This is a genomic window from Leptospira semungkisensis (genome assembly GCF_004770055.1).
Classification (GTDB): Bacteria; Spirochaetota; Leptospiria; order Leptospirales; family Leptospiraceae; genus Leptospira_B; species Leptospira_B semungkisensis.
In genome coordinates this window covers 287576-402918 of the sequence record NZ_RQEP01000018.1, presented here as the reverse complement: position 1 = coordinate 402918, position 115343 = coordinate 287576, and the positions used below count along the sequence as shown (strand labels likewise).

General features: G+C 42.9%; 86 protein-coding genes, 2 tRNA genes and 1 pseudogene (1 of these 89 cut by a window edge). 67 read left to right on the top strand and 22 right to left on the bottom strand.

Annotated elements, in window-relative coordinates:
- The 3 genes and pseudogenes from EHO59_RS13265 to thiH all read left to right on the top strand — a co-directional run.
- Positions 1 to 2083: pseudogene (locus EHO59_RS13265) on the top strand (chromosome segregation SMC family protein) (its annotated part extends 632 nt beyond the left edge of the window); the annotation flags it as partial.
- Positions 2084 to 2161: 78 nt separating this feature from the next.
- Positions 2162 to 2983 (top strand): thiazole synthase, encoded by an 822-nt coding sequence (locus tag EHO59_RS13260; protein WP_135588820.1) that lies wholly within the window; start codon positions 2162 to 2164, stop codon positions 2981 to 2983.
- Complete coding sequence (gene thiH / locus EHO59_RS13255; protein WP_135588818.1) at positions 2964 to 4085, top strand: 2-iminoacetate synthase ThiH; 1122 nt, start codon at positions 2964 to 2966, stop codon at positions 4083 to 4085. The genes EHO59_RS13260 and thiH overlap by 20 nt, the downstream gene beginning before the upstream one ends.
- 26 nt (positions 4086 to 4111) lie before the next feature.
- Here the strand turns inward: thiH and EHO59_RS13250 are convergent, their stop codons facing one another.
- The 3 genes from EHO59_RS13250 to EHO59_RS13240 form a co-directional block, all read right to left on the bottom strand.
- Complete coding sequence (locus tag EHO59_RS13250) at positions 4112 to 4405, bottom strand: Cys-rich protein (RefSeq protein WP_135588816.1); 294 nt, start codon at positions 4403 to 4405, stop codon at positions 4112 to 4114.
- A gap of 22 nt (positions 4406 to 4427) precedes the next feature.
- Positions 4428 to 4501 (bottom strand) — tRNA-Met (locus tag EHO59_RS13245).
- Between the two features lie 124 nt (positions 4502 to 4625).
- On the bottom strand, positions 4626 to 5888 hold the full coding sequence (locus EHO59_RS13240) for a hypothetical protein (RefSeq protein ID WP_135588814.1): 1263 nt from the start codon (positions 5886 to 5888) through the stop codon (positions 4626 to 4628).
- A 306-nt stretch (positions 5889 to 6194) separates the two neighbouring features.
- On the opposite strand from EHO59_RS13240, the gene glnA reads away from it, so the two are divergent.
- A complete protein-coding gene (gene glnA / locus EHO59_RS13235) occupies positions 6195 to 7616 on the top strand; it encodes a type I glutamate--ammonia ligase (RefSeq protein ID WP_135588812.1) in 1422 nt (473 codons plus the stop codon).
- 54 nt (positions 7617 to 7670) lie between these two features.
- On the opposite strand, the gene EHO59_RS13230 is transcribed toward glnA, so the two are convergent.
- Entirely contained in the window at positions 7671 to 8429 is a 759-nt protein-coding gene (locus EHO59_RS13230; RefSeq protein WP_425460234.1) for a hypothetical protein, read from the bottom strand.
- A 260-nt stretch (positions 8430 to 8689) separates the two neighbouring features.
- Between EHO59_RS13230 and EHO59_RS13225 the strand changes: the two genes are divergently transcribed.
- Positions 8690 to 10600 (top strand): alginate export family protein, encoded by a 1911-nt coding sequence (locus EHO59_RS13225; protein ID WP_246052902.1) that lies wholly within the window; start codon positions 8690 to 8692, stop codon positions 10598 to 10600.
- 349 nt (positions 10601 to 10949) lie between these two features.
- Positions 10950 to 12233: a protein-disulfide reductase DsbD family protein gene (locus tag EHO59_RS13220; protein WP_135589144.1), complete on the top strand. Its 1284-nt coding sequence runs from the start codon at positions 10950 to 10952 to the stop codon at positions 12231 to 12233.
- 223 nt (positions 12234 to 12456) lie between these two features.
- Here EHO59_RS13220 and EHO59_RS13215 read toward each other — a convergent pair whose 3' ends face one another.
- Entirely contained in the window at positions 12457 to 13416 is a 960-nt protein-coding gene (locus tag EHO59_RS13215; protein WP_135588808.1) for a prolipoprotein diacylglyceryl transferase, read from the bottom strand.
- 69 nt (positions 13417 to 13485) lie between these two features.
- Complete coding sequence (locus tag EHO59_RS13210) at positions 13486 to 14502, bottom strand: M23 family metallopeptidase (RefSeq protein ID WP_135588806.1); 1017 nt, start codon at positions 14500 to 14502, stop codon at positions 13486 to 13488.
- Positions 14503 to 14561: 59 nt separating this feature from the next.
- Between EHO59_RS13210 and pcnB the strand changes: the two genes are divergently transcribed.
- On the top strand, positions 14562 to 16022 hold the full coding sequence (pcnB, locus tag EHO59_RS13205) for a polynucleotide adenylyltransferase PcnB (RefSeq protein WP_135588803.1): 1461 nt from the start codon (positions 14562 to 14564) through the stop codon (positions 16020 to 16022).
- A 65-nt stretch (positions 16023 to 16087) separates the two neighbouring features.
- Here the strand turns inward: pcnB and recJ are convergent, their stop codons facing one another.
- The 6 genes from recJ to EHO59_RS13175 form a co-directional block, all read right to left on the bottom strand.
- Positions 16088 to 17989 carry a single-stranded-DNA-specific exonuclease RecJ gene (gene recJ, locus EHO59_RS13200; protein ID WP_135588801.1) on the bottom strand — a complete coding sequence of 634 codons (1902 nt, stop codon included), beginning with the start codon at positions 17987 to 17989 and terminating at the stop codon, positions 16088 to 16090.
- A 2-nt stretch (positions 17990 to 17991) separates the two neighbouring features.
- Positions 17992 to 18312 (bottom strand): bactofilin family protein, encoded by a 321-nt coding sequence (locus EHO59_RS13195; protein WP_135588799.1) that lies wholly within the window; start codon positions 18310 to 18312, stop codon positions 17992 to 17994.
- A gap of 63 nt (positions 18313 to 18375) precedes the next feature.
- Positions 18376 to 19545 (bottom strand): iron-containing alcohol dehydrogenase, encoded by a 1170-nt coding sequence (locus EHO59_RS13190; RefSeq protein ID WP_135588797.1) that lies wholly within the window; start codon positions 19543 to 19545, stop codon positions 18376 to 18378.
- Positions 19546 to 19630: 85 nt separating this feature from the next.
- Positions 19631 to 19954 (bottom strand): flagellar biosynthesis anti-sigma factor FlgM, encoded by a 324-nt coding sequence (locus tag EHO59_RS13185; protein WP_135588795.1) that lies wholly within the window; start codon positions 19952 to 19954, stop codon positions 19631 to 19633.
- Between the two features lie 12 nt (positions 19955 to 19966).
- Entirely contained in the window at positions 19967 to 20719 is a 753-nt protein-coding gene (rsmI, locus tag EHO59_RS13180; RefSeq protein WP_135588793.1) for a 16S rRNA (cytidine(1402)-2'-O)-methyltransferase, read from the bottom strand.
- Complete coding sequence (locus EHO59_RS13175; RefSeq protein WP_425460240.1) at positions 20716 to 21441, bottom strand: LIC11073 family putative lipoprotein; 726 nt, start codon at positions 21439 to 21441, stop codon at positions 20716 to 20718. The genes rsmI and EHO59_RS13175 overlap by 4 nt, the downstream gene beginning before the upstream one ends.
- 58 nt (positions 21442 to 21499) lie before the next feature.
- Here EHO59_RS13175 and EHO59_RS13170 point away from each other — a divergent pair, with 58 nt between their 5' ends.
- Positions 21500 to 22204, top strand: coding sequence for an LIC_20245 family lipoprotein (locus tag EHO59_RS13170; protein ID WP_135588791.1), 705 nt, complete (start codon positions 21500 to 21502; stop codon positions 22202 to 22204).
- 168 nt (positions 22205 to 22372) lie between these two features.
- On the opposite strand, the gene nadE is transcribed toward EHO59_RS13170, so the two are convergent.
- Both nadE and EHO59_RS13155 read right to left on the bottom strand, forming a co-directional pair.
- On the bottom strand, positions 22373 to 24265 hold the full coding sequence (gene nadE / locus EHO59_RS13165; protein ID WP_135588789.1) for an NAD(+) synthase: 1893 nt from the start codon (positions 24263 to 24265) through the stop codon (positions 22373 to 22375).
- Positions 24266 to 24474: 209 nt separating this feature from the next.
- A complete protein-coding gene (locus tag EHO59_RS13155; RefSeq protein ID WP_135588787.1) occupies positions 24475 to 25722 on the bottom strand; it encodes a 3-deoxy-D-manno-octulosonic acid transferase in 1248 nt (415 codons plus the stop codon).
- A gap of 6 nt (positions 25723 to 25728) precedes the next feature.
- On the opposite strand from EHO59_RS13155, the gene EHO59_RS13150 reads away from it, so the two are divergent.
- The gene (locus EHO59_RS13150) at positions 25729 to 26346 is read left to right on the top strand and encodes an HAD family hydrolase (protein WP_135588785.1); all 618 of its coding nucleotides are present in this window, start codon (positions 25729 to 25731) and stop codon (positions 26344 to 26346) included.
- Here the strand turns inward: EHO59_RS13150 and EHO59_RS13145 are convergent.
- Positions 26318 to 27061 (bottom strand): flagellar filament outer layer protein FlaA, encoded by a 744-nt coding sequence (locus tag EHO59_RS13145; RefSeq protein ID WP_425460233.1) that lies wholly within the window; start codon positions 27059 to 27061, stop codon positions 26318 to 26320. The two genes, EHO59_RS13150 and EHO59_RS13145, sit on opposite strands and share 29 nt — an antisense overlap.
- A gap of 98 nt (positions 27062 to 27159) precedes the next feature.
- Here EHO59_RS13145 and EHO59_RS13140 point away from each other — a divergent pair, with 98 nt between their 5' ends.
- The 3 genes from EHO59_RS13140 to proC are packed head-to-tail and all read left to right on the top strand — an operon-like array spanning position 27160 to position 29314.
- Positions 27160 to 27855, top strand: coding sequence for a hypothetical protein (locus EHO59_RS13140; protein ID WP_135588783.1), 696 nt, complete (start codon positions 27160 to 27162; stop codon positions 27853 to 27855).
- Positions 27856 to 27869: 14 nt separating this feature from the next.
- Positions 27870 to 28535: a YggS family pyridoxal phosphate-dependent enzyme gene (locus tag EHO59_RS13135; protein ID WP_135588781.1), complete on the top strand. Its 666-nt coding sequence runs from the start codon at positions 27870 to 27872 to the stop codon at positions 28533 to 28535.
- Positions 28532 to 29314, top strand: a complete 783-nt coding sequence (proC, locus tag EHO59_RS13130; RefSeq protein WP_135588779.1) for a pyrroline-5-carboxylate reductase — start codon at positions 28532 to 28534, stop codon at positions 29312 to 29314. The genes EHO59_RS13135 and proC overlap by 4 nt, the downstream gene beginning before the upstream one ends.
- Positions 29315 to 29430: 116 nt before the next feature.
- On the opposite strand, the gene EHO59_RS13125 is transcribed toward proC, so the two are convergent.
- Positions 29431 to 29503: transfer RNA gene (locus EHO59_RS13125), tRNA-Met, on the bottom strand.
- Between the two features lie 200 nt (positions 29504 to 29703).
- On the opposite strand from EHO59_RS13125, the gene EHO59_RS13120 reads away from it, so the two are divergent.
- The 12 genes from EHO59_RS13120 to EHO59_RS13065 all read left to right on the top strand — a co-directional run bounded on the left by EHO59_RS13120 (position 29704) and on the right by EHO59_RS13065 (position 43644).
- Positions 29704 to 30768, top strand: coding sequence for a sensor domain-containing diguanylate cyclase (locus tag EHO59_RS13120; protein ID WP_135589141.1), 1065 nt, complete (start codon positions 29704 to 29706; stop codon positions 30766 to 30768).
- Between the two features lie 66 nt (positions 30769 to 30834).
- The gene (locus EHO59_RS13115) at positions 30835 to 31065 is read left to right on the top strand and encodes a hypothetical protein (RefSeq protein WP_135588777.1); all 231 of its coding nucleotides are present in this window, start codon (positions 30835 to 30837) and stop codon (positions 31063 to 31065) included.
- A 137-nt stretch (positions 31066 to 31202) separates the two neighbouring features.
- Positions 31203 to 32189: a pepsin/retropepsin-like aspartic protease family protein gene (locus EHO59_RS13110; RefSeq protein WP_135588775.1), complete on the top strand. Its 987-nt coding sequence runs from the start codon at positions 31203 to 31205 to the stop codon at positions 32187 to 32189.
- Positions 32182 to 33336, top strand: a complete 1155-nt coding sequence (gene mnmA, locus EHO59_RS13105; RefSeq protein WP_135588773.1) for a tRNA 2-thiouridine(34) synthase MnmA — start codon at positions 32182 to 32184, stop codon at positions 33334 to 33336. Before EHO59_RS13110 ends, mnmA begins: the two co-directional genes overlap by 8 nt.
- A complete protein-coding gene (locus EHO59_RS13100) occupies positions 33333 to 35597 on the top strand; it encodes an alpha-hydroxy-acid oxidizing protein (RefSeq protein ID WP_135588771.1) in 2265 nt (754 codons plus the stop codon). The genes mnmA and EHO59_RS13100 overlap by 4 nt, the downstream gene beginning before the upstream one ends.
- A 215-nt stretch (positions 35598 to 35812) precedes the next feature.
- Positions 35813 to 37033 carry a PilZ domain-containing protein gene (locus EHO59_RS13095; protein ID WP_135588769.1) on the top strand — a complete coding sequence of 407 codons (1221 nt, stop codon included), beginning with the start codon at positions 35813 to 35815 and terminating at the stop codon, positions 37031 to 37033.
- Positions 37034 to 37097: 64 nt separating this feature from the next.
- Entirely contained in the window at positions 37098 to 37997 is a 900-nt protein-coding gene (locus EHO59_RS13090) for an RluA family pseudouridine synthase (protein ID WP_135588767.1), read from the top strand.
- On the top strand, positions 37994 to 39448 hold the full coding sequence (gene nhaC / locus EHO59_RS13085) for a Na+/H+ antiporter NhaC (RefSeq protein ID WP_135588765.1): 1455 nt from the start codon (positions 37994 to 37996) through the stop codon (positions 39446 to 39448). Before EHO59_RS13090 ends, nhaC begins: the two co-directional genes overlap by 4 nt.
- A gap of 191 nt (positions 39449 to 39639) precedes the next feature.
- Positions 39640 to 41649, top strand: a complete 2010-nt coding sequence (locus tag EHO59_RS13080) for a PLDc N-terminal domain-containing protein (RefSeq protein WP_135588763.1) — start codon at positions 39640 to 39642, stop codon at positions 41647 to 41649.
- 40 nt (positions 41650 to 41689) lie between these two features.
- Complete coding sequence (locus EHO59_RS13075) at positions 41690 to 42001, top strand: phospholipase (RefSeq protein ID WP_135588761.1); 312 nt, start codon at positions 41690 to 41692, stop codon at positions 41999 to 42001.
- A gap of 14 nt (positions 42002 to 42015) precedes the next feature.
- Complete coding sequence (locus EHO59_RS13070; RefSeq protein ID WP_135588759.1) at positions 42016 to 43041, top strand: multicopper oxidase domain-containing protein; 1026 nt, start codon at positions 42016 to 42018, stop codon at positions 43039 to 43041.
- 6 nt (positions 43042 to 43047) lie between these two features.
- Positions 43048 to 43644, top strand: coding sequence for an SCO family protein (locus EHO59_RS13065; RefSeq protein ID WP_135588757.1), 597 nt, complete (start codon positions 43048 to 43050; stop codon positions 43642 to 43644).
- A 21-nt stretch (positions 43645 to 43665) separates the two neighbouring features.
- Here EHO59_RS13065 and EHO59_RS13060 read toward each other — a convergent pair whose 3' ends face one another.
- The 3 genes from EHO59_RS13060 to EHO59_RS13050 all read right to left on the bottom strand — a co-directional run bounded on the left by EHO59_RS13060 (position 43666) and on the right by EHO59_RS13050 (position 44908).
- On the bottom strand, positions 43666 to 44007 hold the full coding sequence (locus tag EHO59_RS13060) for a DMT family protein (protein WP_135588755.1): 342 nt from the start codon (positions 44005 to 44007) through the stop codon (positions 43666 to 43668).
- Between the two features lie 90 nt (positions 44008 to 44097).
- On the bottom strand, positions 44098 to 44487 hold the full coding sequence (locus EHO59_RS13055; RefSeq protein ID WP_135588753.1) for an Hsp20/alpha crystallin family protein: 390 nt from the start codon (positions 44485 to 44487) through the stop codon (positions 44098 to 44100).
- Positions 44488 to 44500: 13 nt separating this feature from the next.
- Positions 44501 to 44908, bottom strand: a complete 408-nt coding sequence (locus EHO59_RS13050) for an Hsp20/alpha crystallin family protein (protein WP_135588751.1) — start codon at positions 44906 to 44908, stop codon at positions 44501 to 44503.
- A 312-nt stretch (positions 44909 to 45220) separates the two neighbouring features.
- On the opposite strand from EHO59_RS13050, the gene purU reads away from it, so the two are divergent.
- The 3 genes from purU (at position 45221) to EHO59_RS13035 (ending at position 49007) form a co-directional block, all read left to right on the top strand.
- Positions 45221 to 46084 carry a formyltetrahydrofolate deformylase gene (gene purU, locus EHO59_RS13045; RefSeq protein WP_210413077.1) on the top strand — a complete coding sequence of 288 codons (864 nt, stop codon included), beginning with the start codon at positions 45221 to 45223 and terminating at the stop codon, positions 46082 to 46084.
- An 87-nt stretch (positions 46085 to 46171) separates the two neighbouring features.
- Entirely contained in the window at positions 46172 to 47581 is a 1410-nt protein-coding gene (locus EHO59_RS13040; RefSeq protein WP_135588749.1) for an SLC13 family permease, read from the top strand.
- Between the two features lie 223 nt (positions 47582 to 47804).
- Entirely contained in the window at positions 47805 to 49007 is a 1203-nt protein-coding gene (locus tag EHO59_RS13035) for a CapA family protein (RefSeq protein ID WP_135588747.1), read from the top strand.
- Here EHO59_RS13035 and EHO59_RS13030 read toward each other — a convergent pair.
- Together EHO59_RS13030 and EHO59_RS13025 are read right to left on the bottom strand one after the other, a co-directional pair.
- Positions 49004 to 49408 (bottom strand): type II toxin-antitoxin system VapC family toxin, encoded by a 405-nt coding sequence (locus EHO59_RS13030; RefSeq protein ID WP_135588745.1) that lies wholly within the window; start codon positions 49406 to 49408, stop codon positions 49004 to 49006. The two genes, EHO59_RS13035 and EHO59_RS13030, sit on opposite strands and share 4 nt — an antisense overlap.
- Positions 49392 to 49670 (bottom strand): FitA-like ribbon-helix-helix domain-containing protein, encoded by a 279-nt coding sequence (locus EHO59_RS13025; protein WP_135588743.1) that lies wholly within the window; start codon positions 49668 to 49670, stop codon positions 49392 to 49394. Before EHO59_RS13025 ends, EHO59_RS13030 begins: the two co-directional genes overlap by 17 nt.
- Positions 49671 to 49995: 325 nt before the next feature.
- Between EHO59_RS13025 and rpsF the strand changes: the two genes are divergently transcribed.
- The 23 genes from rpsF to EHO59_RS12905 all read left to right on the top strand — a co-directional run bounded on the left by rpsF (position 49996) and on the right by EHO59_RS12905 (position 81482).
- Positions 49996 to 50271: a 30S ribosomal protein S6 gene (gene rpsF, locus EHO59_RS13020; RefSeq protein WP_135588741.1), complete on the top strand. Its 276-nt coding sequence runs from the start codon at positions 49996 to 49998 to the stop codon at positions 50269 to 50271.
- On the top strand, positions 50264 to 50701 hold the full coding sequence (locus EHO59_RS13015; protein WP_135588740.1) for a single-stranded DNA-binding protein: 438 nt from the start codon (positions 50264 to 50266) through the stop codon (positions 50699 to 50701). The genes rpsF and EHO59_RS13015 overlap by 8 nt, the downstream gene beginning before the upstream one ends.
- 14 nt (positions 50702 to 50715) lie before the next feature.
- Complete coding sequence (rpsR, locus tag EHO59_RS13010) at positions 50716 to 51033, top strand: 30S ribosomal protein S18 (RefSeq protein WP_135588738.1); 318 nt, start codon at positions 50716 to 50718, stop codon at positions 51031 to 51033.
- Positions 51034 to 51044: 11 nt separating this feature from the next.
- A complete protein-coding gene (rplI, locus tag EHO59_RS13005; protein ID WP_135588736.1) occupies positions 51045 to 51509 on the top strand; it encodes a 50S ribosomal protein L9 in 465 nt (154 codons plus the stop codon).
- Positions 51510 to 51521: 12 nt separating this feature from the next.
- Complete coding sequence (gene dnaB / locus EHO59_RS13000) at positions 51522 to 52844, top strand: replicative DNA helicase (RefSeq protein WP_135588734.1); 1323 nt, start codon at positions 51522 to 51524, stop codon at positions 52842 to 52844.
- Between the two features lie 79 nt (positions 52845 to 52923).
- Positions 52924 to 54729 carry an aspartate--tRNA ligase gene (gene aspS / locus EHO59_RS12995; protein WP_135588732.1) on the top strand — a complete coding sequence of 602 codons (1806 nt, stop codon included), beginning with the start codon at positions 52924 to 52926 and terminating at the stop codon, positions 54727 to 54729.
- A 4-nt stretch (positions 54730 to 54733) separates the two neighbouring features.
- Positions 54734 to 55702 (top strand): PhoH family protein, encoded by a 969-nt coding sequence (locus EHO59_RS12990; protein ID WP_135588730.1) that lies wholly within the window; start codon positions 54734 to 54736, stop codon positions 55700 to 55702.
- On the top strand, positions 55702 to 58107 hold the full coding sequence (locus tag EHO59_RS12985) for an HD family phosphohydrolase (RefSeq protein ID WP_135588728.1): 2406 nt from the start codon (positions 55702 to 55704) through the stop codon (positions 58105 to 58107). Before EHO59_RS12990 ends, EHO59_RS12985 begins: the two co-directional genes overlap by 1 nt.
- A 107-nt stretch (positions 58108 to 58214) precedes the next feature.
- The gene (ybeY, locus tag EHO59_RS12980) at positions 58215 to 58589 is read left to right on the top strand and encodes an rRNA maturation RNase YbeY (protein ID WP_246052939.1); all 375 of its coding nucleotides are present in this window, start codon (positions 58215 to 58217) and stop codon (positions 58587 to 58589) included.
- A complete protein-coding gene (recO, locus tag EHO59_RS12975) occupies positions 58562 to 59335 on the top strand; it encodes a DNA repair protein RecO (protein WP_135588724.1) in 774 nt (257 codons plus the stop codon). The genes ybeY and recO overlap by 28 nt, the downstream gene beginning before the upstream one ends.
- Before the next feature lie 266 nt (positions 59336 to 59601).
- The gene (argS, locus tag EHO59_RS12965; RefSeq protein ID WP_135588720.1) at positions 59602 to 61368 is read left to right on the top strand and encodes an arginine--tRNA ligase; all 1767 of its coding nucleotides are present in this window, start codon (positions 59602 to 59604) and stop codon (positions 61366 to 61368) included.
- Positions 61365 to 62615: a nicotinamide-nucleotide amidohydrolase family protein gene (locus tag EHO59_RS12960; RefSeq protein WP_135588718.1), complete on the top strand. Its 1251-nt coding sequence runs from the start codon at positions 61365 to 61367 to the stop codon at positions 62613 to 62615. The genes argS and EHO59_RS12960 overlap by 4 nt, the downstream gene beginning before the upstream one ends.
- The gene (locus EHO59_RS12955) at positions 62615 to 63709 is read left to right on the top strand and encodes a WD40 repeat domain-containing protein (protein ID WP_135588715.1); all 1095 of its coding nucleotides are present in this window, start codon (positions 62615 to 62617) and stop codon (positions 63707 to 63709) included. The genes EHO59_RS12960 and EHO59_RS12955 overlap by 1 nt, the downstream gene beginning before the upstream one ends.
- A 358-nt stretch (positions 63710 to 64067) precedes the next feature.
- Positions 64068 to 67157 carry an Lcl domain-containing protein gene (locus EHO59_RS12950; protein WP_135588713.1) on the top strand — a complete coding sequence of 1030 codons (3090 nt, stop codon included), beginning with the start codon at positions 64068 to 64070 and terminating at the stop codon, positions 67155 to 67157.
- Between the two features lie 509 nt (positions 67158 to 67666).
- Positions 67667 to 69232, top strand: coding sequence for a TolC family protein (locus tag EHO59_RS12945; RefSeq protein WP_210413076.1), 1566 nt, complete (start codon positions 67667 to 67669; stop codon positions 69230 to 69232).
- Positions 69233 to 69287: 55 nt separating this feature from the next.
- Positions 69288 to 71087 carry an Ig-like domain-containing domain gene (locus EHO59_RS12940; protein ID WP_135589139.1) on the top strand — a complete coding sequence of 600 codons (1800 nt, stop codon included), beginning with the start codon at positions 69288 to 69290 and terminating at the stop codon, positions 71085 to 71087.
- Between the two features lie 43 nt (positions 71088 to 71130).
- Positions 71131 to 71772, top strand: coding sequence for a lipoprotein (locus tag EHO59_RS12935; protein WP_135588709.1), 642 nt, complete (start codon positions 71131 to 71133; stop codon positions 71770 to 71772).
- 137 nt (positions 71773 to 71909) lie between these two features.
- Positions 71910 to 72386, top strand: coding sequence for a tetratricopeptide repeat protein (locus tag EHO59_RS12930; protein WP_135588707.1), 477 nt, complete (start codon positions 71910 to 71912; stop codon positions 72384 to 72386).
- A 33-nt stretch (positions 72387 to 72419) separates the two neighbouring features.
- Positions 72420 to 73901, top strand: coding sequence for an efflux RND transporter periplasmic adaptor subunit (locus EHO59_RS12925; RefSeq protein WP_135588705.1), 1482 nt, complete (start codon positions 72420 to 72422; stop codon positions 73899 to 73901).
- The gene (locus EHO59_RS12920) at positions 73901 to 76987 is read left to right on the top strand and encodes an efflux RND transporter permease subunit (RefSeq protein ID WP_135588703.1); all 3087 of its coding nucleotides are present in this window, start codon (positions 73901 to 73903) and stop codon (positions 76985 to 76987) included. The genes EHO59_RS12925 and EHO59_RS12920 overlap by 1 nt, the downstream gene beginning before the upstream one ends.
- 2 nt (positions 76988 to 76989) lie before the next feature.
- Positions 76990 to 79983 (top strand): efflux RND transporter permease subunit, encoded by a 2994-nt coding sequence (locus tag EHO59_RS12915; RefSeq protein ID WP_135588701.1) that lies wholly within the window; start codon positions 76990 to 76992, stop codon positions 79981 to 79983.
- 33 nt (positions 79984 to 80016) lie between these two features.
- Positions 80017 to 80796, top strand: a complete 780-nt coding sequence (locus tag EHO59_RS12910; protein WP_246052898.1) for an MORN repeat-containing protein — start codon at positions 80017 to 80019, stop codon at positions 80794 to 80796.
- On the top strand, positions 80793 to 81482 hold the full coding sequence (locus EHO59_RS12905) for a hypothetical protein (RefSeq protein ID WP_246052896.1): 690 nt from the start codon (positions 80793 to 80795) through the stop codon (positions 81480 to 81482). The genes EHO59_RS12910 and EHO59_RS12905 overlap by 4 nt, the downstream gene beginning before the upstream one ends.
- Before the next feature lie 75 nt (positions 81483 to 81557).
- Here the strand turns inward: EHO59_RS12905 and EHO59_RS12900 are convergent, their stop codons facing one another.
- Positions 81558 to 82067, bottom strand: a complete 510-nt coding sequence (locus EHO59_RS12900) for a hypothetical protein (protein ID WP_135588699.1) — start codon at positions 82065 to 82067, stop codon at positions 81558 to 81560.
- 238 nt (positions 82068 to 82305) lie between these two features.
- Between EHO59_RS12900 and EHO59_RS12895 the strand changes: the two genes are divergently transcribed.
- The 17 genes from EHO59_RS12895 to EHO59_RS12815 all read left to right on the top strand — a co-directional run bounded on the left by EHO59_RS12895 (position 82306) and on the right by EHO59_RS12815 (position 114876).
- Positions 82306 to 85113: an Lcl domain-containing protein gene (locus EHO59_RS12895; protein ID WP_135588697.1), complete on the top strand. Its 2808-nt coding sequence runs from the start codon at positions 82306 to 82308 to the stop codon at positions 85111 to 85113.
- A 19-nt stretch (positions 85114 to 85132) separates the two neighbouring features.
- Positions 85133 to 85690, top strand: coding sequence for an Lcl C-terminal domain-containing protein (locus EHO59_RS12890; RefSeq protein ID WP_246052895.1), 558 nt, complete (start codon positions 85133 to 85135; stop codon positions 85688 to 85690).
- Between the two features lie 88 nt (positions 85691 to 85778).
- On the top strand, positions 85779 to 94268 hold the full coding sequence (locus EHO59_RS12885; protein ID WP_135588695.1) for a TIGR04388 family protein: 8490 nt from the start codon (positions 85779 to 85781) through the stop codon (positions 94266 to 94268).
- The gene (locus EHO59_RS12880) at positions 94252 to 94845 is read left to right on the top strand and encodes a hypothetical protein (protein WP_135588693.1); all 594 of its coding nucleotides are present in this window, start codon (positions 94252 to 94254) and stop codon (positions 94843 to 94845) included. Before EHO59_RS12885 ends, EHO59_RS12880 begins: the two co-directional genes overlap by 17 nt.
- A 185-nt stretch (positions 94846 to 95030) precedes the next feature.
- The gene (locus tag EHO59_RS12875) at positions 95031 to 96023 is read left to right on the top strand and encodes a DUF1016 N-terminal domain-containing protein (RefSeq protein ID WP_135588691.1); all 993 of its coding nucleotides are present in this window, start codon (positions 95031 to 95033) and stop codon (positions 96021 to 96023) included.
- A 447-nt stretch (positions 96024 to 96470) separates the two neighbouring features.
- On the top strand, positions 96471 to 99119 hold the full coding sequence (locus tag EHO59_RS12870) for a polymorphic toxin-type HINT domain-containing protein (RefSeq protein ID WP_246052894.1): 2649 nt from the start codon (positions 96471 to 96473) through the stop codon (positions 99117 to 99119).
- Positions 99116 to 100147, top strand: a complete 1032-nt coding sequence (locus EHO59_RS12865; protein WP_135588687.1) for a hypothetical protein — start codon at positions 99116 to 99118, stop codon at positions 100145 to 100147. Before EHO59_RS12870 ends, EHO59_RS12865 begins: the two co-directional genes overlap by 4 nt.
- On the top strand, positions 100119 to 100565 hold the full coding sequence (locus EHO59_RS12860) for a hypothetical protein (protein ID WP_135588685.1): 447 nt from the start codon (positions 100119 to 100121) through the stop codon (positions 100563 to 100565). Before EHO59_RS12865 ends, EHO59_RS12860 begins: the two co-directional genes overlap by 29 nt.
- A 71-nt stretch (positions 100566 to 100636) precedes the next feature.
- Complete coding sequence (locus EHO59_RS12855; protein ID WP_135588683.1) at positions 100637 to 101629, top strand: DUF1016 N-terminal domain-containing protein; 993 nt, start codon at positions 100637 to 100639, stop codon at positions 101627 to 101629.
- Between the two features lie 389 nt (positions 101630 to 102018).
- Complete coding sequence (locus tag EHO59_RS18300) at positions 102019 to 106875, top strand: polymorphic toxin-type HINT domain-containing protein (protein WP_135588681.1); 4857 nt, start codon at positions 102019 to 102021, stop codon at positions 106873 to 106875.
- 11 nt (positions 106876 to 106886) lie between these two features.
- On the top strand, positions 106887 to 107549 hold the full coding sequence (locus EHO59_RS12845) for a hypothetical protein (protein WP_135588679.1): 663 nt from the start codon (positions 106887 to 106889) through the stop codon (positions 107547 to 107549).
- 392 nt (positions 107550 to 107941) lie between these two features.
- Positions 107942 to 108586: a hypothetical protein gene (locus EHO59_RS12840; RefSeq protein WP_135588677.1), complete on the top strand. Its 645-nt coding sequence runs from the start codon at positions 107942 to 107944 to the stop codon at positions 108584 to 108586.
- 308 nt (positions 108587 to 108894) lie between these two features.
- Entirely contained in the window at positions 108895 to 109344 is a 450-nt protein-coding gene (locus EHO59_RS12835) for a hypothetical protein (RefSeq protein ID WP_135588675.1), read from the top strand.
- Between the two features lie 120 nt (positions 109345 to 109464).
- Positions 109465 to 110457, top strand: coding sequence for a DUF1016 N-terminal domain-containing protein (locus tag EHO59_RS12830; RefSeq protein WP_135588673.1), 993 nt, complete (start codon positions 109465 to 109467; stop codon positions 110455 to 110457).
- Positions 110454 to 111263: an NADase-type glycan-binding domain-containing protein gene (locus EHO59_RS12825; RefSeq protein WP_135588671.1), complete on the top strand. Its 810-nt coding sequence runs from the start codon at positions 110454 to 110456 to the stop codon at positions 111261 to 111263. Before EHO59_RS12830 ends, EHO59_RS12825 begins: the two co-directional genes overlap by 4 nt.
- Positions 111264 to 111651: 388 nt before the next feature.
- Positions 111652 to 114165, top strand: coding sequence for a polymorphic toxin-type HINT domain-containing protein (locus EHO59_RS12820; RefSeq protein WP_135588669.1), 2514 nt, complete (start codon positions 111652 to 111654; stop codon positions 114163 to 114165).
- Positions 114166 to 114189: 24 nt separating this feature from the next.
- A complete protein-coding gene (locus EHO59_RS12815) occupies positions 114190 to 114876 on the top strand; it encodes a hypothetical protein (RefSeq protein WP_135588667.1) in 687 nt (228 codons plus the stop codon).
- Positions 114877 to 115343 lie beyond the last annotated feature (467 nt).

Below are 115343 nucleotides of genomic sequence, written 5' to 3'. Positions count from 1 at the left end.
GGCAGAGGAATATTTCCGCCTGAAACAAGAGCTGGATGAGACAGACAAGATCATTCGTTATCTCAAATTTTCCACCTTAACTCGCAAACATGAGACTTCCGAAACCGAACTGAGAGAAATCAAGGAAAAGAACCGAGTTCTTTTAGAAAGGATTTCTGTAGAGACCGGAAGGATCGAAGAGCTGGACCAGCAAAAATCCGATCTGGAAAAGAAGGTCGCCGAGATAGACAAAAAGCTTTTGGATCATCTTACCCAAACCCAGATCCAAAAGGATAAGGTAGAAAGTAATAAAGGAATCATTCAGGATTATGCGGATCGGATTTCCGATATCAGAGAATCCTTAACTAAGGAAGAATCGGCTCAGAGTCTTCTTCAAATCGAGAAAGAAAAGCTCGAAAAAGAATCTGTGGATCTAGAAGGCGAAAGTAAAAGCCTGGAGATCGGAATCGAGGAACTTCGTAGGAACAAGTCCGAGATCGAATCTAAGATCGAAACCGAAAATAATTCCATCCAAGAGAAAGAGACTCGGATCCAATCTAACGATAAGCGCCATGTGGAATTGAGAGAAAAACTGAAAGAAGTCATCTTCGATCTGATCTCTCAGTTGGAATCTCGCAAGAAGGAAGCACAAGCCACAGAAGAGGAAAGAAATCGTCTGAAGGATCTTCTCTTACAAGAAGCGGATCGTATTTATTCGCTTGGTTTAGATATGCAATCTGCTGTTTCTTCTGCTGGGGAAGAAATGAAAGATAAGATCTCTTATCTTGTGGGCAAACTTGGGATCGAGCAATTTCGTTCTCAATTGGGAGAGTATTTCTCCTTAGAGGATAGCATTCGTAGCCTTCTATTCGACAGAGATGGATTTCTTTCCCAAAAAGAAGGTCTCGACCAAGAGATCGAAGACCTGATCTTAGAAAACGAAAATCATACTCGTTCGATCAAGGAATCTGGAATTAATATAGAAACCTTACGAGAAGAAGCGGAGAATATCCGCGAAAAAATCGTATATCTCGAAAAGCGTATCTTGGAATTGAACTCTGAGAGAAATTCCAAACTAGAATCCGCTAAATCTCTGGGAGAAAGGATCGAAGAGACTCAAAAAAGAATTCTTTCTGCTCAGGATTCCATGAAGACGCTCGCTACTAAAAAGACCGAGTTCGAAAAGGAAGTAGTGGAGCTGGAGCTACAGATCGAGAATCGATACAACGAATTCTTAGAAATGAGCCGAGCTTTAGATTCGGAGAAAGAAGCTCTTAGAAATATAGTAAAAGAGATCCAAGGATTAAAGAACGAGATCCAAAAGAACCAAGAGGATTACAAAAATCTTTTCCCAATCCTAACGGAGAAGGAGAAGGCGGTTTCGGTCTATAAGGTCCAATTGGAATCCTTCTCGGAAGAATTGTACAATGATTATTCCATCTCAGAACAGGAATTGTCCGACGAATTCAAGGACAAGAAAGTGGAGAAGGGAGAGAGTGAATCCAAGCTCAAGCGTCTTAAGTCCGATATCCAGATGCTCGGTTCCATCAATCCTCTTTCTATAGAGGAATATAGGAATGTAAAAGAGATCTATGAGCATCATAAGTCTCAAAAAGAAGATATCGAAAGATCCAAAAATGATATCGCAGAGATCTTGAAAAACATCAACGAAGAGTCCGAAAAACTCTTTAGAGAAACTTTCGAAAGGATCAGAGAGAATTTCCAAGAGACCTTCTCCACTTTATTCAATGGCGGAAGGGCAATGCTCGAACTCGTGGATGGAGAAGACAGCCTGAACGCAGGAATCGAGATCATGGCAGAGCCTCCTGGAAAACATGTGCAGAACCTAAGACTTCTTTCCGGTGGGGAAAAATCCCTGACTGCAATCGCACTTTTATTCGCGATCTATATGGTGAAACCTTCTCCGTTCTGTTTCTTGGATGAGATAGACGCGGCTCTGGACGAGGCGAATAAACTTCGATTCTGCCAGATCTTGGATAAGTTCAAGGATAAGTCCCAGTTTGTTGTGATCACTCACGCTCAGTCTACCATTCATAGAGCCAACTCTATCTTTGGGGTCACGAATGAGGAACCTGGGATTTCTAAGATCATCAGCTTGCGGCTAGATGAGGCTCGGGAATTTGCGGGAAGTGGCAAGGCTGTTGAAGCGGTTTAAGCTTCTATGAGTTCGCAAATACAGCAGGACGATTTGATCATCGCGGGAAGGAGATTCCATTCCCGTCTATTCCTCGGGACAGGAAAATTCTCTTCGGGTTCCGCTTTAAAAGAAGCAATTCATACTTCTTCTACAGAGGTAGTGACTGTAGCACTCAGAAGAGTGGATCTGGATTCTAAGGAAGATGATATCCTAACCCAGATCGATAGAAAGAGTATATTACTTTTGCCGAATACGAGTGGGGCCAGAAACGCAGAAGAAGCGATTCGCCTCGCAAGACTTTCCAGAGAACTGGGAGGCGGGGATTGGGTAAAGTTAGAAGTCACTCCGGATCCAGTGTATCTTCTTCCGGATCCGATAGAGACATTGAAGGCAGCAGAGATCTTAGTAAAGGAAGGATTTCATGTGCTTCCTTATATCAACGCGGACCCGATCCTATGCAAACATTTAGAAGAGGCGGGTTGCGCAACCGTTATGCCTTTAGGCTCTCCGATTGGGACAAACCAAGGAATCAAAACTCTTGCGAATCTAGAAATTATCATCGAACAGTCCAAGGTTCCCGTAGTGGTGGATGCAGGACTAGGGCTTCCTTCTCACGCGGCTCAGGCAATGGAATTGGGAGCGGACGCAGTGCTTGTAAATACTGCCATAGCAATCGCTAAGGACCCTGCCCAAGTCGCTTACGCATTCAAGTTAGCTACGGAAGCCGGTAGGATCTCCTACTTGCATAGCGTCACAAGTGCTCGCCCCTCGAAAAAGGCATCTGCCTCCAGCCCTTTAACAGGATTCTTAGAAGAAGAAACCAGAAATGTACACGGAGCTGTTTGATCTAGTTTCCTTTTCCGAAGCCAGGGAAAGGGTGCTCTACAAGACTTCTCGCGATGTGAGATCCGCTTTGGACAGATCTCATTCAGGCAAACACCTTTCCTTCGATGAATATCTTTCTCTCATTTCTCCAAGTGCAGATCCTTACTTGGAAGAAATTGCCGAGCTAACCTTAGAGTGGACCAAGAGAAGATTCGGAAATACGATCCTTCTTTATATGCCGATGTATCTCTCGAATGAATGCAGATCTTCCTGTGTTTATTGCGGATTCAGCTATGAAAATAAAATTCCCCGCAAAACCTTAAAAGAAGAAGAGATTCATGCGGAATCCAAGGTTTTGTATGAGAAAGGCATCCGGCATGTGCTGATACTTACCGGAGAAGAATACTCCATTACAAATTTAGAATATTTATGTTCTGCAGTCCGTATTCTTAAATCTTATTTTGATTCCGTTTCCATCGAGATCTATCCTATGGAAACCGAAAAATACGAAGTTCTTATCAAAGAGGGAGTAGAAGGTCTCGTAATCTATCAAGAAACCTACGATCCGGAAACATATTCAAAGTATCATCTCAGAGGAATGAAGAAGAATATGAGATACAGGCTCGAGGCTCCCGACAGAGGAGGAAGGGCAGGCTTTCGTAGAATAGGAGTTGGAGCCTTGCTCGGATTATCCGATCCTTATGGAGAAATGTTCCGTTTAGGAGAGCATGCTCAGTATCTTACTAAGGAATATTGGAGAACAACGATCCAAATCTCCCTTCCTAGAATGAGACCGGCAGAAGGAGAATTTGATCTCACCATTCCTATTTCGGATCGGGAATACGTAAGATTCTTATTTGCCCTTAGGCTTTTTCTTCCCGATAGCGGGCTCGTGCAATCTACTCGAGAATCCATCCGAATGAGAAATCATTTGGCAGGAATGCCGATCACTCACATGTCCGTAGAATCTAGAACGGATCCCGGAGGTTATTCTGGGGGAATGGAATTAAAACAATTCGAGATAGAAGATTCGAGAAAGATCCCCGAATTCGTGGAAATGTTAAAGAAGAAGGGACTCGATCCTGTATTTAAGGATTTTGATCGAGCCTTCTTAGAAGAGTAAAACTCTCCTAAGAAGTAAGAAATGAATTACTTGTTCGATTTGCTATTGTAAGCGCTGGTCAAGCAAGTATTGAAAGCAGTGCATTGGCCATTATGAGCTTCGTAGCAGGAAGTTACAGCAGAGTAGTTCTTGCGGCAAGTGTTCAAGCAGCCTGCAGCGACCTTGGTTTTATCATCTGCACCCAGTTTCTTCTTAGCCTCTACGCAAGTCGTATAGAAATCGCAGATTTGATTACAAGCTTGGCTCTGAGCGCTCAAGCTAGAATATCCGAAGAATACGGAGTAAATTAGGATCAAAGTTAAGAGGATTGTTTTTTTCATGAATGATCTTCTCCAGAGGATCTAGCGACGCAGGGATTCGAACCCCGGACCTGCGGATTATGATTCCGACGCTCTAACCAGCTGAGCTACGTCGCCGCTTATTCCTAGGGAAAGTCCGTTTAGACTTTCATCGGTCATTTTTTTCGAAAGACCGACCTTGTCAAAGATTTCTCTTTGCTAGAGTTCGAAACATTCCCTGGGGCAAACGGCCTCAGTTTTCCTATTCTGACCTCTTAGAAAGAAGATCGTTCCAGCTTTCGGGGCTTTTTCCGTTCGGATCCAGCTTGAATTCGGTCAATTTATTTCTTTCCAAGAGAAGATTTTCCAAATCATTCTGTAAGGATTTTCCGATCTCTTCCGACGCTTTTTTTAGCTCATCGGGAAGGGATACTTGTGAATGAGCTCCAATTCGCGACAATAGATCCGGGACCAGGGCTTCTTCTATTTCCTTTTTTCTTTTTTCGGAAAAGGACTCTATTCTCTTCTTCCAATCGCTGTATTCCCAATCCAATCTCTTAGATAAGAATCGATCCGTGCGATCTCCATACTTATCGATCAATCGGATCGTCCTTTCTTGAAAGAGTATATCGATTCCTTCTTCTTGGGAGTGAGGGATTTGGGATTCTTTTTGGATCCATTCGGCCAATTTGGAGACCGCATCTTTTGCCTTCGGTCTTTCTTCTATCCAAAGAGAAACTAATTCGTCGATCGCTTCCACAAAAATGGAAGCGAGTATCACGAGTTGCAATGCAAAGGAAAGATAGGAAGAAGGATGAAACTTTAATGTACCTTCTCCAGATGTTTTACCTAAAATGGAGAGCAGGCTTCCATATTTGGAAACGGCTCTCATATAAATAAATTGGAATAGGGAAGAGTTTAGTTCCGATGTACCGAAAGATTTCAGTTCTAATTCAGTGACACTTTCCGCATCTGCCAAAGAAGCTAAGAAGAAGATTTGTCCAAAAGATAGAGGGGAAGAGATTCGTTTGCCTCTTTCTTTCTTTTCCCAAAGTTTGCTCGCGAGTAAAACGGAAGTCTCGGTCCCTTCTTCCATCCAAACCAATTGAGGAATAAAGAAGTTCTCCTCTTCTAGAAAATGAGAAAGCTGGAGTTCTAACTCTTCGATCTTTTCTACAATATGATAGTAATGTTCAACGATACTATCCTCCGAAGTGGTCCAGATACAAACCTGATTTCCATAAAGCAAAGGAGGAAGAAGATAAGAGAGAGAGATCTCTGCGGGAAGTTCGGAATTTTCAGAGATCCGATACGAATCTAAGAGTTTGCGACGATCTTGGTCCAGAGGACAATCACTGAGGGAAACGAATGCATATTCTTCTCCTCCTTTTTCTTCTGCCCAACTCAGAACGGATTTAAAATACTCCTTTGGGTCCGGCACTTGGGAGCTCCCAGTAGTGGAATTTGGAACATTCAAATCAAAAGGACTCGGCCATTGTGGGATCGGATGCATGTTTTCTCTCATGATTATATTTTGAGCGTAGTGTACTGATCTAATACAGAGCCGGATTCCAAGCCGTCTTCTACCCAAGATTCTAAAAATCTAAAGAATCCTTAGAATTGGAGTTTTTTACTGATTGCCTCCGCTTCAAGGATTTTTAGCGTAAGCAAAGCTGCTTTTCTGGGTCATCTCACGTTTTTTAAAATGAGAGAGAAGGAAGCTCTGATGTGTTCTCGGGTTTGGCACATCTTTTGCATACTGATGGGCAGAACACGCTTCATGCGTGCGAATTAGAGACCCCTAGTACAAACATATAGGAGACAAGTATCAATGGCGAAAAATGCCGCAGAAGTGATCGCTTTCGCAAAAGCGAACAAGATTCTTTTCTACGACTTCCGTTTTACGGATATTAAAGGAGCTTGGCACCACGTTTCTTACCACGTAGATTCAGTAGACGAAACTACTCTTAAAGGACTTCCTTTCGACGGTTCTTCCATCCCTGCTTGGCAGCCGATTCACAAATCGGACATGCAGTTGATCCCTGATCCGACTACTATCTTTTTAGATCCTTTTACTGCAGATCCTACTCTTGTAGTTTTCTGCGATGTATGGGATATCTACAAAAATCAACCGTATGAAAAATGCCCTCGTTCCATCGCTAAAAATGCGGTGAAATACCTGAAAGACTCCGGGATCGGTGACACTGTTTATTTCGGACCAGAGAACGAATTCTTCCTCTTTGACGGCCTCAAAGTAAGAGACGCGATCAATATCCAATACTACGAATTGGAATCTTCCGAAGGTATTTGGAACTCTCACACTGATCTGCCAGGTTCTATCAATACTGGACACCGTCCAGGAACCAAAGGCGGTTACTTCCCAGTAGCTCCAGTGGATTCTCAAGTAGATCTTCGCGCTGATATCGTTAAAACTCTTCACAAGATCGGAATGGAAACTTTCGTGGTTCACCACGAGGTTGCTCAGGCTCAAGGAGAGATCGGAGTTAAATTCGGAACTTTAATCGAAGCAGCAGATAACGTTCAAAAACTGAAATATGTTGTTAAGAACGTAGCTCATAAATGGGGAAAAACTGCTACCTTCATGCCTAAGCCTCTTTACGGAGACAACGGTAACGGTATGCATTGCCACCAATCCATTTGGAAAGACGGCAAAAACCTCTTCGCAGGAAGCGGCTACCAAGGTTTGAGCGAGCTTGCTCTGCACTACACCGGCGGCGTATTGAAACACGGAAAGACTGTTGCAGCATTCACTAATGCTTCTACTAACTCTTATAAGAGACTTCTTCCAGGATTCGAAGCTCCTGCGATCCTCGCTTATTCCGCTCAGAACCGTTCTGCTTGCGCACGTATTCCGTTCGTTAGTGGAGAAAAAGCGAAACGCGTTGAGTTCCGTTTCCCTGATTCTTCTGCGAACCCTTATCTCGCATTTGCAGCATTGCTTATGGCGGGACTTGACGGAATTCAGAACAAGATCGATCCAGGACCACCTCGGGAAGAAGATTTGTTCGAACTTTCTCTGGACGAAATCCGCGAGAAGGGCATTCAACAAATGCCTCATACTCTTAGAGAAGCTGTCGAGCATATGCTTGCTGGAAAAGAGATCTTCAAAAAAGGCAATGTCTTTACTGAAGATTTCATCCAAACTTACAAGGCTTACAAATTCGAAACTGAAATTTGGCCTTGGGAAGGACGTCCGCATCCTTTCGAGTTCCTTACTACTTATTCTTGCTAACCGCAAAGATAAGTTTGGATCAAAAAAGCCCCGAGTTTTCGGGGCTTTTTTATTTTAAGGGATCTGATCGAGATTCGGTTTGTCCGCTTCCGGATATTTTGTAAGATATTCCCCGACTACTTCTCTCTTCTTAGTCAGTTTGGATCTATGATCGGAGATGATCTGGCCGAAATCTAATTTACCCATGATGATCTCATATCTTTCGGATTCTATAGTTCCTAGGTCCAGATCGTAGTCTATCTCTGACGCTTCATCAGCGTATTTTCTTGCCGCTTCCCAGTAAGGTATGGCTTCCTTATAGAATCCGTCTGCAACTTCGAAGGACTGTTTGAGCTCGTGTGCAAAATCTAAATTATAAAAATATAAATGTCTTTTATCGAATTGAGATGCAATCCTCATATAGGATCTCATGATCTGAAGATTCATGTGCATGAATATGAGAAGCCTATACTTATGGTATTCTTCTTCGTTCTTAACGGGACAGAGTGCGTTTCGTGGATGGCGAAACCTTTTCTTGAGTCCGGCTTTTAGGAAGAATATATTCCTTCTAAGCTCGTTCTCTTTGTAGTGCAGTTTGAGCCCATACATCTCGTAGTAGTCTTCCAGAAATTTAGGTTCCCATTTGTGCAATTTGTAAGGGACCCAGTCTGAGAATTTTGTGTACGGACCATTCTTCTCATATTCGTAGTTATAATCTATATCCGTTTCGGTGCTTACAGAGACCGGAATTGAATAGGCATCAGCGAAAGGACGCAGGAGGAGAAGTAGGCTAAAGCCTAGATAGAGTAGGACTGATTTAGTGTTCCTGCGCATTCTTTTTTGTTTATCGGTCTTTTTTTAGATTTCGGAAGTCCTAATTGGGTTTCGAAATTGGCTCGTTCGTTTTCTTTTGGCTCTTACTTACGGGATAAGAATGACCTTATTTTGGCTGAAAAAACGACCTCTATAAATGCGGAAAGGTTTCTAAAAAAACTCCGAAATAACGAATAAGTTCTTTACAAATTCCGTTAAACGAAAATTTATATCCGCTATATTAGATATTAGTCGAAAATAAAGGACTGCCTATGTTAAAAATGAAACTGCTTCCAGCCCTAGACCGACAGAGAAAAGCCTTAATGCCGAATCGGCTGTTTGGGCTGATTTCCTTCCTCTGCTATATCAGCATAGGTTCAGTCTTTGCTCAAACTCAGGATACAAAACCCGCCGATTCGATTTCCCAGGCCCAGACCACGGAACAGGCTGCCCCTGTTCCTGCAAAAGCCGCCGAGGAAAAGCCTGCGGCTCCCGCTGCGTCTAACGAAACAAAGGAGAAGGAAAAAGAGAAGCCTCCCGCTCCTCCTTTTAAGAGTCCTTGGAAGGGTAAGTTAGATGGAGAGCATCTGAGCAATTTGCTCTTAACTCCAGAGCACCAAGATTCAGTAAAGAAAAGCTCGAATCTTTGGTTAACGGATAATCTTCGTTTTGGTTTTCAAATCCGTCCAAGATTCGAGAATTTTAATAATCAGGATTTTGATAAGTCCACAAATGATTCCAAGAACTACGTTACTCAAAACACCCAGTTTTGGACTCTCTTGGATATAAATGAATCCTTCGCAGTGAAATTTACCATTCAGGATTCCCGCATGTATGGACAGTACAAGGATCCAAGTGGGACCGGTTATGGTCCTACTGCCTTTACCAATTCCATCGGGACTGTGTATGATACTACTAAGTCTCCATCGAATCAGGTTCCAGTTAAGAATAATACGGATGTCCGAGAAGCGTATGTGGTTTGGAAGGACTTCTTACCTTATACAAAAGTGTATTTCGGTCGCCAGACTTTCTCGTATGGAGATTCAAGGATCATCGGTTCCAGAAACGATAGCCAGATCGGTAACTCTTTTGATGGAGCAAGGATCGCTTTCGATACTAAGACTTGGTCAACTCACGCAGGTTATGCGATCCTTTCTGAAGAAAGCTCCGGACCGAACGGTTTCTTAACTGCAAACAGCCAGAAGGTTGGGGGAGCCACCGCTCTAAATGACACCTATCTCGCTTTCCTTTACAATTCTTGGAAGCCTTCCGAGGATATCGTAGTGGATGCGTATGAGATTGGAGTGATCAAGAAATACAATACGACAACTTCCAAAACCTTGGATCCGAATACTAGAACGAACGGAAGAGATAATCTTCTGACTAGCGGTATTCGTCTTAGTAACAGGACTGCTTCTGGTAGAAGTTTGCCTGCGGGAAAATCCTGGGACTGGGGTCTTGAATATGCAGCTCAAACAGGTAGCACAGGACAGAGCATTGATGCTTCTTGGGACCAGCTTAACACAACCATCGGTAGCGGGGCAAATAAACATGCCGCATACAAGGAGACTGTTCAGCACGATGCTTCCTTCTTCGTAGCTCAAACAGGTTATACGTATAAAGGCTTCCGATTGGGAGTTCAATACGTGAGAGCCTCGGGAGATCCGAATAGAGGAGATGGAAAATCTGCAACCTGGGATCCATTGTTTGCGACTCGATCCGGAGGGTTCCCTTATTTCGACTCTGGAAACGGTATCGCGAATGCTGCCTTCTGGGCGAACGTGCGCACTTCTTCCGTTCATGTTCAATACTACAACGAAGATTACGGAAGATTTATCTTCGCAATTTATGATATTCGCAAGGATAAAGTCCAGGACGCATGGTATGACGGAAATAGGAACCAAGTTACCGGTGCCACCGGCTATGACGCGAACGGAAACTTCGTGGCAGGAAAAACGGTTACAGGAAGTACTGAGAACTACTACAACAATACCTACCTGAAAAATTGGCAACCTGGCCACAGGTTGATGCTCGAATACGATTTGATTTATATCAAGAAGGTAAGCGAGTACTTGTCGATTTGGGCGGGAGCCACCGTTCTCTACGCGGGAGACGCGATCAAGAACCAGAAAGAATATAACTTCGGGAAAACGAGTACATATTACTCTTTCACGTTACAGTTTGCTATCTAAAGGATCTTCTTCCGGGCCCGGTCTTTTTTTCGAAGGACCGGGCTTTTTCTAGTCGTACTACTCTTCCAATTTAGTCAAAACAAGTACAACCGATAAGGCCCTTTTCTCCTGTATGATTCCGGATTGACCGGACTTCATAAAATCACAGTTTGGATTCAGGGGTCCAAAGGCCGAAACTAGTCTTATCAGGAGAAGGAAGAGAAACTTGAACCCAACAGTCCGTTTCACGCAGAAAAAGAAGGTTCTGTTCTCCGCCATTCCTTCCCCCTCTAAATTCTATTTACCGCTCGTTCTTTTCTTTCTTTCTAATTCCCTCTTTGCCCAATCCGAAATTGTAGGTGAGTCTTGGATGCAATCCCTGAATCGCTGGATAGAAGCGGGCATTTCCGGATCGGAGTTTACCTTCCAAACAGTGATTCTTTTGGTGCTCGGGGGGCTCATGGCCAGTCTTCTTCCTTGTGTATATCCATTGTATCCGATTACAGTAGGGATTATCCAAGCAAGAGGAGAATCGGGTAAGAATAAACTATTCCATCCTCTGGTTTATTATTTTGGTCTTTCTTTCATGTATTTTTGTTTTGGATTGGCCGCCGGTATTTCTGGAGGCGCGGTCAATACGATTCTGAGATATCCGATCACGAATCTATTCTTAGCAATTGTTATCTTTCTATTAGGCCTGGCTTCTCTCGGGTATTTGCATCTTCCGATCTTTCGTTCTAAGGAATGGCAGGGAGGAGATGGTTGGAAGGGAACATTCCTTTTAGGAATGGGAGCCGGATTTCTTTCTTCTCCTTGCGTCGGTCCGGTTGTCGTAGCTGTTTTAATCCAGATTACTGCGGGGATTCAAACGGTTACGATCTCTTCTCTCGCTTTGTCCGCTTTCAAGATGTCTCTTTTCGGTTTCGGTTTGGGGCTTCCTTTTCTTGTGTTGGGTGTCTTTGGCCTTTCTCTTCCTAAATCGGGTAAATGGACCAAGTGGATCCAGATTGTTCTCGGCCTTGTTGTAGTTTATTTCGCTTGGTTATATTATGCAAAAGCGATGCAGTTATGGTCTGTTTCGCTAGAGCTAAGTCTCTCTATATTGGCTGCGGCGATCGGGATCCTACTCACTGCTTACTTTTACCAATCCAGCGAGCTTCATCGTTGCGTTAAAATGAAGAAGGCTCTTCTTCTGACTGGACTTATCTGTTCCTCTGTGATTTTTATCCGTCTTGCGAGTGGGAACAGTTTAGGCAATTTTCAGAAGGATGTTTTAGAGGAGCATGGAAATCTCGAATGGCATAGGACAAGCAATCCTGCCTTTGAACTTGCCAAGAGCGAGAATCGATTGGTGTTTGTAGATTTCTACGCGGATTGGTGCTCGAATTGCAAGGCATTTGAGGAACTGACTCTTTCGGACTCTGATCTGAACCAGGCATTGGGTAAGGCGGTTCTTTTAAAGGTTAGGGATGATGATAAGGATTTTCTAATATACGAACAAGACTCTCGTTTTCCCGAATTGAAAATTGGCCTTCCTTTCTTTGTGATCTTCTCTCCTGACGGCAAAGTCCTCTTCAAAACCACGAACTACTTGAATACCGCCGACATGATTCGCACCATTCGTGGTGAGAATATTCACGCTTCGGGCGAATAATCACCAAATCTCGGAGATAAGACGCCCAGTTCGGGCGAATTTCTGATAGTAAGTATTATCTTTTTGTGATATAGGACTGGGAGGTAAGCCCACGGGCCACTCCCCCCGATCCCGAAGATGGGTGGGGGCTTTCCTGATTTCTACTTAGCTTTCGATTAAATCTTTTGCCTCAATTTTCACGGCCATCTCGTTTGCCTTCGCTTTGTTCAGCCCCCGATATTTTTTAGGCGGGTTGGGCTTCTTTCTCCCAGAGCTTCCATTTTGCTAAGAAGAACAAGCCGACTAATATGATCGCGATCGATACATACTGGGACTGAGAGAACCCATGCCAGTAGTATCCGGTTAAGAAGGCAGGATTTCCTTCCTTAGCAGGAATATTTACGAGTTGAGGTGGATCTATGAATGGAATCACTGCCTTGTTAACTCGTAGGAACTCCACACCGAGGCGAGCAATTCCATGTAGGATCAAATACTGTGCTCCCAAGGAGAATCGTTTGAAGTTTTGGAATCTAGCCCATTTTTGAAAATATAGGAAATAGAAGAAGGATACGATAGATTCTATAATGGGAGTGTTCCAAACCGGAACTCCGGAGGGATGAGCACTTGTTGGCCAATACGTAAAGACTAGTAAGGGAATTCTAACTTCTGTAGAGAATCCGTAGCACCCGTCTCCGGAAACAAAACATCCCAATCTTCCGATCGCATATCCTAATGCCATGCTTGGCACTGATGCATCCAAGTAAGCCTTCACATCCAGCTTATGATTGATCATATATAAGCTGATAAATAGGATCCCGAAGAGAAATCCTCCATAAAAGACGAGTCCGCTCCCTGAGAATAAACTGGACCAAAGCCCTGGTCTTCCTGGGAAACCGTTGAAATGGGTCAATGGATAGAGATACTTTCCGTCGAAGCCGGGAGTTTCCACAAAGACCTGATCCCAAATTTCGAATACAAAGAAGATCTTTGCGCCAACAAGAGTTCCGAAGACTCCTAGGATCAAAAGCCAATCCGCGTGAGTAGGATCTAATTTCTTTCTTTCCAATTCTTTAGGGAGAAGGTAAGAGGCGGATAAAAAGGCCAGCACTACCATTAAGCTGAATGTGGAAATGCCTCCCCAATCTCTACTAATATAAGCCCGGACAAAATCGACCAGTCCGGGAATTGGAATAACGTCTAACATATTTCCTTCTTTGGATCTATTTTCCCTAGTAATTCGTTCCCCGAGCGGGAAGGGTTCGGAGAAATTCTATCATTCCATGTTTACGAATTCTGCGGGATCCATAGGAGGATCGTAACCTATATGAACTTCGTAATGCACGTGAGGGCCAGTTGCCTTTCCGGTAGAACCTACATGCCCTATAAGTTCTCCTCGGTTTACCAATTGACCCTTGGTTACTAAGACTACGGAACAGTGTCCATAGACTGTATAAAATCCATTTAAATGATTGATGCGGATACTTTTTCCCAAGCCACCGGCGGACTGGCCATTGTCCTCTATGATTCCAGGAGCGGTTGCATAGATAGGAATTCCTTCTCCCGCAGCGAAGTCTATTCCCGAATGGAACTCACCCATCTCCACGAGGCCGAAAGGATCCACCCTTCCTCCAAATGTAGAAGTCACGAATCCAACTCCAGGTTTTAGAGGACGGCCCCTAGGCATGGCATATAGAATTGATTCTCTCTCTTCCAAATAATCGAATGCATTTTGAAATGCGTGTTTGATCTTGAAGAGCTCTATATTTCTTTCTGCGAAACCTTCGACAGTGTCTTGGTATAAATTCATGTTAGTCGAAGATTCGGGCACATCTTTAGTCAGACTAAATTCGGGAACATAGTCGAAGGTCAGTATTCTTTTCCAAGGCACTTCGTCCCAGGCGACAAGATTGAGTTGCTCCGTCTTCTTCTCCAATCCGGAAATTTCTTTCTTGGCATCTTTGAGAAGAGAATTGTAGTACAAAAATAATCCGACATTATTGTCCGTCTCTCGAATCAATTCCCGATTCGGAGCAAAGAAGAAATTCATATAAACTACGAAGGCGCTCGCAAGAAGAAACAGGAGAAGTGAAAGCGCCCCCAAGAAGAAGGCCATGAAAACACTGACCTCAACATTGAGAACAGCCTCGTGATCGTGAGGAACGAGCAGGAAAGAAATTTTTCTCGAACCTTTTTCTTTGATCTTTGACCAAGCAGAACGGAGACGAAGATGTTTGATCTTCAGCCTTTCTAAGGCTCCTGGGCGGTCTTCGAACTTTGCCGGATGGTTCATAGATTTTTACTTGCAGGTAGGGGTCAGAGCGAGATTATAGGACTTAACTATCCCATCATATGAAATTCCTGTCCAATCTCTTCAAGAAAAAAATAGGATCCGTCGACGACATTCTTATTTATCCGGAGGGAAAGAGATACTACCGAGACAATCACCCGGTCCGCAAGTCCATGATAGACGAGGACGCGGTAAAAATCATTCATCGCCTTCATAAATTCGGATACAAAGCATATATTGTCGGAGGAGGAGTGAGAGATCTTCTTCTCGGTCGCAAGCCAAAAGACTTCGACGTGGTGACGAACGCCACTCCGAATCAAATTAAGAAAATCTTTAATAACTGTCGCATTATCGGACGTCGTTTTAAGATCGTTCATATCCTTTTCAAAGGAAAAGTGATCGAGGTCAGTACCTTCCGTTCCTTGCCTGAACATAGATTTGAAAAACCTGTAGAGGACCAAGACTATCTCATCAAGAGAGATAATAAGTTCGGAACTCCGCAAGAAGATGCTGCAAGACGGGACTTCACAATCAACGCGTTATACTACGATATCAGAAACGATTCCATCGTGGACTATGTAGGTGGATATGAAGATATCCAGAGCAGACAGTTACGAGTCATCGGAAATCCTGATATTTCTTTTAGAGAAGATCCTGTGCGTATGCTTCGCGCAGTAAAGTTTGCGGTCCTATTGGGATTGAAGATCGACAAGGGTACTTCCAAGTCCATTAAGAAAAACGCATTCGAATTGGAGAAGGCTTCCACTTCTCGCATGTTGGAAGAATACAATAAGATCTTCCGCACTTGGAGAACTTCTTTGATCTTTCAAGGAATGGCCCAAAACCATCTCTTAGAAGTTCTATTTAGAGAAGCGTTCGAAAAGGAAAGAAGAAAGAATCCTGACTTCGGAGACAAATTCCTGGAGACAGGGATCGGAAGAAGGCTCGTGATCGCTGATAAGCTTCTCTCGGAAAGAGAAGAGCTGACACCGCAGATCTTCTATGCTCTATTATTCTGTGACTTGGTACAAGATGCTACTTCCAAAAAGGGGGGGCATTTGGTTGCTTCTCTCAAACAGTCTTTGGAGCCTATCTTCCAAAGATTAGGAACTCCTAAAAAGGACAAGGAAAGGCTGATCAAAGTATTCGCTTCTCAGGAGAGATTTACTCATACTGAGGATGATAAGGCCTCTCAGAATAATTTCTTCCGCAAGAAAGACTTCTTCTATGACGCATTTTACGTCTTCAAGATCAATGCGATCGCAGAGAATAACGATCAGACATTGCAATCTGCATTCTTTTGGGAAATCTCTCTTAGAAAACGCCCTGTTCTGCCTAATAGCATTGGCGGTGGTGGCGGTGGGAAGAAAGAAGGCGGACGTCCAAACCGGAACCGTAATAGGGACAGGGGAGGAAGACCGGATAGAGGTCCTCGTCATAACAAGCAGCAATCTAGCGATTCTTCTAAAGAAGAGAAGGGTCGCGGCTCCGATTCGGACGATTCTTTCGACTCCGAAGATTGATCGATCTTTTTCTACGGAAGTTTAATCTTTCTGCTTTGTTGATTGGATCGATCTGAATGATCCGATTATCTGAAAGAATCTACTACAAACTGAAGATTCGTCTTACCTCGGAAAGTATTCTCTTCTAAATATCCCCAAAGATCCAATTCTCCTCTTTCTCTCAGAGCGTTCGAAAGATCGGACGCCTTGTTCCAAATAATACATTGGATAGAATCTTCGGCAGCAAGGATCTTAAAGCGCGCATGCTTTCCTTCTGAAAGAGGACGATACGATAGAATTTTTGCTCCACGGATTGAGAGAAGCGGAGCAGGATTTTCTTGTCCGAACGGTTCAAAGATCCCAAGCTCTTCGTATATTTCTTCTCTCAGTTCTTGCGGAAGAAGACTGATCACGCTCTTTGTCTCTTCTGTTGCCAGGGCCGTTCTCTCTTCTTCCAACCAAGTGCCTGCTTCTTGGAAAAGTATCTCGGCGAGCTTGGGGATCTGGTCAATCGAAAGCGAAAATCCTCCCGCTTCCTTATGGCCTCCGAATTGATGAAAGATAGGCTCGGCTTTTTTGAGAAGGTTGAGTACATTCTCTTGTCCGTAGGCTCTTACGCTTCCTTTAGCGTGGCCATGATCGGGTGCGATGAATATAACAGGTCTCTTGTATTGCTCCACAAGTTTTGTAGCTACGATCCCTGAGACTCCGGGTTCAAAATCTGGTTCATAACAAAATAGAATGGCTCTCTGCGTTCTTTCCTGTTTGCGTTTTAGAAATCCTTCTACTCGGAATAGATTTCGTTTGGTTCTTTCTCTTCTCTCTTCGTTCAGTTTGAGAAGGTCCGTTGCGAGTCCCTCTGCCTCTTTTTCGGAAGAAGAAAGAAGTAGAGAAAGAGCGGCTTCCGTTTTCTGCATTCTTCCCGCAGCATTCAGTGCGGGGCCGATACTCCAGCCAAGATCTCTGGAGAGAACTTTCTTCTTATTCAGATCTAATTGAGATAAAAGACGATTTAATCCAGGACGATGAGAGTATTCTCCCGATTTGATCCTTTGGAGAGTGGAGCATCCTTCTTTTACTAGGATTCGATTTTCTCCAGTAAGAGGCATCATGTCGGTGATCGTTCCGATAGAAGCCAGATCCAGATTTTTCAGGACTTGTTCCAGGACACCCGGATACTTAGAGATCTGAGAATAAAACAATTCTCTCTCCGGAAATTTGGTCTTAGAAGTTTTTTCCCATTCTGCATAAGGTCCCGGAAAATGTTTCTCCGCCTCCGAGCGATCTCCCTGAAAAAGTAGAACTCCTTTTTTGACGAGCGCGCCGCTAAAGAATGTCTCTCCATCCGGAACCCAATAAAGTGTATTCGATTCTTCTAATGTATTATAAAGCCAGGCAGTGATCAGTTTCCAGGAAAGAACAGAGGTGCAGATCTTTTGGGTTGGATATTTGGAATCGCTTCTCTTAGGAGAGATGAGTTTACAGAAAGAAGGAACAATCTCCGGGATCTCATGATGGTCTAAAACGATCACCTGCATTCCTTCTCCATTCAGTTCTTGGATCTCGGCACTGTTGCTTGTGCCGAAGTCAAGGGTCACGAGTAGATCCGGTTTCACTTCTCTCACGAATTTCATCGCGGGAGCACAGAGGCCGTAATCTTCTTCGCTGGAAGTTTTGACTGTTAGTTTGCCTTGGTGAATTCCCCTCAAGAAGGAAGCGAGTAGGCTTGTAGAGCATACTCCGTCACTGTCCCTGTCTCCATAGAGTAGAATGGATTTTTGCTCTGCGACCGCCGCTTTGAGTAAGGAGATCGCCTCGTCCATATCCGGAAGAAGAAAAGGAGAGGGGAGGTCGGAAAGATTTTGAAATAAGATCTCTTTGTTTGTGCTCGGACCGAATAGGGTGCCGAACACATGGGACTGGAGCGCTGTTAGTCCTGGGAGAGAAGAATTGGGAAGTTTATGAAATTCAGGGCCGTGCTCTGGCATACTTACATGATGCAGTTTCCGCTGAATTTTGCTCCCGACTCGATTTCTAGATCGGGAGTGCGAACATCTCCCACTAATTTTCCGGTCTTGCGGACCGAGACCTTGGAAGAAGCGTTGATATTTCCTTTTAGATCTCCTTCGACTTCGAGAGTTCCCGCTTCGATATCCGCCTCTACTCTGCCTGTCTCACCCACGATGAGGGAGCCTGAGGTTTCGATCGTGCCCTTGAATTGGCCTTTGATCTTGAGTGCGTTATTGAATCGGAGCTTTCCGCGGAACTGGATATCTTCGCCGATGATGGTGTCTATGGATTCTTCGCTCATGCCTCTCCTATTCTGAGAGCCAGGTCCCCCGTTTCAAATATTTTTCCGACATAAGGAGATTTTTTAGAAGGCTGCGACTAGAATTGTCTCTATCTCATTCTTAGGCAATTCCCTGGGAAGAGAATCCAAGAATGGAAAAGAAGAAGCAAGGCTTGCGATTCCGGGAAGATCGATCTTTCTCACTTCGTATTCCGAAAGTCTTTGCGGAATTTTCAATTCGATATAGATCTTACGGATTCCTTCCACTGCCTTAATCGCCGCCTCAATCACTGAAATATTCGTGATGTCCTCGTCCAAGGCCTTGGCGATCATCACGTATTTACCTGCTGAAGAGGTAAGGTTGTATTCCATTACGTGGGGAAGAAGGATCGACATTGCCTGAAACACGTCCAGGTTCGTTAGGTTGGAAGCAGCCAAAGAAAGCGCATAACAAAGTCCTAATGAACTGGAAGAGTGAGACATACCTACAAGAAGGCTTGCTCCGAAGATAGAGTTCTTATACTGCAAATTCTTAGGATCACGGATTGCAGGTACAAGGTTTTTATAAATAATCTCGATCGCTCTCAGAGAAGAAGAGTTTGTAAGTTCGTTAGAGTATTTAGATAGAATGCTGTCCACCGCCGCTGCAAGGATCCCGACTCCAACTTTCGCAACGTCTGCAGAAGTCATGAACGCGCTAATCTTAGCGTCCGCGATCACCATTTCCGGAAACAAATACTCATGAGAGAAATAACGAACTGTCCTGTCCTCGTCCAAATACACTGTAGAAATAGGTGCACATTCCAATCCCATGACTGGATGAGTGGGAATTAAAACAAGAGGGATAGGTCTCTTTAATTTTTGCGCCCTCTTAGAAACAAAGATCTCTTCTGCAAATGAGTCGTTGTTTGCAAGAAGAGCGACTAACTTTGCAGTATTTAAGCTTTCGAAAGAGCCGTAACCTATAATGCAATTGGCATTGGAGATCCTAGCGAAGTAGGCGGCAGTATCCAATTCTTTAAGAGTAGGTTCCTTCTCGATATTGTCGTAGAGAATGACTCCATCAATATGCTTTTCTAAAGAAGTCTTTATGATGGAGAACTCATCCATATTCTCCAATTCACTTTGAGTGGAGAGGATGACCGCGCGAGAACCAATGTTCTTGATGAAATTTCCCATTTTGAAACCGCAATCGGCTTCAAAATGGATCTTGGTAGGAAAATTGAAATTAATCCAATCGGGGAGTATCGGCATTCGAGTCGTCTCCCTTTTATAGTTGAGAGAGGGTAAGGGAAAACCCGGAATTCAAGGGAAACAACTCCGGGTGTTTAATGAAGAATTAGCGTCCTAAGAAAGACTCGGCAACTCTATCAGCTACCGCGTTTAGGATTTCAGGACTAAGATTGTCGTAATCTCCGTTCTTCAGTTTTTCCTTTACTTCTTTAAGTTTCGCAGAACGCTCAGAATCAACTGGGCTTGAGACGATCTTTTGAGTGATTGTCTGTACTTCTGCTTGGATACGAGCCTCGGAAGCTTTTTGCTTAGCTGTATCTGAAATTGAAATATTATCGAATGATTCCTTGGTCTCGCTTTTACGAACAGGAGTCGATTTACGAGGTTCGTACGAGCCTCCGCCAATGCCGCCTATTTTATCTATAGTCATGGGTTTTCCCTCTCACTCCAAAGTATCGGCTTCCCCGACACGTCCGTTAAGCATTTTTTTAGGATTTGTATAGATTAATACTACAAATTCCCCCTTTTCCGGGAATTTCAGGGTCGCAAGGTCCTGAGAAGGGTCGATTTTCAGGATTTCCTCGTGGATCTTTGTAAGTTCCCTTCCCAAGAGCATAGGAGAAGAAGGGAAGGTTTCCCGGATTGCTGCGAGAGTGTCTCGGATCCTATGGACCGATTCAAATAGAGCCAAGGCTCCTTCAAAAGATTCCCACTCTTTAAGTTGGTTCCTTTTCTTCTGCTTCTTCTCCGAAAGGAAGCCAAGAAAGACAGAGGGTTGCACTTGCCAGCCTGAGATAGAAAGCATTGCGGTGAGTGCACTCGGCCCAGGAATGGGGACGATGGGAAGTTTCTCTTCTCTCAATACTCGAACCAATTGGGAACCAGGATCGGAGACACCAGGAGTTCCTGCATCTGAGACAAGAGCCAAGGTCCTGCCTGCTTTTAGATCCTGGATGATCCCAGAGAAAGGGCGATCGGATTGATCCTTGTACAATGTCTTTGCGGGAGTATGTATTTCATAGGCTTGAAAAAGCCTGCGGCTATGCCCGGCGTTTTCACAGTAGATCACATCGCTTTGCTTCAGCACTTGCAAGGCTCTCAGCGTGATGTCTTCTAGATTACCGATTGGTGTTGCTACCACATAGGCGGTTCCAGGCTGGATCTGAAATCTAGGTTCTCCTTCCGGAGTCGTCATAGATTGCAGCCGGGAGGAGTTTCTCCGGAAGGGCAGCGGCAGCCAGTTGCTTGATTTCCTTTCGTACATGGATTGCAAGCAGTTCCTACAGGACAAGAATCCCGAATGGAAACAGAGCAAGAACTCACTGTACAGGCAGAAGGATTGCAACTCGTGTCAGTGCCGCAATGATCCGGATAAGTAGTGCTGCATCGAGTGACCGGAGTCGACATATTCGAAGTGATCCCTGTGTTTAGCAAGGCACGCATTGTGAACGTATACACTTCGCATTTTTGGAACATCTGAATCGGAGCGTACGCTTGCAAATTTGCAACTGTATGAGTTGTAAGATTTGCAGTAGAAGCTTGGACCGCCAACGCAGGAAAAGAAGGTTGGACTCCATTTTCCAAATACAGGTTGGAATTGCTTAAGGTCTCTCCCGCAGAAGGGATCGCGAAAGTAATATATAAATTATAACCCACGAATTGAGGTTCTTCGTTGGTAATGTAGTAACCAAGACTGTACTCAGGCTTATGAGGATCGATATTGTCGTAAATAGCAACGATACTAAAGATCTGAGGAACTGAAACAGGAGTCACAAATACATACGGTGACTGAGTCACATCCGTATTGATCCCGCAAAAAGAAAAAAAGGGAACCAAGGACCAGAAAACGGCCGCAAGGATTCGGTTTTTTAGGTTGCTCCTAAGCCAGGCTTGTAAGACTCTAAATTTAGAACCCACAAGGATAGAATTCGTCTTTGGAGCGGTCTTACAACTAAAAAATAAGGGATTCTTCACCGTGACCAGCATTCGCAAACTTATCTTCGTCGGCGGCTTCATCGTTTTTCTGATCCTTTCATTGACCTTATTATTTTGGACAGATGACGAAAAAGCAGATTCTAAGTCCCAAAAACGGGAAGCGGATGCTTTAGCCGGTTTGTTTGGAGGAGGAATGAATTCCTCTTCTTCTGGATCTTCTAATGGAGGAAGAACTTCTGCAGACAAGTCCTTATTTGAATCTTCATTTTTCACTGCGGGCAAGGCGGAATACAGAGAAGTAGACGCGGCCCAGAATGAAAATAAGCAGCCGGAATCGGATGCGAATAATCCGGTCAATCCTCAGACTGGAAAGCCTTATACAAATGAGGAGATGGAGCGTTTCCAACAATTAAGAGAAAAGTTTCCGAATAATTCCCTTTTACCAACGCGCATGACTCCGGGCGAAAAGGAACAGAAAAAAGCTTTAGAACAAAGAGTTTCAGAAGCAACTAGAGCAGTGCTTGGTAGGACAGCTTCCAAGGACCAGGTGCTCACATATTACGATTTTATGGAAAAGCAATCTAAGGACAGATTGGAAATCGTAAAATACTTGGTAGAGATCCAAAAAGGTTCGGGAGATCCCGACCAGGAAAAAAAGCTCGAGAATATACAGCAAACCATGATCCAGCAGTTGGACCAAGTGCAGAAGGATAAGCAAAGAGCTTTCGAACAGGCTGGACTGTAGTTAGGAAGAAGGAAAAGCTTGGCCCCCACCCTCATCGGGTGGTGGAGGTGGGTCCCCAGTGGGAGAGGCTCCTCGCCTCTATATCATAAAAACTGAATGCTTGCAACTCAGATTTTTCTCAGTTCCCACGATGTAGGAACTAATCGCACTGCATTGTAGGAACTCTTATTAAAACCGGATCTCACTCAAGATCGGAAAGCGAAAGCTGGATTTAGGATCCAATCCGTATTCATCCAAATGAAAAGAAGGCGGAAGCCTTTCTCTCTTCCATTGGCTTGCGGAGAATAATTTTAGGAATTTGTTTTTGCCGTCGTTAGCTTGGCTTTCGTCCTTCCATTCTCCGGATTCTAAAAGATTCTCCGGATCTTTTCCTAAAAATACAAAATTGCGTTCTAGTTTTTGAAGAAGAGGATAAGGCATTAGGTCTTTCTCATCTTCTTGCTTTTCTGAAAGAGGTTTTAGTTCTGCGCTCGGTTTCGAATTTAAGATCCCGGCGAGTGCTTTGATTTCCGGAAGGATCGGATCCTTCCCCTCATGCACATTCTGAAGCCAAGTGAGAAGGAACTCCTTACTCACCCCGGTCAATGGAGCCACTGAGCCGGAAGAATCTCCATCCATGGTAGTATATCCTACGCTTGCCTCACTTCTATTCCCGGTAGAAAGAAGAAGATGTCCATTCAAGTTTGCAAGCAACCAGACAAGAGGAGAGCGGACCCTCGCTTGTATATTCTGAAGCGCGAGATTATGATCCTTCCAGTTTGGAATAAGACCCTTGACTGAAGAAATCTTTTCGAGCATGGAGCTAACTTCCGAATCCACACTGATGGAAGCATGAGGAAATCCTAATTCTTCGGAAAGTTCTCTTGCAGAATTCTTTGTAGTCTCCGAATTATTTTCCGTTCCTTGGAATAAGGTGAACAGAATGTTTTTTCGATCGATTCCGATGGAATCCAAATACTTGGATCCAAGTTCCTTGTCCGAAAGAAGGACTGCTGCTTTCACTAACAGCGCGCAGGCCGCGCTGTCCGCTCCTCCGGAAAGAGAAAGAGTGTAACCTTTTGTTTTAGATTTTCTTAAATAATCGAACAGCCCGAGTGAGGTTGCTCTTGTAAAATCCTCGAAACGATTTTCGACGGCCTGAATCGGTTTGCCTATTTGTTTGGAAGAAGTTTTGGGAAGAGAGGCAATCTCTATTCTTTGCAATCCTCTTCCTCTGGCGCGAAATTCTTTGGTTCCGGAAGATCTAAAATTTCTAGCTCGATTCGATCTGAGTTCGGAGGAATTTAGATCCAAATGAGTGCATTCAAAATCAGTAAAATGCAACTTAGCACCTTCTACCGATACGTTCCCATCTATAAATCCTAAAGAACCGCCTTCGAAAATGAGTCGTCCGGATTCATTTCCGTTTAAGTTTGCGTAAAGTATTGCAGTAGAAGAGTTTCGGGAAGATTCAGAGAACATCTTCTTTCTGATCTGTTGTTTTCCGAGTGCAAAATGAGAAGCCCCGGGAGAGAGGATCAGATCGGCTCCCGCTTCTACCAAATATTGTCCTGGACGGGTTTGGACCCAGGAATCCTCGCAAATCTCTATTCCGAAATTGAAATCAGGGCTTTCAAATAAAAGTGTTCCGAAGGGCAGTTCTGTGCCATCCGGGGTGAGCGCATAATTTCTGGATTCTTCTCCCTTCGCAAACCATCTGTTTTCGTAATGCACTCCTGTTTGCGCCAGGTTTTGTTTCGGAACAAGACCGATTATTTTTCCATTTTGGAGGACAGCTGACACATTGAATAAATAGGGACTTTGAAAGAAGGGAAGTCCGACGATCACAGTTTTGTTCGTGGTAGCCTTTGCAATTTCCTTCAGGCTTTTCCAGGAATGTTCCCACACCCAAGAAAAATAAAATGCGTCCTCGCAGCCGTAACCTGAGATGCAAAGTTCGGGAAATAAGATCAAAGAAGAAGAGTCGCAAGTCTCGATCGCGGAAAGAATTCTCTCTCGGTTTCCCTTAAAATCTAAAGGAGTAGTGTGAAGGCTGACGGCTGTGCAACGATAGATGGACATTTCTTCCCCAGTTTGAAGCGGGGGAGGAGAGGAGAAAAGAATAAAATTGGTACGACTAGTGATTGGCGGAACCCGAATTCGGCGGCCCCCACCCTCATCGGGTGGTGGAGGTGGGTGCGCTAGTGGGAAAGCGCTTCGCCCTTCTATCATAAAAACCGAATTCTTGCAACTATGTTTTAATAGTTCCTACATCGCATCGGCCTGAGTTCCTACAAAATTCGATCCGATTCCAATTCCTTATAAATTCTCTCAGCGGCGCCTCTTCCTGTTTCTACGAATTCTCTATTGGAAAAACGGATGGCTTCTCTTCTTTCCGAATTCAATTTTAGCACCTCTAAAATCTCTTCTCTAGTTTGGATGACGAAGAGGCCGCCTCTATTTTTGAGTTCAATGGCTTCCGGTGCATGATTGATTTTTGGTCCGCTTAGAAGTGGCAATCCGAAATAGGCCGGCTCGAGCACATTATGAACTCTGTTGTGAAGCGCTCCTCCTACATAAGCAAAATCTCCTGCCCGATACGCATGCGCAAGTATTCCAAGGACATCGAATAGGATCACCTTACTTTTGATTGTCTCGAAAGAAGTTTGAGAATACAGATTATAATCTACTTTAGAATATTCTAATGCGGTTTCTATCTCTTGGATCCTTTGTGGGTCCGTTTTGTGTGGGAATATCCAGAAGGCAGTGTCTTTCAAACTCTCTTCGTTCAATAAAGGAAGAATTAAATCTTCGCAAGGTTTGTATGTGGATGCGAGAAGAAAGACTCGAGAGAATGGATATTCTTTTGGTCTCTTGAATTCTCTGGAACTAGATTCTATCTTTTGGATCACCGAGTCGAATCTGGAATCTCCTAAGGTCTTGATATAAAAATCCTTTCCTAAGAGTTCTTTAAATTTCTCTTCTCCGGATTTATGGGAAGGAAGGATCTTATCGAAGAGAGAAAAAACGGATCTATAAAATTTCTTTTTCCATTTTCCTTTAGGAACCGTGATCACTGCAGAGGCAAGGACTGTTTGAATTTTTCTCTTTCTTGCGGAGAGAAGAAGATTCGGCCAACGATCCCAAGCCATGAGAACCAAGCTCTTCGGTTGGAATTTTTTAAAAATGAAATGGTAGCTCCAAGGAAAGTCCAGAGGAAGTCTGAATTTTAGATCTGCAGGAAATGCTTCTAAGCTGGAATCTCGAACAGAGTCGGAAAAGACCGTTTGGATCAGAAACGTTTCCGGTTCCTTCTTCTTATAGACTTGGGCAAGTGCCTTGCATTGATCCAGTTCTCCGACAGAAGCAGCATGCATCCAGATTGTCTTCTTTTCGCCGGAAGAGAAAGCAAAGTTTCGGATCCTTCTTCTATCTTGGATCCTTGGCCGGATGAAATTTCGAAGCGCAGGCAAGAAGAGAGATAAAAGTACGATCCAAGGCCAAAGAAGGATCGTCAAAATCCGATAGATAATAAGCATAGTGGTATGAGATCTCCGCTCTTCGTCTTCGATTTAATGGATACTTTGATCAAGGATCCCTTTCATTTGGCCCTAGGGAGTCTTCTTCCTAGAGATCAGTGGGAAGAATTTAGGAAAGGCCGAGAAACGCAAGCCTTCTTAGATTTCGAAATGGGCAGAATCGAAGAAGAGGAATTTTTTAATCGATTTTATTTAGATTCTCATAAGGACAAGGGTCTTCCTCATCCTCAGGATCTGAAAAATAAGATGTTCTCTAAGATCGAAGTGATCCCTGAAACAGTAGAGATCGTAAAAGAGCTGAGAGAGAAAGGCTTTCAGATACTACTTGCGAGCAACTACTCGATTTGGTACAAAGAGATCTTAAAATTCCAAGAAATCGGAGAGCTCTTACATTCTCTAAACGGATTATATTTCTCTTGTGAGATGGGAGTGCGTAAGCCTGCCCAAGAATATTATCAATGGATAGAAACGGATCATCCAGGAAGAGAGTATGTGTTTGTGGATGATAACGCGACCAATGTGGAAGTCGCAGGTTACATGAACTGGAACTCTTTTAAATTCAATCCTAAGAAGCCGAATGAACTTAGGGAATTTCTTAAAGAGCAGTACCCCAATTGTCTTTGATCTCGGCACCAGGATAGGCTTCTTCTCTGCTATCTATAAGTATGCCGAAGCGATCCAGATAAAAGAAAAATTCTCCCTTTGCTTGGAATGGGCTCGGCTTAATACGGATCGAGCTTACTTCCAAAGGAAAACGAAGTGATTGATTGAGTCGTACATTTTGAACAGGTATGTCTAACTTCACTTCCATTCTTTTCCATCCGTCGAACTTTAGATCTCCTAACTCCAAAACGATTTCCTTCGACTTCTTCTGATTGAATACGATCTCTAAGACTACGTTATGATTGGAGGAATATGCCCAGAAAAATACTCGTACTGGGATCCCGATGGGTAAGCGGATCGGTTCCTTTGGACGGATTTCTAAATGTTCGTGCTTAGGATTTTCGAAGAAGGTTTGGACCATCATGGATCTGTATTCTTCTGGAGGAGAGGCCTTGTACAATTCTCTTTCCTTGACGAAGGCAGGAGAGTTCGGGACCTGAGAAACATATTCTATTCTATTTAAGAAAGAGACACCTCTATACACTTCCCAAGGTCTTTCTCCTTCAAAGGAATCCACCAGAAAAAGATTGTAATGCTTCCAGTCTCCGAGTACTTTTTCAAGCTGCAGTACTCGATTGGATTCATCCCGATCCCTCGTTACAGGAGGTGCCCATGCTTGGTTGGGTAGGAACTCCAACACGAGGCATAGAATCAGGAGAAAAATGGATTTGGCCACCCTAGATGTTTCGGTAGAATTCCGGGATTCCGTAATAGGGACGAGGTTTTTTGGCCAATTCGGGACCTGCGGAGGCCGATACTAAACACAGGTATTTTATGAACCGGGATATTCTCAAAATTCTATTAAGCGGCCTTTTGATTCTTTTACTTGGATCCTTGGCGGTTTATATCGTTTTGCAGAAAGATAAGATCGCTTCCTGGTACAAAGAAAAGCAAGGCACGGTTGCCGTAGAAGAGAAGGGGCAGAATGAGAGGATCATCATTCCCATGGACGAGGTTCCTAGCGGAAAAGATCTAAACCAAACTCACAATTTCGATTCGGAGGCTGCAAAGCCTAAGGAAAACGTAGCGGAGCCTTCTTCTCAGGCTCCTTCTAAACCTGAATATGAGATGCCTGGTTTAGGTCCGGAGAAGAAAGACAAGGGTCCTTCTTCTAAGCCTCCCGAAAGGTTGAACCCAGCTCTTGCAGAAAATCGCGAGAGCCAAAGTAAGGATTCTTTCGATTCTCCTAAACCTAGGGTCAAAGAAGATAAGATAGAATACGATGATGTTCCGAGACCTAAAAAGGAAAGACATCTTCACAAGAAAAGGCATTATAAAACAAGACATCATTCCAATCTAGGAGCGAAGCTTTCTTCCTTGGAAAAGAGAGTAGGACGTCTGGAAAAAAAATTAGGAGTGAAGTCGTCTGCTTCTGCCAAGAATAAGACTAAGAAACTCTCCTTGAAGAAGAGAGTGGAACTCTTAGAGAAAGAGGTGTCTACTCTGAAGAAGAAGTCCAAAGAAGACTGATACTATCTAAGACCGTGGGAGTCTCAGAAAATTATAAATCGATAATACAAGAGATAGGATCCATTCGTCCGGAAAGGCCTCCTGTGCTGATCGCTGTCTCTAAATACCAACCGCAAGCTAAAGTAAGAGATGGTCTGGCCGGAGGAGTTCTTCATTTCGGAGAGAATCGGGTCCAAGAAGGTAGCGAGAAGTTTAAGGATCTTGGGATTGCCGGAAAGGATTTTATACTTCATCATATAGGCCCGGTCCAATCCTCCCATATTCGAAAGTATCCTGGAATATTCTCTTATGTGCATGGCCTAGGTTCTAAAAAGATTCTGGAGGAACTTCTTTCCAGAATGGAGAGAGAAAAGTGGGAATTGAAATATTTCCTACAAGTCAATCTAACGGGAGAGGATAGTAAGTCAGGCTTTTCTAAGGAAGACGCAATCTCTCTCTTAAAAAACAAAAGTGATCTTTTTGGAGAATATTGTAAGCTGGAAGGACTCATGACCATGGGGCCAAGTTCCGGCGATCCAGAGATCACTCGTACTGTCTTTCGAGAACTAGCAAATATCCGAAAGGAGTTCCTTCCCGAAGGAAAATTATCCATGGGAATGTCGGGTGATTATAGGATTGCGATAGAAGAAGGAAGCGACTATCTGAGAATTGGAACTGCGATATTCGGAGAAAGAGAATGAAGAATATGAAAATTGGAATTATAGGATGCGGGAATATGGGAGGAGCGATCTATCGTTCTCTCCAAAACAGAAACTTCCAAGTGTTAGGTTATGATCCATTCCTTGATCCTAAAAAGGCGGACGGTATCCAGCTCGAATCCGATTGGAAGTCCTTTCAGAATAAGACCGAATTATTGATACTCGCAGTGAAACCAGGAGATGCAGCTAAAACATTGTCTTCTTTGGAAACCGCAAAGAATATACTCTCTGTGGCTGCAGGAATAGATACTCATACTCTTAGAAATTCTTCTCCTTCCGGTTCTAAAGTGGTTCGGATCATGCCGAATCTTCCTATTCTGATTGAAAAGGGTGCCCTTGGTTATTATGGAGATAAGGAATTGTACGAAAGCGTCCAAGAGATCTTCTCTCCCATTTCTTATTGTGTGGAACTTGCTAAAGAAGATCTACTGGATGCAGTTACAGGTCTCTCCGGTTCCGGTCCTGCCTACGTACTTCGCTTTATTCAAAGTTTGGCGGAAGGGGGAGTCGCCTCAGGTCTAACGTACACCCAAGCATTAAGATTGTCGATCCAAACGGTTTTAGGGAGCGCGGAACTTTTAGCGAAAGAATTGGATCAAAATTCAGAAGCGCATCCAGAAGTATTGAAAAACAAAGTTACTTCTCCCGGAGGAACTACAATCGCCGGATTAGAAGAATTGGAAAAAAACAATTTCCCTTTTGCAGTGATGTCCGCAGTGAAACGTGCGTCAGAAAGGTCAAAAGAGTTAGGAACTAAGTAAAAAGGATTATATAGGACGAAAGTTTATTTCTTTTTTAAAAGAGAAAGAGTGGAAAAAGTAGATTTAAGACGTCTCTTTGTCTACTTTTAAGGAAGAAGAGAGGAAATCAAACGCTCTAGCGCGGACAGGATTCGAACCTGTGACCTTTGGGTTATGAGCCCAACGAGCTACCGGCTGCTCCACCGCGCGGCGTCTAGAACCATGATTCCTCTACCTGGGCTTAAAGTCAATTGAAAAAGTAAAAAGAGTTTGATTTCCTTGAGGAAAGCTTTTTGATGCTACTACCTCGTGCGGATCGACTTCAAACATTAGATCGAAAGTCCGTAAACGATGAAACGGATTTTAGCGAAATAGAATATCTTTTCAATTTAGCACTGGGAGATTCCAACTTGATCGGAAAAGACAATGATCCATTAATGATCGAGTATTATGAGAAGAAGATCTACGATCAAAAACAACTTCTCGAGATCAGTAAGGCTCTTAATTCCACACTTGATTATAAGTATCTAATTGATGCTATCCTGAATATTTGCTTGGCTCAATTGCAAACGTTGAGTGCAGCTATTTTCTTAGCTCCAGAAGCAGACTCGAATTATTTCGAGTTAGAGCCTAGCTTTAAAGGATTCGATCTAGCCGAGGATGACTCCGGCTTCAAGATCAAAACAGACGCACCTCTTATCACTTTCTTAGAAACGAAACTGAAGGCTATGACTCCCGATCAGGTCGAGGAAGCCATGGGACTCAGTCCGGAGTTGGAGTTCCTACGCAGAATCGGCGGGGACTTGATCATTCCTCTCAACGCAAAAGGAAAAGTAAACGGACTTCTTCTTCTCGGTGAAAAGATCACGATGGGAGAATGGATGGAGGAAGATAGAGACTTTCTCACTACTCTTTCTACTCTCGCAGGGATTGCCGTCGAGAACTCCCGTCTATATGAACTGGCCACAGTGGACATGATGACCGGTTTGAAAGTGCATCACTATTTCCAAACCAAATTGAAAGAAGAGATGGAACGCTGTAGAAAGAAGAGAGCGAATCTCGCACTTCTATTTACGGACGTAGACAATTTCAAGAAGTTCAATGACACTCATGGTCACCAGGCAGGAGACCAGGTGCTTATCGAGGTCGCAAGAAGGCTGATCCAATGTGCAGGAAAGCATGATATTGCTGCTCGTTACGGTGGGGAAGAATTCTGTTTAGTCATGCCAAGCGCCGATCTGAAACGAGGCTACGAAATGGGAGAAAGGCTGCGGAAGGCAGTTGAATCCAGTTCTATTCCTAATCCGAATGGCGGGCCTGATTTCCAGGTCACTCTTTCTATCGGGGTTTCGGAGTTTTGGACCACAGACAGGAATAATAAGGATCTGATCGAGAGAGCGGACAAGGCATTGTACGAAGCCAAGCATTCGGGCAAAAACCGGACGATCAGCTTTCGGGTACCTGTAGAGAATTAATTTTTTTCACGGATTTCTAGGCTTCTTTGCCTTATCGAAATCCGTCATTCTGCCGAAGGTTCTAGCATGGAAAGACATCTAGAGCTGGACCATTATTATATCAACCAGATCGAAGAGGCAGAACTCGGTAAGAGGATCCGAAACCGTGCTCTCGGCCGAGAAGAATTCGATTTCTCTCCCTATTCTTGTTTTATAGAGTATAAAGCAAAGGATACTATGACCGGGATCGAATATAGGGACTGCGTGATCGATTATACTCGCTGCCCAAACTCCCGCTGCATTAAAAAACTTATCTGATCAAAACGGATTTTCCCGTGCTTCGGGAAAATCCTTCTCTTCTTTCTTCTATCCGTTCCTAAAAAAAAGATCGATTTTTATGGAAAGCCTGGCAATCTTACTGGGTTTTGGAAAGAATTATATACAAAAAAGATAATATGATTCCTCGCGGGCTTCTTCTCTTTCTCTTTTTATTCAGCTTTCATTTGAGTTGTTCTTCTTTCGATATTCGAAATCTTTTTTCGGGTTATATACATTATGAAAAGGAAGCTGGAGGCGCTTGGATCCGTCTTCCTCTGAAAGAAGTGGATCATCTTCCTGTTCTTTATCTTTCCATGGAACAAGGAAGAGAGCCTCTGAGATTTCTGATAGATACCGGTGCATTCGTTTCTTTCTTAGAAGATGATTTCGTTCCGGAGAATTCTCCCCGCAAATTTTTGAGCGCTAGCTTTCCTGGTGGTGCAGTTCAGTCCGTTCGCAAGGCAATCCAAAACGATCTATATGCGGGAGGGATTAAGGTCTTCGAAAACGTTGAATTCTTCTCTCATAATTTTCCGAAAGAACTGAGAGTGAACGGTATTCTGGGCATGAATGCATTTTTGGGTCATGTGATCCAACTGGAACTTCCGGATAGGCTTTCTATCTGGAAATCTCCTTCTTCTAAATCTGCCCCCGGTTTTCCGGAAGAAAATTTATTTCCTATGCTTCTGAGATCCGGCCAACCGACTGCGGTGCTTCTTCGTCCTCCCGGGATCAGAAAGGAATCTTGGATCTTGGATACCGGCGCTGAATACAGCGTTTTGGATTGGGACACCATCCAAGGAGATCACCCGACTGAGTATTTGGAAGGAAAGGATGCCAGCGTTTATAATTTCGGAGGAGGGAAGTTGAATGCCAAGATCCGTATTCTGAAGCCTTTCTGTCCTGTTTTTGTTAAAAATAACTACGAGGGTTTCCGCTTTTGTCTGCCGGACTTAGAGGTCTTTCCGGGAGGCATTCCCCCCGATGCATTGCATTGGGACTATAGAAAGGGCATCGTTGGGATTCTGGGCCGGAATTGGATGGAAAACTATCGAATTCTTTTGGACACAAAAAGGAGTCTTATTGGTATAGTAGGAAAGGAAACGGACCCGGCAAATGAGTAAGGGAAAGATCATCGTAGCAATGAGTGGTGGAGTGGATAGCGCGGTTACCGCAGGCCTTCTTATGGAAGAAGGTTACGAGGTGATCGGTGTAAACCTGCGCACTTGGGAATATGAGGCGCCAGCTTGCGATACTACCAAAAAATCCTGCTGCTCACCGGAAGATATCCGGGACGCCCGAGATGTGGGTCTCTCCTTGAATATACCGTTTTATGTGATCAAGATGGAGAAGCTCTTCCAAGAGAAGGTAATCGATCGTTTCGTAAACGATTACAAGGAAGGAAAGACTCCGAATCCATGTGTGGAATGCAATACTTTCGTGAAATTTGGAGCCTTGTTCGACAAGGCGAAGGCGTTAGGGATCGATAAAATAGCCACTGGTCATTATGCTAGGATCCTAGAAGTGGACGGCCGCTATTCTGTAGCAAACGCCGAAGACATGAATAAGAACCAGGCTTATTATTTATACGGACTTTCTCAAGAGAATCTGAAGAATACCGTATTCCCTCTGGGAGGAATGACCAAACCAGAGGTGAGAGAGATCGCAAGAAGAATGGGATTGCCGGTCGCTGAGAAGGCGGAATCCCAAGAGATCTGTTTTATTCCAGAAAACGATTATAGAAAATTCTTGGCTAAGAAGAATATCGACTTCACTCCGGGAGCGTTTGCTCTGCAGAACGGACAGGTAATCGGTCATCATACTGGTAAGGAAAACTTTACCATAGGTCAAAGAAAAGGCCTTGGGATCGCCTGGAAATCTCCGCTATACGTCATCTCAATCCAAGACGATGGAACAGTGATCTTGGGAGAAGAGCGACAAACTTTTGTCGAATCGTTTGTGGTCGAGGATTTGAATCTGCAAGCTTGGGCGCCTGTTTCCGGAACGGAAGAAACAGAATGCAGGGTGCAGGTCCGATATAGATCCAAGCCGATCGCAGCCAAAGTAGTCAGAGAAGAAAACCAGATCCGTGTCTTTCCTTTAGAAGAAGTCAAAGGAGTTGCTCCCGGCCAATCTGCAGTATTCTATCCTTCGAATGGGAACTATCTGCTTGCAGGTGGGATCATCCGCAAGGGAAGTGTAGTCACCTACGAAAAATCGGATGTATCTGTATTAGAAAATTCTAATGTGGGAGTTTCTGTTCTTCCGTGAGTAAAAAGATCGCCGGTAAGACGATTCTAATCATAGGTGGGGGACTGTTACAGGTTCCGATCATCCAAACCGCAAAGACAATGCAACTTAGAACTGTTGTAGCGGATATGAATCCGGACGCGCCAGGCTTGAAGGTATGCGATCTTCCTATGATCATGTCTACAAAGGATATCGAGGGAATGGTGAGAGAGTCCAAAAGGCTTTCCGCTACCACTAAGATAGATGGTGTGATCACGGCTGGAACGGACGCGAGCATGACAGTTGCTGCTGTTGCAAATGCCCTGGATTTACCTGGGATACGCTTCGTCGATGCGGAAGCAGCTTCCAATAAGGTCAAGATGCGGGAGAGATTGAAAAAGGCAGGCGTTCCCATTCCCGGTTTTGCTCCCGTTTGGAGCATCCAAGACACACGAGATGCGTTGGAGTTCCTACAGTTTCCTTTGGTGATGAAACCTGCAGACAATATGGGAGCTCGCGGGGTCGTAAAGGTCAATAATCGAGAAGAGCTCCAGGCTGCATTCAAGCATGCCAAGAAATATTCTCCCACTGGAGAAATGATCCTAGAAGAATACATGCCCGGTCCTGAAGTTTCCGTGGATGCTCTTGCCTGGGATGGAAATTTTAGGATCACCGGACTTGCCGATCGGATCATTGAAAGAGAGCCTTACTTTATAGAGATGGGCCATAATATGCCTTCTGCACTTTCTCCTTCTATACAGAAAGAGATAGAAGATGTGATGTTCAGAGGAATGCAAGCGCTTGGGATCAAAAGAGGGGCCGGCAAAGGCGATATCAAGGTGACTCCCACCGGAGTTAAGGTAGGAGAGATTGCTGCTCGTCTATCCGGCGGTTTCATGTCCGCATTTACTTTTCCTCTTTCCAGCGGGATTAATTTAAACCGAGCCGCCATACTCATCGCGTTGGGCGAAGAGCCAGACAATTTAGATCCTTTGTTCAATCGGGTCTCTATCGAAAGAGCATTGCTTGCTCCTAAGGGAAAACTTCTATCTATCGATGGATTAGAAGAGGCGAAGAAGATAGAAGGAGTCACTGATATTTATCTTCTGCACAAGATAGGAGATGTGATCCCAGAGCCTACGAATAATATCGAGAAGACAGGGCATGTGATCATTTCTGCGGAAACTCTTTCACAAGCGGAGAGTATCTTCTCCCAAGTATTAGATACTGTAAAATTTACTTCTGACGAACTATATTCCATTTCAGAGAAGGAGATAGCGGCTAACGCTAGAGTCCGATTTGGAAAAGAAATTTGCTGGGTCTGCAAGGTATGCGATGGCACTGACTGTGCTTCCGGAGTTCCGGGAATGGGCGGGGTCGGAAGAATGCTTACCTTCCAAGACAATGCAAAGGCGCTCGCAGAATATTCCATTCTACCCAGATATATCCGGGACAATGTGCAGGCAGATACTACCACGAATTTCTTGGGAAGAAGTCTTTCTACTTCCTTCATGTGCGCTCCTATGACGGGAGCAATCACGAACATGAGCGGAGCAATGGATGAGTATACTTTAGCTGCCGTTCTTTTAGAAGGTTGCCTTGCTTCCGGAAGCTTGGCATGGTTAGGCGATGGAGCGAGTCCTGAAAAATATCTGATCATCCTTGAGGCTCTCAAAAAAGTGGGAGGGGCAGGAATCCTGATCTGCAAACCAAGAGAAGATGAGGGGTTGATCCGAGAAAGATTCCAAGAGGCGGAGACCCAAGGGGTCCTCGCTCTCGGAATGGATATAGACGCGGTTAACTTCAAGACCTTGGTCCAGAAAAAAATCCCTTCCATCACGAGAGGAGTGGATGCTCTCTCTAAGATCCGTTCTTATACCAAACTTCCTTTCATTATCAAAGGGGTCATGAGCCCAGAAGATGCAGTCCTCGCAAAAGAAGCCGGGGCTGACGTTATTGTAGTTTCCAATCATGGAGGAAGAGTGCTCGACGATATGCCGGGAACTGCGAGAGTTCTTCCTAAGATTAGAGAGGCTCTCGGAAAAGATTTCCCGATCTGTGTGGATGGAGGGGTGAGAAGCGGGGCCGATGTTTTCAAAATGCATGCTCTCGGTGCTGATACTGTGCTCGTGGGAAGGCCGATGGCAATTTCGGCAGTCGGAGGCGGTGTGGCCGGGGTCCGATTCTTGGTCAGCCAATATTCCGAAGGCCTTATTCAGGCGATGAATACCGTCGGGGTTTCTAAAGTATCCGAAATTAGGAAAGAATTTATTTTTAAGAAAAAGGAAGAAGAGATTTCCTAACGCTCGTTACCTTCCGCGGAAATTCCAAGGCAAATCGGTGGAACCTATTTCCGCCACTCCCCCGAACGCATTAGTAGAATATAATGCGAATTACTAAAATCCCAATTTATTCGTTCAGAAATCGAAATAGATCCGTAATTTCCTTTCCCTAAACGAGGGATCGGCTAAACTCGGATTCCTACCAAAAGGAAGAATAGGGCCTTTGGAGGGATCACTTGGATAAGACCGTTCAAGAAACAGACGCTCTAACAAAAATCCTTCAGACTCTATTCGCTAGACTTCCTGTTTCTGTGGAAATAAAGGGCAGATCCTATCCGGCCAAAGTCGTAGGGATTAAAGACGGCCTTTATATTTTAGCGGCAATTCCAGGAAAGTCCTCCGGCGAAAAGACTCGGGTCCTTTTTCTCACTCACAACAATCATTTCTTTCACGGGATTTTTACAGTAACCCAAAGAAATCCGAGTAACGGATTGGAATTACTTCGAATTCAAGCAGTGAAAGTCACCGAGGCAAAACGTGCTCAGGGCAGGGTTGATTTGGAAGGAGGAACTGGTGAGCCAATCTTTCTTTCTAATATCATCAATCAGCTTCATCTCAGGCGTTCATTAGGTTTTATTGATAAAAGCGTAGAAGGGATCCTGCAGAGACATGCCAAGAAGATGCAGGAAACATATCCCGATTCAGTGGTCTACTTTTCGGATCGAATGGATAACCGGCTCAGGATCATGTATAATTTTGAGCAGTCCATCTTCGTTACCAATCGTTTGGAAAAAAATACGGGAGGTGCCGGTCCGAATTTCGTTCCAATCGAAGAATACTTAAAACTTTTGGCATTGAATAAGATAGAATCCAGATTTATTTCGGAGATATCCGTTCTAATTCGTTATAAGAATTACACTCCTCTTGGCTATGTCCAGGTCCTATCAGAAAGAACTTTAGATGCAGAGGATTATAATAAGATCACGTTATTTGCAGCTGCGATTTCAAGAGATGTAATCGCCTCTGGCTTCTTCCAGGAATCCAAGGAAATGTGCCAAGCGGAAGATATCAGTAGAAGTGGACTCGGGTTCTTTCATCCTCAATCTATTTTCTTTTCTAGAAGTTTTGCGGTGGGAGAGATCCTTCTATTCGACCTACAGTTGAATAAGGAATTAAAAGGCACCTTCCGAGCCGTTATCCGAAATATCACGAATACGGATAAAATGTTCCGTATCGGTTGCCAATTCTTCAACTTGAACTCGAGAGAAGAAGAAATCCTGAACCAATTCGTAGACGTTCGTCTCGGACCGGGAGAAGGCGCTCAGGCTCCTGACTCGGATCTTCCTGAATCATCGGAATCAACTGAGACATCTGAGTTCTCCAGCTCAGAGCCTACCGAATCCATATCGGAAGAGATCCCTGAAATGGGAATGGAAGGAGAAGAACTCCCTGGCTGAACTCCGATCACAAGAATCTCTTCGGACCAAGATCGGAAAAGAAGAGGCTGGAGTCCGCTTGGATGTGTTCTTAGCAAATAGATTTACTTATCAATCCAGATCCGTTTGGAGAAAAACATTAGAAGAAGGTAAAATACTCGTACAAGGAAAGATTGCAAAGGCTTCTTATCTATTGAAAGAAGGTGAAGAGATCCTATACCTTCCTGGAGAGATCGAGGAACCGGAAGTCAAAAAGGAGTTTCGAGTATTGTACGAAGACGATCGATTTCTTGCCGTAGAAAAATCGGGAGACCTACCGGTTCACGGCGCGGGTCGATACCGCAAAAACAATTTAGTGGATATCTTAGAAGCCGATCCCAGATTTCAAAGACCGTATTTGATCCATAGATTGGATCGGGAAACTTCAGGAGTCGTCTTATTCGGAAAAGATCCAGAAGCTGCATTTCGACTTTCCGACTTATTCGCAAAGAGAAAGGTGCGTAAGACCTATATTGCCTATGTTTGGGGAAGTTTTCCTAAGAAGAAGAAAGCGATCGGATTTCTGTTTACGGATCCTTCTTCTCAAATTCGTAAAAAAAGAGCCTTTGTATCTTCTGAAGAATCTAAAGATTTGCAGATCTCTCCAGAAGAATTAGAATCTTCTGAAACAAGTTTTCTAAAACTAGGAGAAGGAATTCATCAAGGCAAATTGTTTTCCAAACTTCTTTGTCTTCCTAAGACAGGAAGATTGCATCAGATCAGAGCGACTCTTTTTTCCTTAGGCTTTCCCTTGCTTGGAGATAAGATCTATGGAAAAGATGAAAATGTTTTTATAGAATTCATACAAGGAGAGGCTCCGGATTTGCTTTCTAGATTGGGAATGTCTAGGCAGGCTCTGCATTCCCGTTCTGTTGCCTTCGTTCATCCATTTCAAAAGAAAAGGATACGTATTCTCTGTCCTTTACCCGAGGATTTTCCAAAATGAAACAAAACGATCCAGGGATTTGGATCTCCTTTCTTCCCTTATTCTTTTTAATCGTTTCCTTAAGTACTGCAGGCTTTGTATTCGGAAGTGGAATTGCAGAAGGCCCTGCGCAAATCCTCTTGTTCAGTGCAGGAGCTCTTTCTGCAGGGATCTCTAGATTGAGAGGGATCTCCTGGGTTCGGATTGAAGAGACAGTCTTAGATTCCATGAGAAATGTATTACAGCCGATCGTAATTCTTCTCTTGATCGGAGCACTCATCGGTATTTGGATCCGATCCGGGATCGTTCCTGCTTTGATCGTTTGGGGATTGGAACTTCTCAAGCCTGAGATATTTTTACCCTCCGCGTTAGTCTTGTCTTCAGTAGTTTCCCTTGCTACAGGAAGTTCCTGGTCCACGGCAGGTACGATCGGAGTAGCCTTGATCGGAGTGGGTGCAGGGCTTGGAAAACCTTTGGGAATGGTCGCCGGTGCGATCGTATCAGGAGCGTATTTCGGGGACAAGCTTTCGCCCTTTTCGGAAACTACGAATCTGGCTTCTTCCATTACGGGAGTTTCGCTTCTATCGCATATTCGTAATATGGCTAGGACTACATTACCTGCCTTCCTGATCTGTTTGGTGGTTTTTACTCTCCTCGGAATGGGGGAAAGCTCCGGTGAAACTCAAACTGCAACTGCTCCAGTTATTTCTGCATTGAGATCCGAGTTTAGAATTTCCTGGGTGCTCTTGATTCCTCCTTTTATTACGTTTTTATTAATCTATTTCAGAATGTCCGCAATCCCCTCCATCTTTATTGGGATCGTGAGCGGAGGCATCTGCGCATTATTTACTCAGGAAAATCTTTACTCTGGATCGGATCATTTTCAAGAGTCTGCCTCTCTTGCATTCAAGTCATTAGTAACTGCTGCCGCGGAAGGAACTAAGGTGAAGACCGGACAACCATTAGTGGATGAATTGTTATCCAGAGGAGGAATGGCTTCCATGCTTTCCACGGTTTGGCTCATCCTTTCTGCCATGTTTTATGCAGGTATTATGGAAGGTGGGGGAATGACCCAGACTCTTGCCGAGTCGGTTTTAAAATGGGTAAAGGGAAGGGGATCCCTATTTAGCGCGACCGTATTTACTTGCATCGGTACAAATCTATTTTGTGCGGATCAATATCTGGCAATTGTTGTTCCCGGGAAAATGTTTAACGAAGCATATTCGCGAAAGGGAATAGATCCTAGAAATCTTTCGCGTTGTTTGGAAGATTCGGGGACCATGACTTCTCCTTTAGTTCCTTGGAATTCCTGTGGATCCTTTATGGCAGCTGCCTTAGGAGTTCCTACACTTGTGTATCTTCCCTATGCCTTCTTAAATTTGCTTTCTCCTCTCTTCTCCTTGATTACCGGATGGACCGGTTGGGGATTTGCAGGAACATATAACAAGAATACCGAAGCTAAAAAAATCTAAGTCGTTCTTGTTTTGGCTTGGAAGAAGAAGCTTTATTCTATAACATTTGGTCGATTTTCTTTCAGTCAAAAAAAGCTTGTATCCGTTTTGCAATTTGCGAAGATAGAAAAAAGTGAGCAAAAGCTCACATTTTGAAGAAGGGGTTCAATCTCCCTTCCGCGCCTGAGATACTTCAGAAAAGAGGAGTTCCGATGCCGAGATTCCAATGGAAAGAACGAATGATTCCCCTGATTGGCCTTCTGGTCACGGGAGTTTTCATAGGGGGACTTGCTTCTTCCTGTGGTAGTAGTAAAGAAGAGGCTAGCACAGAAGGCTTTGCCCACGTGGTCATGATCGACAATGCATTCTCTCCACCAATGCAGAGAATCCCGATTGGGGGCCAGATTGAATTTGTAAATTCAGGCGCGAATCCTCATAACGCAATCTCCGTGGACAAGTCTTGGTCGACGGAAAAGAACTTTGGAAATTTGGTCATGCCAAGAGGTTCCAAAGTAAAAGTAAGTTATCCTAAAGAAGGAGTGTTTCCTTATTACTGCAGCTTCCATGCTTCCCCTGATGGAAAGAATGGAATGGTCGGTGATATCGTTGTAGGGAATGCGCAATACAATCCTGCGGCAAGGGCCGGAAAGGCATGGAAGGTCGCGGAGAAATTCTCGGGAACCACTCGCAAGGTTCCGCAAGTATATCCTACGATACAAAACGCAGTGGATGCTGCTTCTCCTGGAGATCTAGTTCTCGTGGATGAAGGAGTGTATTACGAAGAAGTCGTAGTTACTACTCCTTCTCTCGTGATCCGAGGCACTGACAGAAATAAGGTCATCTTGGACGGTCAATTCCAAAGAGGGAATGGTGTTATTGTAGTTGGTGCGGATGGAGTTGCGATCGAGAATATGACCGCTCGAAATTCCACATTGAACGGATTCTTTTGGACAGGTGTCAAAGGATATCGAGGCTCTTATTTAACTGCGTATAATAACGGAGATTATGGGATCTACGCGTTCGACTCTGTGAATGGAGTATTAGAACATTCTTATGCATCCGGTTCTCCCGACGCAGGGATCTATGTGGGACAATGTTATCCTTGTAAGGCCATCCTATACGATGTGATCTCCGAGAACAGTGCTCTAGGATATTCAGGAACGAACGCTGGTGGGGAATTATACATTATCAGCTCTATTTGGAGAAATAATATCGTAGGTCTCGGACCGAATTCCTTAGATAGAGAGCTTCTTCCTCCAGAAAGAGAAACGACCATTATAGGTAACCTGATCTATGATAATAATAACTTAAAGGCGCCGATCAAACCGTTAGAATATCCTTCTTACGGGATCGGTGTGCTGATCGCCGGTGGATTGCGGAATGTAATCAAGAACAACCTAGTGGTCGGACATGAGAATTATGGGATCGCTCTTTTGCCGAACCTGGATGAGAACTTCTGGTTTTCTCATCAAAACGTAATTGAGAACAATACGGTTTATTCTTCTGGGATCGCGGACTTGAATCTTTCGGGACCTATTAGCATAGGGAATTGTTTCTCTAACAATAAGTTCCAAACTTCTATTCCTCCTTTATTAGAAAAAACGAATTCATGTGCCGGGGGAATACGCCTTCCTGTGGGAGGGGAACTATTCACTGCCTTCAATGCTCTTTCTTTGATGGTAGATGCGACCCGTGGAAATTATCCAAGCGGCGATTGGAAGAAGCAACCGATTCCAGGTCCGCAAGAGAATCTTCCTGGTGGTGTAGGAGCTCCTATCAAACCTGCACTTCATGCGTTTGAGGACTTTGGATTGGATCTGGAGAAGGTTACACTTCCACCGGAAGCAGCTAAGATCCTGGCAGAAAGAAAACAGAAATTCGGAGACGTATTGGGAGGATTTTCCAGCCCAAGGCCTTTGGACTTGCAAAGTTTGATCTTCCGTTGGTTCGGATATCTTCTTCCTATGCTTTTGTATGTTTGTTTAACAAGCTTAAGCATTTACGATCTGGTTTCCAAGTCGGAAGTAAATCCTGGCAAATACGCTTGGTTAGTCTTCGTATCCTTGGTGCCTTATCTGGGAGGAGGAGCATACCTCTTAACCGGAAAATCCGCATATCCTAAGTATCTGAGGTTGACTCTGGTGCTTGCAGGTTTTGGTGCATCACTCGCATTTCTGATCTTCCTCGGATTCTCCATTGTGGGGAATGTGGGAGAAGGTTGATCAGTATATTAGAATTTTTGAAATTATTAAGGAGTTTATTATGAATACTCAAATTCTCGAACCGGGCTTTTTTACTCTTCTGTTCAATTTTTATGGATACTATATCTTCTATATATTATTCGCACTTTGGGCTCCTCTCGCTCTTATCGATCTGTCTAAGAGAGAGGATGTTACCGTTAAGCAGGGAAGTCTTTGGACTGCAGCAATTGTTCTCGTTCCTTTGATCGGAGCCGGAGCTTATCATATTGCAGGTGGGTCCAAAATCCCGGCTTGGGCAAAGAATGTTTTGGTATATGGTGGAATCGGGCTTTTGGTTTTAACGGTCCTGATCTCAACCATCGCTAGATTCTAAATTAGGATTTTAGAATGAATCGGAAGGATTTCCTTCGTTGGTTAGGAATTGGTGGGGCAGGGATTGCGGCTGGAACAGGTATAGCCGGGATTACTGCTCGCAAAAAGGACGATCCAATCTGTAGAACGGTAGGAACTCCTACCGGCCAAAATCCGAATCCTTCCATACGGTTGCCCGGAGCTATAGGAGGGAACTCTTATGGTAGTATGGTGCATCCGCCTATGTTTACGAATGCGGACTTCCTTTCTAGAATGGAGCTGCATTCGAGCCTTCCTCAGGCACCATCAGGAAGTTCTTTTCGATCGGAAATCAATATCGTTGAAATGCCATTGACTGTCGCACATGAGACTGTGGTGAATGCATGGACTTTCGATGGGATCGTTCCCGGAAGGGTTTTGAGAGCCAGAGAAGGACAGAATATGGAGGTCCTATTTAGGAATCATTCCAATCATCCACACTCGATCCATTTTCATGGGACTCATGATCCTCAACAGGATGGTTGGGAACCGATCGCATCCGGTTCGGAAAGATTGTATAAGATCAAAGCGGGACCGATTGGATTCCACCCATATCATTGTCATGTTCCTCCTTTGGCGAGTCATATGTCGAAGGGATTGTATGGTGGATTTATTGTAGATCCACCAGGAGGTCGTCCTCCTGCCCTAGAGTTTATGCTCATACTAGCCGGATGGGACCTGCAAGAGTCCGGAAGAAATGATATATACGCATGGAATGGAATTGCAGGATTCTATGATCGTTTTCCAATTAAAGTGCCCGTGGGAAAGAAGGTTCGTCTATATATCGCGAATATGACCGAATACGATCCGTTAGCTTCCTTTCATTTGCATTCTCAAACCTTTGACGTATATAGAACTGGAACTCGATTGGTCCCTGACGAGCACACGGACGTAATTACCTTAGGGCAGACAGAAAGGGCGATCGTAGAATTTACTTTAACGAAACGGGGAAGGTACATGTTCCATCCTCACCAGACTCACATGGCAGACAGGGGTGCAATGGGCTGGATCGTAGCGGTTTAAGGAAATATGAATCATAAAAAAATAATATTATATTTACTCGTATTAGCTGTCGGGCTGGGAATAGGATTTGGCATCCAGAAATTCTTTAAGAAAACGGAATATGCCTTGGAATATCCAGTCCAAGAATGGAAGACCGCTCTCTTAAAAGACACCGAAGGAAAGGATGTTAGACCTTCGGAGTTGAACGGAAATCTCTTCGTGGTTTATTTCGGATTTTCCCATTGTCCGGACATGTGTCCTATGGCTCTTAATGATATAGAGAATGCCTTTCGGATCTTAGGAGAAGATTCCAAAAATGTAACTCCGATCTTTATCACAGTGGACCCGGAAAGAGATACTCCAGAAGTACTTCGAAATTATATTTCTAGATTTCCCGGAAAAGAGCTTGTTGCATTGACTGGAGGAAAAGCGAACCTCGAAGAGTTGCAGAAAGGATTCGGCGTCTATTCTCAAAAGGTCCAAAATCCTGCACAAGCAGGAGGATACGGAGTAGACCATTCTCTTTTTATTTATCTCGTGAATAAGTCTGGAATGATCTTGAGAGCATATCCAACCGGGATCAAAGGACAGGAGCTGGCAGAAGAGATTCGTAAACTTCTTTGAAGAAGTTTTTGTTAGAACTGTTTATTTCTTATCGTAAAAGGCAAAGAAGACCGCAAGAAGAATGAGCACAAAACTGACTGCATGATTCCATTTGATCTTTTCTTTCAAGACTAAGAAGGCGAAACCTATAAATACGGTAATCGTCACAACTTCTTGCAGAATCTTTAATTGAAAGCCGCTCAATTCATCTTCTGCATAGCCAATCCTATTTGCAGGAACCATTAAGCAATATTCAAAGAATGCGATCCCCCAAGAGACCAATATGGTTTTCCATAAAGGAAAGTCCTTGAAGAATTTCAAGTGGCCATACCAGGCAAAGGTCATAAACAGATTGGAAAGAGTGAGAAGTGCTAATGTCCTCATACAACCAGAGAATAAACTGGCTGTGATTCGGGCAAAAAAAAACCGGAGCTGGCTCCGGCTAAATTTGGTAAGGATCTAACTGAAAAACTTTTAGGAAGTTCGAACTTCTATTTTTTTGCTCAAAGGCTTTTTGCGGGGAAGTTTGAGCTGGAGCACTCCATTCTTCAAAACGGCAGTGATCTTGTCCTCTTCTACCGGTTCGGATAGAATGAAGCTCCTTCTATAATCACCTGTTCCGTATTCGGAATAGCGAAGTTCTCCCTGTGTTTGCGTTGCAGAAGTTTTAGCGGAGATTCTGAGTTCATCCTTCTCTAAGGAGATCTCGAGATCTGCTTCTTTCACACCGGGAAGATCTAAGAGAAGCACATGCTCTTCTTCGTTCGAATAAAGATCTGTCGCAGGAGTATAAACAGGCCTTTGGGTCGTCTTGGTCTCTTGTTCGCCGGACTTTTCTGATTTCAATAATTCTAATACGCTCATCTTGTTCTCCTTCTTAAGCTTTAGCTTCGATGCGGATCTTTCTAGGTTTCTCGCTTTCCAAGACTGGAAGGACGAGTGTTAAGATACCTTCGTTTACGGTTGCTTGCACTTTCTCGGAATCGACTGCCACAGGAAGTTCGAGTTGTCTCTTAAAGCTTCCGCGTGCTCTTTCGATCCGTCTTGGTTTTGCTTGGCCCTCGTCCTTCCATTCACCCGAGATGGTGAGAAGATTGTGGGCAACGGTAATCTCCAGATCCTCCGGAGAAAGACCCGGAACTTCGGCAGTCACTGTGATTTTGTCCTGATCAGAATACACATTCAGGGCAGGGGAAGTGCGTGCGCCTTCCCAAACTGGTTCGAAAAGATTATGGAATCGGTTTTGAATTCTTCTTACTTCGCTAAAAAAATCCTGTTGTCTCATTTAGCAGCCTCCAGCGCATTTTAGCACTTATATATATAGAGTGCTAAAATGATAAAAAGTTTCAATTATTTTTCATAATAATTAGCACTTTTTTATCAAGAGTGCTAATTATTGAAATGTAGGAACTCCTACTAAAATTCCTCCCCCAGAAACTGATTTGCTGAAAGTCGGGTTCTGTGAAATTTTGCCTTTCCTGGACAAACCCCCGCACCGGCCCCCACCCACGAAGGGCGGGGACCAAAATTTCCCCTTTAAAGATTTGCTAACTTATCCAAAGTCCCAAAGATTACCCGATTCCTTCTGGAGGAAGTTTTGGAAGCAGATCTGATCTCGAATCACACTAGAATTCTTTTGATCCGCTGCTCGGATGAGCCCGGTTTAATTCATAGAATCACGGGCTTCTTGGCAAAGATCGGAGCGAATATTATAGGAAACCAGGAATTCGTAGAGCCATTGCAAAGAGTGTTCTTTATGAGAACAGAGTATTCCATCCAAAAAGAGGAAGAGGACAAAACCATCCTGTCGGAGTTACTACAAATCCTTCCCAAAGACGCAGAGCTAAAATTATCCACCTCCAGAAAAGCCCGGGTCGTGCTCCTCGCCACTAAGGAGCCGCATTGCCTGGGGGATATTTTGCTTCGTTGGAGATACGGAGAGCTGCCCATGGATCTTCTGGGAGTGATCTCTAATCATGAGACTCTGGGAGATCTGGCCAGAGACTTTAAGGTCCCCTTTGTTTTTATTCCAAGCGACGGAATGACACGAGAAGAGCACGAAACAAAAGTCCAAGAACGTCTGCAAGAGATGCAGCCGGACTGGATCGTGCTCGCAAAATATATGAGGATACTCACCCCGGAGTTCGTTCGAAATTGGGGAAATCGTATTTTAAACATTCATCATTCCTTTTTGCCAGCTTTCGTAGGAGCTAAGCCTTATGAGCAAGCATATAAGAGAGGAGTAAAGATAATAGGCGCTACTGCTCATATAGTGACGGAGAATCTGGACGAAGGGCCCATTCTTGTTCAGGATGTTTGTCATGTCGATCACGGATATTCTCCTGAAAGGCTCGTGCTTTATGGAAGAGATTTGGAGAAGGTCGTGCTTGCAAAGGCATTACGTCTTCTTTTGGAAGATAGAGTTATGATCTTTCAGAATCGGACCATCGTATTCGAATAGGAACTAGGATCGATTCGTGATTACTTTACGGTTGACCTTGATTTAACTCGATCTTACTTTATGCTTTCTTGATTTTAAGAAGTCTTTATGCCAATTCGAAAACTAGGTTTTGCTTTTTCCTTACTTGTTGCCTTGCTGCCTCTTGTTCTTTCCTTTTACGGTTTCTTGCCTCCTTCGGTCGGGGGGATGTTCTTCATTTTTCTATGCGCAGCGGGGCTTTGGATCTTTGAGATCATTCCGGGACATGCGACTTCCATTCTAATCATTCTGGCGGAGATCATTTTATTTTCCAACCCGGGCAAATGGGATTTCTTAAAGCAGTATCAAATTCCGAACACAAAGAGTCCTGCTCCTGCAGTCTTTCTTGCTTCTCTTGCGGATTCAGCGGTGGTTCTTTTCCTCGGAAGTTTCGCTTTGGCAAAGGCTTGCGTGAAAGTAGGAGTGGATCGCTGGCTTGCGAATCGAGTGCTTCCTTATTTTGGAACTTCTCCTAAGTTTGTACTGCTCGGTCTCATGTGCATCACAGCATCTATTTCTCTTTGGATGAGTAATACAGCTACAGCTTCTCTTATGATCGCACTTGTTTTTCCATTGCTTTCTGTTTTAAGTAAAGAAGAGAAATTTAGAAAAGCAGTCTTGATCGGGATCCCATTTGCCGCGAACTTAGGGGGAATAGGAACTCCGATCGGTTCTCCTCCGAATGTGATCGCTTTCGCAAATTTAAAGAACCAAGGATACGGAGATTTTATTTCCTTTGGAAGTTGGATGCTTGTAGCAATTCCTCTCTTGCTCATTCTAATGATTGCTGCTTGGTTTTGGTTGCTTCGAGCTTTTCCTGCAAGTCCTGGATTACAACTTTCCCTTAGATACGAAACTTTATCGGGCGAGGGATCGCAAAAGAGACTGAGATTTGTATTGTTCGGCTTTTTTCTAACAGTGATCTTCTGGCTCACTGAATCTTTGCACGGGATACCTGCAGGAGTAGTCGCGTTATTTCCTCTTCTTCTTTTTACATCCGCAGGTATATTAGAATCGAGTGATTTACGTTCCTTAGAATGGGATGTGCTTATTTTGGTTGCAGGTGGAATCGCCTTAGGAACCGGAATTGAGAAGAGTGGTGCGGGCGCTTGGTTCGGAGAATTGATCGGCAGTAAGACTGGTCCGAACGAAAGCCTGTGGGTGCTCGGGATCTTCTTCTCTATCGGATTATTTCTTTCTACATTTTTGTCCAATACTGCTACCGCAAATTTACTGGTTCCATTGGCTCTTCCTGTGGCGACTCTACTCATGCCTGGGAATGAATCGTATGCGATCCAATTGGTTTTAGGATCTGCGTTAGGCGCTTCTTTGGCAATGTCTTTGCCGGTGTCCACTCCTCCGAACGCTGTCGCTTATGCGGTAGGAGGCTTTGAGATCAAGGATATGGCTAAAGTAGGGGTAAAGATTGGGATCTTAGGTCTCGTCCTTGTTCTCTTGGGATTCTTGGTCTTTCAATAATTTCAGCACAAAAATCATCTCGAATGCTGTGTTTTCTTCCTTCTTCTCATCGAAGAATTAGGAACAGGCATTTATCAATAACGAAGCGGTCGCGTATTCTATTTTCTCCCATTTATATGGGCTGAAAGTTTCCTATCTTTCTTATTATTTATTTCCCAAATCAAAACGCATCTGAAAACTGTCTGGAAAGATGCGATCTCTTCTAAAGGATTTCCGTACGGCAATGCGGAGCCTTCCTCATTTTCTGATCCTTTTCATTATCTCATGTTCTAGCTTTTCGGAGAGAACTTCTTCGGGAGAAGGGCAGCCTTCTTCTTCTGTAGTTTCCGAACTTGTGGATCAGATAGAATCCAAGATCGAAAAATTATTAACAAAAGAAGAAGATCCAGAGCTAGTCAAGGTCCTCATGGGTGGGGACGTGATGTTTAATTGGGGAATCCGGGATACGATCAAGTCCAAAGGAGAATTGGCTCCCGTAAAAGGTCTCAAAGATCTTTTCACTACTGCGGATCTTAAGGTCTTGAATCTAGAAACTCCAGTTGTATCCGAAAAGAATTGGGATACCGGAAAAGCTTATGTATTCCAGGCAAGGGAAGCTGACCTAGAGTCCATGAGTTTCTTAGGAGTAGATCTTGTTTCTCTTGGAAACAATCATGCTATGGATCATGGACCTGAAGGCCTGGAAGAAACTCTGAAGTTCCTTTCGGATCGAAAGATCTCTTATATTGGTGCCGGAAAAAATTTAGAGTCCGCTTTCAGACCTTGGATCTGGGAAGGAAAAGATACCAATCTAAGGATCTACTCTGCGACTAATGTTGCAGAAGGAAGGTCCCACTACGCAAGCACTAGTCCAGGCGTTATGCCCTTGGATGCAGAGCAATTGGTAAAAAAGCTTCAGACAGAAAATCTAACTTTAAATTCCATAAAGAACGGATCCAAGCTTCCTAAAAAAAATTCGAACGGAAAAAAGTCCAAGGCTCCTTCTTCTCAAAATCAATTCAGGATACTTTCGCTGCATTGGGGGGTGGAATATTCTCCCTTTCCTACTTTAGATCAAAGAAAGATCGCGAAAACCTTTGCGGATAGTGGGGTGAATATTATCATAGGACATCATCCTCATATTCCGCAAGGGATTGAAAGGATCGGGAATAGTTTGATTTTCTATTCTTTGGGAAATTTGATTTTCGGAAGCAGGAATGCTTACTTAAATCATAATATAATCGTAATTCTCCATATTAAGAAAAGCAAATTGATCAAGGCAGAACTCGTGCCTATTTTCGGAAAATTCCAAAATGAGGATCACTTGGTCAGACCTTTGGAAGGAAAAGAAGCTGAGAATTTTTTAAACGAGATTGCTGTGCTGTCCCAAGATCTAGGAACTAAGATCCGTATCGAAGGAGGTAGGGGTTGGATCGATCTGGACTAAGCGGATTTGGTCCAGTTCTCTATTTTCAATCCGGGTATTTTGCCGAAATGTTTTTCGTTATTCGTCACTAGGGAATAATTTAAATAAAGCGCCGTGCATCCGATCAATAGATCAAAGTCCTCGATCGTATTTCCTTTTTTTTGCTGAGTCGCCTTTAGTTCTCCAAAAGTTTCCATAATCCCTGAATTCAATTCTATCACCGGAAATAGCTCGGCGATCCTTCGGACTGTTGCCAGGTTCCTTTCTTTATAAGAGGATTTTTGGGCGCCAAAGATCAGTTCTCCGTACGTGATCACAGAAACGGACTTAATCGAGTTCTTTCTTTCCAGAAAATTTTGGCGAACAATCGGATCGTTCTTTAGGCTATAGATGAGAATATCCGTATCAATCAAATAGCTCATCCGTTTTGCTCCCTGAGGTATTCTTGGTGCGAGAAGATCGGATCTCTTTGACGATCTTTTCGGGAGTTCTATCGTCTATCCAGGAGCCGGATAGCTCTAAGAATCCAAGTGTCTTTTGTTCGGATCCTTTTGTATCATGAGCGAGGTAGTTCTCTATGAGAAGTACCACTTCTTGGCTGATTGATCTATGTTCCAATTCGGCTCTCCTTTTCAATGCTTCGTAGAGTCTGTCATCTATATCCCGGACTTGTAAGTTTGCCATGCTCCGAACCTCGGATCCAAGCTACTCAAATTTCATGAATTCTCAAGCAGTTTTCATGAATCCTATCTCTTCCTTCCGGAAAGTTGATTTCTCCCGCATTTCGATATTAACCAAAGTGTTTGGATCCAATTGAAAATAAGAAATAAACCGGAATGCAGGAATATCTATTCCGATTACGCGTTAAAGCCATTTCGGAGGATAAGGCATGCAAAAGGTAGATTTGCATTCGGCTTGACCCCCTCACCAAGTCCTCGAAAATAGGACAAAATCCTTATTCTTCTGCTCGTCACGCATGTAGACGGGCATTTTCCCATAGGAGAAACTTTTGAGAAACTACGAGATTACCACAATCACGCGTTCTACCGCGAAGGAAGTGGCTAAAACTGAGGTCCTTGAGATCTTCAAAAAGCATTCCATCAACGTAACCGCTGAGGAAGATTGGGGCCAAAAGAAACTTTGGCATCCGATCAAGCACCAGGACTACGGCATTTTTACTCACTTCAAAGTGAATGCCGATCAATCTGCCTTAGAAAAGGTAGAGCGGGACTTTGGATTAAACCAAAACTTACTCCGCTCGATGATCGTCCGCCTCAATGGCTAACGATATCAATCGGGTGACCCTAGTAGGGCGCCTGACCCGCGATCCGGAATTTAAAACGGTGAACGGAACTTCCCTAGTGAACTTTTCCATTGCGAATGGTCGCACCTATGTGGCCGGCGGGGACAAGAAAGAGGAAACTCATTTCTTCGACTGCGAAGCTTGGGGAAAGGGAGCTGATATCATCCAACAATACTGCAAGAAGGGCAAACAACTCGTTATCGAGGGACGCTTAAAGCAGGATACTTGGGAAACCATGGAAGGCAAAAAAGCCTCCCGCATTCGGATCGTCGTGGAGAATTTCCAGATGATCGGAGCAAGGGAGAATGGAAGCGGAGAATACGGTTCTTCCGCAAACAGCGGATCTTCTTCTTACTCATCTGCGCAAGATGACATGGGAAGTTCCGGAACAGACGACGATATACCTTTTTAACGAGGACACGAACAATGTCAGAAAACGAAGTACAAGAAGAAACTAAGCAAGAGACAGCTGCTACTGAAGGCATGTCTTTAGAGCAAGACGGAGGACGTCCGCCTAAGAAGCAGAACAAATACAAAAAGAAAGTTTGTCGCTTCACCGCAGACCCTGAGCTTGCAAAACAAATCAATTATAAGAATATCGAACTTTTGGAAAGATTCATTACCAATCGCGGTAAGATCATTCCTCGTAGAATCACTGGCACTTCTGCTAAGTACCAAAGAATTCTCGCAAGAGAAATCCGTAAGGCACGTAGCATCGGCCTTCTACCGTTCAAGGTAAACTGAGGAGGAAACGAATGAGAGTAATTTTACAAAAAGACGTTTCTAACCTAGGTGACGCTGGCGATATCAAAGAAGTCGCAGACGGTTTTGCTCGTAATTACCTTTTCCCTCAGAGACTCGCGGTTCGCGCTTCTGAAGGAAAGACTAAGATGGCTCTTCACCAGAAGAAATTAGCCGATCTGAAAAAAGACAAACGCAAGAAAACTATGGAATCTGTTTCTTCCGGACTAAACGGTAAGGAATTTGAGATTTCTGTGAAAACCGGTGGAGGAGACAAACTCTTCGGAGCGGTTACTCCTGCTGACGTTGCGGCTCTTTTAAAGAACGGTGGTTTCGAAGTAGACAAGCGTAAGATCGAGTTCGCTGAACCGATCCGTAACTTGGGTTCTTACAAACTGAAAGTTCGTTTGGCAGAAGGAATTCTTCCAACCATTACGATTCACGTTAAAAAAGAAGAAGGCGCTTCTACCGAAGCTTAATCGTAAAAATTAATGCAAGCCGACTCCTTGTTTGAATTGGATTCCGAGAAGTCTTTTCTCGGATCTCTCCTTCTCAAGGGGGCGGACAATCTGATAGACATTCCTCTGGTCCCAGAGGATTTCTATCAGGATACAAATCGCCGCATCTATAAGGCGATCTTGGATCTGGTAGACAAGAAAGTTGCCGTAGATCCAGTTTCCGTTCTAAACTTCCTAAAAGAAAATTCTCTCCTAAAAGATCCTGAAAGGGAATACGAATATATCTATTCCTTGTATAAGGATTCGGTAGTTTCACATCCTCTCGTGTATTATGCAGAAAGGATCAAGCGCCTTTCCGAGAGAAGAAGATATTCAAAATTATTAATGAATGCTCTGGATCTGATCCAGAAAGAGCCGGGTGAGAACGAGTCGGTCTTCAATCAGATCGAGCAAAGTCTGACCGAAGTCTCCAGATCCGCAGACGTAAAAGGGCTCATGCCCGTTTCTCAGGACAAGACTGCTCTTTCCGAGTATATCAAAGAGATCATGGAGAGCAGGGGCCAGGTTAAGGGGCTTCGCACCAATTTCACTCAGTTCGATGAGATGACTTCCGGTCTGAAAGAATACGAAATGATGGTGCTCGCGGCAAGACCCGGAAACGGTAAGACCACTCTAGCGCTGAATATCGCCTCGAATGTCGCACTTATACATAACCGTCCAGTGGTCATCTTCTCCTTAGAGATGAGCCGAATGGAGCTTCTTCTTAAATTGGTTTGTTCTTATGCTCAGGTCGAGTCGAACAAACTCAAGCGTTCCGAGGTCACTAAGTCGGATGCGCCAAAGCTTATCGAAGCAATTATCAAAGTAACTTCTTCTCCGATCTATATAGACGACTCGGGAGTTCTGAGTGTGGACGATTTCAAGGGAAGGATCCGCAAACTTCTTACCAACGAGACCTTAGGACTGATCATCGTGGATTATCTCCAGCTTATGAGCGATCCTAAGAGCCGTGATGGGGGAAGACAGCAAGAGGTTTCCTCGATTTCCAGAGCTCTCAAGCAGATGGCAAAGGAAGCTAGATGTCCCGTGATCGCTCTTTCCCAGATGAACCGATCCATCGAACAGAGATCTAAGGACCAGAGACCTCAGCTCGCAGACTTAAGAGAGTCGGGTGCGATCGAGCAGGATGCGGATATTGTAACATTCATTTATCGCGGAGAGAAGGGAAAGGACGAAGAGGAAGATCCTAGGATGAAGGGAATGGCGGAGATCATCATCGCCAAGAACCGATCGGGACCTACGGGTTCTTTTCCACTTGCCTTCCGACCTGAACTTTCCAGATTTGATAACGTGTAGCTCCACGGACGGGTTTTGCTCGTCTACACGAAACTTCGGAGCAAGCTTTTATATTATAAATTAAGGAACTGGAATTTCTTTGGAAGATTGGATTTTAGAAGGTTATAGAGCTAGAGCCTGGGCGGGAGAAACTACCGAGGCCCAAGAAGGAAAGACACTTACCCTATTCGGTTGGTCTTTCCGTTTTAGAGATCAGGGTGGAGTGATCTTTGTGGATCTAAGAGATCGCACCGGCATCTTGCAAGTCGTACTTCGCAAAGAAATATTGGAAGAAGATTTCACTGCCGCGGAAAAGATCCGCTCCGAGTATGTAATCGCAGTCCAAGGAAAGCTCAAGAAAAGGGATGCGGAAAGCATAAACCCTAAGATGAAGACCGGGACCATCGAGCTCGTCGTCGAAAAACTTGTTATCCTGAACCAAGCTAAGACTCCTCCTTTCTCCTTGGATGAATTCGAAGAGATCTCCGAAGAGAACCGCTTGAAATACAGATATCTGGATTTCAGAAGGGATGAGCTTAAGAACAGAATGCTGAAACGACATGAGTTCGTATTCGCAATTCGTAATTATCTGAATTCACGTAAGTTCGTTGAGATTGAAACCCCTATCTTGAACAAGTCCACTCCGGAAGGAGCAAGAGATTTCTTGGTTCCTTCCCGTCTGAACCCGAATTCGTTCTATGCTCTTCCTCAGTCGCCACAGATATTTAAGCAAATTCTAATGGTCGGGGGAATGGAGAGATATTTCCAGATCGTGAAATGCTTCCGGGACGAGGATCTAAGGGCCGATAGGCAGCCTGAGTTTACTCAGCTGGATATGGAGTTCTCCTTCGTTTCTCAAGAAGAGATCCTGACCGAGATCGAAGGCCTATTCTCCAAAGTCATGAAGGATGTCTTCGAACTGGAATTGAAGGCTCCTTTTTCCAGAATGCCATACAGACAAGCGATGGAAGAATACGGTTCAGATAAACCGGACCTTCGTTTCGGAATGAAACTCGTGGATGTTTCTGAGATCGTGAAAAATAGCGATTTCCAAGTGTTCACTGTGGCGGTCGGAACTCACGGAGTCGTTAAGGCGGTCTGCGTTCCGGGTGGATCCGTAATCTCCAGAAAGGAGATCGAGGATTTAACTGCTTGGCTTGCGAGAGATTACAAGGCAAAAGGCCTCGCTTACATGAAGCATGGTCCGGAAGGCTTGGAATCCACGATTACAAAAAGATTTACTCCGGAGACTCTCAAAAAGATTTCCGAGGCGGTTGGCTCTAAAGAAGGGGATATGATCTTTTTCGGAGCGGACGAGAGACAAATCGTAAATCATTCTTTGGGAGCACTTCGCTTAAAGTTGTCGGAAAGATTTGACAAACCTGCAGAAGGAAGCTTTCATATTTCCTGGATCGTGGACTTCCCGATGTTCGAGTGGAACAAGGATAACAATCGCTGGGATTCCTTGCATCACCCGTTTACCTCTCCGAATGACGAGAGTCTAGAGATTTTCTCTTCTGAGGAAAGACTCCAGAAAGAAGCGGGCAGGGCGTTAGCCAAGGCCTACGATCTGGTTCTAAATGGTGTGGAAATCGGTGGAGGTTCCATTCGTATCCACTCCAAAGAAGTGCAGAACCGAGTCTTCTCCACTTTGGGCATAGGCTCCGAAGAGGCTAAGGAAAAGTTCGGCTTCCTTTTGGAAGCACTGGAGTTTGGAGCTCCTCCTCATGGAGGAATTGCTTTCGGTATAGATAGGATTCTAATGCTGATGACCGGCGGAAAATCCATCCGAGACGTGATCGCATTTCCGAAGACGCAAAAAGGTGTTTGTTTGATGAGCGAATGCCCGTCGGAAGTGGAAGAGAAGCAGCTCCAAGAGTTGAAGCTCAGATTAATAAAGGTTTAATCGTATCAGGAAAGAACAATTTACTTTCGAAAGCCAGGACCTGTATCGTAAGATCTGTGGGATCAACGATACAGGGGTAAGAAACCTGGAAAAACAATTGGAGATCGACCTAATCCCTCGCGGGAACGGATTCCAGGTGGAAGGAATTCCTACAAAGGTCGATTTCGCATTGGATTTTTTCCGCCTTCTGGAAACGAATTATAGGGAAAGACCCGACCGTGATTTTACGGATCAATTCGATTTCAGTTATCTTCTCAAGCAAGCCACAAGAGAAAGAAAGAAGGAAGAGCGCCGTTCCGAAGACGAGCCCTTCAAGCCTACGGAAAAGATCCTTACTACGTACAAAGGCAAACATCTCTATCCTAGGACAAAGAACCAGGATAAGTACATTCAATCTTTCTTAAATAACCTAATTACCTTCGGGATCGGTCCTGCGGGAACAGGAAAGACATTCCTATCTGTGGCAATGGCCTGTAGATTCTTGCAAAATGGGATTGTGGATAAGATCGTTCTGACAAGACCAGCGGTAGAAGCTGGAGAGAATCTTGGCTTCTTGCCGGGAGATCTGAATCAGAAAGTGGATCCTTATCTTCGCCCTGTATACGATGCTTTGAACGAATGCATCGGCTTTGAAAAGACCCAGGAATATATTGCACTTACCAAAATTGAGATCGCTCCTGTCGCTTTCATGAGGGGAAGGACACTTTCCAAGAGTTTTATCATCTTGGATGAGGCCCAGAACTGTACTCTTTCTCAGTTAAAGATGATCATGACCAGGCTGGGGAGAAATTCCAGGATGTGTATTTCTGGGGACGTTACTCAAATCGACCTAGAACACGGTAGATCCGGTTTCGATCGTGTGGTAAGCTTATTCAGAAGTACCGAAAGCATTGGCCAGGTATTTTTCGGAAAAGAAGATATCACGAGACATCCTTTAGTGGAAACTATCGTGAGGAAGTTCGAGGAATTGTAATGTTTCCCCTGGGATCGTTTTTAGAAAGAGGAATGGCTTGGATCACGGATACTCTTACCAAGATCCGTCCCATCTCTTTCGTTCGAAAATTCCAGGTCATATTGACTGCGATCACTTTGATCTTTGTGACCTGGATGCTTGCGATCCCATTCTTCGGTCAGGACAAAATAGATCTCTCTCCTGACGGGCCTTATTCTGAGGGAAAGACAGCACTCGATAAGGTTGTCTCTACGAAAGACATTGTCTATGAAGATGAGGAGAAGACCAAGGCAAAGAAGCTAAAGGCCTATCAATCCTCACCCAATTTTTTTGATCGCGATTTCAGAATCCTAACCGAAACCATTCGACCCGCTATCCAAGAAGATATGGAAAAGTATAGAGAGCCGAAGGCTTCCGGAGAAAAGACCTCTGCAGAGCTATTGGCCGTTATCCCTAGATGGAAGAATAGATCCAAGGAAGATTTGGATCTTCTGCTTAAGACTCCCGGAAAGTCCAGAGTCAAGGATCTTGTTCAACAATATAGTAATTTAATTTTTTCTAATTTTTGCATCTTACGGGACGCGCCTGCGGATTATAACTCTATCCGTGCCGCGGAGGCGAAGGTTCGGAATTCGGGAGCGAGCGGGAATAAGGAACAGATCTCTTCTTTAGAAGGAATACAGGTCATTCCTCGCATGTATTTATACCGGGATAATTATACTATAGAGTCATTGAATAAGTTGGCTGCGGAGAAATTGCAATCCACTGATCCTCAATTGCTTGCAGTCATTCAGAAATTATCTCTCACATACGTGTATTCCAATCCTGGCTGCACTTATAATGCCGAAGAGACCAAGAACCAAAAGCAAGCAGTGATGGACAGGACCGAGCCTGTGAATAGCAGGATCAATGCTGGAGAAGTGATTGTAAAGGCGGGAGAGATCATCACTCCTGAAGTGTATCAGAAATTGCAGATCGTGAACAAATACGCGACTCGTGCGAATATCACTTCTATCATTTCTGTTCTTTTGATTCAGTCAATTTTTGTAATTATCGTTTACGCGTTTTTGAAAAAGTACAATCCGAAAAGATTGAATGATGTTTCGAGTAACGTGATTGTTTTTACGCTTATCTGGTCTCTCGTGCTCTGGACCTATTTGGCATCTAAGGCATTCTTCAGTTTTGAGAATAGCTACGATTCGGTCTTTTATTTCGCTTTGGTCATTCCGACCGGAATGGTTTGTTTAATTCTTTCGATGATCTATGACGAGCAATTGTCTATTGCGATCGGATTCTTTCTTTCCTTCTTTGTGTTTGCGGCGTCCAGATACAATCCGACTTCCTTTATTCTTGCGTTCGTGATGACGGTCGTAGCCGCTACTTACGGAAGAAAGATGAGAAAGAGGATCGATTTTATCAAGGCGGGCTTCTATATGGCGCTTGTTCAGATACTTATTTCCTCTTCGGGATATTTATTTGATTCTCGCAACTATTGGGTGGCCGCGCCTTCCGGTTCTCATTTGAGGGATCTCTGGGAATCGAATATATTCAAATTGTATTTATTATGTTTAGTGAATGGATTTGTCTGCTCTACCTTGACTCAGCTACTTTTGCCGATCTATGAGTATGTCTTCAATATTCCAACCCGGTTTAAGCTCATGGAACTTGCAGACACAGGCCATCCTCTCTTGCAGGACCTTCTGACCAAGGCTCCTTCTACGTATACTCATACGTTCTTGGTGGCGGCGATGTCGGAGAGGGCCGCTCAGAATCTGGAACTTGACTGGCTATTGACCCGAGTCGGAGTGTATTTTCACGATATCGGAAAGATCCCGAACGCAGGCTTCTTCGTAGAGAATCAACACTTGATTCCTAAGAAGGAAAATATCGATAAGAATAATCCTGCCAAAGCTGCGAAGATCGTTATCGATCATGTCTTGGATGGAATAGAGATGGCGAAGAAGGCTAGACTTCCTAGAGAAGTAATCGATTTTATTCCGGAACATCATGGCACTTCTACCATGGCTTTCTTTTATCATAAGGCATTGGCTGAACTTTCTCCCGCTCAGAAGAAGAAACTGAGAAAGCAGGATTTTCAGTATCCCGGTCCGAAGCCTCAGAGAAAAGAAACCGCGATTGTGATGATCGCGGATAGCTTAGAGGCCGCTAGCCGCTCCTTGGAAGAAGTGACTCCGGAGTCCTTGGATGCACTTATTACGAAAATCGTAAATAGTAAGCTTGCTGAGAATCAGCTGGATGAATGCGGACTAACCTTGGGAGATCTGGAAGTTGTAAAATCTTCTTTCAAAGAAGTGCTTCTTTCTAGTCTGCACTCGAGACCGAAATATCCTAAGCCTGAAGAAACGAAAGCATTGGAAGAAAAGAATAAGAATATACTCGGCAGACATGCCGTGAAAGGTTCTTAAACTTGTTCGAATTTTCCTCGGACATCGAAGAAGAATTGCCTTCTTGGTTGTCCGAAGCGGAGCTTCTTCCCCGCTGGAATGTATTAACTCAATTTGCTTTTCCTAATATTCAAACTCATATTTCCCTTCTACTTGTGGACGATTCTTCTATCAAGGAGATCAATCGGGTGCGAAGAAATAAAGACTATTCGACTGATGTACTTTCTTTTCCTTTGAGTTTCGATCTGGAACCTTGGGACCTTCCCCCCAAAAAGAAAATTCAGAATAGCCCTCTCTTAAGTCTAGGGGAGATCGTGATCTCTTGGGATACTTGTAAGGCACAAGCGAAGTCCATAGGTCATAGCGAAGAGGATGAATTCTTTCGTTTGTTCGTGCATGGATTTTTGCATTTGATCGGATACGATCATGAAAGGGGAGAAGAAGACGAGGCTCTGATGAAGGAGAAAGAGGATCTATGTCTGGATCTGGTTCTGGGGCCTTAAAGAAAACCAAGGGAATCGTTATGGAGAGTCGTATTCTTCCGGAGGGAGACGCTTTCTTAAGACTTCTTCCCGAAGAAGGAGAAGTCGGCAGCTTTAGGATCAAAGGCATCAAGAAAAGTAAGACGAGACCGATCGCGGCTGTGGAGCCAGGCTCTTTAACTATATTAGATTATTATTATACTCAAGGAAGAGAGACTTTTAACGTAAAGGAGATCGGTCTTATCCAGAGATTCGATAAGGCTAAGTCCGGATATTCGGGGACGGTTTTGGTTTCGTATCTTGTGGAACTTGTCTCTTCCTTTTTGACGGAAGGAGGTTCCCATCCTCAGGAATATAAACTTCTTCTGGGCGCTCTCAAGGAATTGGACGAGGACGGCTATCGTCCCGTATTCTTGCCCTTCTTTAAATTGAAACTGTTGTATGTAGGAGGATTTCTCTCCAAGGAATTGGAATGTGCGAGTTGCGGTAAAACCCTCTCCGAAATGCAATCCTGTAGCCTGGAAGAAACTCATTTTGAAATCGTCTGCGGGGACTGCGGAACTCCCAGACCGGACAAGCATGGGCTCGTCCTATTCATCCAAGATTGTCTGGCATTGAGATACAGGGACCTGAAAGACAAAAAGATTTCCCTTGAACTCCTGAAGGAGGCGGATAGTCTCAGCAACCGGGCCTTAAAACCCTTAATGGGAAAACGTTTGAAATCGGAACCTATGTTATACGAATCCTTGGGGGAAAGCCTTGGATAAATTCTTCAAGACCTGCTTCTTATTGATCTATATTTTCGGGCTCGTCTTTCTTATCGTACTCGATCAAAGATGGGGCAAGAAGGACGCAGTCCCACGTCCCAGTTTTGGAGAAGAGGGAAGGCATTGCCAATCTCTTGAATGTATCCTGAGGGAGAAAAATCTGGTCCTTGGAGCCTTGGACAGAAGCTGGAATCAAATCCGCGACAAGCGACTTTTCCCGGATTGGGAATCCAACTCCTCTAAAAAATAGGATCACTCATCATCGAATGAAAGAAACGGATACTCTCAAAAATTTAGTCTTAGAAGCTCTGAAAGAAGGAGTCAAGGCTTACTGCGAAAAAGAAGCTCCTCATTTAAATCCGTCAGAACTTAAAGTGCGGATAGAATATTCCAGAGAGGAATCTTTCGGAGACTATTCGACTTCCTTTGCCTTGGAGAATGCAAAGCAACTTGGAAAGAAGCCTTTGGATTCTGCGGCTCTTCTTGTAGGATTTCTCCAAACCAGAACTGATTTTTTTGAGAAGGTAGATTTCACTCCTCCTGGCTTCGTGAACTTTCGGATCGCTCCCTCATTTTTAATCAGCTATTTAGAATCCACAGTCCAGAAGAAAGATACTTTTCCTAAATTAGAAAATCCTAAAAAGGTAAATCTGGAATTCGTAAGTGCGAATCCTACCGGGCCCTTGAATATAGTTTCGGCAAGGGCAGCTGCAACAGGTGATGCGTTTGCAAACTTGCTTCGTGCAGTAGGGAATCAGTTAGATAAGGAATTTTACGTAAACGATTATGGAAACCAGGTATTCTTGCTTGGGGTTTCCACCTTGGTCCGGATCCGAGAAATTCTAGGCGAATCTTCTTCTGTGCAAGAAAATGCAGAGGATGGAAGAAGCATAGAGGATCTCTTGGCTCATAATGCGATCCCTGCAGAAGGATACCGTGGCGACTATTTGAAAGTGATCGCAAAGGATCTATTAGAAAATTCGAATACTTCTTCAGAGATCAAGGCTCACTTAGAAAAGAAGGAATATTTACTACTCGCAGAGAAATGCTCTCGTTGGACTGTCGAGTCCAATCTTATCTGGCAGAGAAAGGATCTGGATCTTTTCGGTGTGGAATTCGATCGCTTCTTCTCCGAAGCTTCTCTTCATTCTGCCGGAAAGGTATTGGGAGTTCTAGAAAATCTAAAGAAATCCGGTAAGGTCTTTGAAGAAGAAGGCAAGCAGGTATTTCGCTCTACCGATTACGGAGACGATAAGGATAGAGTAGTCGTAAGAGATGACGGACGTCCTACATATCTTCTCGCAGACATAGCCTATCATAGCGATAAGATCCAAAGAGGTTACCAAAAGATCATCGATATCTGGGGACCGGATCATCATGGATATATTGCAAGACTTGCGGGTGCCGTGCAGGCTCTAGGGTATCCTAAAGAGAATTTCCAGGTTGTGATCGCTCAGCAAGTGAACCTTCTTATGGGCGGCCAAAAGGTGAAGATGAGCAAGCGAGCAGGCGAGTTCCAAACCATGGAAGATCTTCTTGGTTACTTAGGAAAACACGCGAAAGATGTGGCACGTTACTTTTTTGTAATGCGTTCTTTGGATTCTCCTCTGGACTTCGATCTGGATCTCGCAAAGGATGAGTCGGATAAGAATCCTGTCTTTTACTTACAATATGCTCACGCAAGGGTATCTTCCATCTTTAGAGAAGTAGGAACTGATTCTGATCGCCAAGCTCTCGAAGAGTTGGAGATGACGGATGAAAGAAAGAGACTTCTATTCTGGATCTCCCGTTTTCCGGAAGAGGTCTTGGATGCTGCCCTTACTCTAGAACCGCATCGGATTGCAAATTATCTACAAAACCTCGCAAGAGCCTTCACACAATTTTATATCGCGAAGAACAACAGATTGAAGGATTCGGATGAAAGAACAAGACTCGGTCTTGCTCGGATCTGCCAGTCCACTCAGATTGTTCTGGCACAAGGTTTGGGGTTACTCGGGGTTTCTGCGCCCGAAAGATTGGAGAAAGATCTTTGAATCCACGCTTTATCATCGTTTCCACCGGATCCGAACTTACCGCAGGCAGAAGCCAGGATACGAATTCTTCGTGGCTTGCAAATGAACTCTTCGGTTTGGGATATTCGGTGGAGAAGTTCGTGGTCCTTCCGGATAATCCGGAGCTGATCGCCAAGGAGTTGTCTGAGATTTCTGTAGTAACTTCGACGGAGAGACCGGTCCTTATCCTCATGACCGGCGGTTTAGGCCCCACGGAAGATGATTACACTCTCCAAGTGGTCTGTGAATTGACGGGTTCTACACCTGTTTTGAACGAAAAGGCACATGATAGGCTGCAAGCATTGTATCGCCTCCGGGGAAGAAATTTCCAAGAGGCACTGACGACTGCGCTTCGCCAGGTTTCTATCCCTTCAAAGTCGACTGTCTTGAATAACTCGGTAGGAATTGCACCCGGGTTTTGGTCGGAACTTCGTCCAGGAGCCTATCTTGCATGCATGCCAGGAGTTCCAAAGGAAATGACAGCCATGTTCCAAGAGGAACTCGTGCCTTTGATCAGAACTCATTTTCAATCGGCAAAACTATATTCGGATTTTCTGTTTATCTGGGGCTTAAGTGAATCACTCTTTCAGCAAGAGTTTATAGAAAAGTTAGACTTCTTCAAAGAAGGAAAGGCCGTCTGGGGAGTTGCTGCGAAACGAGGATATATTCGGGTTACTTACCAATCCGAAAATCAGGAGACAGTAGCTAAGCTCATTCAACTCAGTAAGGAAAAATACGGAGATCTTTGTACTGGAGATTTGTTCGAGGAACTTCCGGAACTTTTGATTCAAAAGAAACTGACTGTGGGAACCGCGGAGAGCTGCACAGGTGGACTCGCAGCAAAATTATTCACAGATAGAGCCGGATCTTCCGAGTATTTTTTAGGCTCTATTGTTAGCTATGCAAACTCGATTAAAGAAGCGATTCTTCATGTTAAGAAGGAAACTTTAGAGGCCCATGGAGCCGTGAGCGAAGAAACTGCTAGGGAGATGGCAGACAACGCTGTGACAATATTAAGCACGGATCTTTCTATCAGCATTACTGGGATTGCAGGTCCTGGCGGTGGGACTCCTACTAAAAAAGTGGGAACAGTATTCATTGGAACTCATATCAAGGGAAAAGGTACCGAGGTGAAGGAATACTTCTTTCCTTTTAAAAGGGAATTATTTCGGGACGTAGTCGCTGCGACTTCTCTCTTTGCATTATACAATCGCTTAAGGAAATTATAATGATTGCTCGGATCTTGGGATTAAGTATCGTCTTCTTCTTTTTATTCTATTATTTTTTAGGAAACCCTTACGACCCTGCAAGAACGGTACAAAAGACTTGGTCTTGGAATAAGGAATCTAAGATAGGAAATTTTCCAGACCCTCGAAGTGATTTTGATCCGGAGAAAAAATTAAACGGATACAAAACAAAGACTGATTATATCAGGATCCCAGGTGGTGAATCTATTGTTTCAGATGATGCGAATCGCATCGAATTTCCTCTTACTTCTAAAGGATATCTTCTGTATAAGAAAATAGGGAACTCTGTAGAATTCTTTTCGGAAGTGGGGGAACTGCTTTGGACAAAGGAATACAAGAGTTATCCAAAGATCCATCAAGATGGGAATATCGTGCTCTTTCTTGCTGGAGACAATAACCAAGTCTTAGTCTCGGATATCAACGGTAACTCTGTAGGTGCGAAGAAGTTGGATGGAAGATTTCTGACCGATATCGCATTTTCTCCCAACGGAATTTCAAATGGAGAAACAGCGGTATTATTCTCCGGAGGAGAGTTATTCCTTCTGAACGGAAAGGGAGAAAAACTTTTCGAAACCAAAATGGGAGAGAAGGAGCCTGTATTTGCAAAAAGCCTAACGGTTTCTCCTGACGGAACAAAGATCGGAGTTCATTTCTTAAAAGGAAACCGTGATTTCATTCGAGTCTATGATAGCAAGGGCGCCGAATTAGAAGAATGGAATTTAGGAAGAGTGCTTCCTCACAAGACCTATATGGCAATCTCCAACGAGGGAGAAGTTCTCGCTGGATTTCATGATAAGTTAGTTTTATATTCCAAAACCGGAAAGGTGCTTTTCGAAAAGAATCGGAGCAAATCCCAAGCAGTTTATCAGACAGTTTTTCATTCAGGGACTTGGTTCGCTGGAGATTGGGAAGGAAATCTTTTCTTTTTGGACTCTAAGGGAAATGTCTTGAGAGAAGAGAAGGTGAGAACTTCAGAGAAACCGTTTCGATTCTTCTCGAATGGAAGAATGGGAGAGGCTTTCTTTGAAGGTGGAAAGGATATTGTTTTGTATCGGGAGTTGGAGAGAGGAAAGTAAGACTCATCGAATCATTCCTAAAATTATCCAGAATGGGATACATTTCTATTCTCGATTTCTCGGAGGAAAGTGAAAGAGAGGTTAGTCGTTGTTACGGATCATCCTTTATGGGATGAGAATGTCCGAAGATGGAATAACTTTTCTATTTTGGGTTTCAAACAGTTTAAAAAAAACGTAAAATGTCTTAAATTGTCAAATTTGCTCGAATTTTGTTGCCGCAAAAGAAATATGGCCGAAGATCCGAGCGAGTGTCTATATCTATTAATAATATAGGCATTGTCCGGGACTGCTGCATGAATCTTTAACTGCAAAGTTGGATTCGAGATCTCTTTCTTTAGGGACAGTTTTACAATTTGTTATGATTTTTCTGCGCGTAGCGATCTTCTGCCTTCTTTACTTCCTTTTTCTTGGTTGTAAGACGAATACAGACGCTACCAATAGCGCGATCTTCTCTGCGCTTAGTGAGCTTTTTGCTTCCACTTTTCATTCTAATACACTCTCTGTCGGAAGATCTGTAAATTTAAATGGGTCCTCTTCGCCGGTTGCCTTAGGGACGGTAGTGGATCCTAGTAGCCAAGGAACCGCGGTAGGAATCGCACTCCAAGGTTCCTCATTTCCTGTCATGCTCGTCATCTATGATACTAGTGGAAATCCTTCCGCAGTTGATGTAAATGGGGATGGGGCTGCAGATTACTTTTTCTGTTTTAGACAGAATACTACAACTTTAAGAACCGGTTTGAATTGTTCAGGAAATTCGGTTCTTATCTTTCCGGGACAAGGCTATGATACGAATAGCGATGGAGTTCCCGATAATTCGATTTTATCTTCGATTGCAGCGGATGTGACTTCTCCTAGTAGTGTTATTTCTCCGAGTCCAGGGATCTTTGGTGGCGAAAAGACAGTAACTGTAATTTGTTCAGATAATGTTGCTCCAGGCGATATTATATATACTCTAGATGGGGCTACGCCAAGTTTTAGCCCTCTGTCGGGTAAAGTATATAATCCACAAGGAACTTCTTTCACGATTGGAGCAGCTGGTGACGGCTCTTATACAGTAAAATATTTTTGCAGGGACCTCGCAGGAAATATCGAATCAGCTCATACTGCGGTATATCAGGTGAATCATAATGTCCCTAATATTACTTTTGTAAGCGCTTTATCTTCTACATCTGTAAGTGTAAATTCAGGAACCATTAATACAGCTAGTCTCTCTTGGCAAACAAATCAAGGTGGCACGTATACTGTGCGACAAAACGCTAGCGGATGTTCAGACGGAACGATCATTGACAGTGGTTCCGCGACCGCAAATACAACAATTGCAACTTCGATTAACGCCAGTCAATTGTCCGTCGGATTAAATTCTATTTATATCTGCGTAGCTGCCGGATTTACCGGTTGGATCTCCTTCAACTTAAGTAGGGATGATACAGCACCATCATTGAATGTCAGTCCAGGGGCAGGTATATACGGTACTTCTCCGCAAAATATTGCTTTGAGTTGCATCGATACAAGTAGTTGTTTGATCGCGTATACTGTTGATGGAAGTTCTCCAGTCATTGATCCGATAACGGGAACAGTGACAAATGGAACAGCGTATTCTTCGGTGCCTGTCGCTATTACTGGAGGAACGACTGTCATAAAATACGTTGGTCGGGATGGGGCCGGAAATCTCTCCTCAGTGAATAGTGCGACGTACGATATTAACTCTTCCGTGCCGACTATTACAGTAAATTCTGTTACTCCTGTGTCTCAATCGATTAACGCGTTGGTTACTTCGACTGTATCTATTACTTGGCAAACTAGTATGTCAGGAACCTATCAAGTTCTTATCGGAGGAACCAACTGTACTTCCGGAACTCAAGCCAGTGGAACAAATGTTGGAGGTACTGCAACTGCAGGGACGCCAATTACCTCTACGCTTAACAATTCTAATTTTGCGAATAACTCTAATACGGTTCGGATTTGTGTAGCTAATGCTAGCTTAGATCCTCAATACGGCAATACTAGCATCACCGTTATAAAAGATGGCATTGCTCCTACAGTTCAATCTTCAACTCCGGCAAATAACTCGCTCAATGTAAACCCTGGAACGGCACGAGTTACCATCGTCTTCAGCGAAGCGATGGATACTAGTCTTATCCCGAGTTCATATGCTAGTTCTTGTTCTTCATCTGTTCCTGTGAACTCGGTTTATTTTGAAGCCGATATTTATGATGGATCTTCCTTAAATTGCGCTGATGTAACGGCAAATTTCACATGGCTTACTGGTGGAACTAGTTTGCAGATTGATATGTCTTGGCTTGCTTTTCCGGAGAATACGAAAGTCCAAGTTTCAATTCCGACCTTTGCTTTAACTGATGTGGCAGGAAATTCGATTTCCTCTGCCGTTCAAATTGGATTTACTACAGCGTCTGCTCAAAAGAAATTTCAGATTTTGCAATCAGGCCAAGCGGCTTGTTGGGATGTAAATGGCAATCCAATCATGTGCGGGACTGGCTCCGGCCAAGGCCAAGATGGTAGTTTGCAATACGGAACCGCAAGAAGTTACCAAGTTGTTACTACTTCGAGTGATTCCATTACAAAAGACCTAGTTACCGGCCTAGTTTGGAAAACTTGTGCTATGGACTGGGAGGTCCAAAGTGGGGTTTGCACCAAACAAGCGTCTCCCGTTGGGCCTTGGGATTATTATGTAGATAATAGTAGCAGTCCATCTGTGCCATCGAGTTTGAACGCCTGTGCCTCCTTGAATTCTGCTTCTTACGGTGGGATTAATACTTGGAGACTTCCTAGCCTAAATGAAATGGCAACGATTACGAAGTATGGGTCCGGCTCGAGTCCCGCTTTGGATACTTCTGCGTTCAAAAATCCAACGAGCGGGCAAAGTTCAAGCTATTGGGTGAATTACTGGACAGGTACCAGTAATTTTGGAAATCCATTCTACTCTTGGGTAACAAGTTTGAGTGATGGATCACTAACGCTAGTTACTAAACCGAATTCGAATCAAGTTTTTTGCGTATCTGCAGCGAATTCGACCGCTACATCTAGTAGTTATACTGTGAATTCCTCAAATGGGATAGTGACCGATAACGGCACTGGTCTGATCTGGGAATTGTGTACGGCAGGACTTTCCGGCTCATCTTGTTCGACTGGCACCGCAACTACATACACTTGGCCAAATGCGTTATCTCGATGCAACTCTCTCAGTACAGCAGGTAAAACATGGAGATTGCCGAACGTAAACGAATTGAGATCTATTATAGATTATTCAAAGAATAATCCGGCGATCGCAACGGCTTCTTTTCCGGGAACGGTTTCTTCTTATTATTGGACATCAACTTCTTATGCACAGTCTCCTTCGAATGCTTGGTATGTTTACTTTGCTAATGGACAATTGAATCCATTTACTTCGAAAGGAACTAGCTACTATGTTAGGTGTGTGACTAATTAGATCTTAAAGATAAGGAGTCTTTTCTTACGTTTTATTGTTCCTTAATGAATACTAGATATGTCTTGTTATGATGCGTCATGCTTTACTTACTTTGCTTCTCTCGCAGCCAATGATTAAAATATGTTGCCAAAAAGGGAATTTGATTTGCGCATTTAGGCAGTGATTTTGAAAGTCTTCGACAAGAGGGGCAAAATTATTCCATTATATAAGTGAAATACATCTTCTTACTGAGCAAATTTGCCGAATCTTGCATTTTAGAATCAATTGTGCAATTTGGCGAAATGTAATCAATGCAAAGAGAGTAAGATGTAGAGAGTGATGGTGCAAACGAATGAGACCTCGCTTCTTTTGTGAAAAAAGTAGGATGATCTCAAATATTTAGCGCTGGTGATGACTTAATCGTATCGCTCTTGGGATAAACGAAAAGGAAATATTATGCAAGGAAAATGGAAGGAGGGAATTCCTTTAAAGTGATGTCGGCCCTTAAGCGAATCAGAAGCGCAATAAGAATGATTCCTAATACACGTGTGCCTTCCCGCTATTTGTATTTTGCAGTCATTTGTTTCTTCTCATTTCATTCACCTTCCATAAATAGCCAGTCTGTCGCTAAGGCTCAGGGAACTAAGACAAAGATCCCTTTAAATTTAGATCGAGCGATCTTGATTGGAACAACGAATAACGTATTATTGCGAACTATTGAATCGAAGAAGGAAATTACGAAATTAGTAATTACCGAAAAATGGAGGGAGTTCCTTCCTAAAGTAGGAGTTCAATACATGGGACTTCGAAATACAAATGTCGGCTCGATAGATAATTTATATAACGATGTGCGTTTAACAGTCCAGCAGCTAGTCTTTGACGGCGGGGAAGCAAGTCTTCAGGTAGAAATTGCTCGATTGGGCGAAGCTTTGAACGAGCAAGATTTTAAAGTAGGTGCTGTAAAGCTCAAGCTTGATATCCAAAAGGCGTATTTAAAGACGCTCTCTGCAAAGGGGAAGATTCTTTTAGGACAGAAAGTCGTAGAGAAAATGAATGAATCGCTTAGGAAAGCCAAGGCAGAATTTGGCCAGGGTTTGATCTCGCGTATCCAGTATTCCGAAGTAACAAATAAAGTTAAGCAGTCTCAATTGACTCTTCTGAAATATAAGAACGAATATAATCAGACTGCATTAGAGCTAAAGCAAGTATTGTCTCTTGATTTCCATGTGGAGCTAGATCTAGAAGAGAATCTTTTCACTGATTTTGTATTGAGCATTCCTCAGATCGATTCGGAAGAGGCGGTAATACGCGCGATGAATACCCGAGAGGATCTTAAAAAGTCCCAACTAGTCATTAAGAGATTAAAAAATGAAAAGAAGATCGCTGATAACTACTGGGTGCCTAAGGTTTATTTGGGTGGTTATGCAGGTAAGAACGGGAATGATTTCCCCTTAAAGCACGATATATACGGACTCAATTTTAATTTTGTTCTCCCGCTTGGCAGCACTGTCGTTCAATCCAACGGAAATTTAGGGGTTCAGAAAGATGGAACAGGTATCCAAACCTATCCTGGTTTTGGTAACCAAACTGTCGGTCCAGGTATTAACGGTTATGAATCTAGTAGGATCCAATTCTTCGATAATCTCTCTTATTCCAGAAAAATTATGGAAGGAGAGGTTCAATTATCAGAAGCACTGATGAACTATAAGAATCTTGAAAATCAGATCGGAATAGAAGTTCAGAAGAGCGTAGATCGAGTCAACGAATCCTGGGAAATGATGAAGATTTCTAACTCAGGCGTTATCCTAAACTGGGAAACCTTAAGGGTGGGTAACGTTAAATTAGGGGCAGGACAATTTAGAAAGGAAGATGTCTTAAGCTCCGAATTGGAATTCTTAAAATCCCAGCAGGAACTAACTGATTCTTTAGCAAACTATATGATCAGTTTATATGAAATGTCTTTCGCAGCGAATATTGATCTAAGCGTTAAGAAACTTATTCAGTATGAAAAAGGCAAAGGGAATTCAGTGATCGCGGCTTTACTTTTCGATCGGGATCCCAGAAAGGCGATCGGAGTGGATGCTCCGGGAGAATAAGGGATATTCTTGGAAATTCCTAATTGAAGTATTATTGGATCGGTATGGAAGAAATATGTTTAGTTCACTGAAACAACGAAAAGTTACGTTATTTTTGGTTTTAACCTTTGCTACAGCGTTGGTCGGACAGTGTCAGAATTTATCCAAGAGTCTTTTAAAGTTAGATCCTTTCATTGGAGAAGCTGAACCACCTAAAGTCCTCTTCAGTAATCCTGTAACAGGAACTCAAAATCTTCCGACGAATCAAACGTTTTCTATCGGCTTTAGTAGAGCGATGAATGTTAATAGCTGTCAGACAGCATTTACCATGTCTCCAGCTACCTCAGGATTTTTTGGAAATACAGACGGAATTATCCTTACCTTTTCTCCTTCTGCGGCCTTGAACAACGGTACATATACTTTTACACTTACTAAAGCTTGTGAGGACACAAATGGAATGGATATAGCCAATCCATTTAGTGCATCTGTTACTATTGGAGGTTCCGGCGGGACTTTGGGAACGAATCCTAGTGTGGCGAACATGTACGTATATGCCGGAACGACCTCTGCATGTAATACTGGAAACGCATCTCTTACCGATTTCTTGAATCAATCGGTCGTGAATGCTTGCCAAGGAAATCCGAATCAGAATCAGATTGTTCTTAATTTTTCTAGGCCGATGGATCCTAATACGACCCTTTCTGCGATATCGATTAGCCCAAATGTTTCGGGTAGCTATGTTTGGACTTCGAATGCGATACTAACGTTCACACCTGATAATGCGCTCACGTTTAATCAACGCTATACGGTAACCGTTGGCGGGTCAGCTACCGATTCGGGCGGTATTTTGATGAAACAAACCTATCAGTCTAGTTTCTTAGTTGGTTCTGGAAATGCTTCTCCAACTGCCTCTTCGGTTACTGTGCTATCAGGTTCTTTAGCCGGTTGTCAGGCGGGAATCGGAAGTGCTTCAAATATTCTAACTGGGAATATAACGAATGCATGCTTAGGGAACCCGACATCGAATTCGGTCGTATTCAATTTTAGTCTTCCGATGGATACGCAGAGCGCTCAAAACGCGATCTCTTTCTCTCCGTCGATCTCTGGAAGTTTCGCTTGGTCCAATGGAAATCAAACTTTGACTTTCACTTCCGACGCAACACTCGGATTCGGAACAAGGTATACTGTTGTTATTGGGACTTCTGCGTTGAGTGCAAGTCTGGTGCCGTTTGCTCAAGCATTGAGTGCCTCATTTGTCGCGGGAGCGATCAATCCTTCTCCTTCCGTTCAGGCGGTAGGATTGGTGAGTCAACCTGGATGCTCTCAATCTTTTCCGGGATCGGGTAGTTCAACCGGAGGGAATTGGCTACTCGGATTCTGCTGGTGGGATTATTCTCAGCAGGTTCTTTCTCCGAGTGCATATCAATTCCGAGGCGGTGATAACGGCAATAACGACTCGGCTTCCTGCGCAAATCAAACGACGGACGATTTTAGGATTATCTTTAATAATTATATGGATCCTGGTACTACTATCAACGCTATTACAGTAAGTAGAATTACCGGAACCTCAACCGTTATCAGATTATCTACATGGACTTGGAGGGATTGCCAAGCGGCGTATCCTTTCGGATGTCGTGTTTTGGATCTAGAGTTTTCTGAAATTGAATCAAGCTGTGGTGGAAGCAGTTCATTCGGCGCTTCCGGAGATTATAATATGAGCCGTGCGGGATTTGATTTTACGACGACCATCCCTTATACGCCTATCGCAGTAGATCCGAATGGTCCTGTTTATACAATCCAGGTCTCGAATTCTGCCACTGATATTTTCGGACGATCAATGACGGCGCCATTCTCATTCTCGTTCGTAAGCCAGTAGGGTTATCGTTTCTCTTTATTATATATCGATAAGGAATATATCAATGAAATTGAAGTTATTCGTAGTTATGTGCGTTTTGCTCATCGTAGGTTGTGATTATTTTAATACTGGAACGGTCCGGGTTGCGACGAAGAGAGAATCGGTTAAATCTGTCTATCTGCTGGGTTATATCGAGAACCGGGATACACATTTCGATCCGTTCAATACCAAAAATCTGACCAGTATGCTAAAATTCGAATTACTGGACGCAGGGTATGGGATCTTATTAATAGACGATTACGTTAAATCTGGGGATGATTCGAATTCAAAAAAGGAATCGACTAGCGCAAACGATGCCAGTAAGGCGCTGCTTGCAGGTGATGCCAATGCTCTCAAAGGTGGTGATTTCGGTTCTCGGATCTTGAAAGAATCGGAGATCAAATCTTTTCAAGGGGTTGCGAATTTCGATTATTTGATCCAAGGAGCTATTGCGATGGGTGATAATCGGAAGCTTTTGGACAAAACGGAGAGTGGAATCGTCTTTTTGGAGATTTTTGATAAGTCGGGAAAGATCGTAACAAGCATTAATTATACGATCGAAGGCAAAGTCTTGACGGAGCCTGAAATGTTAAAGGCGATCTGTTCTAAGATCATAGATAAAATTGATAAAAGGGAAGAAAAAAAGCCTTGGTGGAAAATCCTATAAAGTTCTCGTTTCGCTCCGGTGTTAGGCAGATTTCAATCTGCGCAGCTATATTACTTTTTCTTGTTTCGTTTTCTAATTGCGGCTCGGACGAAAAAGTTTTAGAAGAAAAATACAATAAGGCTCAACGTTTTTTCTGGATGAATAAACGAGCAGATGCAACTAAGCTGCTTAAAGAGATCTATGATGAGAAACCTGGTTATAGAGATGTAATCTTTATTTTGGGAAAAGCATACTATTACGATCTTAAATTCCCGGATGCAATCCGCCTATTTCAAGAAGCCTGGGATAAGGATCCGGATAATATTTCTGCTCTTTTGTGGATCATTAAGACTCAATTCGCTGCAGGAATTCGAGACAAGGCTTTTTTGGAGAATATCCAAACCTACGCTAAACACGATCCAGCAAATATCGAACTTTTGTTTATTAATGGAAGGATATTAGAGGAAGCCGGAAAAACCGATCAGGCAATTCAAAGTTATAACCAAGTCATTATGCAAACATTACCTCTTGCTCTTTCGCATAAGAGATTAGCTGAGATATATAAAAAGGCAAATATTCCTCAAAAAGCCTCTTTTCATGAGAGGAAATTTGAAAACCTTACTGCCAAAGAATAATAATAACCGAATATAATTCAAAACGGATTCTCTATGTCAAAAATATGGTCTTTACTATTCGGTAAACGCGGAAGAGTGATACTGTTCGTAATCAGTATCTATTTGGTTCTTTATATTTTCTATTCTAGATATTCCAAAACCAATCCAAACTCATTCGCTTCGAAAACAGGATCCGTTCTCTTTAAACCTCTCCAATTTGGAAAAAAAGATAGGGAGCTTGGTCAGGAAGAAATCTCCGAGTTGAAAGCGATATCCGTATCGGCGAAGCAGATCGAGTCCAAACTGATCTCTCCTAATATCGACGTTTCTGGCTTGGTCGATTTCACCGATAAAGTCGATCTCTATTCTAAGATTGGCGGAAGATTAGAAAAGATCTTCGTAAGAGAAGGCGAGGATGTCTCAAACGGTCAAAAGCTTTTCCAAGTCGAAACTCTCCAAATGGAGTTGGAGTTAATGAAGCAACAGGCGACCCTTGAATCTTCCAGATCCCAGGTCCGATTAGCTAGAGAAAAATATGAAAAGGCTAAAATGGGTGTGTTTGCCAAATTACAGGAGATGGAAAAAAGCAAGGTCGTCTTTGAAAAGGCTAAGGAAGAGTTAGAGAAGACTAAGAACACTTTTTTCGGCATCGAAGAGGTTTATAAGGTTGGTGGCTTAAGCAAGGAAGAATTCGAAACGGCGAAGCTGAATCTAACTGCCAAAGAATCCAATTTTAGTATCGCGAAGCGTGATTTGGAAATCCATAGCATCGGCTTTAGGGATGAGGATATTGTTCGTAACGGGTTTTCGATACCGAAATCGAGTGAAGAGAGACTTAGTCTTTTAAAGGAAATCAATACTGAGATTGAAAAGGCAGAGCTTGCAGTTGCTGAAGGAGTAATGCATTCTCACGAAGCTCAGGTTAATTCTACTAAAACAATGCTTAAAGAAGCAATTGTATATTCTCCGATCAAGGGGGTTATCGCGAAGAGATATAAGAATGAGGGAGAACTACTCTCCAGCTCAGCTTCAAGTCAGCCTGCGTTAACAGTCGTAAATATAGATAAAGTGTATGCTGTATTTAATATTACAGAAACTGAATCTACTATCCTTAAAAAAGGGATGAGGGTCGAATTTACCGCAGATGTATTTCCTGATAGTAGATTTTCAGGGAAAGTAGTTATGGTGAGTCCCCTTGTTGACCAAAAGGCTCATACGGTAGAAGTAAGAGCAATCGTCGATAATTTAGGCAAGAAATTGAAGCCAGGTATGTTCATTAGAGCGAATATCGTTTTAGGCAGTCCGACTGCTACTATCTTAGTTCCGTTAACCGCTCTTGTGTCGGACGAATCCGGTAAGACTTCTGTCTTTTTGGTTAAAGATGGCCGTTGTTTTGCAGTGAATGTTCAAGCTGGCAAGAAGCACGGAGACGAAGTGGAAATTACAAGCGGACTGCAGAATAATGATTTGATCCTGCTAGATAAACTCTCCCAGCTAAGGGATGGAATGCCCGTAAATCCCACAATCCTCCGTTGATGGAAAGTATCCTAAAATTCTGCGTTCGTAAGCCTGTTACCGTTTCGATGGTATGGGCAGCGTTCATCTTATTCGGTTTATTGGCATTAGGTAAGTTGAAGATCAACTTAATGCCAGAATTAGAATTTCCGAAAATCACGATCGTTACGTATTACCCGAATTCTTCTGCTGAGGAAGTAGAGAATCTGATCACGAAACCCATTTCGGATTCCTTAGGCACGATCGGAGGAGTAGAGTCTGTTAGTTCTGAATCGATGGAAGGAATGTCGGTTGTCACTGTGCAATTCTCCAATCATACTTCTATTGATTACGCTATTATAGATGTACGGGAAAAGATCGATTTAGTTCGGGATGGTCTTCCTCAAGACGCGAGTAAGCCGATGGTAACTCGGTTCGATCCTTCCCAAGCTCCTTTTGAGGAAATTGTGATCTTTCCGAAAGAGGGAATCAAAGAGAAGGATCTGAGGAATTTTCTTTCGGATAACGTAAAGGTCTATTTTGAGCGGATCGAGGGTCTGGCTGCAGTTCAATTTTCTGGCGGTTATAAGAAGGAAGTCTCGATTGAGATCGATTCCGAGAAGATGAACGCCTATAATATTTCTTTATTTGATATTCGTAAGTCTATTTCACTTGCAAATGTTAGTTATCCTGCGGGTACATTGCCAGTCGGTGATAAGGACTATCTTGTTCGTGCAGTCGGTGAATTTAAATCAATCGAAAGCCTGGGCGAAGCAATCGTTGGGAATAACACGCAAGGGGTTCCAATCCGTCTATCCTCATTTAGTAATATTCGGGAAGGATATAAGGAAAGAACGGGTATTGCAAGGTATAACGGTAGAGATTGCGTAATCGCTTATCTTTATAAGGAGTCCGGAAAGAATTCAGTTGAGATATCCGAAAGAGTTCGTAATGAACTTGGGGTCATAAATAAAAAATTCGCGAGAGAGATCTCTGCAGAGATTGTTTACGACGAATCGAAATTTATCAGCGAATCAATCTCGGGTGTAACCGGTTCTTTAATCTCCGGTATGATCTTGGCTTTCTTGGTATTAGTATTTCTATTAAGAAATCTTAAAAGTCCGATCATCCTTTTGACTGTTATTCCGGCGAGCTTATTCTCAACTCTATTGCTATTCTATATTTTCGGGATTTCTTTGAATATGATGTCCTTGGGAGGAATGGCCTTAGGGATAGGGATGTTATTCGATACGAGTAACGTCGTTTTTTCAGCAATAGAACGAAATTTGACAAGGGGCGCCGCCGTCAAGGACGCTGCAGTCCGTGGTACATTGGAAGTCACAGGCTCAGTTGTTTCTGCGACGTTAACCACTGTTATCGTATTTTTACCCATTATTTTCTTTAAAAGTATTATTGGGATTGTCTTCGGTGAAATGGCGCTGGCTATTACGATCGCTCTTTTTATGAGCCTTTTTGCATCCATTACACTCATCCCAATGTTAACCTCAGTTCTTTATGCGATCCCGATGGAGCCTAAATTCCTAAGAGAATCAGTATTTAAACGTTCTGAGGAATTTCATAGAGAGGTCCTGACGAAGTATGAGGGAAGGCTTTCTCGTTATTTAGAAAATCCTAAACCTTTGTTTTCGATCATAGGCCTATTGTTTGTTTTTTCTTGTCTTTTTGTTTTTCTTTTGCCGATGGAGTTTATTCCAAGAGTAGATACGGGAGAGTTCTCGATCATTGTGAAAACGAGGAATGGCTCCTCCTTGGAGACTACCTCGGAGGTTGTTCGGTCTGTCGAAGCTACTCTTTTGAAAGAAGGGGATGTCCGAAGCGTTATATCCCGAGTCGGATTTGAAGAAGATCAGATCGCAAGCCGTCGTAAGGGAAATTGGGGTACAAACCGAGCTATCGTCCGAGTAGTATTGAAGGATAACGCTAGACTTTCTTCTGCAGGCTTTATTTCCAAGATTCGTAAGAATCTTAAATTCGCAGACGAAGTGGAGATCCATTTCGAGAATAGCGGTGATGTTCTATCTTCTGTGGTTTCTCCCGATTCGAATGGCTTAAGTTTGGAAATCCAAGGCGAGGATCTTGCGACATTAAGCGATATCGGGCGGAATTTGAAAGAAAGACTTTCTAAGGTTCCGGGGATCAGGGACGCGAGAGTTAGCATGGAGGATAAATCCGCTGAATTCTCCCTTAGTTTTGATCCTGTTAAATCGAGTATATTCAATCTTTCTAATGATTATCTTTCTAATTATCTCCGTATGGCAAATTACGGGTCCGTTATCACCAAGGTAAAACTTGCTAGTAAGAATTGCGATGTACGCTTATTCTTTCAGAAACAGGATGTGAATTCCTTAGAAAAGATTATGGGGATGAGTGTTCAATCCCCCCAAGGAAATCTGATCCAGTTGTCGCAAATTGGTCGTGTAGACAGATTGGATTCTCCTTTGTCCATTATTAGATCGGGGAATTCGAGGGTGAATCTTGTTACTGCGGATGTAGATTTCGGCGAATCCAATGATCCGTATGGTACAGTCAAAGATACGATCGCTAAATTGCAATTACCGGAAGGATATCGGATTAGATTTTCAGGTGAGCAAGAGAATATAGATAAGTCATTTGGAGATCTCACTTTCGGATTTGTTTTGGCGATCTTACTGATCTATATGCTCTTAGCTAGTCAGTTCGAGTCCTTATTATATTCGCTTATCATGATATGTGTAATCCCGGTGATGTTTATCGGGATCTTTCCTGCCCTTTTTCTTTTTGGGAAGAGCTTGAACGTAAGCTCTTTTATGGGGATTGTATTGTTACTCGGAGTGGTCGTGGATAACGCGGCATTGTACTACGAATATGTTCATTTGCTGAGTAAGGAGAATATTCCCCTTAAGAAGGTAATCACAGACAGCGGCAAGATCGTGCTAAGGCCTATCCTGATGAACAATGCGACTACGATCCTTGGCTTGTTCCCGATCATGCTTGAATTGCAAAAAGGGACCGAATTTCAATCGCCTATGGCGATTGTGGTGATCGTGGGGTTGTTCACTTCCTTCTTCTTTAGTTTGTATTTGATTCCGGTCTTATTCTTTTATCTATTACGGAACCGCCGGAGTTAGGCATGTTCTCAGAGGGCTCTCATTTTTTTAGCGAACGCCCGCTGACGATCTCCATGATCTTAGGAGGTTTGCTTCTTTTTGGGATTTTGGCCTTTTTGAAAGTCCCAGTTACCCTTTTTCCTTCAGCAAGTTATCCAGGGCTTTCTGTGTCTGTTGAGTATCCGGGCGCCGATGTGCATCTCGTAGAAGAGACTCTAACGATCCCGATCGAGGAAATGGTATCGAGTGTTGGCGGAATAGAAGAGATGCGTTCTTTTGCCGAGAGGGGAAGAACTGAGATCAATTTGGAATTCCAGAAAGGTGTTAATCTAGATCTGAAGAGCTTGGAAATACGGGAAAGGATTGATGCTGTTGCCGGAAATTTTCCGAGAGAGGTCCATAAGCCGTTGATCTTTCAGTATGATCCAGACCAGAAACCGATCCTGATCATATCGATTGAGAGCAAGAAGTTCGATTTTATTACTCTTAGAAGCATTGCCGATCATGAAGTGAAGAGTTATTTGGAAAATATAGAGGGAGTGAGTAAGGTCGCTGCCTCGGGTGGTAAGGTTCGCGAAGTGCTGGTCGCATGCGATCTTCAGAAATTGAGAGCACACGGAGTAGATCTTCAGGAAATTCAAAGAGTAATCCAGGCAAACAACCAGTCGGCATCCATCGGTTCGGTTCAGAAGGAAGGACTTAAATATAATCTTTTTCTTTCAGGTAAGTATAGATCGATACGAGAGATCCAGAGACAGCCCATTTTTTCAAAGGAGCAGAATCGGATCTTTTATTTAGAGGATGTTGCAGATGTTTCTTTTTCTTTTCAGGACGAAGCAAGTGCATCGAGGCTCAGCGGGAAGGAGATCGTCAGTATCTTTGTATATAAATCCTCGGTTGGAAATATATTAGATATTGCAAAAGCAGTTCAGGGCAAGCTTGAAGGATTAAAGATCCCGGATGTAGATTTTCGGATCGTTTATGATCAGTCCGATTCGATCCGAAAGACGTATTCGAACGTGGCAGTTTGCTTTTTAGCAGGTGTGATCCTTATGTTTGTTCTAATGCAGAAGTTCGAAAAGAACGCTTTTACGGATACGAGGCTTACGATCCTTTTGCAATTCCCGCTGAATTTTTTCATTATCCAGTTTCTTCTTTTTCTTTTGAAAGTGGAATTCGACTTGATCATCGCAGGCGCGGAGATTGTCGGTTTTGGGGTATGGCTATTTATTTATAAGTTCCTATGTGAGAGAAAGGATCCAGGAGTTGGAATATTCAAATTCAGGAATACTCTAGGAGAGTTGATCAGCTTTGTAATCGTTGTTTTAGCACTTTGTCTTCCGTTGTATTATTTGGATAGAGATACTGGGCAGTCTACTCTTCGGTTAGGCGTATTTTTATCCTTATTTGTTTCGCTTTCTTATGTTCTATTTATTCCGTTGCATGCCTCGATCAAAATGGTACGAGAACGGTATTTTAGATCCTATCATTCTGTTCCTGTTGCGAATACTGTTCAAGATAAACCGAGCCGTTTGATCCGTCCAGGAAACAGACTGTTTGCGATTCTCTATATTGCGATTCTTTTGTTCGGAGTCTTTAGACTAGTTCAGGCAAATAAGGAACTGTTCTATTCTGCAGAGAGTAAAAGGATTATAGGTTATGTGGAATTGCCTGCGGGATTTAATTTTCCTCAGACGAATTCAATTACCAAGAATATAGAGGCTAAGATCGCAGGAACGGAAGGGGTTGCCGATGTTACTTCAAAGGTGGAGCCTGGCCATTCTTTGCTAGTAATCAATGTGGATGAATCCAAGTCGAAGCCTGATGATCTGATCCAGGATCTTAGAAAGAATATAGGAAATGTTGATCCGGCATTCTGCTATTTTTCGAGAGAGTCGGAGGGTTCGAGATATAAAGAAATTAGAATGGATGCATTGGGAGATGATTACGATAAACTGGACTCGCTGACAAAGGATCTAGCGAATCGGGCCTCGGATCTACTTGGCACGAGTGATACAGTCCTGAATTATAAATCCCCTAGAGATGAATTGGAACTTTCCTTAAATAATAATAAGGCATCCGGATCGTCTTTGAACCATTCGGAAATCGCTAATTTTTTGAAAACAGCCATTCAAGGTTCTGTTGTATCTAAGTATGTGGAAGAGAATAGAGAATTGGATATTAAGATCAGAGCGAAGGAAGAATTCCGAAACTCGGTCACTAGCGTAGAAAGGTTCGTAGTTAAGAATCAAGTTGGTAAATACGTTCCTATTCCGGAGGTTTCTTCGAAGACTGAAACGAAGTCACCGGCAAGGATCTCTCGTAAGAACAAGAAGAGAGTTCTTTCTTTTTCTTTGAGAGCTTCGGAAGACTCGTATCGCGCATTGCAAGCGAAGGTCTTGGATGAGTTGAATCAAGGCCTTCCCGAAAATTATCATGTGGAATTGGGCAGAAGTGTTGAGAAGGCGATAGAGGCTGAGAATCGTCTTTATATTGTTATCGCTTTTTCTTTTCTTCTCATCTATATGGTTTTTGCTTCTTATTTCGAATCATTAACGAGACCTTTCGAGGTGATCGCTACTATTCTATTCGTATTCTTTCTAAATCTGATTTGCAGTAGTCTCCTTTTTGGGAAGATCTCATTGCCTGTTTATTTGGGTTTGCTTTTGACGATTGCACTTGTTTCCTTTCAGATCCTTTGTTTAGGAAAGATACTGAAGGATACAGGGTCGGGTTTCAAGAGAGAGATCTATCTTGTTCTCTGTGCTTTGTTTTTATTTCAGATCCTATTTTCGAGAGAAGGGGGACGGTTCCTAATGGAATTAGAGACTACTTTATTGCTTGGGATCGGACTTTCTTTGGCGTTTACTCCATCGATCTTTTTCCGTTTCGAAGAATTCTTTCGGAGAGGGCAGAGCTTAGAACTCAGACCTTTGCCGATCCAGAACCAGGAGCCGGTTTTTTTCGAGGAAGTTAAACCTCCGATAAAAAAGGCAAAGAAAGCGAAGAAAAAATAAACGAGATCATTCAATATCTTTATAAGGAATATTATGGGATTCTTAAATACATTCTTTAGTAAAATAAAGACACTCGAGCGAAAAGAAATCGCAGAAGGGATCCGGTCCTTTCTTTTTCCATTCCGTTGGAAAAATTATGCGATCGTGTCCGTGTTACTGCTCGTGTTTCTTATTATTTGTCTGCGGATCTATAATGCTCCTAAGTGTGTATACCGGGATTGCAAGAATGGGTTGTCCAAGCTGGAATATAGCGACGGTGGAATGTATGAAGGCGTACTGCAGGATTCTAAGCCAAATGGAAAGGGAGTCTTCTGGAATGAGAAGGGAGACTATTACGCTGGAGAATGGTTACAAGGCTTGAAGCATGGAATGGGTACGTATCGGTATCCTAACGGTTCCTCGTATGAGGGTAGATTTGTGATGAACCGTAAAGAAGGTAATGGAACTTTTACATGGGCGGACGGGACCTCTCTGAAAGGACTTTGGGTTGCCGATCGGCCAGAGGGAAATGGGAGTTTAACGTTGCCAGACGGGACAGTGCTTGGTGGCGAATATAGAGAAGGTCGTATCTTTAATGGGAAGGGGATCTTTGTCTATCCGGATGCTTCGAGGTATATTGGTGGATGGAAAGATGGTCGGAAGCACGGGAAAGGAATATTGATGGGACCTTTAGGCACTATTATTTTCGAAGGGGATTGGGTGGACGGAGAGAGAAAGTATCCGGGACCGGTAGCTCCTTCTGAAACGGAAGAAAATAACGAGCCTCATCCTCATAAACAAGAGAAACATTCTAAAAAAGGTAAGAAGAAATGAACGGAATAAAAGATAGAATCATCGCTTTATTAAAAGATAATATTTATACCAGGGCTTTCTTTCGGAATTTAAACTATCAGCTGCATCCGGAAGAGATAGCAAAAATGAGTCCTCAAGCCTTCTTGAAGGATAGTGTCCGTATTTTCTTACTCTTTTTAGTTACCTATGTTGTTTGTAATTTTTTGCTCTCATTTATCCATTTGGATTTCTTGAACCGTTATGCGGCGAGGATGTTGGAGCTGTATACTCAGAAGAGGATCAGTTGGTCTCTTTATTTGATGAATACATTTCCATATAGCATTCTGTTTTTGGCGGGATTTAGCGTAATCTTTCAAGTTTATGTGGCGATCGTAAGCTTTGCATCCTTGTGGGTTTTGGGAGAATCGGACAGGTCCTTTGCTAGAATGTTAGGGATCGCATTTTCTACCGGGGTTTATGTGTTGTTGTCCTTTTTTCCCATTTTGGTTTTGTATAGTATAGCGCCACGTTCTATCCAACATGATGTATTTCAAATGACGTTCTATCTAGGATTGAATGCCGCCTTTTTTATTATTGGATCTGCGGCTCAAAGTGTATTCTATATTCGGATGAGCCGGACTCTATTTAGTCAGACTACTGGTAGAGCGATCCTGACCTGGCTTGGACCATTCTTGTTCTTTGTGATCGTATTCTTTGCGAGCGTGTGATCGATCTTAGGGATCGTTTTGGAGTTAAAGGATTTGGTATAGAATGGGCCCCAGGAAAGGGGCCCGAAGGGTGTTTTAGTTTACTTGGACAATGATTGCTGGATCAGCTGGAGGTGCTCCTGCAAAGTAGAGAGTATATGTTCCAGGTATGACGGCAGTGAAAGTATTCGTTGAAGAACCATTTAACCCATTTCCGCCCCCTCCAGAAAAGTGAGCTGCATCATCTCCATCCGGGGAATTGTTCGTATTGATTGGGCATGTGCCTACGTATGTATCGTAAGTCATCGTGTCTGCTCCTGGGATTGTGATGGTTACTTGATCACCAGCACCGACAACGATCATAACTGCACCTACGGAAAGCGCGTTGCTAACTCGGCTAAAAGGCACTGTGTTAATATTTCCACTTGTGATTGTTTTCTTTGTAACGTAATGAGCTACGCCGTTGAATGTGACCTTGCAATCCAGGATTTCCTGGAAGCTTTGGTAAGTGAGAAAACTAGATGTCGTATCGTCACTGCTGTCATGGCAGGACGAAAGTGAAGCGAGAAGAAGAATTGTAGCTGGGATTGATTTCCAAATTTTCATATATGAATAAAAAACTCCTTATTTATAAACCACGGCAACATCGTTAGGCCGTATTGTCGAGAAAAATCATCTTAAGCATTCCTTTTGTATCTTATTTGGGATAATTTGGTTCTTTTTCGCGTTTTTTCTTTTGTGTTTATTATTGCAAAAATATGTTTCGAGAGAATGTTACGTTCAGGGAATTTTTACTCTTTCTCCGGTCCTGTCTGCGTATAGGTCTTAGGGGATATGTTTTTATATGTCAGGTATTGGTACGATTTTTACAGTCCGTTATTCGCTTTTTACCAATCTAGCCATTGTCTTTTTTAGTTTGTCCTTCTTCTCTTGTTCTCCGAATCGCCAGAACTATAGTCTTTTATCCGCCTTAGAACAGATGATCGTGGGATTGATTGGAGGCTCCGGTGGTGGAGGTGGAATCATCACTCCTCCCGGTAACGGACTTGGTTCTTTTACTCCAGGTGAATCTATCAACTTGAATAATAGTTCAGGACCAACTGTGAACGGAGTGATCATTGATCCGAGTGGTAGTGGAAAAGCATTAGGTATTTCTACTCAAGGGAATGGTGTCCCGAACCTGATCTTTCTTTATCCGAATAATTCTAGCAGTCCGAATGCTGTTGATATAAACGGGGATGGTGCGCCAGATTATTATCTATGCTATCTGTCTAACGGTTCCGTGAATTTAACTACCGGTAGTAATTGTTCCGGTAATACAGTTACTATCTATCCCAATCAGGGTTTTGATATTAATGGAGATGGTGTTGTGGATAATCCGATGATCGCGCGTTTGGCGGCGGATGTAATTTCACCGAGTAGTTCGATCTCTCCTAATCCTGGATCCTATGGAGGAGTGCAAATAGCGACTATCGTGTGTGCCGATAACGTTGCTCCTGGGAATATCGCTTATACGATCGATGGTAGTACTCCTGCTTATTCTCCTCAAAACGGCACGATCACGAATCCTCCGAAAACGACTGTGACAATCGGAGGGAATGGAGATGGCACTTATGCAATCAAGTATAGATGCAGGGATTTGGCCGGAAATATCGAGAATGTGAATACTGCTTCTTATGTGATCAATCATAATATCCCGAATGTGAGTATCGTGACACCAGCTTCTTCTTTCTATTTGAGTTCTACCTCCGGGGCTGTTCAAACTGCAAGCTATGTTTGGAAGTCTACGCAAGTAGGGAGTTATAGTATTCGTCAGAATGCCACCGGTTGCACGGATGGAAATGTGATCGAGAGCGGTATGACCGGAGCAAATCAAAATAATACATCCTTTATTTCGGCTAACCAGTTGTCGGTTGGCCCGAATTCGATCTTTATTTGTGTAAATTCTGGTCTTGTTGGTCAGATCTCCTTTACCATTACTAGAGATGATACTAAACCAGTTATCGCTGCGAGTCCAGGGGCAGGGGGTTACGGCTATGACGGCGTTACTCCAGTATCTATTCAGTTAGCTTATGCAGATAATATTAATGTAAGTAGCGGTTACCAGATGGCTTATACTACTGATGGTAGCACACCAGCCATTAATTCTTTAACTGGGGCGATCACGAATGGGAATTCATTTCCGCCTCCGGCTGCTAGCACGATCGATCTGATCTCGAATACGAATCTGCAATTCATCGCAAGAGACCCGGCGGGGAATCTTTCTTTAGTAGGTTCTGCGGCCTATGTGATCGATTCTTCTCGTCCTACGATCCAAGTGAATGGTTATACTCCTTCGAATCAGGTCATAGACGGTTCGACGGCGTTTGGGATCAATTGGCAATTCTCCGGTACAGGGGCTTCGTATAAGGTACTGTTAGGTGGAAATCGCTGTACTGCATCTACTGTGAGTTCTATTGTGAATGGTGTGACAGTCACCAAGAATGTTTATTCTGGTCCTAGCGGGGCGCGGTATTCGAATACTGTGGATTGCGAATGCAATAATGGTTCTACTCCTACTGGAACGAGCACATTTATTAGTGGGAATGTGGTGACTGGGACTGCTAGCAATTCAGATATCAAAGTAAACACAGCAGTTAATACCAGCCTTGCGAATTTGAATTTTACTGCCGGCAAGAATTCACTGATTATCTGTGTTGGGAATCAGGCAAATCAACCGGAATACGGAATGCAGACAGGAAGTCAGACGATCAATGTTTGGAAGGATACCCAGGCACCGCTTCTTGTTTCAGCGACTCCTTCGGGAGGGGCAACGGATGTGAACCCGAATCCGGGTAAACTGACTTTGGTGTTTAGTGAGCCTTTGGATCCGACTTCAACTCCTAATTTGACTGTGCAAGTGTTTCAATACGGTTCGTGGGCGACGATTGATACGAGTAAGGCAAAATTTCAGTTCTTAGCTAGTTCGAATCAGCCGGATACTTTGGTTATATGGCTGCCTTCTATTTTCTTTCCGGAAAACGCATTGATCCAATGGTCCATCGCTGCCGGCACCTTGAAGGATGCGGCGAGTTTGGCTCTGGCAAGCACGATCACTCAGAGCTTTCTTACTACTACCTACGAAGTTGCAAATACCTATGCGCCTCCGATCTTACGGACGGGAACAGGGGAGGATTTAACATTCGGGGATGCTAAGGCGCAGAACCTGAGTAATACTGTTCCTGGAGGGCTCTGGAGCAATAGTTATCCAACTGATCTTGTAGTCTTTGATTATAATACTAAGCTTGTTTGGAAGAAGGATGAAGAGAATCTGAAGACTGATTTCTTCTCTGCAATCAATGGCTGTGCGAATCTAAATATTGCAAATAGCGGTGCTGGTTATGCAACTCTTACTAACTGGAGATTGCCAAGCGCTCAGGAGTTAGCTACTTTATCTATTTATGATGGAAGCAGTCCATCGATCGCTTCGGCTTCGGTATTCGGAAGTTTGAATGCGGCTCCTTACTGGACTTCTACTTTGTTTACCCCGACAGTTACTAATGCTTGGTACGTCGATTTTCAATATCCGGATCTTTATTTTGGTCCTGTCACTGCCTCGAATTGGGTTCGCTGTGTGTCCGGTGTTCCTGGCTCTAATCCTTTGGTTCCATGATGAATAGGTATTGCTTGAGATGATGAATCAGATTATTCGTTTTAGTTCTCTTGTTCGCGTCGCTACGATCCTATGCATGCTTGGGTTCAGTGGGATTGGAAAGGAGGTCTCTGCTCAGACAGCCAGATTCTCTGTGAACACAAATAGCGCTAGTGTGATCAACGATAATGTAACGAAGCTTTATTGGCAGCGTTGTATCTACCCCTATTCTTATTCTACGACTGCGAGTCCAGCAGGATGTCAGAAGAATAGTTCATTTCTTGGTGGAGTGGGTATGAAATGGACGAACGCGAAGACCTATTGTTCTCAGTACGGGACTAGCTGGAGAATACCTACTATTCAAGAGTTGAAGTCGATCATAGATAGGTCGGCTTATGCCCCCGCGTTAAACGGTATCTTTGATCCTGGACAGGCGTCGTCTGGGAATGGGGTCCCGGACTTTTTTTGGTCTTCTACTCCATATGCTCAGAATACGGGGAATATATGGACCGTGAATTTTTATTACGGGTATAGTTTTTATACGGCTGGAGCCAATAATACATATTATCTGCGGTGCGTGTCGGAAACCTCTCCTTAGGTGTTAGGTGTAGAAAGCGAATGTTCTTATTCTTAAGCGTAATATTGTTTTTAGTTCGGAATTCTAGTTTGATCGATTGGGAAAGGTTATGACAGATCGGAAGTCTCATTTTATAGTTTATTTTATTGAGAGGAGAGCCTTATTTATTAAGAAACTCTTATATATCCTTTCTAAGCCGATCTCGTATTTGCTTTTGGGTTTGTTATTCTTTTTACAGGGTGGTCTTTTTTCCCAATCAGTGACCGTTCCGCAACTAGATCCGCAAACATATAATTGGCAGCAATGGCAGGGTCAATTGCAAGGGACTTTTTCCGTAGCGAATAACTCGGGTAGTTCAACCACCTGGGATGCGCTTATACTTCAAAGTTATTCTGTCATTCAAGCGGAATGGGAGGCCCAGATCCAGACTCAGATTAGCAGTATGGTAAATGGGATCAATACACAGGATAGTTTTCAGAGTGTTCAGGATTATCGTAGTTATGTGTATGACTCTTTGGAAAGTCAGGCTTCCGGTTTACTTGCTCAGTGGCAGAAAGATGCAGAACTGTCGATCGAGACCCAGCGAGACGCATTTATAGACGCGTACTATAGCGGCAATTTGGCAAATGTCACTAATTTGAAGAACCAATTCGATTCGGAATTCAATTCGCTTATCAACGGGGGAAATCCGACCATCAGCGGGGTGCAGAGCGGGGATACTAGTCTGCTAGCCAATTCTCAACAGACTTTGAATAGTATGGAGCAGCAGTGGTATAGCCAGTTCAATGCGAATATTGCAAATGGTCTTTGGAATTATCAGCAGGCAGTGCAGAATCTTTCTACAAATTATCAGACTCTGATCGCACAGATCAATCAGACCGAGTCCCAGTACCAAGCATATATGCAGCAGATCCAGTCGTATGAGTCGAGTGTGAAGGATCAGATCAACCAGACGATTGCAGGATACCAACAGTATTTGAATGGGAATGATCTCTTGTGGAATTCAGTGACTGCGATTAAGGATACTAATTCTGGGAATGTGATCTCGGCTACTTGTCCGACGGGAGACAATTGTACGGATTATACATACGATGTTAGTTCCAGCCAATTTGTATTCAGCTGCCCGTCCGGGGATTCCTGCGTCCAATTAAAGTATGATACTACGAATAACACTTACGTAAATGCAAGTTGTCCTGCTAGTGCGACGAACGGTTGTACGGATATTGCAACAATCCATACTTCTTTGAATGCGGATGGAAAAGCTTTTCAGACCTTGATCAATAATATTGAGACTGCTATTACCCAGGGAAAGACCGGACTTGCCATTTTTGATAAGACCACATCTCAGATGTTGTCTTATCCGCAGAGTTGTTTGAATACAGGAGCGATTTGTAGTCAGGGCATCTATGATTCTACTCTGGGTAAGTTTTCTACATCTGCTTGTCAGTCGGGGGATACTTGTTTTCAAGCGATCGTAGATTCTACGAATCCTTCGTCTCTTACCGGTCAGTATTATGCTAACACCTGTTCGGCTAGTGATCCGAATTGTGTGGCCTGTCCTACAAGCGGGGCAAATCAGGACACTTGTCAGATCCAATCTATGGAGATCTCTTTGGTGTATGCTGCTACTGCAATTTCGAATTTTCTACAGCAAGAGATAGCGAATGCGCAAGGGCAGGTGGCTTTGTACCAGGCGGGTGGTAGTTTGTCCGAATCGATTCCGGACGGAGCTTCTTATATTCCCACTCCGCATTCTAACACGCAAGCGAATGTGCTTTCGATCACTACTCATGATTTTCTAAATGGAAGCGTAGCGAGTGGGGGAGCAGTCGGACTTGCCTGGAATATTGTGGAAAAACTACGAGGGCATGAAACGGATGCAGAGTTCGAGAACTATTTAACGAATGCGTATTCTGCTAGCCTTGCGGCAGGAGGGAGTGCTGCTTGTCCGAATCAAGCTGCGTTAAGTGTTTTTAATGACGATTCTCATTCAAATGATACCAATCCTGCTTGTTTGGCGCAATGGTTTGCTGGCTTTGGTCCAGGGTCCTTAGTCACTGGGCTTGGGACTATGGATCTAACCGCATTCCAGGATACTAACTATGTGGGTAACAGCGTTGGAGGAGGAAATAACTGGCTAGCGGATCCGGCATACTGTCATGACTGGGCTGGTTGCGGGGTACAGGATCTGTTCGGGAATGATATTGTTGCTGTCTCTTATGGGGCCAATCAAAAGTTCTCGGCTGATACAAACGCAATTAATCAAGCATTTGGTAGCAATTTCTATGATTATATAGAAGTGCAGAGGGGAGGCGCGTTTGGAATCCCATTGCTATGGAATACTACCTTAACAGAAGATGCGATCAGTATTACTCTGAATTATACTGTGTCTAATTTTAATTCGGGCGCAAATGCCACTACTTGGCAGAATATGGTGACCCAACTCCAGAGTTTTGCGTACAACTGGAACCAAAACGTGTTGCCGAGTATTTTGAATTGGACCGGTCAGGTAAGTACTTTTGATGCACAGTATGCGGCTTGGCAACAGACAGAACAAGGACTCCTTTCTCAGGCTCAATCGGACTATAGCACAGCATTGCAAGGTTTGCAGACGAGTGAATCGAATTGGCTGACCCAAATGAAAGACCTGCAATCGAAGGCAAATACCTCGTTTGCTGCGGCTAATAATAAACTAAGAGACGGGCAGAGCCAGGCCGACGCAAATCTTTTGGCCCAAGAATTGTTTCAGAGCTTGAAATTGGGATCCGGGGATGATATTTCCCAGAATCCAAGCGGTGCGGCGAATTCTTCCGCTTCTGTTTTTAGTAATGTATCTTCGATCTTACAAGGGATTGATCCGGGCAGCCAGTATAGTAATTTGAATTTCAATATACTCGGCAATTTTGCGGGTTCTTTTTCTCAAGCGGTTTCCGGAATCTCGAACATGACTCTGCTTTCCTCCACTAATAATGCTCTTTTAAACAACCGTATGAGCTATATGGAGCAGATGGCGAGTAGTCTTGCGCAGCAGAGAACGTTTACTCAAAACGGAGAATCGCAGCTATTGCAGGATAATCGAGTGTCTAGCTGGTTGGACCCAAGTGATGGAAAATCATATATCATAGATAAGGATGGAAACTTTGTTTGCGATCCGGCGCAGACGGATTCTTGCCAACATGAGACTGTAGACACGTTCATCACTGCCCATTGCGGTTCCGATATGAACGGATGCAACCGGTATACTACATTAAAATATAGTAATGTATCTGTAGACGATGATGGCACCATCGAATTGGATGAAATGACATACACTGGGGAAGCGGTTGGCCAAGGGGATAATGCGAGTAATTATCATTTTACCCAAGTGGCACAGCATATCTCTATTGCACCTCCTCCTGTTTTCTCTTTCGGTTCCGGAGGAGGTGTAGGTAATCTTTTCGATACAAGCGAGGCAGAATCAGATCGCATTTCCTCTGTAATTGGATCTAGCTTTAAGCATTTGACGAATTTCTTTGCGAATTCGGATGTTTCGAACGCAGTGCTTTCTAGTTTAGCCGGTTATGATGCTACAAATGCCTTTTATGAGGCGAAGGCGTCGGCGAGTGCCGGTCACCAGGCGCAAGTGGCAGGAATGATCGCGAGCTATATCGAAGCAGTTTTGCTTGGGACTACATCTACAGGTCATTGGGTTGCCAATCAGATTACAGGGCTAGTCCAGTCCGCGTGTGCAACTGTGATTAGCGCTCATTATCATCTTTCTCCTGAGGCGACCTCTTTTTGGGCGGGACTTTTAGCTACAGAGGTTACTCACGGTAAGATTACTCACGCAGAATTTAAGCAACAGCTGCTTTCCTTTGAAAGGAACGTGGTATTCAATGCGATGGCAGAGGCATTGGATCCAAACGGAAGTCCGGGAGAACAGGGTTTACTTGCATCTCTATTACAAAATTATTATAATAATAAAGAAGCTAAGATCCAAGCCCGTCGTCAGAGAATGGAAGAACTCCAAGAAGTAATCCAGCTTGCGGCCGGTATTGCGTTCGCTATCTGTACAGCGGGAACGGGCAGTGGAGTTGTGGCTGCGGAATTAGCTGCAGATGCTGCTGCGACTGCGGCAAATGCAACGGAAGCAGTTGAGGCTGTTGAGGCGGTAGAAGCCGTCGAGGCAGTAGAAGGAGCGGGTCAGGCTATGGAGGCCGGTAATGCCGCGACCACTGCGAACGAGGCGAACGCAGTAAATGACGTGAATACTGCAAATGAAGTAAATGCAGCGAATGAGGCGAATACTGCGAACGATGCAAATATGGCGAATAACGCTAATAATGCAAATTCAGCCAACGCGAGTTGGGCGAAACAAGTATTCTTTAAGGCCGGGCCGATCACTATCACTAATGGACAAGCGATTGCAGGAACGGTCCTTACGATCGGCAATACTATTATAGGCGGAGAGTTGGACGGGGCGAATGGAGCAGTCGCGGGCTTTCTGAATGGAATTATTAGTACAGCTACGCTGGGTGGAACTGCAATGGAGGCCAAAGAGGGAGAGACATTCTTACAAGTAGCTTCTCGAGCAGCTAGAGAGGAAATGGGCTCTGTTCTGACAGGTAATGTTACTTATTCTCGTCATGAGAGACAGGATGTACTCTTAGGAACCGAAGGACAGGCAGGAGGTTGGGGAGGAGGGATTAGCTTTGCCACCCCGGGAGAATCCGTAGTGCCTGGGAATATAGGATTTTCTTACGACCCAAACCATCCAGGGCTGAATGTAAATGCAAATGTAAACTTTGACGGTGGTTACATTGGAACTACCTATAATACCCATAGCGGAGACTACAGTGGGACATTGGGAGCAGACATTATTGGGACTGGGAAGGGAGATTTGTACCATGCGGGGTTAAACCTAACGCTTAATAAGGACGGCAGTTATGATGCTGGTGTATATGGTAATTATGGTGACGAGAAAATGCCTCCGAACTTGCGAGGAAGTGGAGCGACTCTCAGTTATTCTAGTGCGGATAAGAGCTTAAGCTTAAGCGGACAGTATGATGGTGCGACAGTCGCATCGATAGGATATAGTACAAGTACGCATAGATTCGGAAAACTACAAGGGAACGCCAATTTTCAAAATGAACTCAACCTAAGCATGATACAGAAACATGCGAATGGGAATTATAAGGCGTCTGGTGAAAGGAGCGCGGAAGCAGTCGGTAAGGCGATGGTGGATGCGAAGGTGATCACAGAAGAACAGCGTAAGGAGATGCTGGAGAACGGAGGTCCGCAGAACATCCTGAATCACTATGAGAGAAATAAAGAGGCAATTTTATCCGGACAGAATGCAAACAAATTCAAAGAAGCCTTACAGAGACAAGCGGCTGCATTAGGAGCAGAAGAGTTCAAGTTTGTAGAGAATTCGCCAGAGACGCCAACAGATAAATTCTTAGCGCGTCTAGTAGGAGATCTCAAAAGAACGTTCGGTTTCGAAGACACAGGGCTGATGTCGATCAAAGACGGAGTGTGGACAGTGTCGGTGTGCTTCACAGCAGGAACACCGGTGTGGACGAAAGACGGCCTCAAATCCATAGAAACAATCCAAATCGGCGAAGTCGTACACTCCTGGGATGAGAAGACGGGAAGCTTCGTAGAGAAAAAGGTCACAGAGCAATTCGTCCATGAAGTACCACAGCTATTCGATCTAGAACTAGACGGAGAAGAAGTGATCCATACGACTTGGAACCACCCGATCTGGGTAGTAGGGAAGAAAGCTTGGGTGAAGGTAATGGACCTTCAGGTTGGGGATCTCGTACTATTACATGATGGCAGCACGGTCCCGGTGACAGGAGTGCACTACTATAATGTAGAGACGACGAAGGTATACAATATAGAGGTAGAGGACACACATGCGTATCTAGTGGGAGAACATGGAGTTGTTGTGCATAATTACAGCGATGGCATTGAGAAAGTCGCTTCTGCCGCTCGAGCTGAATTGGATGAGTTACGCAGTATTAACAGAAAATACTTTAATTCCGATGCAATGGTAGAAAGTAGCCCATTAGCAGATAAACTAAATGAGTTAGAAAATAAGCTGATTTATTTTAGAAAAACGGGAGATACTCTCGAGGCTGAGAAAAATGTTTTAGTGGCTAAGAATAGATCAGCGGAAAGGACGATCGATTCTGCTAAAACAAATAATAAGTTTTTCTTGGATATAATTCGAAGCTCGAAGAGCGATGATTTACCTGGAATCAAAGGAATTCGCGAGAAGCTCAAAGGAGTAAATGGTCCGGAAGGTTTTACTAGAGACCAATTAAAAGCGATCGACACTTGGTCTAAAGGAGATCTTTCTAATAATGCGTTAGTCCAAGCTGGCTTTGATCAAGGACCGAAAATAGGCTTTGGTGCAGATTCAAATTATTCGTCGTCAGTTGGAACTCGTAAGAATATGGAATCTGCTGGTAACCAGGGGTTAGCCTTGGAAGCGGCTCGGCATGTATTCAGTTCAGATCAAGTAAGTAACGCGAAGAAAACCCAGTTAGAAACAAGTCCTTTGATCACGAAAAAGAACAATGAGATGGAAGAGACTGGTAAGAAACTACTAGCGGATATCAATATAGCTAGAGAAGAAGCGGTTAGTATTGTAAAAGAAGATCTTTATTCTAACAAATCGTTCACGGAATATTTATCTAGCAAAAACCTAATTGTCAATGAGTCAGTCCATAAACAGCAAGACCTGTCATATGAATCGGATACAGGTAGGAAATTAAGCCAAGAAAATAAGAATGTTTACGAAGGAATAAAGGATACTTTATCTGCCGTTGATCGTAGATACCTTGAATATTTCGTATCGTTCCGTGAGAAAATCGCTTCTTTAGAGGAAACACGGACTAAGATTGCCGAAACAAATGCAAAAACGGATAAGGCATATCAAGAAGCTAAAGGCGAGTATGGGACATCTAAAGAAAAATTGGAATCCTTATTAGCAGATAGGAAGGACGCAATCAAGAAGGCAGGTTTAGATTCTCTTAAAGAGATTCTACCTTTAGTCGAAAAACTTAATGAGCAAATAGCCAAGGAAGAAGGCAAACTTAATTCATCAAAAGATAAGATGGAGAAAAGGTTTATAAAGCTTCGTGAAGCGGTTCCTTCGAAATTAGCCTATGGCGCAGAGATTCATGAAAGGGCAATAGCGTCTGCTCAAACGGACGAGAGATTTAAAAATAATGAAGCTGAAATCAAAAAATTGGAAGCATCGAAAGATAGTCTTTTGGTTGCAGCAACCAATTTTGGTAAACATGAAATTGATGAAAAAATTGCACAGCTAAGGAAACAAAATAAAGAGATTGTCAAAGGCTTTGAATTAGAACACGAGAAAGCGATATCTAAATTTAAAAATGAGTTAGCAAGCGGTGGTCTGAAGCGTATAGACGAACTTGTACGGATTGATCTGAATAGACTAAAAGCGAAAGCAGTCGCGAATTCTTATGATAAGTCTACAGGTAAGTTTACAGGAATATTTGAGAAACTAAATAATACTGTTCACGTTGAAGAATTAAGTAAGGTTGATGCAGGTAATAATCTTAAGACCGGTGATACGAAGAAGAATTACGCCCCTAGTAAGGAGTTGGTAAAACAACTTGGTGGAGAAGTGGCGACCGATTATTCGGAAGCGGTGGCGGCTAATAATGCGAATCGGAATAAGTCGAAAGTGAAACCGTTGGAAAGCGGCGAGATTTCCCGCTTAGCCGAACGTGCGCATAAGACACCTGCTGAAATATTTGCTGGCTTAGGTTTTACTGAGCCGTTTGACCATACCAATCCAAAGCATGTACTAGCGCTGGTTACTGAGATGGTAAAAGGCGACAACGCAAATCAGCGACAATTTGGACCATTGTCAACTCAGTTGGGATCAGTTTTTGATATGATCGCGACTCAGACGGGAGGCGACCCTAGTAAATTCAAACCGGATCCGAGTATCGAGAATGATCCAGCTAGATTAGCTATTTTTAACGCAGTAAAAGAATGGTTGTATTCGGGTAAGGGTCCGACTGAAATGGGGAACGCGACAGCAGCTGCATTGTGTCGGGTATTCCACAATTACGTTCAAGGTTTAGTAAGTGGGCGAATTCCGATGCATGTTTCATTGGCAGAATTCATGACCCATAAGATACGAGTTGGTGGTGTGTCGATAGGAAAGGTGAATAAGGCACCTGTTTTTGATGAGGGTTTCACGAACGGTTATTCAGAGCACGTTACTGTAGCAGGAACAAAAGGGAATGATTTTGAGAGATTCACATTTGATGACGCAGGTAAACCTGTCGGGATTACAGCAGCAATGCCACCTATAAAAGTGCAAGAATATATCAAAGATCTTCCAGTTGGATCTGTTGTACAAATTCATACCGATACAAACGAAACTGCAGGAGCGAACCACTATTGCTTTATTGTAAAAGATACAGACGGACAGTGGATATATATTAATAATAATGCGAAGGCCGGAAGTGGGTCAAGTAGTGGTGAATTGTATTTTGGTGGACCTATTAACTCGCCCGTCCTATGGAATAAATTGAAAGTGTTTGGATTATTTTATGACAAGAAAAAATAGCGTTGTAATTTTTGCGTTACTTCTTTCTCTCTTGGCTTCTTGCAAGAAGAAGGAGGTCAAGGATATATATGCACTTCCACCCGACTGGTCTGGATCTTTGGATGCGAAGTTGTTTGATTTTGATGTGGACCACGTGCCGAAGAATTTTTCTTTCGGGAATCGTAATCCAATCCCAATATTGGATATTGAGACATCAAATGCGCACTGCGGGCGATTTGATTTCCAAAATACAACTGTAACAGTCCATCCTACAAAAACTAAAAAGTATGTTACTCTGAAGTTTTTCTATTTAGGGAAGAATCGCTTTGTAGCAATTAATTCAGAAAATCGAGGTTTTTTCGTTATCTATAAGCATTCAAAGGGGTTTTTCGAAAATTTTCAATTTTTCTTCTATCCACTCTCTTTATTAGATGAAGTCAAAGAGGGGACTGAGGAAATTTTTATAGCAAGTTCATCTTCCGAGACAAAAGTAGAGACCCTCGATGAATGTGAGAAAGGCATACTTGAGCAGCAAGAGATTGATAAGCGAATCGATGAAGAATTCAAACAAGTTAGCCCAGATCTAGCACCACCCTGAAAGTTAGCTTTTTGAATTAATTTGGCTAAGACGGTGAATTGCTTTAGCTGACCATTAAAAGGTAAAAGACCCGCTAAAATAGAGCGGGTCTTTTTGCAAAAGACTTACAGCGAGAAAAGATTCTTTCGTAAAAGCAAAGTTGAAGAAATGCTTCTGAAGCTGCTAACTGCAGATAGAAGTGTATTATGGACAAGAAGGAAGTAACTCAACTTTCGAATAAGATTATAAAGCTCTACGAGAAATTGGGAAAAGATACCGCGCTTGGAAAGAATTCATATATACTACAAGCAAATCGAGAACTCGGAAAGCTACTCAACCAAGTAGAGAAAGGCTTAAATTCCGCTGAGAGAACTAAAGGTAGCTGGATAAAAGTTCTCTCAACCCAACTCAAGAAGAAACTCAAACGTGGATTCTCAGAACGAATGCTGTTCTATGCTAAGAGATTCTATGAAGTATATGGAGAATCCAAACTAAACCAGGACCTAAATTGGAGCTATTACCGAATACTTTCTGGAATAGAAGATGCTAAACTCCGCAAAACATTAGAAACAGAAACAATCCAAAACAATTGGACTTTAGAAGAACTAGTTCTTCGATTAAGGGAATCGGGAGAACTATATCAAGGCAGAACGCCTAGATGGGATCGCCCAACAGGAAAGCTAAATCATTATAAAATCGTAAAGACTACATCGGGAAAGCTGAGTCTTGACTTAGGGTTTTATTGCTATTTGAGCTTAGGAAACAAAACTAAATTTAAAGAGAATACTTTAGTGGAAGCTTCTGAGAAGAACAGCAAAACCGTCTTTACCAAGATAGATTCCGAGAAAGCCAGCCTGTATATCTATTCCGGCGAAGTAGAGAGAGTTGTAGATGGAGATACGATCATCATACAACTGAACCTTGGTTTTGATCTAACCTCGAGACAGAGAATCCGACTGCACAAGGTCTGGGCAGCAGAGCTTGGTACCAAGGACGGGGAGAGCTTATTCCATTTATTAGAAAAGAAACTTCCGAAAGGAAGGAGTGTAATAGTGAAGAGCAAAGGTAAGGATATCTACGGTAGATATGTAGGTGATATCCTCTATTCTCCGAACAAGGCAGATGATCTTGGGACTATTATGAAGTTTGGTATTTTTCTAAACCAGGAACTTGGTAGTTCAGTTGAGGAAGAGGAATGAATATTCCTAAAAAGATTATGAAAGCTATTTGACGTATATCATTAAAACATCAGAATTTAGTAAGAGGCTCGTTCAATCTACGGATTTGTTCGGGCCTTTCGTAGTAATGGGGTCAACTGCACAATTGTGCAGTGAAGGTTTAAGCTCTTTAACAACGATTTACTAACTAAGAGGGATTGAGGTTAGAGAAGAAATAAGTTCTGTTTTACAAATCGCGCCAGGGATACGCAGGGCTTTAGTCCCAAGCTTGGCAAGAAAGCATGCTTTGCTTTAAATAAAGAGTAGCGTAGGGATGAGCGAATAGCGAACCCGTAGTAGCCCGGTCCTTGCGCAAGCGAGGAGGCGCCCATAAGTATCAAAAGAAGTTTCGGCTTCGAAGACACAGGATTGATGTCGATCAAGGACGGAGTGTGGACGGTGTCGGTGTGCTTCACAGCAGGAACACCAGTGTGGACGAGAGACGGACTGAAGCCAATCGAAACTATCCAAATCGGCGAAGTCGTGCACTCCTGGGATGAGAAGACGGGAAGCTTCGTAGAGAAAAAGGTCACAGAGCAATTCGTCCATGAAGTACCACAGCTATTCGATCTGGAGCTAGACGGAGAAGAAGTGATCCATACGACTTGGAACCACCCGTTCTGGGTAGTAGGAAAGAAAGCCTGGGTGAAGGTAATGGACCTTCAGGTAGGGGATCTCGTACTGTTACATGATGGCAGCACGGTCCCGGTCACAGGAGTCCACTACTATAATATAGAGACGACGAAGGTATACAATATAGAAGTAGAGGACACACATGCGTATCTGGTTGGAGAGCATGGAGTTGTAGTGCATAATTATGCGCAAGATGTGGGTGGAATTGTTGGAGCAGTTAGATCGGCAGTAGAAGAATTAAAAAGCGGTTTATCCGATAAAGAATCACTACAGCACGATCCGGAATACGTTGGCAAGGTAACGGAGACAATCAAACGCCTAAGCGCTTATGAATCTGAGAGTAGACACTTAGATGCAGAGAGAAACGATCTTCAAAAAGAGCAAAATAAGGCTAAGCTGAAGGTAGATTTAGCTAAGAATAATAATAATATTTTCCTTCGTGCGATTCGCAGTTCGGAGGCAGATCATATTCCGGGAATCAAAGAGATCCGCAATGCATTAAAAGGTTCGAATGGTGGTGAAGGCTTCAATAAGGAGCAGATGCAAGCGATAGACAAGTTTGTAAACGGTGGTTTGACGAACGATGCGCTTGTAAGATCAGGTTTCCGTCAGGGTCAGGTAGGTTTTCAGGAAGGTTTTAGCGGAAATCGTATAGCCCAGGAGAGATGGAAGGGCTTTGTATTAGAGTCAGCGTATAACGTTAAGGGTTCAGGCGAAGTAGCGGGTGCACAGCGAGCAATATCTGAGACGTCGGCACGTATAGAAGAGAGAAGTCAGAAGATCTCAGCGAACGAGTCAGCGGTTTCTAAGGAGATCGCGAGATCTAAAGAAGAAATGCAGACTTATTTGGCTGGGTCTAAAACTGCGATTGAAAGTCCTGAAGGACGCAATCGCCACGTAGAAGATCCGAAGGTTAAGGATGGCGTTAGTGTAGCTGCTAAAGAACCAAGAGAGAATGATCCTGAGCAGGATAGAAAGAATGATGCTAAGGAGAGGACCAAGCAGAACGTAGAAGCAGCTGGTTATGAGGCTACTAAGCATAAAGAAGAGGAAGAGGAAAGAGTTGGAGATACAGCAGAGATAACGAATGGCAGTTTATTCCCTTCACTGCAGAATAAATCTTCCAAAACCAATGATCACGGTGATGGGAAGCCGGTTGGACAACTTTCGGTCAAATATGCGGATAAAAATAACAAAGGTGGCTTAGTGGAACTCCGTGAAAAATCGCCCGATGCTAAGCAAATCTTACATCCGACTGAAATTAGTGTCTTAAATAAAGCGAATGAAGTGAAATATAAAGACACTTCGTTCCAGAGAAATAGTAAAGGCATGCTTGAGAATGGCAACGGTACGAAGATAGCCTTCAAAGATAACGGTTTAATAGAGATCAAGCATTCTAACGGTGACGTTGATGCTTATGATGGTAAAGGTAATAAAGTAGATGCGGCCCTCCTAAAGAAGAATCGCTATGATGTTGATAAGGCATTGATCGAAAAGAGAACGGATGGTAAGGTTACAGAGGTAAATACCCCCAAAGGAAAAGTGAAGTATACGACTATAGATTCATCAGGCGGTAACTTTGTTAAGATCATTGCAGAGCGTGATGGAAAAACTGAAACTATGATTTATCAAGAGAAGGATCCGAACGGTAGTGATCCGGACAAACGTTTTGAATTGACTAAGCCTCAAGAGCCTAACGAGAAATTATTAATTTCTGAAACAGGAACTTCTGCCCCATTCAAAGGGGAGACCATTTACGTAAATGATGTTCAACATGGCGGAGCTGGAACCGATACTTATCCGGCAGACCATATTGAAAGATTTATCTCTTATTTAAAGGGAGAAGACGGTGGTCGCTCTGTACTGTTGCACGAAAATGAACATACTGGTACAGACTTATCTGGTGGAAAAACCGCCCAGAATCGAGATTTAGTCGCAGTAGAAACGATGACGTTCGAAGGAATTGATGCGAATCGTTTGAAATTTACTAGCGAAGACGGTAACCTAGAAATTTATTATCATCATACTTCGGGCATAGCAGTTGGCTTGATGCGTGGGGATGTATTAAATCCAGGCGACTACACAGGTCGAATGGGTACTAATGGACACAGTGAAAACCCTCATTTACACTTGGCTGTTTATGACAAAGTTGCAAAGAGATGGTTAACCACACAAGAGGTTCAAAAGCGATACTTTAATGCTAAGGATTTAGTCGTAATAGATACTACTCGTGACAAGCGATTGGGTGAAAACTATGAATCAGAAAATAAAGAAAGGTTAAAGGATGCCCGAATAAGGCTAAGTGAACAGAAAGCTATTGTAGAAAGAGAAAAGTTAAAGCAGGAACAGCAAAAAGAATCAGAAAAAATCCAGCAAAAGCAGATCGAAGAATTGGAAAAATTGCAAAAAGATATATTTAGCGACAAAAATTGGAAAAGAAAATGATAAAGTTACACTGGGTTATTGCAAATCAAGCGGTTTTTGGGTTAGGACTATTTGTATATAGCATTATTCCTTTATTAGCCGAGAATCAGAAAACAGGATTGATCGATTCTTACGTATCTTCGGATTCATGTGGTATTTATGCGGAACGAAAACTTATACAGGAACCTTTGAAAGTCGTTAACTTTGGCGAAAAGGTTTTTGTAGATTCGGAAGATAAAGGCCTAATAGACGCTCCGTGGAAGCATAAATCGAAATGGTTTGACGGTAAACCTTGGGTTCAGTTAAAAGATCCTAACCTGCCGTCAGGATGGATGCTTTGGAGTTGTTTAAGCTTTGGTGAAGACGGAAAAAGTCGAATTAAAAAGTCGTTAGAGGATAGTAAATTAGATCCTTGTCTGAATAATCTAAAACTCAGGGGGATTTGGAAATCGAATTCTGGTTACGCTATGTCTATTTGTATCAATTCAAATGGATTAATGTATTTTGGAGAAGAGGTCGGTTATAGTTTCAATCGTATTTCAGGAAAAAATCCAATTCGTGTTAATGCTACGGATTTAGAAATGAGGTCCATCACAGCTGATTTTATTTTTCGTTTTCTGTCTGATCGAAAGCTAGTATTAACCTGCACTAGCTCTGTCGGAAATTGTGGAATTATCTCGCCGTTTAAAAAAGAAAAGGAAGTTGAATTCGAAAAAGTTAACGAGGAAACGGTTGCTCCCGACGGATTGAGAGGGCGATGGACTCGTTCAAAAGCTATTTCATCGGAGACAGCAGGAAGCGTTTTTAGCTTGGATCTTTGTAAGATGCCGATTGAGCTTAAAGAGATAGTAAGTTATAATCTCGAACAGAGTAAAAGTTTCTCTAACTTTAATTTGGAAACGTCGGGTAAATCCAAGCTCTCACTATATTTCTTTGATGATAAGAGCACGCGCAGGCTCAAGATATATGAATTCCGATTTAGGTCAGATACGAAAATAATGCGAGAAGGGAACCGTGGTGATGATTTTACCTTCCAGAAATGTGATTAAACAGGTCGATATGCTTGGAGTCTCTGAAGAAGGCAAACCTCCTCTTTCTCCTCCGGTTTGCAAACAGAATTTGGGAACAATTGAATATTGGACAGAGGTATTACAAAACACAAAAGGCAAGAAACTCGACCTATTGTATGAGCGTCACCTACGCGATTGCGTACTTTGCAGTCAAATCGTCCATTACTACTTAGAAGATAATTGGTCCCGCTCCATTAAAGATCCGGATAAACTGCTTCTTGGGAAAACTGATAACCGAGATTATCTTAGTAACGAAGAGAATTCATTTTTCTTTCGAATATTAAAAGGTGCTATTGAACGTAAGGATTTGATTCAACTTGCCTTCTATTCGCTTGCTGCACTGCCAATTCTCCAATTGGTTTATTACGTATTTCAGAATTTCATATCTAAAGAATAGAAATTCGCCTTCTGTTTCACTCTTAAAATTTCATTATAATATACCGATAAGACCAATGATAGACGTGTATTATGGACAAGAAGGATGTAACTCAACTTTCGAATAAGATCATAAAGCTCTACGAGAAATTGGGAAAAGATACGGCACTTGGAAAGAATTCATATATACTACAAGCAAATCGAGAACTTGGAAAGCTACTCAACCAAGTAGAGAAAGGCTTAAATCCCGCTGAGAGAACGAAAGGTAGCTGGATAAAAGTTCTCTCAACCCAACTCAAGAAGAAACTCAAACGTGGATTCTCTGAGCGAATGCTGTTCTATGCTAAGAGATTCTACGAAGTATATGGGGAATCCAAACTAAACCAGGACCTAAATTGGAGCTATTACAGGATACTCTCAGGAATAGAAGATGCTAAACTCCGTAAAACATTAGAAACAGAAACGATCCAAAACAATTGGACTTTAGAAGAACTAGTTCTTCGACTAAGGGAATCGGGGGAATTATATCAAGGCAGAACGCCTAGATGGGATCGCCCAACAGGGAAGTTAAATCACTATAAGATCGTGAAAACAACCTCTGGACAACTGAGTCTTGACTTAGGGTTCTATTGCTATTTGAGTTTAGGAAACAAAACTAAATTTAAAGAGAATACTTTAGTGGAAGCTTCTGAGAAGAACAGCAAAACCGTCTTTACCAAGATAGATTCCGAGAAAGCCAGCCTGTATATCTATTCCGGTGAAGTAGAGAGAGTTGTAGATGGAGATACTATCATCATACAACTGAACCTTGGTTTTAATCTAACCTCGAGACAGAGAATCCGACTACATAAAGTATGGGCAGCAGAGCTTGGTACGAAAGAAGGGGAGAGCTTGTTCCATTTGTTAGAAAAGAAACTTCCAAAAGGCCGGAGTGTAATAGTGAAGAGTAAAGGTAAGGATATCTACGGTAGATATGTAGGGGATGTTCTCTATTCTCCGAATAAAGGAGATGGTATATTATCTATATTAGAGAAGGGTATCTTTCTAAACCAGGAACTTGGTAGTTCAGTTGAGGAAGAGGAATAAATATTCCTAAAAAGATTATGAAAGCAATTTGACATATATCCTTAAAACATCATAATTTAGTAAGAGGCTCGTTCAATCTACGGATTGGTTCGGGCCTTTCGTAGTAATAGGGTCAACTGCACAATTGTGCAGTGAAGGTTTAAGTTCTTTAACAACGATTTACTAACTAAGAGAGATCCGGGTTAGATAAAAAACAGATGCTCATTTAACAAATCGCGCCAGGGATACGCAGGGCTTTAGTCCCGAGCTTTTTAAGTAAGGGGTTTTGTTTGAATAAAGAGTAGCGTAGGGATGAGCGAATAGCGAACCCGTAGTAGCCCGGTCCTTGCGTAAGTAAGGAGGCGCCCATAAGTATCAAAAGAACGTTCGGTTTCGAAGACACAGGACTGATGTCGATCAAGGACGGAGTGTGGACAGTGTCGGTGTGCTTCACAGCAGGAACACCGGTGTGGACGAAAGAGGGCTTAAGGCCAATTGAATCCGTACAAATCGGCGAAGTAGTACACTCCTGGGATGAGAAGACGGGAAGCTTCGTAGAAAAGAAAGTCACAGAGCAATTCGTCCATGAAGTACCACAGCTATTCGATCTGGAGCTAGACGGAGAAGAAGTGATCCATACGACTTGGAACCACCCGTTCTGGGTAGTAGGAAAGAAAGCCTGGGTGAAGGTAATGGACCTTCAGGTAGGGGATCTCGTACTGTTACATGATGGCAGCACGGTCCCGGTCACAGGAGTCCACTACTATAATATAGAGACGACGAAGGTATACAATATAGAAGTAGAGGACACACATGCGTATCTGGTTGGAGAGCATGGAGTTGTAGTGCATAATTATATTGTGGATCGAACTGCTGAATTACTTCCATCGAAAGATATAAGCGGTTTAACAACTGCGAATAATGATCCAAAGTTTGATAAATTTACAATGGATGGTCGAACCTACGATAAGGTAGTAGATGGCAAGGGTCACGTGACGTATGAGACTCGCCTAACTAATGGAGATAAAGTGGTACTCCAAGTAACTCCAGAAGGAATGATCAAACGAACCACAATAGGTCACCAAGAGCCTAAACTTTGGGGTTTATATAAGAGCACACCAACACCAGAAGTGGATCATTTAGCGGCAAACGGAGCAGTAATTCCTCCTAGAATGGTCACACTCATCACTGATAGATTCAATGATATGGTGAAATCGGGAACGGACCTCGCCGAATATACAAAGAATGGCAAGGGGGCACCGCTGGATGCGTTGCCTGAAAGACGAGTTAAAGAGTTAACAGATCCGACTAATAAGAAGCTAACCTCGATCAAGGTTGATGGTCTTGCTTACGATCGCGTCTTGGCAGATAACAAAGTGACCTATGAACGGAACGTGAATGGTCGTAAGGAAAGTATCTCAATCACATCAGACGGCTTATTACGAAAAACTGTGGTGACCTCGGGAGGAGAAACACTTCCTGAGAAATTACTGAAGCCGAATGGTCGTGATGAAGTTACACCTGAAGGAAGAGAGAAGATTGCTGATGCAGGTAAGAAAGGCCCAGAGCTTTCGCTTGTGGGTAATTCTAAGAAGGCAGCGGAAACTTTATCCGAAAAGTCAATTAAAGAGCTAAGTGATCCCAAAAATACAAAGTATGACAACGTTAAAATTGACGGTTTAACTTACAAAAGAACTTTCAAGGATGATGGCAGCGGCGTAGTATTCGAAAGAACGGGCCTGAATGGTGGTAAGGAGACCGTAACTATCACAGAAAACGGTTTACTTAGAAAAGTTGGAGACGACGGTAAGGTAACATTACTAAGACCTAATGGCCAGGATCCGGTTACACCAGAACAATTAAGAGATATTAAATTCGAGCAGTCTAAGGGATTTGAAGCTGCTACAAGAGTAAAAGGATCTGAGAAAACTATCTTAGATACAATCCCAGCACAAGAAGTCAGTTCTTTGAATAATATTCAAGATAGAAAGACAGATGTAGTCAAATTTAACAAAGATACTTATGTTAAGACCTTAATCGATGACGGTAAGAATGGGCAGGTGGTTTTCCAGAAAGTCGGAAGCACTTCCGAGTCGGATCGTTTAACAGTTACTTCAGACGGATATTATGAGAAGAAAGGACCGGATGGTCTACCTCAGATCTTTAAACCGAATGGGGAAAGAGCCAATACTCAGGAAGTTTTGAACGCTCGTACTGCCAAGGCGAAAGGGTTCGAACTTTCCTCACTGGCTGATAGTAAGACAAAGAAATTGCCGGATACAATACCTTCGGATAAGGTCGATGCATTTAATGGTTCGGACAAGAAATACGACACTTTAAAATTAGACAACAAGCTGTATACTAAGGTAGCGGATGGGAATAATGTCCGGTTCGAGTCGACTGGTATAAATGGAGAGAAAGAGTCTGTCCGTTTGACTAAGCTTGGCTTAATTGAACGCACAAATGCGAACGGAACCAAAGATCTGCTGCGTCCGAATGGAGAACGGGTTTCAGAGAGTGAAAGGCTTGCTATAGCCGATAAAAACCCGTCAGCAGTTGATGTGGCTTCTTTTGCAAAGGATTTCTCGGAACCGTTTGCGGCAAAAGAGACAGCAGAGCTTAACAATCCGAACTCCAAGAAGAATGAGGTGATTCGACTTGGTAGCGAGGCATATTATAAATCTGTGGATCCAGAAGGAAGGGTGAGTTTCGAAAGAACTCTCGAGAATGGCTCTAAAGAGAAGGTAGCCGTTCGCAGTGAAGGTCTTATTGAAAAAACTTCTCTTAGAGATGTTGGTCCATTTGGAATCTTTGGTAAGACAGAAGAGACTATCTTCTTGAAACCAAATGGAGAGCGGGTTTCTCCAGAGCGTCGTTTAGAGATTGCAGACGGAAACAAGGAAGCAGTTGATATTGCTAAATTCAGTAAGAAAGCTGAAGAACCTTTATCTCAAAAGGATATGGCTGATCTAAACAACCCGAACAGTGATAAAAATAGTGTTCTTCGGATCGGTAAAAATGCTTACTATAAAGCGGTAGATGAGAATGGTAAGGTTGTCTACGAGCGAATCAAGGCAAACGGAGATAAGGAACATTTAGTCGTCAGAGGTGAAGGAGTCTTCGAACTTACTACACCAACGGAGTCCGGTTTATTTGGTTGGAATAAGAGCGAAAAGGTTACCTACCTAACTCCAGATGGTTCAGAGGTATCGTCTCAGAGAAGATTGGCCCTTGCGGATGGAAATAAATCCGCTTTAGAAGTTTCTAAATTAACGAAGGATTCACAAGGGCCATTGAGTGGCAAAACGGTATCCGAGTTAAATGATCCTGCAAATCACAATACAGACGCGATTCGCATTGGAGATCATGCATACTACAAAACCTTTGACGAGAGCGGTAAGGTTGTATTTGAACGCATTCTTGATAACGGTTCCAAAGAAAGTCTGGCTATTCGCGGGGAAGGTCTCTTAGAGCTTACTTCGCAAGATGGCAAATCTGCATATTTGAAGCCTGATGGTGTAACTAAAGTAAGTGCGGAAGATCGAGAACGAATTGCGGATAACAATAAGTCGGCTTTCGATTTAGGAAAAGCGACTGAAAAATCTGATCTATCATCAAATGCGATCGAAGCTATGCGATACGGAAGTAAGGATCCGAAGTATGATGTCATAAAAGTGGGAGAGCACTCTTACTATAAGACAGTGGAGAAAGATGGAAGCATCGTGTATGAGAGAACCAATTCTCATGGCGTAAAGGAAAGGCTTTCTATGGAGAATTTTGGTCATTTCGAAAAGACTGTTCTTGAGCCTGGAAAGGATGCTGTAGTATCACTCATTACGCCTAAAGGTGAAGAGATTAGTCCTGATTATCCTAAGATGAAAGAAGCAATGGCTAACGAATGGATACGGAAGGCAAAAGCTAGCAATATAATGACGGATACGATCTCTAAGCTTTGGAGTGAAAATAACTCTGAATCTGCTCTAAGAGAAAGAAGACTAGCTCAAAATGATATTACTTCTATGAAAATTATGGAAAGGCAACTTTTCAATCTAAAGCAGAGGATTAACGAGATTACAGAGGCTAGCAAAAGGCCAGATGAAAATGGAAAAGTTCTTACTGCGCGGGAAAGGGATAATTTGTTGGCGGAGCCTTTCAAAGAACAATCGAAACTAATTAAAGAAGTCGATAAGCTTTACGAATCTACTAAAATTTCCTATACTAAGTTAGGTTACGAATCCAGAGATAAGGATGGTAGATATACTGGAGATTTTGCTAAGTTTAACAAGGAGCCGAAAGAATTTGGAAGTTCTGGACAAGATACTGATCTTCTAATGCGCGATGTAAGCATGAAGGCGCAGGCGGTTTTAGGCTTCAAGGCTGGCGAGCCATGGTATAGGGCAAAGATGAAGGAAATCCATGAAATAGTCCGAGATCTTGCAAATAATCGGAACACTTCTCGACAAAGCCAAATTCCTAAAGAGGAATGGATTAAAATTGCTACTCGTGCTTTAGCAGACATTTCTCAAACTCCTGGTGAGTCGAGAGAGGAATTCATGGAACGTTTGAATAGTGTTGAGGCTGGTGCCCAAGATAGGGTTGGTGGAACGGCCATTCAATTAACTGTAGCAATTGAATTGTTACAAAAAGCGTATCGTAATGGTGATTTAAAACCTATGATTCCGCATGATGCTCCAGATCGGGCACAAAGATTGGAGAATTATAAAAAGTTTGAAGAATTTATTCGATTTGGATGGAGTCCGGAATTAGGTAGTAGTGCGGCAGCCGAAATTTGTCGAACTTACGCGAATTACCTCCAAGCAGTTGATGGGAAAGTTACCAAAGCTAGCTTTGTTGAATGGTATACGTATAAGGGTATTAGTGGAGACTTAGGTTTTAGCCAAGGTGCCCCGGTAGTTGATTTGGGCCATACTCCCGGATATTCAAAATCTTGGGGTATGGAGACTGAAGGCTCGAATGACTTTGGAGGGGTTCGTTTAGATGTTAATTCAGGCGAACTGAGAGGAATTGTAAATCCAATACCATTAGATAGCTTGCAAGATAAATTGCGTGAATTTCCAGTTGGTAAGACTATACAGGTTTACGATGATACGAATGGAAATCCCGGAGCGAATCACTTCTGCCTCTGGCTGAAAACGGACTATGGTTGGGTTAATTACAATCATACTGGTGGTGCTTCTGGTGGGGCAAAATATAAGGAAATTATTCCGTTCAATTCTCGGACGAAAGTATATAAAATTTATTATTGAGGTTATGTAAGTTGAAGCTATTTAAGAATTTAGTTTTGAGTCTCGCTTTTTTATCATTTTCTTTCTCGTGCCAAGATGGGTGTAATTCGGAGAAAAGCAGTCAAGAAGTAGAGAACGGTGTAGGTGTTCTTAATGCGGAAACAAAAAAATCTGAATCAAAAGAGCCTCAAATACTAAATTTCAAAGATCCCTCTATAAAAGGTGTATACGATATTTCTTTTTCGGAAACTTGGGCCCCAAAATTAAGGAGTGAAAGTAAAGGAGCGATTTGTGCAGAGATTGACCCCAGTGGCGGTAAACTGAAAATCAAATTTGAAAATCAGGACACAATTTACTTTTTAAACTTAAAGCCTATTGACGAAACTTCTTTTCAGGTCGTTTTTGAAAATCAGGAAATCTTTAAAGGAATCTTTATCCTAGAGCGTAACATTCTAAAAGGGATTCATGTGAAATTTTTTTCACCAAGCGAAAAGATAAATCCTTTAATTAGGTATGATCAAGGTAACTCAACGGGTTCAAAATTCGAAAAACCATATCCGTTACATGTTAAGAGTATAGATACCGTAATCGACTGTGAAATGGAACGCGCTATTGCTGGTTGCTGGGAAAGTGATGAAAGGAATCGCCCTTGGAAAGACTGCCGCCCTCCTGGCTACAATAATCTGAAAAGATAATTTGAGTGCCCTAATTCAAAGACTGTCATATATTAAATGTCATTCTTCCAAGAATAAATATGGCATTATCCCTCCAAGAAGCTTACGCTTTGTAATCTTGGAGGGATGAGAAGGAAAATAGTATTCATTTCCTTTTTCGATAAGTCAAGTTATTCAGGTTTATAATGATACAAATGGCTATGGGCAGGTTCCTGATATGCATAGGTGATGAGGGTAGGGATGCCCACTCCAAATCATTATTGCGAATAGCAAAAGACTCCTGTCGGATGGATTAATTTAAACCATACTGGCGGTCGATCTGGCAGAGCAGACTACGGAGCCAAGATACCGTTCGATAGTTCAACGCAGGTATTTAAAATTTATTTTAACCCAATTGAAGCGAGGAAAAAGAAATGAAATATTTTCTCTTAGTGTCGGTAGTAATATGCATTCTATTTTGCAGAGATAGTGAGTCGGGTGAAAAGAAAAATGTAGGGGTTGATGGTAAGGCGCCTGTAAGTGTGGAAAAAAATTCGCCACCTATATTGCTAAATCCTGCAGATCCTTCAATAAAAGGGATATATAGTTTTACTCAATCGAAATTTCTAAGTAAAAAGTTAGGAGTAAATAATATTAGTTCTTGTGTTGAAGTTAACTCTATTGAAAAAATTATTAAGATGAAAGATCTCGAATCTAATCGGATACTTACGCTTCAATACGCTATAAATGGAAATAATTCGTTTGCTTTGGCTTATCTTGGAGAAACTATATTAAAAGGGTTTTTCTTTAATGAAAGGAGTTACGTAAACGCGTGGCCACGAGATGTCTTGATTAAATTTTTTTTTCCAGATGATGAACTTGATTCAACGGCCGATTACGTTGGGAGAGAAGATCGCCCATACGGTACGAAAAAACAAGCATCGTTTTACGTGAAGAAAATAGAAACAATTGAAGATTGTGAAATGGAAAGAGAAATTTCTGATTGTACACAATCTGGAAATTCCAGAGACCGCAAGTGGCCGGACTGTAAACCTCCCGGCTACAAAAATTTACGATAGTAAAATCATTTATTCGAGTTAAGTTTTCAGAAATAAATATCTGGTTTAGATAAGAAGGCAACATTGCTCAAAAGGCTTGAGAGATGTTGCCTTTTGCTTCTCCACTTGAAAATCCGTTTAATAGCAAGAAAATTGATTTTAAAGTCGAGTATATAATCTCAATATGTATTTTCTAAAGAGATTTTTCTCGTTTCAAATTGCAAGTGAGAAGTTCGATCCGGCTACAAGAAAGAAGAGGCCATCAATGTATGACGAAGTCTCGGCTCGGAAATTAAAATAAATCTCTGCATTAGGAAATCGAATATTCTATGAAACAATCAAACCCCATTTTAATTGCTTTGGTATTGGTTCTTTTGGGAGCAACTCTATATCTTGGTAACCTCATACTTACAATTTCTCAGATAAAAGATACAATCGAATATGTTTCTAAAGAATCAAACACTTCATTGGTATCTGGAGAGAAGCTGTCCTACTTAATTCTAAAGCGTTCTAAGGGGATTTTTGGTGGCTATTTTTATTATTTTGGAGCGAAGAAGGGAAAGGACGTCTTACCTTTTATGCAGATATATGCGCCCATCTTGGATTCAGATAGGGACAAGTTTGATAAGATAGAAGGCTTAGAAGAATGTGGAACTGATTCTTACGTTCTTATTTTAAGTGTTAATAATACACTAAAATATCTTCACTTTACTCCGTTTGATGCAAAAGTGAATGAGGTGGATGAAAAAAAGGTAAAGGCTTGTCGGCGAGGGCGTTAATAGTTAGAAAATTACTCTTGCATAATATCCTTTTTTCGTTAAAAACTCCTCCGTTTTCTGAGGAGTTTTTTATTTTAGCCTCTCCTTAATGGTCGTTTCCGGCAAAGAATGCTTTTTGATATGGACAAGAAGGATCTAACTCAACTTTCGAATAAGATTATAAAGCTCTACGAGAAGCTGGGAAAAGACACAGCGCTTGGAAAGAATTCATATATATTACAAGCTAATCGAGAACTTGGAAAGCTACTCAACCAAGTAGAGAAAGGCTTAAATCCAGTTGAGAGAACTAAAGGTAGCTGGATAAAAGTTCTCTCAATCCAACTCAAGAAGAAACTCAAACGTGGCTTCTCAGAACGAATGCTTTTCTATGCTAAGAGATTCTACGAAGTATATGGAGAATCCAAACTAAACCAGGACCTAAATTGGAGCTATTACCGAATACTTTCTGGAATAGAAGATGCTAAACTCCGCAAAACATTAGAAACAGAAACAATCCAAAACAATTGGACTTTAGAAGAACTAGTTCTTCGACTAAGGGAATCGGGAGAACTGTATCAAGGTAGAACGCCTAGATGGGATCGCCCAACAGGGAAGTTAAATCATTACAAGATCGTGAAAACAACCTCTGGACAACTGAGTCTTGACTTAGGGTTCTATTGCTATTTGAGTTTAGGAAACAAAACTAAATTTAAAGAGAATACTTTAGTGGAAGCTTCTGAGAAGAACAGCAAAACCGTCTTTACCAAGATAGATTCCGAGAAAGCCAGCCTGTATATCTATTCCGGTGAAGTAGAGAGAGTTGTAGATGGAGATACTATCATCATACAACTGAACCTTGGTTTTAATCTAACCTCGAGACAGAGAATCCGACTACATAAAGTATGGGCAGCAGAGCTTGGTACGAAAGAAGGGGAGAGCTTGTTCCATTTGTTAGAAAAGAAACTTCCGAAAGGTAGGAGTGTAATAGTGAAGAGCAAAGGTAAAGATATCTACGGTAGATACGTAGGGGATGTTCTTTATTCTCCGAACAAGGCAGATGATCTTGGGACAATTATGAAGTTTGGTATCTTTCTAAACCAGGAACTTGGAAGTTCAGTCGAGGAAGAGGAATGAATATATTTAAAGTGCTTATAATATATAGCTTAGGCGTTGTTGCGTTTCCTGCTTTTTCTCAGGTTGAGCAGTCAGTAGATTGTTTTTCTCAGGAGAGCAACACTCCCTTACGAAACCTTAGTAAGCAAGATGCTCCAAAGATTTCAGGTAGTTTTTACACAGCAGGTCATGGTAAACCAGCATTTGGATTAACTTGGGCGAGTTCATATTGGCCTGATCGTCCCGGGTTTAACGTGAATAAGACCGCTCCTGCAAAGAGTGGGCCAAAATACGATGAATGGGCTGAAGATACTTGTCGTTTTAACGCTTATAAAGCCCAAGATTTGTTGTCGGGGACAATGTGGTGTGCGGGTGGGTCTGGCAAAGGTATAGGTGAAGTTCTAATGGGCTATATTGATCTTAAGAAGGATCATTTTTACATTTTGCCCGGCGTTCAAGATCGAAGGGAGAAATTTGAAGCATATTCGCGCCCCTCAGAGATTATTATTCATTACTTACTACCGACGAAAATCGGAATCTCGCAGAATGGTGCCGCAATTTTAAGCTCGGCTTATTATTTTAGCAGTCAATCAATAAAGCTTAGTTCTGAGCCTGGTTATCAGGAGATTAAAATAGATAGATATAAGGAGCTATTGAGAGATGCAGATAAGGATAAGTCATCGAAGTTTGGACAAAATTTTGCATTAGTTGCGATTGAAATTGTATCTGTGATTGAAGGAAAAAAAGTAAAGGACCATGCCTGCATTGCTGAGATTGGTAATTTGGAGCCAGAGGGATCTTATAAAAGCTTTGTAATGAAGGAATGAATATTCCAGAAATTGCTTCGAAAGCAATTTGACATATATCCTTAAAACATCCTAATTTAGTAAGAGGCTCGTTCAATCTACGGATTTGTTCGGGCCTTTCGTAGTAATGGGGTCAACTGCACAATTGTGCAGTGAAGTGTTAAGCTCTTTAACAACGATTTTCTAACTAAGAGGGATTGAGGTTAGAGAAGAAATAAGTTCTCTTTTACAAATCGCGCCAGGGATACGGCGGGCTTTAGTCCCAAGCTTTTTAAGTAAGGGGTTTTGTTTGAATAAAGAGTAGCGTAGGGATGAGCGAATAGCGAACCCGAAGTAGCCCGGTCCTTGCGCAAGCGAGGAGGCGCCCATAAGTATCAAAAGAAGCTTCGGCTTCGAAGACACAGGCCTGATGTCGATCAAAGACGGAGTGTGGACAGTGTCGGTGTGCTTCACAGCAGGAACACCGGTCTGGACGAAAGACGGCCTCAAATCCATAGAAACCATCCAGATTGGAGAGATCGTACGCTCGTGGGACGAGAAGACAGGAAGCTTCGTAGAGAAGAAAGTCACAGAGCAGTTCGTCCATGAAGTACCACAGCTATTCGATCTAGAACTAGACGGAGAAGAAGTGATCCATACGACCTGGAACCACCCGATCTGGGTAGTAGGGAAGAAAGCCTGGGTGAAGGTGATGGATCTCCAAATAGGGGATCTCGTACTACTACATGATGGCAGCACGGTCCCGGTGACAGGAGTGCACTACTACAATGTAGAGACGACGAAGGTATACAATATAGAAGTAGAGGACACACATGCGTATCTGGTGGGAGAGCATGGAGTTGTAGTGCATAATTATGCGCAAGATGTGGGTGGAATTGTTGGAGCAGTTAGATCGGCAGTAGAAGAATTAAGAAGTGGTTTATCCGATAAAGAATCACTACAACACGATCCGGAATACGTTGGCAAGGTAACGGAGACAATCAAACGCCTAAGCGCTTATGAATCTGAGAGTAGACACTTAGATACAGAGAGAAACGAGCTTCAAAAAGAGCAAAATAAGGCTAAACTGAAGGTCGATTTAGCTAAGAATAATAATAATATGTTCCTTCGTGCGATTCGTAGTTCGGAGGCAGATCATATCCCAGGAATCAAAGAGATTCGTGCTGCATTAAAAGGTTCGAATGGTGGTGAAGGTTTCAATAGGGATCAGATGCAAGCGATAGACAAGTTTGTAAACGGTGGTTTGACGAACGATGCGCTTGTAAGATCCGGTTTCCGTCAGGGTCAGGTAGGTTTTCAGGAAGGTTTTAGCGGCAATCGTATAGCCCAGGAGAGATGGAAGGGCTTTGTATTAGAGTCAGCGTATAACGTTAAGGGTTCAGGCGAAGTAGCGGGTGCACAGCGAGCAATATCTGAGACGTCGGCACGTATAGAAGAGAGAAGTCAGAAGATCTCAGCGAACGAGTCAGCGGTTTCTAAGGAGATCGCGAGATCTAAAGAAGAAATGCAGACTTATTTGGCTGGGTCTAAAACTGCGATTGAAAGTCCTGAAGGACGCAATCGCCACGTAGAAGATCCGAAGGTTAAGGATGGCGTTAGTGTAGCTGCTAAAGAACCAAGAGAGAATGATCCTGAGCAGGATAGAAAGAATGATGCTAAGGAGAGGACCAAGCAGAACGTAGAAGCAGCTGGTTATGAGGCTACTAAGCATAAAGAAGAGGAAGAGGAAAGCAATTTCAATAAGAGTGAAAGTGATAAGCAACGCGAAGCGCCAGAGTTTGTAGATCATAACGGCAAGGTTGACTTTGATAAAATGATTAGCGGGTTGTCAAATATTAAGACTCGAACATTTGATGAAGATCATTCGGACGCGATTGGAGGGGACACGAAGGTAAAGAGCTTTGTCCCTGATTATATGATTGATAGTAAGACTGGGAAACCTATTAAGACAAAAGTTGTTACTGCAGACGAAATGGCAGCAAGAACAGTCGATAAGATGAGTTTAAAGGATTTCTTGGAATATGCTAAGAAGAATCCTGGGTCTGTTAAAGTAGAACGTGATGATTTCATGGGAGACGAAATCCCAGCGAGAATCGAGATAAATCACCTGACGCACGAAGTTGGAATTGCATCCATTAAATTAACGAAAGAAGAGAAAGCATATTTGCATTCTGTGGATGATATTCCGTTCACAAAAGGAGGCGGTGGATCAATTACCTCTGAATTTCAAAAGAAACGTCTGTTAACCGGCGGTGCAGATCATAAAGGAACGGATCGTTCCGGTGATGTATTTGTCAATCCATATGACCTTGATTTCAAGGTCATTGAGAAATCGATTACTAGCGGTAGAAGTCTCTACGTAGATATAGACGTCGTTCAAAAAGATAATACCACTGTGACTAAACAGCATAACGTCGGAATGGTTCAAGGTAAGCGCACCGATAATGGCTCCTATACCTTCATGAAAATCACGACAGAAACGAACCCCGTTACTAAGGTTAGTGTAATCAAATTAAAGGAAATTACTCAGGCAGACTTAGATCGCCACAATCAAATCAATGAGAATGACAAACTCACCTTTGAATTGCTTACGGAAGAAGCAAAACAAGGAGGTATTCACTCAAACGGTAATTCAGTTACTTCATCTGCGGTTATTAATGGACAAGAGTATTTCTTTACGGCTAAGCATATTTATGATAAAATCGATTATTCAAAATATAAAGACGGAAAGATTAGAAAGGGCGAGAATATTGGTCCAGTCGGGTCAACAGGTTATTCTACTGGACCCCATGGTCACTTTGAGATATATACGATGAAAAAGCCGGACACCACAAACCCGTTCCTTTATCACTACGATCCAGAAACAGGAAGGTATTATCTTCACCAGACTTATTTTAATCGAAGAGTCCTTGGTAAAAAATAGAATGAATTTATTTAGGAGATATGGATGATTCGGGTTAGTTATTCATTAGTTTTAGGGGTGTGTTTATTGATTATGGTAACTGCAAAATTGGACGCAAAAGGGCCGACCAAAAAAGGATACGATCTTATTTTTTCCAAATCTATCAGGATAGAGGATAATGTCTTTCTATATAAAAAAGACTCATTTTCTGATTTTATAAATTTGAAATTTGCTGATATAGAAAAAGAGATTAAGGAAAACTTTCTTCCAGTAGTTCACACTATGAGGAAAGATTTCGTTAGCGAAAATTATAAAGGTATTTATGCTCTTTTTTTGGATTGGGATTTTGAGCAAATAATCAGTGAAAATTACGCTAAGCGAAATGGGAATGTATCTAAAAAGGATATTTATGCCGCCTGGGCGCAGGATGTAAAAAATTGCAGTGAGAAGTCGTTTGTCAAATTCTGTAAGATGTTTCAGAATAGGCAAAAATTTTTAGATGGTAAAGTGGACATTCTAATCATTCCAAATTATATTAAGGATGGTGAAGGTCATATTATACCGGAATTCATGCTATATTTTTTTGACCGAGATTCGCTTAATTCTTACGCAAGTTACACTGAAATGTACAAAATAAATGGAAAATATACCTTTACGTTAACAAATGAAGCGAGGCTTAAGATGGATCAGTATTTTGATTCAATTTTGTGGGATGAGCGTTACAACCCATAATTAAACTCAATCTTGGTAATTGAAAGTGTCTCCAGGAAAAGTGAAGTATAGCACAGCTAATTATAAGAAATTCGCGGTGGAAAGTCGGTTTCTTTCAGATGCAAATTCTCCCTCGTTACCGGTATGCAGACAAAATCTTGGTGAAGTTTCTTATTGGTCAGGCGTATTACAGAGCGCAAATGGCAAGAAACTTGACCTATTGCACGAGCGTCATCTACGAGAATGTGTGCTTTGCAGCCAAATTGTACATTACTACTTAGAAGAGAATTGGTCCCGCTCTATTAAGGATCCGGATAAATTGCTTCTCGGAAAGACTGATAACCGAGATTTTCTTAGTAACGAAGAGAATGCCTTATTCTTTCGCACGCTCAAAGGGGCTATTAGGCGTAAAGGCTTGATTCAACTCGCATTCTATTCATTGGCTGCATTGCCAATTCTCCAATTGGTTTATTACGTACTTCAGAATT

Excerpts from the sequence above, each read along its gene's own strand:
- EHO59_RS13260 (WP_135588820.1), top strand. The coding sequence starts at position 2,162 with ATGAGTTCGCAAATACAGCAGGACGATTTGATCATCGCGGGAAGGAGA.
- thiH (WP_135588818.1), top strand. The coding sequence starts at position 2,964 with ATGTACACGGAGCTGTTTGATCTAGTTTCCTTTTCCGAAGCCAGGGAA.
- EHO59_RS13250 (WP_135588816.1), bottom strand. The coding sequence starts at position 4,405 with ATGAAAAAAACAATCCTCTTAACTTTGATCCTAATTTACTCCGTATTC.
- EHO59_RS13240 (WP_135588814.1), bottom strand. The coding sequence starts at position 5,888 with ATGAGAGAAAACATGCATCCGATCCCACAATGGCCGAGTCCTTTTGAT.
- glnA (WP_135588812.1), top strand. The coding sequence starts at position 6,195 with ATGGCGAAAAATGCCGCAGAAGTGATCGCTTTCGCAAAAGCGAACAAG.
- EHO59_RS13230 (WP_425460234.1), bottom strand. The coding sequence starts at position 8,429 with ATGCGCAGGAACACTAAATCAGTCCTACTCTATCTAGGCTTTAGCCTA.
- EHO59_RS13225 (WP_246052902.1), top strand. The coding sequence starts at position 8,690 with ATGAAACTGCTTCCAGCCCTAGACCGACAGAGAAAAGCCTTAATGCCG.
- EHO59_RS13220 (WP_135589144.1), top strand. The coding sequence starts at position 10,950 with ATGCAATCCCTGAATCGCTGGATAGAAGCGGGCATTTCCGGATCGGAG.
- EHO59_RS13215 (WP_135588808.1), bottom strand. The coding sequence starts at position 13,416 with ATGTTAGACGTTATTCCAATTCCCGGACTGGTCGATTTTGTCCGGGCT.
- EHO59_RS13210 (WP_135588806.1), bottom strand. The coding sequence starts at position 14,502 with ATGAACCATCCGGCAAAGTTCGAAGACCGCCCAGGAGCCTTAGAAAGG.
- pcnB (WP_135588803.1), top strand. The coding sequence starts at position 14,562 with ATGAAATTCCTGTCCAATCTCTTCAAGAAAAAAATAGGATCCGTCGAC.
- recJ (WP_135588801.1), bottom strand. The coding sequence starts at position 17,989 with ATGCCAGAGCACGGCCCTGAATTTCATAAACTTCCCAATTCTTCTCTC.
- EHO59_RS13195 (WP_135588799.1), bottom strand. The coding sequence starts at position 18,312 with ATGAGCGAAGAATCCATAGACACCATCATCGGCGAAGATATCCAGTTC.
- EHO59_RS13190 (WP_135588797.1), bottom strand. The coding sequence starts at position 19,545 with ATGCCGATACTCCCCGATTGGATTAATTTCAATTTTCCTACCAAGATC.
- EHO59_RS13185 (WP_135588795.1), bottom strand. The coding sequence starts at position 19,954 with ATGACTATAGATAAAATAGGCGGCATTGGCGGAGGCTCGTACGAACCT.
- rsmI (WP_135588793.1), bottom strand. The coding sequence starts at position 20,719 with ATGACGACTCCGGAAGGAGAACCTAGATTTCAGATCCAGCCTGGAACC.
- nadE (WP_135588789.1), bottom strand. The coding sequence starts at position 24,265 with ATGTCCATCTATCGTTGCACAGCCGTCAGCCTTCACACTACTCCTTTA.
- EHO59_RS13155 (WP_135588787.1), bottom strand. The coding sequence starts at position 25,722 with ATGCTTATTATCTATCGGATTTTGACGATCCTTCTTTGGCCTTGGATC.
- EHO59_RS13150 (WP_135588785.1), top strand. The coding sequence starts at position 25,729 with ATGAGATCTCCGCTCTTCGTCTTCGATTTAATGGATACTTTGATCAAG.
- EHO59_RS13140 (WP_135588783.1), top strand. The coding sequence starts at position 27,160 with ATGAACCGGGATATTCTCAAAATTCTATTAAGCGGCCTTTTGATTCTT.
- proC (WP_135588779.1), top strand. The coding sequence starts at position 28,532 with ATGAAGAATATGAAAATTGGAATTATAGGATGCGGGAATATGGGAGGA.
- EHO59_RS13115 (WP_135588777.1), top strand. The coding sequence starts at position 30,835 with ATGGAAAGACATCTAGAGCTGGACCATTATTATATCAACCAGATCGAA.
- EHO59_RS13110 (WP_135588775.1), top strand. The coding sequence starts at position 31,203 with ATGATTCCTCGCGGGCTTCTTCTCTTTCTCTTTTTATTCAGCTTTCAT.
- mnmA (WP_135588773.1), top strand. The coding sequence starts at position 32,182 with ATGAGTAAGGGAAAGATCATCGTAGCAATGAGTGGTGGAGTGGATAGC.
- nhaC (WP_135588765.1), top strand. The coding sequence starts at position 37,994 with ATGAAACAAAACGATCCAGGGATTTGGATCTCCTTTCTTCCCTTATTC.
- EHO59_RS13080 (WP_135588763.1), top strand. The coding sequence starts at position 39,640 with ATGCCGAGATTCCAATGGAAAGAACGAATGATTCCCCTGATTGGCCTT.
- EHO59_RS13075 (WP_135588761.1), top strand. The coding sequence starts at position 41,690 with ATGAATACTCAAATTCTCGAACCGGGCTTTTTTACTCTTCTGTTCAAT.
- EHO59_RS13070 (WP_135588759.1), top strand. The coding sequence starts at position 42,016 with ATGAATCGGAAGGATTTCCTTCGTTGGTTAGGAATTGGTGGGGCAGGG.
- EHO59_RS13065 (WP_135588757.1), top strand. The coding sequence starts at position 43,048 with ATGAATCATAAAAAAATAATATTATATTTACTCGTATTAGCTGTCGGG.
- EHO59_RS13060 (WP_135588755.1), bottom strand. The coding sequence starts at position 44,007 with ATGAGGACATTAGCACTTCTCACTCTTTCCAATCTGTTTATGACCTTT.
- EHO59_RS13055 (WP_135588753.1), bottom strand. The coding sequence starts at position 44,487 with ATGAGCGTATTAGAATTATTGAAATCAGAAAAGTCCGGCGAACAAGAG.
- EHO59_RS13050 (WP_135588751.1), bottom strand. The coding sequence starts at position 44,908 with ATGAGACAACAGGATTTTTTTAGCGAAGTAAGAAGAATTCAAAACCGA.
- EHO59_RS13040 (WP_135588749.1), top strand. The coding sequence starts at position 46,172 with ATGCCAATTCGAAAACTAGGTTTTGCTTTTTCCTTACTTGTTGCCTTG.
- EHO59_RS13035 (WP_135588747.1), top strand. The coding sequence starts at position 47,805 with ATGCGGAGCCTTCCTCATTTTCTGATCCTTTTCATTATCTCATGTTCT.
- EHO59_RS13030 (WP_135588745.1), bottom strand. The coding sequence starts at position 49,408 with ATGAGCTATTTGATTGATACGGATATTCTCATCTATAGCCTAAAGAAC.
- EHO59_RS13025 (WP_135588743.1), bottom strand. The coding sequence starts at position 49,670 with ATGGCAAACTTACAAGTCCGGGATATAGATGACAGACTCTACGAAGCA.
- EHO59_RS13015 (WP_135588740.1), top strand. The coding sequence starts at position 50,264 with ATGGCTAACGATATCAATCGGGTGACCCTAGTAGGGCGCCTGACCCGC.
- rpsR (WP_135588738.1), top strand. The coding sequence starts at position 50,716 with ATGTCAGAAAACGAAGTACAAGAAGAAACTAAGCAAGAGACAGCTGCT.
- rplI (WP_135588736.1), top strand. The coding sequence starts at position 51,045 with ATGAGAGTAATTTTACAAAAAGACGTTTCTAACCTAGGTGACGCTGGC.
- dnaB (WP_135588734.1), top strand. The coding sequence starts at position 51,522 with ATGCAAGCCGACTCCTTGTTTGAATTGGATTCCGAGAAGTCTTTTCTC.
- EHO59_RS12985 (WP_135588728.1), top strand. The coding sequence starts at position 55,702 with ATGTTTCCCCTGGGATCGTTTTTAGAAAGAGGAATGGCTTGGATCACG.
- recO (WP_135588724.1), top strand. The coding sequence starts at position 58,562 with ATGTCTGGATCTGGTTCTGGGGCCTTAAAGAAAACCAAGGGAATCGTT.
- argS (WP_135588720.1), top strand. The coding sequence starts at position 59,602 with ATGAAAGAAACGGATACTCTCAAAAATTTAGTCTTAGAAGCTCTGAAA.
- EHO59_RS12955 (WP_135588715.1), top strand. The coding sequence starts at position 62,615 with ATGATTGCTCGGATCTTGGGATTAAGTATCGTCTTCTTCTTTTTATTC.
- EHO59_RS12950 (WP_135588713.1), top strand. The coding sequence starts at position 64,068 with ATGATTTTTCTGCGCGTAGCGATCTTCTGCCTTCTTTACTTCCTTTTT.
- EHO59_RS12945 (WP_210413076.1), top strand. The coding sequence starts at position 67,667 with ATGATTCCTAATACACGTGTGCCTTCCCGCTATTTGTATTTTGCAGTC.
- EHO59_RS12940 (WP_135589139.1), top strand. The coding sequence starts at position 69,288 with ATGTTTAGTTCACTGAAACAACGAAAAGTTACGTTATTTTTGGTTTTA.
- EHO59_RS12935 (WP_135588709.1), top strand. The coding sequence starts at position 71,131 with ATGAAATTGAAGTTATTCGTAGTTATGTGCGTTTTGCTCATCGTAGGT.
- EHO59_RS12930 (WP_135588707.1), top strand. The coding sequence starts at position 71,910 with ATGAATAAACGAGCAGATGCAACTAAGCTGCTTAAAGAGATCTATGAT.
- EHO59_RS12925 (WP_135588705.1), top strand. The coding sequence starts at position 72,420 with ATGTCAAAAATATGGTCTTTACTATTCGGTAAACGCGGAAGAGTGATA.
- EHO59_RS12920 (WP_135588703.1), top strand. The coding sequence starts at position 73,901 with ATGGAAAGTATCCTAAAATTCTGCGTTCGTAAGCCTGTTACCGTTTCG.
- EHO59_RS12915 (WP_135588701.1), top strand. The coding sequence starts at position 76,990 with ATGTTCTCAGAGGGCTCTCATTTTTTTAGCGAACGCCCGCTGACGATC.
- EHO59_RS12910 (WP_246052898.1), top strand. The coding sequence starts at position 80,017 with ATGGGATTCTTAAATACATTCTTTAGTAAAATAAAGACACTCGAGCGA.
- EHO59_RS12905 (WP_246052896.1), top strand. The coding sequence starts at position 80,793 with ATGAACGGAATAAAAGATAGAATCATCGCTTTATTAAAAGATAATATT.
- EHO59_RS12900 (WP_135588699.1), bottom strand. The coding sequence starts at position 82,067 with ATGAAAATTTGGAAATCAATCCCAGCTACAATTCTTCTTCTCGCTTCA.
- EHO59_RS12895 (WP_135588697.1), top strand. The coding sequence starts at position 82,306 with ATGTCAGGTATTGGTACGATTTTTACAGTCCGTTATTCGCTTTTTACC.
- EHO59_RS12890 (WP_246052895.1), top strand. The coding sequence starts at position 85,133 with ATGATGAATCAGATTATTCGTTTTAGTTCTCTTGTTCGCGTCGCTACG.
- EHO59_RS12885 (WP_135588695.1), top strand. The coding sequence starts at position 85,779 with ATGACAGATCGGAAGTCTCATTTTATAGTTTATTTTATTGAGAGGAGA.
- EHO59_RS12880 (WP_135588693.1), top strand. The coding sequence starts at position 94,252 with ATGACAAGAAAAAATAGCGTTGTAATTTTTGCGTTACTTCTTTCTCTC.
- EHO59_RS12875 (WP_135588691.1), top strand. The coding sequence starts at position 95,031 with ATGGACAAGAAGGAAGTAACTCAACTTTCGAATAAGATTATAAAGCTC.
- EHO59_RS12865 (WP_135588687.1), top strand. The coding sequence starts at position 99,116 with ATGATAAAGTTACACTGGGTTATTGCAAATCAAGCGGTTTTTGGGTTA.
- EHO59_RS12860 (WP_135588685.1), top strand. The coding sequence starts at position 100,119 with ATGATTTTACCTTCCAGAAATGTGATTAAACAGGTCGATATGCTTGGA.
- EHO59_RS12855 (WP_135588683.1), top strand. The coding sequence starts at position 100,637 with ATGGACAAGAAGGATGTAACTCAACTTTCGAATAAGATCATAAAGCTC.
- EHO59_RS18300 (WP_135588681.1), top strand. The coding sequence starts at position 102,019 with ATGTCGATCAAGGACGGAGTGTGGACAGTGTCGGTGTGCTTCACAGCA.
- EHO59_RS12840 (WP_135588677.1), top strand. The coding sequence starts at position 107,942 with ATGAAATATTTTCTCTTAGTGTCGGTAGTAATATGCATTCTATTTTGC.
- EHO59_RS12835 (WP_135588675.1), top strand. The coding sequence starts at position 108,895 with ATGAAACAATCAAACCCCATTTTAATTGCTTTGGTATTGGTTCTTTTG.
- EHO59_RS12830 (WP_135588673.1), top strand. The coding sequence starts at position 109,465 with ATGGACAAGAAGGATCTAACTCAACTTTCGAATAAGATTATAAAGCTC.
- EHO59_RS12825 (WP_135588671.1), top strand. The coding sequence starts at position 110,454 with ATGAATATATTTAAAGTGCTTATAATATATAGCTTAGGCGTTGTTGCG.
- EHO59_RS12820 (WP_135588669.1), top strand. The coding sequence starts at position 111,652 with ATGTCGATCAAAGACGGAGTGTGGACAGTGTCGGTGTGCTTCACAGCA.
- EHO59_RS12815 (WP_135588667.1), top strand. The coding sequence starts at position 114,190 with ATGATTCGGGTTAGTTATTCATTAGTTTTAGGGGTGTGTTTATTGATT.